Source organism: Thioclava sediminum (assembly GCF_002020355.1).
Classification (GTDB): Bacteria; Pseudomonadota; Alphaproteobacteria; order Rhodobacterales; family Rhodobacteraceae; genus Thioclava; species Thioclava sediminum.
In genome coordinates this window covers 894409-1008753 of sequence record NZ_MPZV01000001.1, presented here as the reverse complement: position 1 = coordinate 1008753, position 114345 = coordinate 894409, and the positions used below count along the sequence as shown (strand labels likewise).

The window sequence follows — 114345 nt, the reverse complement described above, 5'->3', positions numbered from 1 at the left end:
TGGGCATTCCCGCCGATCCGCGCCTGATCGAGGTGCTGGGCTGGATCGCCTATCTGATCCCGGTCGCGGCGCTGACCTATTGGCCGCGTGCACTGCGCCCCGATCCCCGCACGGCGCAATGGCTGCGCGGTGGGCTGGCGGTCGCCTTCGCGGCATTGGCCGTCGGTATCGCGGCGCTTTGGCCTCAGCCGCAGGTGACGCTGCCTGATCATGCGCCGCGTGTGCTGGAAGGCGATGTCGACACCTCCGCAGGGCCCGATCTGCGCTTGCGGGGACAGGTGCTGGAGATGGGTGCGACCCGCGTCGATCTGACGGGCGCCGAGGCCACGTCGGAGCGGCATCTGGGCCTGCCAAGCCTGCATCGCGAAGTGCAGACCCAAACCGAAATTGCGGGCGCCCCGGGTCAGATCGATCTCGCAACGCTTGCGCAGCTTGCAGGTGGGCGGCTGCCGGTGGGCGTCAGTCCCGCGCGCAACCCCGGGCCTTTCGTGGCCGAGTGGACGCGACTCGAACAGGTGACCGTCTGGACCGCAGGCGATGCGCTTCTCGATGCGCAGGGCCGTAGTGCCGTTACGCTGCGCCTCTCGGGTGGTGGGCTGACCACGGCACGCACATTGCGCGTCGACATGGCCCCCGGTGGCATGGCGACCGGCGCCTGGGTCATGGCCCCCGCCGCCGCGCAAGAGGCCGCCGATGCGCTGCGCGCCGTGCGCCGTGCCCGCATCGAGCATCAGTTCTGGGCCCGAGAGTTGCCCGTGATCCTCTTCCTCATCGCGCTTGCACTGGCAGCTTCTGCGCTCGCCCGTGCGCGCCCCGCACCGTTTTTCCCCGCCAGGTCCCTCTGACCAAGCCAAAACCGCAGAGCAAATACAGGAGCCTGACAATGAACATGTCGTCCCGCGCGCGCCGCCGCGCTGTCCCCCTTCTCGCCGCAACCGCGTTCTTCGCGCAGCCCGCGCTGGCCGATGCGCCCACGAATAACGGGGCTGCGCAGGTCGCGATCACGCTTACGGGCGAGAATGGCGGCGCATGCGTGCTCGATCACGACAGCGCGGCGGCAGGGCCGATCACCTTCAGGGTGACGAATGAATCCGCCCCGGCGATCTCCGAGCTGGAGCTGCTGTCGGACAGCCGCATCCTCGGCGAGAAAGAGAACCTCGCGCCCGGCCTGCCCGCATCGAGCTTCACCGTCACGCTCGACGGTGGCGACTATCGCATCTACTGCCCGGGCGCTGCGGAAGACACCGTGGCCTTCACCGTGACCGGTGAGAGCAAGCAGCGCGCACAAAGCGCGATCGGCGATCTGCTGGACGAAGGCACCGCAGGCTACGCCAATTACGTCGAAGGCATGGTCGGCGCGATGGTCACGGCAAGCGAACGCCTCGCCGCGAAAGTGGACGCAGGCGACGTGGAGGGCGCGAAGGCGGCCTATGCGCAGGCGCGTCCGTTCTACGAGCGGATCGAACCCGACGTCGAAGGCTTCGTCCTTCCCGGCACCGACCCGACCGATAACTCGGGCAACCTCGATTACCTGATCGACATGCGCGCCTCGAACCTCGACCCGGCGGTCGGCTGGCACGGCTTCCACGCGGTGGAGCGCGACCTGTTCGAGAGTGGTGAGATCACCGACGAGACCAAGGCGCATGCCGCGGAGCTGGTGAAGAACGTCAAGATGCTCGCCGATCTGTCGGGCGGGATCGAGTATCGCCCTGAAGATCTCGCGAATGGTGCGGCGGCCCTTCTGGAAGAAGTCCAAAGCGGCAAGATCAGCGGTGAGGAAGAGGCCTATAGCCATATCGACCTCGTGGACTTCGCGGCCAATATCGAAGGCGCGCATCAGGCCTTCGCCTTCCTCGAGCCGGGGCTGAAGCGGATCGACCCGGACGTGGCCGAAACCATCGCGCAGCGCTTTGCGGATGTGCAGACGATGCTCGAAGACTACCGCGATCCCGACGCTCTGGGCGGCTACAAGATCTACGATGCCGAACTGCGCAAATCCGACGCGGTGAAGCTGAGCCGTGCGATCCAGATGCTGCAGGAGCCGCTGTCGCGGATCGCTGAAAAAGTCGCCACGGCAAGCTGAAGACGAAGGAGGCCATGATGCGCGGGCAAGACGATAAACCGGCAGGACTGTCGCGGCGTGGGCTGTTTCTGGGCGCGGCAGCGCTTGGCGGCACTATCGCCACGGCGGGGCAGGCGGCGGAGACCGGCAAGGTTGCGCCCGACGCCATGCCCGACCCGGACCAGAGGCGCTACGCCTTTTACGGGACCGGGCCGCAGGCCGGGATCGCCACGCCGCCGCAGCAGCATCTGATGGCCATGGCCTTCGACCTGACCGGGTCCGATCCGCGCGCGCTGCAGGTGCTGCTCGCGCGCTGGTCGGCCTCGATCGGGCTGATGATGGAAGGGCAGCCGGTCGGTCCGGCAGAGCCCGACCGCGAGACAGCCACCGCGCTCGAGACCGGCGAGGCGCTGGGGCTTGGCCCGGCGGGTCTGACGGTGACCGTGGGCCTTGGCCTGCGCGTCTTCTCCAAGGAGATGGGGCTGGCGGCGAAAGCCCCGCCGCATCTGCGCCCACTGGCCGATCTGCCCTCGGACGCGCTGCGCCCCGAGATCAGCGGTGGCGATCTCTCGCTGCAGGCCTGCGCCGACGATCCGCAGGTCGCCTATCACGCGGTGCGCATCCTCGCGCGGATCGCGAAACGCACCGGGGCCGCTACGGTGCGCTGGACGCAACTCGGCTTCGGGCGCGCCTCGGCTGGGGCAGGGCAGGAAACGCCGCGCAACCTCTTTGGCTATCGCGACGGCACCCGCAACATCACCACGCCCGAGCAGCTCGCGCAGCATGTCTGGGCCAATGACGGTCCCGACTGGCAGCATGGCGGGACCTATCAGGTGATGCGCCGGATCGAGATGCATATCGAGAACTGGGACAACGCGCAGGTCAGCCACCAGAATGACGTCTTCGGGCGGCACAAGCTCACCGGCGCGCCGCTGACCGGCACGGACGAATTCGATACGCCCGATTTCAAGGCGAAGAACGCGCAAGGCGAGCCGGTGATCCCGACGCATGCGCATATTCGGCTGTCGGCGCATGAAACCAATGACGGCATCCGCATCCTGCGGCGCGGCTACAACTTCACCGGCGGGCTGAATGCGGTCGGACGGCTCGATGCGGGGCTGTTCTTTATCAGCTACCAGAACGATCCAGCGCATTTCGAGGCGCTGCAACGGCGGCTCGGCGCGTCGGATCTGCTGAATGAATACATCTCCCACACCGGGTCGGGACTGTTCTGGGTGCCGCCTGCCGCGCCGAAAGGCTCCTATATCGGGGCGCCGCTTTTCGCAGCGGTCTAAGCCTCCGGGGCGGATCCGGCGTTGAGGCCCTTGCGCGCCGTCGTCGCGGCGAAACCAAGGAACTTCAGGAAGTCTGAGCCGTGCCGGGGGCATAGGTACCGGGGGCTGGCGGTTTACAGCAGTTGACTCAGTCGGGGGAAAGGTCACTGTGTCGGGCCGGGCCATTCGGCTCCGCGCCCCGCTCATCCTCCCCCGCACATCGTCAGTACCGAGGTTTCCCCAGCATGTCGCTTCCCCCCATCGGCCTCGAGGACGCATTCGGCATTGCCGGGATCGGCCGCTGGGAATTCTCGGTCGAGGCGCGCCGATTGGTAATCGACGAGCCGTGTCGTCTGCTCTTCGACATCTCCGAGGGAGAGATGGACCTGCAGGACGCAGTGCGGACGCGGGTGGTCGAAGAAGATCGCGCGCGCGTTTTCGAGGCGCTCGACAGTGCTGTGAGCGATGGCGACATTTATGACGAGGTCTTCCGGATCACCCTTCCCTCCGGCGAGCAGCGCTGGATCCGTGGCGTCGGAAAATACCGCGAGCAGGCGGACCAGCGCAAAGTCATCGGGGTCAGCTTCGACATCACCTCCGAGCAGGAGTTGCTGGCCGAGCGCGAGCTGCACCTCGCCGAGATGAACCACCGCATCAAGAACCTGTTCGCGCTCGTCTCCGCAATGATTTCCAGCGCGGCCCGCGCGAGCGAAACCAAGGAGGAGATGCTGGACGAGTTGCGCGGCCGCGTGACCGCCCTCGACCGCGCGCATTCCATGATGTTGCGAACGGACAGCACCCAGCCGGTTGCGCTCGGCGGGCTGTTGGAGCGGGTGCTTGCGCCGGCGCGCGCAGAGCAAACCATTCTGCTGTCTGGCGCAGAGGTGATGATCCCCGCGCGGGCGCTGACCTCGCTGGCCTTGATCTTGCATGAATGGGTAACGAACTCCGCTAAATACGGCGCGCTGAGATCTGTGGACGGCCAGATCAATGTGACGTGGGAGCCCTATGAGAACGGTGTTCACCTCACCTGGAAAGAGCAGGTCCCGGATTACGACGCGGCCGCCGAACAGGGCTTCGGCTCACGCCTGATCCTCGCCTCGGCGATGCAACTGCGCGCCGAGAAAGAGCGCCGCTATGAGGATGGCTGGCTCATCATCGACATGAAGCTGCCGCTCGACGGGTACTGACGCGCGCGACCCCCGGGGGGAAATCGGGCAACAGCCGAGACTTTCTGCACGATCGGCTCGGCGATGCAGGAACAAGCGTCGCACCCATTGGTTCCCCTACACGATACGATTGAAGTCCCATTACCGAAACAGCCCGTTCATCGCCCGGAGCCCATGCGTTTCCGGGAAGGGAGGCACATGCGCATCGCTATCATTTCCCCAATTCGTCACCCCATTTCGGCGCCCTTCATGGGTGGGATGGAGGCCCATTCCTACGCGCTCGCAGGCGCCCTCGTCGCGCGAGGGCATGAGGTGACACTGTTTGCGTCGGGCGACAGTCAGCCGCCTGAAGGGGTGGAGCTGTATCCGGTCACGGAGCACCATGTCGACAGCGCCTATCCGTCGAAAGGGGGCCGCGAGTCCGATGTGCCCGATACCCATCTCGACAGCGCCTTCGCGGGCATCCTGCAGAAGTTGGAGACGGGTGGCTTCGATATCATTCACAACAATTCGCTGCACCGCTATCCGCCGCGGCTGGCACGGCGGGAGCGGATCGCGATGCTGACCTCCCTGCATGTGCCGCCCCTCGAGACGCTGCGCGACGCCGTCCACGAAGCCCGCGCGCCATGGTGTCGTTTCACCGTCTGCACGGGGGCGCAACGAGAGCGTTGGGCCAAGCCCGACTGCGACCTGTCCTTCCATGTCGTGCCAAACGGGATCGACACCGGTGTCTGGGGCTTCTGCCCTCATGCCGATGGCTCGGCGGTCTGGTTCGGGCGCATCACTCCCAACAAGGGCACCGCGGAGGCCGTGAAGGCCGCGCGGATCGCGGAGCTGCCGCTGCGGATTTACGGGCCAATCGAGGATCGTGCGTATTTCGACGACACCATCGCCCCCTATCTCGGGTCGCAGATCACCTATGGTGGCAATCTGACGGCGGAGGACCTGAGCGCCGAGGTCGCCAGGGCGTCGGTCTGCTTCTTCACGCCGGTCTGGGATGAGCCCTTCGGGCTCGCCGCAGCCGAGGCGATGTCCTGCGGCGTGCCCGTCGCCGCTTTTGATTCCGGCGCGGTGCGCGAAGTCGTGGGCGAGGCGGGCGTGATTGTTCCCACAGGCGACGTGTCCGCGCTTGCCAGTGCCGCGCGCAAGGCGATGACCTGCGACCGACAATTCGTGCGCGACCGGGCGGTCGCCCGCTTCGGTGTGGAGCGGATGGTCGACCGTTACGAAGAGCTCTATCGCATGTGCATGGCGGGGCTCTCGGAGCCAGCGCCCGAGGTCGATTTCGCCCCGGACGACCTGCCGCCGGGAGAGGTCGGTGTCAGGCTGGCAGTGGAATAGCACGGGACTGAAAAAGGCGCGGACCGCTGAAGGTCCGCGCCCGAAAGCGTCTCGGAAATGGTACCTAGTGCAGCCGCTCTCTGGAGCGATCGACCATCGCCTGCGTGATCAGGTTGGTGTCGCCGCTGCGGCGGAACCAGCGCATATTCGTGCGCCCGATCCCTTCCACGATCGTTCCGGCTGGCAACGAGACATCGGGTGCCAGCAGCGTATCGGTCAGGTGGCAATCGCGCGAGACGGCCCCTTTTGCCGTCAACGCGGAGCGCCGTCCGACCCCGATGACGCCCGGCTGCGCCTCGAGATGGAGGCAGCTCAGCGGCGGGCTTCCCCGTGTCGTGCCACCTTGCGGCGCCGCGAAATCCAGAAGCGCAGAGCGATAGTCGTCGAGCGTGTCGATATCGCGCCAATAGGCTTCGCGGCCGGTGTCGCTGCGCGGCAGACGGTAGGCTTGCAGAGCTTTCTCGCGCAGCGCGGCTTCCAGCAGGTCGGCCTCGATCGAAATATCGAACCGGCCCCGAGACAGTTCGGGCAGTTCCTTGCGCAGCCACGCTGTCTTGAAGAGGTAGATCCCCGTCGCGACCAAACTGCGCCCTGAGTTTTCGCCGATCTCGGCGGGCGCACTCGGGCGATGGGTGAGCGCGCTGACATGCCCGTCCCGCGCGACTTCCAGCACCGAATGATGCTCGGCATCCGAGGATGAGAGCGTTGCGGCGACCAGCGTCGCGGGCGCGTTACTCAGGCGATGGCGCTGGATGAACGGACGCAGATCGATGTCGCAAATCTGATCGGCGGGCATCACCAGAACGTCGCTCACGCCTTCGCGCTCGAGCAGGTCGAGATTGGCGAGAAGCGCATGGGCCGTGCCGCGATAGCCGCCGCGCGAGAGCCGCGTCGCATCGCGGATGAGCAGCCCGTCGGGGAAGGCATCCGCCCATCTGTCGCGCAGGTGCCGGATCAGCGGCGCGGGACGATATTGCGTCGCGATGATCGCCCGCGTGAACCCGGCAGCACGCAGCGAAGCAAGGGTGAAATCCACCAATCGCTGGCCGCCAGCTCCGAAGGGCAGGGCAGGTTTGCAACTCTCTTCGGTAAGCTCGTAGAGACGCTTTCCGCGCCCACCGGCCAAGACAACTGGAAGATAGCCGTTCAATAAATCGGGTCGTTTCTGAGCCAGCATCAGAGCTCCTCCACCGTGACGCTGCGACGTGAATAAGCTTAACGCTTTTCAAAAATGAAAGCCATGAAACGGGTCCGCGGTTCCCGGATTTCCGCCGGTTCGCGGTAAGATTTTCGCGTGTGTTTTTTGACCATTTCGAGAGCTTCCCGATAACCCTTTGAGTCTAGGGGGCGGTCTCGTGCGATGCGTCAAAAAACAGGTCGCGCCAATCCGCCGATCAATTAGGCAGGCGGCGGAAATGCGAGGCGGGCGGCAGTGTCTTCTGCTGCCGAATCGCGAATCTCGAAGAGCGCGCCATCGCTGAGATCGCGCAGGTCACGACGGAAGCGCAGGGTGATTTCGCGCCCGCCCGCGCGACGGGTCAGCGTAAAGATACCGTCACGCTCTGCCGCCTCGGCGGTGCCTGCGCGGAACACGTCCTCCGCCTGTCGTCGCAGCTTCAGAAGGCGCCGGGTGGCGTCCGATTTCGCCTGCTCGAAGGACGTCGGGGTTTCCGGCAAAGCGAAAGGGCGGCGATTGTCGGGATCGGTCAATTCGTAGAGGGCGCGCTCCCCGCGCTGGTAGATGTCGGGCATGCCGGGCAGCATCATCTTCAGCGCCAGTTGCAGCAGCGACAGCCGCTGTCCCGTCGCGATCAGGGGCGCGAGTTCGGCTGGCGGCTGCGCCTCCCACGCCGCGCAGATGCGCCGCGCGGAGTCCAGCGTGGCGTCCTCGGCCTCGATGTCGGGGAAGGACCAGCGCGTGATCTCCCCTCCCTCGCGAAGGGCTTTGCGCAGATGTTCGGTCAGGCGCTCGCACAGGTCCGGACCGGGCGCGGGATCGTCCCAGATGCCCAGAAGGCTTTGCGTGGCATACCAGACGAATCCGGCATCCGAGCGTGCGGCGTCCTGCATCGCGGTATCGAACAAAGCGGCAAAGGTCTCGGGATGGTGCGAGATCGCAGCGATCCGCATCCGTGTATCCTCGGCGCGTTTCGTGTCATGGCTGGAGGTGAGCGTCAGCGCCGTGTCCCGCTGGCCCTGCGCACTGGAGAACCACGCGTTCAGCCCCTGCGCATCCAGCAGCGGCGTATCGGGTTCCGCGCCGACCTCATTGGCGGCGAGGTAACGGGTGTGGCGGAAGAAGGCCGTGTCCTCCTGCGCCTTGGCCACCACCGCGCCCGTGACCTGCTGGAACCGGATGCGGAACTTGAGGCTCGGCTTGTCCGTCCCGTCGAGCAGCAGCCCGGCGAGCAAATCGAGCGCCTCGCGTTGCGGCAAGGTCTCTGCTGCGGCGTCCACCGTCTCTTCGATGATGGCGCGGTCCTCGGGTGTCGCGGGCGGCGTGGTGATATAGCTGCGATAGCGCGGGAAGAAAATCAGCAGCGCCAGCATCGCCTCGCGCAGCGTCTCGGCATCCGGCGGGTCGAGCCGATCCACCACGAGTGCCGCCTGCGCGAGGTCGATCAGTTGGTGCAACTCGGCCGCGAGGTCTTCGGGGATCACCTGCGCGCGCGCCTCGCGGCACATCGTCTCGTAATCGTCGCAGCCGCCGGTGCGGTCGCGCCAAAATGCGTCGAGCCGCGCGAAGCCTTCGGGTTCGGTCAGCAGACAGCAAATCTGCCGTCCGGCCTCGTATCCGGTCGTGCCGTCGGTCTGCCACCCGGCGGGCATCGCCTCATCGTCGGTCAGAATCTTCTCGACCCAGACCGGGACCGCATCGCCGACCGTCTGGCGCAGCCGCTCCAGATAGGTGGCGGGATCGGCCAGCCCGTCGATGTGATCGATCCGTAGCGCGTGGGCGAGCCCCTCGCGCACCAGTCGCGCAGGCAGTTCCGTCATCGCGGCGAATACCGCCGGATCCTCGATGCGCATCCCGATCAGCCCGGTGACGTTGAAGAAGCGCCGATGCGAGAGCGCGCCGCGTTCGCGCGTCCAGTCGCGCAGCTGCCAGTGCTGGTGCGTCAGGACCGCAGCGATATCTCCCAGCGCCGCCGTGCCGGGCGCGAGCGGCAGCCAGCCGCCTTCCCATTCCACCGCGCCACCGTGATCCTCAGTCAGTCGCAGCTCGCCCCTCGCCAGCATGTCGTCGAGCGGCTCCGGCAGGAAAGGCAGGATCAGTTTTTGCGACCAATCGATCGCGAAGTAATCGGCATAGGCGCTGTCGGGGCCATGGCGCATCGCATCACGCATCCACGGATTGTCGAGCGAGAGTGCGGTGTGGTTCGGCACGAGGTCGAGCGCGATGCCGAGCCCCAGCGCCTGCGCGGCCTCGGAGAGGCCTCGAAACCCGTCCTCGCCGCCAAGCGCCGGGTCGATCTCCTGCGGATTGGCAACGTCGTAGCCGTGGGTCGAACCTTCTGTCGCAGTGAAGATCGGCGACAGGTAGAGATGGCTCACGCCAAGGTCGGCGAGATAGGGCAGGAAGGTTTTCGCAGCCGCGAAATCGATGCCGTTGCGCAATTGCAGCCGGTAGGTCGCGATCATGGGGTGGGCGGTGGCCGCGGGCAGATCGGACGGCATCACTCAATCCTCACGTCGATGGCGAAGGCGTCCCGGCACGGGTCGCCCATCGAGAATAGCGCAGGCTCCCGCCGCGGCGCATTGGAGGCGGGTGCCCCGAGGCTGACGAGAATATCAAGCGTCCCCGCCGCGAAAGGCCAGCGCGCGTGGAAGGCCTTCGCCCCGTGGCGCGTGACCTCTCCGGGCCCGGACTTGCCGCTGCGCAAAAGCGGCAGCACATGCGTCCGGCGCAGGCTCAGAAGTTCGCGCGTCAGCCGCAGCCACTCCTGCGCGCGGGGCCCGGTGTCACCGTAAGGGTAGCACAGGCGCGGCGTGTCGGGAGAGGCGGGGTCGATCATCGCGGTCGTGTCGTAGCCGATGGCTTGCAGCTCTTTCGTCCGGCCCGCGCGCAGTGCGGTGACGGCGTCCGGCGGTGGATCGGCGAAGAAGGGGAAGGGCGCGGTCGCGCCGACCTCTTCGCCCATGAACAGCATCGGCGTGAAGGGCATCAGCAGCACCAGCGCATGGATCACCGCACCCGCCTCATCGCCGATCAGCCTCAGGAGGCGCTCGCCCTCGGGGCGGTTGCCCGCTTGGTCATGGGTGAGGTTGGCGTTCACGAAAGCGGACCATGGCAAATGGGCGGCGGGCGCGCCGCGTGCCTTGGTGCCATCGGAACGGGTCTGGCCTTCCTCGACCTGGCCCTGCACCATCGCCCGCGCCAGATCGCCGAACGGATCGGCGGCATGGGCCGCGTAATAACCCTGTGTCTCGCCGGTCAGGGCGACATGCAGCGCGTTATGCCAATCGTCGTTCCACTGCGCGTCGTAACCGGCGTCACGCAGATCGGGGAGGTTGCGCTCGTCTTCGAGGATTAGGTGGATCGGACGGCCTCGATCCTGTGCGCGGATTGTTTGCAAAAGCTCGATCAGGAAATGCGGCTCGGACGGGTCGCGGATCGCGTGGACTGCATCCAGTCGCAGCCCGTCGAGCCGATACTCGTCGATCCATCCCGTCGCCGTGTCGCGTAGCAGGGCGCGCAGCTCGGGCCGGGTGAAGTCGATCGCATCGCCCCAAGGCGTTGCCTCCCCGCCGAAGGTCTGGGGCGCATAGGCGTGCAGGTAGTTCCCGAAGGGGCCGAAATGGTTCAGCACCAGATCGAGGATCACCATGATCCCGTGGCTTTGCGCTGTGCGGATGAAGGCGCGCATCTCGTCGGGGCTGCCATAGGCGGGATGCGGCGCGCGGAGCAAAACCCCGTCATAGCCCCAGCCATGCGCGCCATGAAATTGCGAGACCGGCATGATCTCGACAGCCGTGATGCCGAGACCTGCCAGTTCGGGCAAGCGTTCCGAAGCAGCGGTGAACGTGCCCTCGGGGGTGAAGGTGCCGATGTGGATTTCGAGGATCACCGCCTCGTCCAACGGTCGTCCTTGCCATGGGTCGCCCCAATCGAAAGTGGCCGGATCAACGGTCAGCGACGGCCCGTGAACATCGCCCTGCTGGCGGCGTGCGGCCGGGTCGGGGTAGTCGGTTCCGTCGAGGCGGAATGCGTAGGGCAGTCCGTCGCGGGCAGCGACTGAGGCCTGCCAGCCGCCATCGCCCACTGGCCCCATCTCGTGCGCCGATCCGACCAACACCAGCTCTGCGCGCTTTGCGGCAGGGGCCCAGATGGCGAAGTCCCAATCGCCATCCGTCCCCGGATGCGCGCCCCAGCGAAGGGGCTGCCGATCGCCTGCCGCCGTCACGCGTCGCCCTCGTCGCTCGCAGCTTCACCCTCACGACAGAACGCGTGCAGCGATTGCCACGGCAGAGATTGAACCCCGTCCACGGCCTCGTCGCAGCGCGGATGATCCAGCGTCGTGTCGAGGATGTGACGCCAGCCGTCGCCGGGCAGGGTGAACTCGCAGGCGTCCCCGGCATTCGCGACGATCAGCAGCTCGGGATAGCCCTCAAGCCGATGCCGCAATCCGACGCAGCACTGCCCCGCTTCCTGCCAGTCGTCGTCCTTCATCTGTCGCCCCGACGCGTGCCACCAATCGCTGACCGGGGTCGCGGCGTTAGGGGTGAAGGCGGGCGGGGCGAGGTGGTAGCGCCAGTCCCGCCGGAACGCGACCATCGCGCTGAGGCTGTCGCGCAGATCGGTCCGTGCGCCCTCCCAGTCGATCCATGTCGTCTCGTTGTCCTGACAATAGGCGTTGTTGTTGCCGTTCTGGCTCTGACCCATTTCGTCGCCTGCGAGGATCATCGGCACGCCGTGGCTGACCATCAGCGAGCCCAGCATCGCGCGCGCCCGACGCAGGCGGGCGGCGTTGATCTCGGGATCGTCGCTCGGCCCTTCGACGCCCATATTGTCGGACAGGTTATGGTCGTGGCCGTCGCGATTGCCCTCGCCATTGGCCTCGTTGTGCTTGTGGTTGTAGCTGAGCGTATCCCACAGCGTGAACCCGTCATGGGCAGCAAGGAAGTTGATCGAAGACGTCGCGGGGCGGTGCGTGTGGTCGAACTGCACCGGCGAGCCCATCAGCCGCTGGGAAATTTTCGGCAAGAGCCCCGGATCGCGGCGCCAGAACGCGCGGGTGTCATCGCGGAACTTGTCGTTCCATTCGCGGAAGGGCCAGGGAAAGCCGCCCACCTGATAGCCGCCTTCACCGATATCCCACGGCTCGGCGATCAGCTTTACGCCGGAGAGCACCGGGTCCTGCCGGATCGCGTTGAAGAAGGCGCCCTCGCGCTCGAAGCCGTCGGGTTCGCGGCCAAGCGTCGAAGCAAGGTCGAACCGGAAGCCATCGACATGCACCGCCTCCACCCAGTAGCGCAGGCTGTCCATCACGAGGCGCAGCACCATCGGATGGGCGACGTTGAGCGTGTTGCCGGTGCCGGTCGTGTCGAAGCCGTGGCGTTTGTTTTCCGGCGACAGCAGGTAGTAGCTGCGATTGTCGATGCCCTTGAAGCTGAGCGTCGGGCCGAGCTCGTTTCCCTCGGCGGTGTGATTGTAGACCACGTCGAGGATCACTTCGATCCCGGCCTCGTGGAAGCGTTTCACTGCGGCGCGCACCTCGCGCACGTCCTCTCCAGCCAGATAGCTGCGATTGGGCGCGAAGAACCCGATGGAGTTGTATCCCCAGTAGTTCGACAGGCCGTTCTCGACCAAGTGGCGATCCTGCACGATGGCATGGATCGGCAGGAGTTCGATCGTGGTCACGCCGAGCGTCAGCAGGTGGTCGATGATCTGCGGAGAGGCGAGCGCGCGGAAGGTCCCGCGATCGGCCTGAACGACGCCGGGATGGCGCATCGTCAGGCCCTTCACATGGGCCTCGTAGATCACCGTTTCGGACCACGGGCGGTGCAGCACCTGATCCTGATCCCAGTCGAACTGCGTGTCGACGACGATGGCTTTCGGCATGAACGGGGCGGAGTCGCGGGTGTCCTGCTTCAGATCGGAGCCACCGATGGGATAGCCGAACAGCGCATCATCCCATTTCAGATAACCCCGCATCGCCATCGCATAGGGGTCGAGGAGCAGCTTGTTCGGGTTGAAGCGCAGCCCTTCTTCGGGCGCAAACCGCCCGTGGACACGGTAGCCATAGGCGAGGCCTTCCTGCGCGCCGGGCAAATGGCCGAACCAGATCCCGCCTTCCTGCTGCGGCATTTCCAGCCGCGCGAGTTCCTCCTGGCCCTCATGGTCGAAAAGGCACAGCTCCACCTTCTCGGCCTCTTCGGAGAAAATCGCGAAATTCACACCGTCTCCGGTGACGCGCGCGCCAAGAGTGTCGGGTCGCCCCGCATACGGATCGAAACGCAGCGAACTGGGGGTCATAGGGGAGGCTCCATGTGCGGAAGAAACGGCGACGCGCCAACGGGATCAATGCGCCGCAGTGTAATCGGTTCCCAAGCGTAAGCCGCTAAGGGCCGGATCGGGACGGGCGCACGCATTTCGACCAACATATCGGAGCCGTGAATTCAGTCGTGGAAACTTCAAGGAACTGCGCCACGCCCCCTGCGTTTCCGAACCGATATTTTCCAAAATCTGAGGTTCCGACATGACGAACGACAAGCGCGGACGCCCCGCCACCACAGACGGGGGCGCCCCCGTCCAAAGTCTCGAACATTCGCTCACGGTCGGTTCCGACGGTCCGATCGTTCTGAACGATCACTACCTCATCGAGCAGATGGCGAATTTCAACCGGGAGCGCATCCCGGAGCGCCAGCCCCACGCCAAGGGCTCGGGCGCCTTCGGCCATTTCACCGTGACGGGCGACGTCTCGAAATACACCAAGGCGAAAGTGTTCCAGCCGGGCGCGAAGACCGACATCGTCGCGCGCTTCTCGACCGTCGCAGGCGAGCGCGGCAGCCCCGACACATGGCGCGACCCGCGCGGCTTCTCGGTGAAGATGTATACCGAGGAAGGCAACTTCGACATGGTGGGCAACAACACCCCCATCTTCTTCGTGCGCGATCCGCTGAAGTTCCAGAGCTTCATCCGCAGCCAGAAGCGCCGTGCCGATAACGGCCTGCGCGATCACGACATGCAGTGGGACTTCTGGACCCTCTCGCCCGAGAGCGCGCATCAGGTCACCTATCTGATGGGCGATCGCGGCATCCCGCGGACCTGGCGTGAGATGAACGGCTATTCGAGCCACACCTATTCGCTCGTCAATGACGCGGGCGAGATGTTCTGGGTGAAGTTCCACTTCAAGACCGATCAGGGCGACGGCAACGCGCATTTCACGCAGGAAGAAGCGGACGAGATGGCGGGCGCCGATAGCGACTATCACCGTCGCGACCTGTTCAACGCGATCTCCGAGGGCAACGCTCCGAGCTGGACGCTCTATTTCCAGATCATGCCTTTCGAGGATGCAAAGACCTATCGCATCAACCCGTTCGACCTGACGAAGGTCTGGCCGCACAAGGATTATCCGCTGATCGAGGTCGGCAAGATGGTGCTCGACCGCAACCCGACCGATTTCCACACCGAAATCGAGCAGGCGGCCTTCGAGCCCAACAACATGGTCCCCGGCGTCGGTCTTTCGCCCGACAAGATGCTGCTGGCGCGTGGCTTCTCCTATGCCGATGCGCACCGTGCTCGGCTCGGGGTGAACTACAAGCAGATCCCGGTGAACAAGCCGCAGGCCGAGACCAACGCCTACACAAAGGACGGCGCGCTGCGGGTGAACAAGTCCGAGGATCCGGTCTATTTCCCGAACTCCTATGGCGGCCCGGAAGCGCATCCGCAGAAATCCGAAGCCGGTCTGTGGTACTCCGATGGCGAGATGGTCCGTCAGGCCTATACACTGCGCGAGGATGACGACGACTGGAGCCAAGCGGGTGCGCTCGTGCGGGACGTGATGGATGATGCGGCGCGCGAGCGTCTCGTGAACAACGTCACTGGTCACCTCTGCGACGGTGTGAGCGAGAAAATTTTGCAGCGTGCGTTCGAGTACTGGCGCAACATCGACGGCGATATCGGCGCGCGCATCGAGAAAGCGGTCCGCGACAAGCTGGGCGGTGAATCGAAAGCGCCGGGCATGGCCTCGGCGAAAAGCATCAGCGGCTAAGCTGAACGTCAGACAGACCAAAGGAAAAGGCGGGGCTCGGCCCCGCCTTTTTGCTATCCGCTTAGCTTAGAGAGGCGTCACTCCTCGCCATCGGCGTAGAGCGCGACGACATCCTCCTCCAGCACGCCGCCGATTGCTTCGAAGGCTTCGCCTGCGTCGCGGAATTCGGTCAGCGTCAAATCGGGAAAGACGAAATACTTCCCCGCGACATTCTCCTTCTGCGCGCCGAAGATGATCCGCTTGATCCCGGCGAAGCGTGCCGCCGAGAGGCACATCTCGCAAGGTTGCAGGGTAGTCAGCAGCACGCAGCCGTCGAGCGACGGGTCGTCCTGCGCCCGTGTCGCTTTCGCGATCGCCACGATTTCGGCGTGGCGGGTCGGGTCGCAGTTCAGATGCACCTCGTTCTCCCCCTCGGCGATGATCTCCCCGTCGCGCAGGATCGCGGCGGCGATCCCCGCCTTGCCCGGCTCCTGTGCGGCCTCTTTCGCCTTGGCGATCAAGCGGGCCATCGCCTCGCGTTCGGTCGGGGTGGGGTGCTCGGGCATGGATGCGATCCTTTCGGCGGTCGGAGGAAGAGGGGCGGGCGCGGCGGGCGCGCAGGGACGAACGCCCACGGCTGCGCGCTGTTCCCCGCTTGCGGTTGCGACCAATCCCACACGCGCGCCGATTTTTTCGGGAACCCATGTCGACATTCGGCGTTGGACGAGACTTACAGGTGACCGAAAGGCGCGCCGCGAAGCTGCTGCGTCTTCGTGGGGTCCAAGTCTCCACGGGGCGAATCGGGTGGTGGTTTCAGGTGCGGTCACGTGTCCGGACGCCAAAATCCGGCCTCTCCCCCGTGTGAGGCTGTCCTCGCGCTCCCTCGCGCCTGCGTGACCTGCAAGGGCTGCGCGGGTTTCAAGAGGTAACATCCGTTCAGATGACCTTGAGGTGAGGGCGTCTGTCGGCAACTCCCTGCTGAGCTCTCGGCATTTGGCTGCCGGTTCCATCGATGGAACCCAGTGCGGCCCTTTTGTTCGTCCCCGAAATTTCGAATTTGCGCCCTTCGACACGCATTCGAAGGGACATCTATCATGGCAAAGGCAACAGGGCTGCTCCGTCGCGAGTTTCTCCTGGGCGCGGCGGGCGCCCTCGCAACCCCCTACATCGTCACCCCGGCACAGGCAGGCCAGACGGACGAGCGCCGCCTGCGCTTCCACAATCCGCATACCAACGAGAATTTCGACGCGGTCTATTTCGCGAAGGGCCAGTATGACGACGACGCGATGCGCGAGTTCTACCGGATCGCCCGCGACTGGCGTCAGGAAAAAGAGGTGAAGATCGACAACCGCACGGTCAACATCGCCTACAACATGCAGAACATGCTCGAGCAGAGCACGCCGCTGATGCTGGTGTCGGGCTACCGCACCCCCAAGACGAACCGCCTCGTGCATGGTGCAACGCATAGCTATCACATGCGGGGTGAGGCGCTCGATCTGACGCATCCGAATGTCTCGACCAGCATGCTGCACAAAGTGGCCCTGCGCATCCGTGGCGGCGGTGTCGGCTACTATCCGAGCGAGCATTTCGTGCATGTCGATTGCGGCCCGGTTCGCACCTGGCGCGGCTGAGCGCAGGCCTTCCAAAGACCTCCGGCGCGGCGCGCGGTTTCCCTGCCTTCACGGGATCGACACGAGGGTAGGGCGCCGCGCCGCGCTGACGCGCCGGCACCCCCACTGGTTCCATCTTCTCGCGAAGTTTTCACGAAAATTTAGTGCCTCGCGCCACTCGTGCCCTAGGTGGAGAGCGGCCAACCAGCGCCGCGCGAGCGCTCACCGATGAAACGGCGAGGAGGAATTCATGAAATTGAAAATCAACGGCAAGTCCGTCGACGTGCAGTCCGGCCCGGATACCCCGCTCCTTTGGGTGATCCGCGATGAGCTCGGCATGACCGGCACGAAATTCGGTTGCGGGATCGCACAATGCGGCGCCTGTTCGGTGCTGCTTGATGGCACGGTTCAGCGCAGCTGTGTCCTGCCCGTCAGTGCCGTCGGCGACAGCGAAGTCACCACGATCGAAGAGATCGAGAACGACCCCGTCGGCAAGCGTGTCGTCGAGGCCTGGGTCGACAAGGAAGTGCCGCAATGCGGCTATTGCCAGTCCGGTCAGGTGATGGCGGCGACCTCGCTGCTGAAGTCGAACGACAAGCCCACCGAAGATGACATCACGGCAGCTATGACCAACCTGTGCCGCTGCGGCACCTATAACGCGATCAACGACACGATCGCCTCGATTGCCGGTACCGATGCAGCGAAAGCGGGGGATGCGCAATGAACGACCACGATCCCAAAATCTCCGATCCCGGCTACCCGACCGGCGCGCCCGAGAATGTCTCGCGCCGCCGCTTCCTGCTGGCTTCGGCTGGCATCACCGCGGGCTCGCTCGTGCTGGGCTTCGGCCTGAGCGTCGCGCCCAACAAGGCAGCCGCCGCCGCGCAGAAGATGCCGCCCGGCGCCAACGTCCCGGCCTTCCTCGAGTTGCGCAAAGACGGCAAGGTCCGTTTGCTGAGCCCGTTCAACGAAGGCGGGCAAGGTGTCTTTACCGCGATGGCGCAGATCGTGGGCGAGGAAATGGACGTGGCCCCCGATAGCTTCATTGTCGAGAACGCGCCCGCGGGCAGCGATTACCTCGTGGTCTATGGCAAGATGAGGATCACCGGCGGCTCGATGTCGGTGCGCACCAGCTATGACACGATGCGAAAGCTGGGCGCGGCGGCGCGTCAGATGATGCTGGAAGCGGCGGCGAAGAAGCTCGACGCGCCGGTGTCTGACCTGTCGACCGAGCCGGGCAAGGTGGTCCACAAGGCCTCCGGCAAGTCGCTGGGCTATGGCGAGCTGGCGGGCGACGCGCTCGACCAAGAGGTGCCGAGCCCCGACTCCGTGACGCTGAAAGATCCGAAAGACTTCAAGTGGATCGGCGAGCCCGTGAAGCGCGTCGACGTCTACGAGAAATCGACCGGCAAGGCGATCTATGCGATGGATGCCAAGGTCGACGGTATGCTGCACGCCGCCGTCCAGCACGCGCCGCGTCTGGGTCTCAAGCCCGGCGACATCAGCAACCTCGACGAGGTGAAGGGCATGGCCGGCGTCATGTCGGTGCATAAGCTCGACGGGGCTGTCGCGGTCGTGGCCGAGCGCTTCTGGGATGCGAAGACGGCGGTCGAAGCCGCCAAGGTCGACTGGCAGGAGCCGAGCGAGGACGAGAAGTCCAAGATCCGCTACATGCCCGCCGATTTCTCGACCGAGGAGTTCGCCAAGCAACTGGCCAATACCAAAGGCGACGGCACCGAGGCCGAGAGCGAAGGCGACATCGCGTCGGGCTTCGACGGGGCTGCGAAGACGGTCGATGCGACCTATCAGAGCCAATACCTGCACCACGCCCAGATCGAGCCTGCCTCGACGCTGGCGCGGTTCAATGAGGATGGTTCGCTCGACATCTGGCTGCCAAATCAGGCGCCCGAGCAGTTCCAGGCCCAGATCGCGGATGCGGCTGGCATCAAGCCCGAACAGGTAAAGGTCAACTCGCCGATGCTCGGTGGTTTCTTCGGGCGGCACTTCCTGTATCCGGCGGCGAACCCCTTCCCGCAGGCGGTCCAGCTTGCGAAAGAGGTCGGCAAGCCGATCAAGGTGATCTGGACGCGCGAGCAGGAATTCCTGCGCGATCCGCTGCGTCCGATGGCGGCGGTGCGTTTCCGTGGTGCGCTGGACGATCAGGGCATGCCCGTGGCGCTCGAGGCGATCTCTGCCTGTGAAGGTCCGACCGAGGCGCTCAACGGCCATAACCCCGACAAGGTCGATGCAATGGCCGTCGAGGGGCTCACCGGCAAGAGCTACGCGATCCCCAATCGCCGCATCGCGCAGAACTATGTCGAGAACCCGACCTCGCTCGCCTATTGGCGCTCGGTCGGCCATTCGATGAACGACTTCTTCTATGAGGCCTTCCTCGACGAGATGGCCGATGCGGGCGGTCAGGATCCCTATGAACTGCGGATGAAGCTGCTCGAAGGGAACGAGCGCCTGACCAATCTGCTCAAAGCCGTGGGCGATCTCTCGGGCGGCTGGAAGCGTGGCCCCTTCGACGCCGAGGACGGCACCCGCCGGGCGCGCGGTGTCGCGATGGCGTCGCCCTTCGGCAGCGAGGCCGCGGCGATTGCCGAGGTCTCGATTCAGGACGGCCAGATCGTCGTGCATGACATCTGGGATGTGCTCGATCCGGGCAGCATCGTGAACCCGGCGATCATCAAGGCGCAGATCATGGGGGCGGCCACGCTCGGCACCTCCGAGGCGCTGATCGAAGAGGTCGCCTACAAGAACGGCGAGCCGACCGCGCGCAACTTCGACTACTACCCGATCCTCGGGGGCGCGCGTGCGCCGCGCATCCATGCGAAGGTGATCGAGAGCGGCGCGAAGATGGGCGGCGTGGGCGAGCCGCCGCTGCCCGCCGTGCCGCCGGCGATCGCGAATGCGGTCTCGGTGCTGACCGGGCAGCGCGTGCGTTCGATGCCGATGGACAAGCTCGACCTGAAGAAGGGCTGAGCTCGTCCAGACGGAAAGACTTGGGGGAGGCGGCGCGATCCGCCTCCCTTTTTCAGTCCTGCGGGGCGACAGCCTTGCGGGCAAGCGCAATGAACTGCGCTGCCTCTTCCTCGCTCAACCCTTCCAGGATTTCCGCCTGCAGCCGCGTCACCACGGGCCGCGCACCCTCCAGTGCCGCGGTCCCTTCCGGCGTCAGATGCAGGCTGCGGGCGCGCCGATCCGTCTCGCTGACGGCCCGCGCCACCAGCCCCTTCTGCACCAGCCGCTTCACCACGTCGCCGATCGTCGCGCGGTCATAGGCGATGCGCGCGGCCAGCTGCGCCTGATCCATTCCCGGCTCGCGCGACAGCGCGTCGAGCGCCGCGAATTGCACCGAGGTCAGTTCCACCGGGGCGTCCTTGATCCGCTTCTGGAACACAGCAGTCGAGCGCTGGTTCAGCCGCCGGATCAGGTGGCCGGGCATGGTTTCAAATTCGTTCGGCATGGGATGCGCTCCGGGTCTTCTGTGATTTAGGTAAGTGTACTTACTATATTGACGCCGCGCCAGCCTTTCCGGTAATGGTAAGTATGCATATCAATTGGGAGGGCGCGCTATGCAGTTTCATCTGAACGGGTTCACTACCGGCGATCCGGCCATCGCGCCGCGTCATCCGCAGGCGGGGGAGACGCTCGACACGGTCGATGTGCTCATCGTCGGCTGCGGCCCGGCGGGGCTGACGCTTGCGGCGCAGCTCGCGGCCTTCCCCGAGATTTCCGTGCGCATCAACGAGCGCAAACCCGGCCCGCTCGAAGTCGGGCAGGCGGACGGCATCGCCTGCCGCTCGGTCGAGATGTTCGCGGCTTTCGGCTTCGCCGAAAAGGTGATGAAGGAAGGCTATTGGGTGAACGAGGTCGCCTTCTGGCGGCCCGGTGCGCAAGGCGAGGGGCTGCAACGCGCCGACCGGATTCAGGACGTGGCCGATGACCTCTCAGAGATGCCGCATGTCATTCTCAATCAGGCGCGGGTCCATGATTTCTACCTCGAGACGATGCGCAACGGCGCGCGCCGTCTGACCCCCGACTACGACCGCGCGCTGACCACGCTCACCCGCACCGACGACCCCGATTACCCGCTGGTCGCGACATTCGACTGCCTCGATGCGCCAGGCGAGACCGAGACGATCCGCGCGCGCTATGTCGTCGGCTGCGACGGCGCGCGCAGCACGGTGCGCAAATCCATCGGGCACGAATTGCACGGCGAATCCGCGCGCCAGCTTTGGGGCGTGATGGATGTGCTGCCGGTCACCGACTTCCCCGATATCCGGCTCAAGGCGGCGATCCAGTCGGCAACCGAGGGCAGCATCCTGATCATCCCGCGCGAGGGCGGCTATCTGGTGCGGCTCTATATCGAGCTCGACGCGCTGCATGGCGATGAGCGCGCCGCCGACCGCAATGTCAGCGCCGAGATGCTGATCGAGAAGGCGCAGGCGATCCTCGCGCCCTATTCTCTGGAGGTGAAGGAGGTCGCGTGGTGGTCGGCCTATGAGATCGGCCAGCGTGTCTGCGACGGGTTCGACGACAGCGACAGGGACGGCGACGGCGCGACCGAGCCGCGCATCTTCATAGCGGGCGATGCTTGCCACACCCATAGCCCGAAGGCGGGGCAGGGGATGAACGTCTCGATGGCCGACACGTTCAACCTCGGCTGGAAACTGGCCGCCGTGCTGCGCGGACAGGCACGGCCCGAGCTTCTGCAGAGCTATTCCGAGGAACGTCAGGCCAAGGCGCAGGAACTGATCGATTTCGACCGCGACATGGCGCGGCTGTTCAGCGCGAAGCCGCAGACCAAGGAGGAAGAGGCGCAGTTTCAGGCCTATTTCCAGAAACACGGGCGCTATACCGCCGGGGTCGAGACGCAATACGCGCCGGGGCTTCTGATTGGCGACGCCGCGCATCAGGCGCTGGCCGCCGGGCAGGTCGTGGGCAAGCGTTTCCACTCCGCGCCGGTGGTGCGCTTGGCGGATGCGAAGCCGGTGCAGGTGGGCCATGCGTTCAAGGCGGACGGGCGCTGGCGGCTTTTGGCGTTTGCGCCGACGGGCGACACAGGCGAGACGGGTGGGGCGATCGCGCAGCTATGCGACCGGCTCGATGGGCCGGAGGGACTACTTCACCGCTTTACGCCCGAGGGCGCGGATATCGACAGCGTCGTCGACCTGCGCGCGGTCTTCCAGACGCCCCATCGCGAGATGCGCATCGAGGCGCTGCCCGCGCTCCTGCGTCCCAAGAAGGGGCGTTACGGGCTGGTCGATTACGAGAAAGCCTTCTGCCCCGCCGTCCCCGGTCCCGACATCTTCGACCTGCGCGGCATCGACCGGGCGCAGGGCGCCTTGCTGGTGCTGCGGCCCGATCAATATGTCGCGCAGGTCTTGCCGCTCGATGCGGTGGATACGGTCGCGGATTTCTTCGACCGCATCCTGATCCCGCAATCGGCAGGCTGAGGGCGCCTCAGTCGCGGTTCACCTGCACGACGCCGGTCATGTTCTCTGCGCCATGACCGGCCTCGCTGGCCCGCGCAAAGAGGCGTTTCGCGGCCTCGGTCATCGGCATCCGTGCGTCCCCGCCCTCGGCGATGGCATAGCGGAAGTCCTTCGAGATCAGATCGACCGGGAATTGCGGCGTGAAATCCGAGCGCTGCATCGTGCCGGTGATATAGGGCGCGTTCGGCGTCCAGATCGGGGTGGAGGACAACGCCTCCAGCGCAAGATCGACATCCATGCCGCCGCGCTCCAGCATCGGAATGATCTCCGCCCAGGCGGCGACCTGAACGCCCAGCATCGCATTCGTGGCGAGCTTCATCCGCGCGCCCATGCCCCAGGTGCCGACATGGTGCTGCGCCTTGGCCAGCGGGTCCAGCACGTCATGCACACGGCCTGCGGTCTCGGCCTCGCCGCCGAGGAAATAGACCAGCACACCGTTCTCGGCTTGCGGCAGCGTGCCGGAAACCGGCGCTTCGACAAAACGCCGCTGCTGCGCGATGGCGTAGCTGCCAAGCTCTGCGGCTCCCTCCGGGGTGATGGTCGAGCTTTCGATCGCGATGGCATCCTCGGGAAGCCCGGCGAAAGCGCCGGTTTCCGGGTCGCACCAGACCTCGCGCGAGACCTCGGTATCGCGCAGCATCGAGATCGTGAACTCGGCCTGTGCTGCGGCGTCGCGCGGGGTGTCGGCCTGTGTGGCACCGGCCTCGACGAGCGGCGCGCAGCGCTCGGGCGTCCGGTTCCAGACGATCAGATCGTGGCCCGCATCCAGAAGGGTCCGCGCCATCCGCGAGCCCATCGCGCCCATGCCTAGAAATGCGATTTTTGCCATGCTCTGCTCCTGTTCGTGAGGGTGTTGCTGGCCGAATGCGAGGTGCCTTCGCGGGGTTCCGGGCGTGGCGCGCACATCCCGGTGACCGGGCCGATTTCAGATGCGGCCGCGTTCGTTGGTGGGAATACGTGAGGGGATATCGAACGCGCATCCCGCGGCCTTTGTTCCTTGACGATAACGTGCGGTAGCGGGCGGTTGCTGGCCCCGACTGCGGCCCTACCGTCAAACTACGCCACCCCGAATGCGTGAAAGCGTCACGATTATGACGAAGGCAGCCACGATCCGACCGCTCCATCCGCGTGTTTGCGCGGGGATTGAGGGTCACTGCGCATGGCTGTTGCTTACGCTCCGTTTTTAGCCCCGGGAGGAGGATGCCATGAGCCTCGACCGCAGACGTTTCCTAATCGCCCTGGCAGGCACCGTGCCACTTGCAAGTTTGACACCTGGTTTCGCCCGCGCTGCCGATAGCGCCGCGCCTAGCGATGCCTTTCTTTCCGTGAGCCGCGCGATCTGCGGCAATGACAGCCTCTCGAAGGAAACCGCCGCGCGGATCGAAAAGCTGCTGAGCGATAGCGATGCAGACTTTGCCGGCAAGCTGGACGGGCTCGCTAAAGCGTTCGACGGCAAGGACCGCGCCGCCGCGATCGACGGGCTAAGCGACGACCAGACCACCCTCGCGCTGAGCATCGCGAAGCCGTGGTATCTCGGATTCACCGGCTCCCCCTCAGCACGCATCCTGAAAGACGATGCCGAATTCGCGACCTTCCTCGAGGCGCAGGCCCTGACCAAAGTCAGTGACATCGTGCCCCTGCAGACTTACCCCTCCGGCGGTGCCGGCTGGTGGGAAGCGGTGCCCGACGGTGTCGATGCCTCGGACCTCCCCGAGGAAGCCACGAGCTGGGAGTACCAGCCCAAATCCAGCTACGAGCTGCAAGATCCCGATCCGGCATGGCTGGCCTATGCCAAGGGCGAGGCCGACAGCGTCGACGCCGCCCGCAAAGCGCAAGGCGCAGACAGCGGAGCCGGCTCCGGCGCGAAGGCAGGCGCCAGTGGCTCGCCCAACCCCGCATCCAATTCCGACTCCCAGCAGGAGGCACAGTAATGGCTGATTTCGATGCAGACGTGATTGTGGTCGGGTCGGGCTCGCTCGGCGGTCTGGCCGCGCAGCAGATCGCACAGGCGGGCCATTCGGTGATCGTGCTGGAGGCAGGTCCCGACATCCCCGACTGGAAAATCACCGAGAACTGGCGCAACTCACCGCGCAAGAACAACTTCAACGACCCCTTCGGCGATGTGCCCTATGCGCCCAACAGCTTCACGCCCGGCTATGTCGATCCGCATCTGACCGGCGGGCTGGATGTGTTTCCCGGCACGCTGCGGGTGCTGGGTGGCACCTCGCGGCACTGGACGGCAGCGACGTGGCGGCTCTTGCCCGAGGACATGGCGATGCACTCGACCTACGGGATCGCCGAGGACTGGCCGATCAGCTACGACGATCTGGAGCCCTTCTACACGCAGGCGGAATACGAGATCGGCGTGAACGGGCAGAAAGGCTTCGACGAGAGCGGTCTGGGCAAGGGCGAGACCTATCCGCCGCGCTCGAAACCCTATCCGCTACCGCCCGAGGCAAAACCCTATGCGACCCAGAGGTTGCAGCAGCAGGTGGCGTCGATGGGCTTTCGCGTCGATATCGCGCCTTCGTCACGGCTGTCGCAGCCCTACGACAACCGGCCCGCCTGTATCGGCAACAATATCTGCAACTGGAATTGCCCGATCGGTGCGAAGCATTCGGGCTACCACGTGGTGCAGAAGATCCGCGATCTGGGCGTCGAAATCCGTACGCAGGCCATCGTCGACAAGATCGAGACCGGCGACAAGGGCAAGATCACGGCGCTGTCCTATATCAACCCCGAAGGCGACCGCACCCGGCTGACCGCGAAGATGTTCGTGATCGCCGCGCATGGCTATGAGACGCCGAAGCTCCTGTTGATGAACGATCTCGCGAACAGCTCCGACATGGTCGGGCGGCGGCTGATGATCCACCCGACGATCGACATGACATGGCTTTCGCCCGAGCCTTATTGGACCGGGCGCGGCCAGAATATCCACGGCGCGATCATGCAGCGCCGCGCTTTGCCCGACCGGGACAAGGTGCCATCGACGCGCTACGACCTGCTCAATGCGCCACCCGAGGAAGGCATTGCACAGGGGCTGTTGAAGGACGGCACGCTCGGCCCAGAGCTTGACGCGAAGATCCGCGACCATTCGGCGCGCGTCTTCACCGCCGAGGCGCTGACCGAAGACCTTCCCGATCCCGCGAACCGGATCAAGGTGAACTCCTCTTGGAAAGACGCCGTGGGGCTGCCGGGCATCAAACTGACCTACAAGCTCTCGGATTACACCAAGGCGAACCTGCCGCGGCTGATGGAGGATTACGCGCGCTTTCTGCAGGCGACTGGTGGCACCCGTGTCTCCGCGCCCGAGAAGTTTATTTGCCAGCAGCACGTGATGGGCACGACAGTCATGGGCAGCAAGGCCGAAGAGGCGGTCTGCGACGCCGATCTGCGCTGTTTCGACCACGAGAACCTGTTTCTGGTGACGACCGGCGTGATGCCCACGGCGGGCGGTGTGAACCCGACGCTGACCGGCATGGCGCTTGCGATCCGCGCGGGCCAGACCATCGCGAAGGAGCTTTGAGATGCGTGTTCTGATCCTAGCGGCCTCCGTCTTCGCTGCGATGTCCCCGCTCGCAGCCAACGCGCAATCCGGCTCCGATGCTTCGGGAGGCGACCTCGTGAAGCGCGGAAAATACCTCGCCATCGCGGGGGATTGCTCCTCCTGTCACGCGGAGAATTTCTCGGGCGGCGAGAAGATCGAAAGCCCGATCGGCGCGATCTATGCGCCCAACATCACGCCCGACGAGAAGACCGGGATCGGCGACATGACCGAGGCGGAATTCGAAGGCGCCCTGCGTCGTGGCAAGTCCGACACGTGGCTTTATCCCGCGATGTCTTACACCCATTACACCGGCCTGACCGATGCCGATGTGAAAGCGCTCTGGGCCTATTTCAAACAGGTCAAACCCGTCGAGAACGACGTACCCGAGACCGATCTGGGCTTTCCTTTCGTGCGTCCGGCTATGATGGGCTGGAACACGCTGTTCCTCGATAAGGGCCATCCGCCTGGCGCGGTGGATGTCTCGGGCGATCAACTTCAGCGCGGGCGCTATCTGGTGGAGACGCTGGAGCATTGCTCCTCCTGCCACAGCCCGCGCGGGACGTTGATGCAGGAGGACACCAGCAAACATCTCGCCGGGGGGGCGCTGAACGGTTGGTATGCGCCCAACCTCACGCCGTCGGACAAGGGTGGTCTGGGCGACTGGAGCGAGGCCGATATCGTGGCCTATCTCAGCAAGGGCCGAAATGCGCACGCCGTCGCGGGCGGCGAGATGGGGCTCGTGGTCTCGCGCTCAACCTCGAAGCTGTCGAGCGACGACCTCACGGCGATTGCGAAATACCTGAAGGCGGTGAAGCCGGTCGACACGCAACCCGAGGCCAGCGGACCCGACGGTCAGGCGACGCTCGATCTGGCCGCATTGGAGGTGCCCAACGGCGATTGGCAATCCGTGGTCGGCCACGACACGACAGACGGGGCGACGCTCTATCAGGGCGCCTGTGCGACCTGCCACGGCATGAACGGGCAGGGCACCGCCGCGCCAGCGTTGTCCAAGATCTCTGACGTGAGCGCTACGAATGCAGCGAATGTCGTGCAGGTGATCGCGCATGGGATCAACATGCCCAATGACGCGCGCCACGTCGCCATGCCCGGATTTCAGCGCACGATGAGCGACGCGCAGATCGCCTCGGTCGCGAGCTATGTGCGCACGAATTTCGGAGGTGTCGACGGCGAGGTGACCCAAGGCAGCGTCGCCAATATCCTGAGCGGCAAGCAGCAGGTCAGCTGGATCATCGCGAACGCCGCACAGTTGGCTTGGGCGGCGATCGCCGTGGCGGTGCTTCTGGTGCTGGCGCTGATCGGTTGGGCTGTGATGCGGACGCGGCGCAGGGCCTGACGTCGCGCCTCACGCGGCAGGCAGATCGACCAGGGTATGATGATGCCCGTCCGCGCGCATCTCGAAGCTGAGCGTGCCGCCCAGACGGGTCAGCGCGTCGTGCGCGATTGAAAGGCCGAGGCCAGAGCCATTCGCATCCGCGCCCTTGCCCTTGACGAATTTCTGCCCCGCCTGCTGCGCGATCTCGGGCGGCAGGCCCGGTCCGTGGTCGTGAATGTCGACCAGAAGCGCAGCGCCGGAGGTGGTCACGCTGACCTTGATCGCCGCGCCGTCCGGGCTCGCCTGAACGGCGTTCTCGATCAGGTTGCGCAGGGCGAGCGATAGAAGCAGCGGGTCGCCTTCCACCGTCGGCGCGTCCGGCGCGCTATCGAGTTCCAGCGTCACGCCGCGCCGCGTGGCCAGCCCCGCCAGATCGCCCAGCACCTGCCGCAGAAGCCCGTTCAGCTCCACCGAAGTGGCACGCGCCTCGCGACTGTCCACCTGCGCCAGATCGAGAAGTTGGCGCACCATCCGATCGGTCCGGTCCACCGAGGTCGAGATCGCGGCGAGCGCGTGTTCGCGCGTATCGGTATCGGGCGCGTGGCGCGCGATATGGGCCTGCGTTTTCAACCCGGCGAGCGGCGTTTTCATCTCATGCGCGGCATAGGCGATGAATTCGCGTTCGCGTCCGCGCGCCGCAGCCAGACGTGCGAGAAGGTCGTCGAGCGCACCGGCGAGCGGGCGGATCTCGCGGGGCTGTCGCGCGGTGCCGGGTAGGGAGCGTAGATCCTCGCTCGGTCGCGCGTCCAGATCGCGGGCGAAGCGGTCGAGCGGCGCCAGACCGCGCGAGATCGCAAACCAGATCAGCCCCCACATCACCGGCAGGATCACCAGCGCGGGCCAGAGGAACCCCTCTATCACATCGCGCACCAGCCGGTTGCGCATGGCAAGACTGTCGCCCACCGTGACCTGCCCGCCCAGATCGGGATCGATGATCGTGTAGACCCGCAGGTCCTTGCCGTCGCGTGTTACATCGCGGAAGCCGGTCGCATCGGCGGGCACCAGCTGCGCGCTCGGCGCCCCGTTCGAGCGTCCGACGAGCCCTTGGGTGAAAGACCAGATCTGGCAGAATTGTTGATGTTCGTAACTCTCGTCATGCGACAGCGTGATCTGTGCGGGACCGTCCCGGTTCAGAGAGATCTGGTTCTTCGACACCAGCGACGAGACCATGCGCGCGGCCTCCACCAGACGTGCGTCGAGTACCCGCGTCACCTCGGCGCGGGTGGAATTCTCGATCCAGAACACGGCGGACAGCCAGACGGCCAGCGTCGCGCCCGTGAGGATCAGGAAGAGGCGGAGGCGGAGCGAGATGGCGAGGTCTCCTCTGGGCGCAGGCGGTAGCCGATGCCGCGCAGGGTTTCGATGAAATCGCGCCCGAGCTTGGCGCGCAGATGGTGGATATGGACTTCGACGGCGTTGCTCTCGACCTCCTCGTCCCAGCCGTAGAGCCGGTCTTCGAGGTCCGATTTCGCGAGCACCCGTCCGGGGCGTTCGGCCAGCGCCTGCAACACCGCGAATTCCCGGCGCGAGAGTTTCAGCGGCTGGCCGTTGAAGGCGGCGCTGCGGGTGCCGGGGTCGAGCTCCAGCCCGGCATGGGAAATCTGCGCGACCGCCCGCCCGTCCGACCGACGCGAAAGGGCCCGCAGCCGGGCGGCCAGCTCGTCCAGATCGAAGGGCTTACCGAGATAGTCATCCGCGCCTGCATCCAACCCCGCGACCCGGTCCTCGACCTGATCGCGCGCGGTCAGCAGCAAGACCGGCAGCCCGGCGCGGCCCGCGCGCAATTCGCGCAGCAGTTCGAGACCGGAGCCATCGGGCAGCATCAAATCCAGCACGAGCGCGCGATACTCCGCCCCGGCCAGTGCCGCGCGGGCGTCCTCAAGGCAGGACACGACATCGGCGGTGAACCCGGCCATGCCGAGCCCGACCCGCAGGCCGTCCGCCAATATGCTGTCATCTTCGACGACGAGTATGCGCATCTTTTCTCCTTCGCGGCGGATACACCGCACGAATCTTAAGACTGACTTAAGCTTCGCCCGCGATCCGGCCAACATGAACGCAAAGGCTCTTTCCCGTCTATCGCTGCGCGCCCTCTGGGGCGTGTTTCTGATCTCATTGCTGTTGCCCGGCCTCGCTGCGGCGCAAAGCTTCGATCTTTTGAAGCCCAAGGGAGGCAGCGGTCCGCTGTCGCCCGAAGAGGCGTTTCAGGTCGAGACCGAGTGGCAGGATGACGGGACGCTTGCGGTCTCCTTCGACATCGCGCCGGGCTACTACCTCTATCGCGACCACCTGACGGTCAGCGCCGAGGACGGCGACGCGCCAGTGATCGAGACGCAGCCGGGCGAGATGAAGGACGATCCGAATTTCGGCACGGTCGAGGTCTGGCACGATCGCACCGAGGCCGTGGTGAGTGACATCACCGGCCCGTTCACGCTGCATTGGCAGGGCTGCGAGGAAAAGGGGCTGTGCTACCCGCCGCAAAGCCGCGAGATCGTGCCGCCGGGTGGGGCTGCGACTGCGTCTGCATCCAGTGCGGCGCAATCGAACCAAGCTGCCGGGGTGCCGGATTATGCGCAGAGCGACGCGTCTTCCGCGCCTGCTGCGAGTTCCGAGGCCGATAAGCCTACGCCTCCCGCATCCGCCTCCGAAGCGAGCGGAAACAGCCTGAGCCTATCCTCCGATGACGGCCTCGTCGCGGGGATCGCGGCGAAGGGCGGTTGGGCTCTGGTCGTGGCGTCCTTCTTCGGCTTCGGTCTGCTTCTGGCTTTCACCCCTTGCGTGCTGCCGATGGTGCCGATCGTGGCCGGAATGCTTGGCGCGCAAGGGAAAGACCTGACACCCGCGCGCGGGCTGGCGCTGACCGGGACCTATGTGCTGGCGATGGCGGTGGCCTTCGGGCTTCTGGGCATCGTGGCGGCGTGGTCGGGGCAGAACCTGCAATTCCTGATGCAGGCGCCCGCGACGGTGATCGCGCTGGCGCTGCTGTTCGCCGTCCTCGCGCTGTCCTCCTTCGGCCTGTTCGAACTGCGCCTGCCGCAGGCGCTGACCAACAAGGTCAGCTCCGTGCAGGGGCCGCGCGGTACGCTCGCGGGGGCGGCCATCCTCGGCTTCACCTCAACGCTGATCGTCGGGCCGTGCGTGACGGCCCCGCTGGCCGGGGCCTTCCTCTATATCGCGCAGACGGGCGATGCGGGGCTCGGAGCTTCGGCGCTGTTTGCGCTGGGGCTGGGGCAGGGCGTGTTGCTGATGGCCGTCGGTCTTTTCGGCTCGGCGATCCTGCCGCGCATGGGCGAATGGATGGTCGGCGTGAACCGCGCCTTCGGCTTCGTCTTCCTTGGCGTGGCGATCTGGCTCTTGAGCCGCGTCGTCGCGGGACCTGCGATCCTCGCGCTCTGGGCGCTGCTGCTGATCGGCGCGGGCGTGGCCTTGGGCGGTCGCGACCGGTTGGGACCGGAAAGCTCGGGCCTGCGCCGTGTGGGCGGCGCGCTTGGCGTTGCGGCGCTGCTGGCCGGTGCGATCGAGGGTGTCGGTGCGGCGAGCGGGGCTGCCGATCCGCTGCGCCCCCTCGCGCCCTTCACGGCAGGCCAGACCGTCATGGCCTCCACGTCTGACGTGCTGACGGAGGATGACTTCACCCATGTCGAGACGCCTGAGGCGCTCGATGCCGCACTGAACGCAGCGAAAGGCGAGCCGGTGATGCTCATCACCACGGCCGAGTGGTGCACCGAATGCGCCACCATTGCGCGCGAGGTGATCCCCGACCCGCAGGTGCAGGCCGCGCTGCGCCACGTCACGCCCATCGCGGTCGATGTGACCAAGACCGGCGCGCCGCAGCAGGCGCTTCTCAAGCAGTTGGGCGTGATCGGCCCGCCGACGCTGATCTTCCTCGACCCCGACCATTCGGAGGCGCAGGGCACCCGGCTGATCGGGGATGTAACCGCGCCGAAACTCACGACCTCGCTTTCGGAGATCGCTCAATGACCCTCACCCGCTTCGCCCCTCTCGCGCTGATCGCCCTCGCAGCCTGCGCGCCCGAGCCACCTGCCTCGAACCCGCCGCCCGCGCCGCAAGCGCCGCAACTGAGTGCGCGGGTCAAGGCGATTTACAGCCAGATGGAAGATGACGGTCGCACGATCCCGGCGGTGGACCCGAAACTGCTGAGCGAAGAGAAAGCCCGTCAGGAGGTCGATTACTGGACCGACGAGCCGCCCGGCACCATCATCGTCGATCCTTGGGCGCGCAAGCTCTACCTCGTGCAGAAGAACAACCGCGCACTGCGCTACACGGTCGCCGTGGGCGAGGACGGGCGCGGCTTTTCCGGGGAGGGGCATATCCCCTATCAGCGCGACTGGCCGAGCTGGACGCCGACCAAGAGCATGATCAAGGAAGACCCCGAGCTATACGGCCCGGTGAAGGACGGGCTCGCCGGCGGCCTCGACAATCCGCTCGGCGCGCGGGCGCTTTACCTGCATCGCGGGAACAAGGACACGCTCTACCGCATTCACGGAACGATGGATGACAGTTCAATCGGCAAGGCGACGTCGGCGGGCTGCATCCGTTTGTTCAATCAGGACATCATCGACCTCGCCGACCGCGTCCGCTCCGGCACGCATGTCGTCGTGCTGACCCGTGCCGAGAGCGGCAAGGGCACGGTGCCGCCGGGCCAGCCGCTGCCGCCCGTTCCCTACTCCCCCGAAGATTTCCCCCAAACCACAGGAGACGACACATGATCGATCGCCGGAATTTCCTCACCCTCGCAGGCGTCGCCGCAGGCTCCACACTGATCCTACCGACGGCGAGCCTCGCGCAGGCCGATATTTCGCCCGAAGCGGTGTTCCACGACCCCAAAGCGCCCGCGCTCGGTAACCCGGATGGGGACATCACGCTGGTCGAGTATTTCGACTACCAGTGTCCCTACTGCAAATCGAACCACCCGGTGGTCGAGAAGGTGACAAAGGAAGACGGCAATCTGCGCGTCGTGATGAAGGACTGGCCGATCTTCGGTGCGCCTTCGGTCTACGCCTCGCAGCTCGTGCTGGGCGCGCAGAGCATGGGCCAATACGAAGCGGGTCTCGAGGCGCTGATGGCGACGCAAGGCAAGCTGTCGAACGACTTGATCGAGAAGACGCTCTCCGAGGCCGGTGTCGACCCGGACAAGGCGATGGCGGGCTACAAGGCCAACCGCAAGGAGATCGACGCCCTGCTGTCGCGCAATGATGCGCAGGCGGTAGCGATCGGCCTGCGTGGCACGCCCGCCTATATCGTTGGGCGCGACGTCTATCCCGGCGCGGTCGATGCCGACACCCTGCGCAAGGCGATCAGCGACGCGCGCCAGGCCTGAGCCGCGCCACTTCGCCGGACAAACAAAAGGCCCCGGGGGTGAAGCAAACCCCGGGGCCTTTCTCATCGCGGGCCTTCCCCAGATGGGGAAGACGCCTGCGATTAGCTGTTGTCGCCGTCTTTCCAGATGCGCAGCGTGCTGACCTTCGCGCCGCCGTTCAGGCCCGAGCTGTCGAAGACATAGACGCGCGGCTTGCCGGTCTCGACATTCGCGGTCGCATTGGCGTTGACGACGGTGATGCCTGCGCCCGCTCCGACATGCCATTCGCCGCCGTTTTCGACTTCGCTGACCGATTTCTTGGTCGGGAAGACGTAGATTTGGCTTGCCTGCTTGGCGCCGAGCTGGAGGCCGACCGAGGCCTTGCCGATGTCGTAATAGCCCTGAACCTTACCGTTCTCGATCAGCGCGCCGGAGCCGCCCGAACCGCCAATGCCGAGGTCGACCGTGGTCACTTCGGGGAAGACCAGAACGGCTGCGGAATTGGTCGCGACTTGCTGGCAGGTCTCCTGGAGGCTGGCGCATTGCTGCAGTGCTGCAGCGACGTGCTTGTCGAGATCCGGACGCGGCTTGACGCCTTTCGCGTGGTCCATCGCATTGGCGGGCGATGCAGCGAGCGCCATCGTGCCCATCAAGGTTGCGGCGATACCAGCGGTGAGGGTGCGGGTCTTGGATTTCATGAGATGCCTCCTTTTGAAATTACGAAAATGAAACGGCCCCGCACGCTCAACGTTCCTTTTCGGATCAATCACATAGGGCAAAAAATCGTGTCGGAACCGAAGGCGCGATCCGTGAATTCGCGCGCCCGGAGTTAAGAGGCGAAATCGCCCGATTTTCGGTGCAGCTCAGAGGCTGTCGAGCACCGAACCCATGATCGCCGCTGTATCGCGCCAATCCGGCAGGGCGGTGCCCGCCACCGCCGAGGCCGCGCCCATCCGCTCGCGCAGAGCAGCGTCTTGGAGAAGCTGTCGCAGTGCCTCGGCGAAGTCGAGATGCGCGTCCACAGGCACGAGAATCCCGGCATCGGGCGGCACCGTGTCGGGCACCGCGCCCGTGCGACAGGTCACGATGGGCAGCCCGTGCAGCATCGCCTCGCCGAAGACGATCCCGTAGCCCTCATAGCGCGTCGCCAGCGCGAAGATCGAAGCCTCGCTATAGGCTGCATTCAGAGCGTCGCGCTCCATCCGTCCGGCAAGCTGCACGCGCTCGCTCAGTCCGAGCCGTGCGATCCGCGCCGCGAGCGCATTGGCGACTTCCGGGTCATGCGCGCTGCCCACGATCTGTGCGCGCCAGTCCAGATCGGCGATCTCCGCCAACGCGTCGATCAGCACGTCATGGCCCTTGCGCGGCGCAAATAGCCCGACCGCGAGGATCAGCGGCGGAGTGGGTTTCGCGCTCTCCATCGCCGGCGGACGGTCGAAGCCCGGAAGCGCGATAGAGATCCGCTCCGGCGTGACGCCGAACTCCTTTTGCAGAATGGCGCTGGTATGCGGGCTCGGCACGACGACATGGGCGGCGCGGCGCAGGTTCTCCGCCTCCCGTGTCAGGAGATGACGCGCGCGATCCTCGGTCAGCCCGGTCTCGAGTCCCAGCGGATGGTGCAGCATCGCCACCACGGGCGCGGACATCGCGTCGAGCACCTCCGGGTCGATCGAGCCGAAGACCAGCCCGTCGATGATCACCGGCACCTCCGCGGGAATGGCGGTCAGTTGGCGGCGCGCGGTCTTGGTCTCCTCGGGCGTCGCATCGGGGAAGCCGGGCGGCAGTTCCAGATGCTCCACGCGGCGACCCTCGGCCCGCAGCGCCTCGAGCAGCTTGCGCTCGTAGATGAACCCGCCGGTCAGTTGCGTGATATCCCCCGGAATGGCGAAAACGGCTGGCGTCATGTCATGTCTCTCCCGATCTTATCTGGCGCGTTGCTCGGCCCCGTAGCGGCGCAGCACGGCGCGCTCGACCCGCTCAATTCCGAGATAGGCCGCAACCGCCACGAGGGCGAGGAGAACGACCGAACTCCAGAGCATTCCGTAATCCGAGGTCGCGGCGGTCAGCGCCCGCGCGTGGATCGACGCTGGATGATCTGAAAGCCGAGGTCGACGACCTTTTCCTGCGCCGCACTCCCCGACAGCGCATCGAGGATCAATTGCACCGCGCCTTCGCCCATTTCGCGGCGGAACGTGCGCACCGAGGAGATCGACGGTTCGGCGGCGGCCATCATCTCCATGTCGTTGAACCCGCAGATGCCCAGATCGTCCGGAATCCGCAGGTTGCGGCGCTGCGCTTCGAACATCGCCCCAAGGGCTAGGTCGTCATTGATGCAGAAGATCGCGTCGGTCTCGGGGGCGAGATCCATCAGCTGCGCCAGGAGATGACTGCCCAGCGTCACAGAGGAGGGGCGGGTGGTCGTTTGGATGCGCTTACCTTCCTCGATGCCATGGGCACGCAGCTCGTCGCGGAACCCGTGCAGGCGGCGCTGCGTGCGCGGATCCATCCGCGCGCCCAAGAAACCGGGGCGGCGATAGCCCTGCGCGATCAGATGCGCGGTGGCGGCGCGGGCGGCGTCGTAATGCGAGAACCCGATCATCCGGTCATAGGGGTTGCTGCCGGTCTCCATGATCTGCACCACCGGGCAGCCCGCCTCGCGCAACAGTGCCTGCGCGGCCTCGGTCTGGTCAACCCCGGCCACGATCAGCCCGGCGGGGCGCTGGCGCAGGAAGACACGGATCAGGTTCTCTTCCGACAGCGGCGCGTAGCGCGAATAGCCGAGCTGGACCGAATGATGCGTGCCCTCGACCGCGGAATAGATCCCATCCATCACATCGGCGAAGACGTTGTTCGACACCGAGGGCAGGATCACCCCGATAATGTCCGACCGTGTCGACGCGAGGGCGCGGGCCGCAGGGTCCGGCAGGTAGCCGAGCGATTCGATTGCGGCGGCGATTTTGTCCCGCACCGCCGGCGAGACGACCTCGGGATTGCGCAGGGTGCGCGAAACAGTGGCAACGCTTACACCGACATGATCGGCGACGTCGCGCATCGTAACTGATTTATTTACATTGTTTTTATTCATTGCCCCTCCCCGTGGTCGCACCCCTTTTTTAAAAGGGCGATTGACGAATGTAACCGCTTACATTACGCCTCTGTGTCCAAGAAACACCTGCGAACCCGGTAAGGCAAGATGGTAAACAGCAGCAATGCGAACGCGACACCGGTCCTTGTGATGGGCGTTTGCGGCACCGGCAAGACGACGGTGGCGCAGCGCGTGGCGCAAGCGGTGGACGGCGTGTTCCTCGATGCTGACGATTTCCATCCGCCCGAGAATGTTGCGCATATGGCCGCCGGTCTGCCGCTCAATGACGAGATGCGCTGGGACTGGCTCGACCTAGTGGCGAAGGGCGTGATCGAGGCGGGGCGCGACGGCAGGACGGTTGTTTTCGCCTGTTCGGCGCTCAAGCACTCGTACCGGGACCGCCTGCGCCAGAGTCTCGGCGTGATGCATCTCGCGCATCTCACCGGGCCGCGCGACCTGATCGCCGAGCGGATGGCCGCGCGCGAAAACCACTATATGCCGATCGCGCTGCTCGACAGTCAGCTGGCCGATCTGGAAATGCCGGGGCCCGACGAGGCCCCGCTGAGCTGCGATATCCGCGAAGCGCCCGAGGCGCTTTGTGCGCAGATATTGAACGCCTGGGGCCTCACGGCTCCTCAAGTTTGATTTCGTCTTTTAAGGGAGGACACCATGACGAAACCGATCCGTAAAATCGCCCTCGCGAGCGTCGCCGTCGTGGCGCTGGCCAGCGCTGCGAATGCCGAAACCCACAAGTACAAGTTCCAGAGCTCGGACCCGGCGGGTAACCCGAACTTCGAACTGCAGCAGAACTGGGCGAAGGACCTCGCAGAGCGCACCGACAACCAGATTCAGGTCGAGATGATGCCCGTGGGCTCCGTCGTCGAGCATAACGAGACGCTCGACGCCACCGGTGCCGGCATCATCGACGGCATCGTGACCGACATCTCCTATTTCGCGGGGAAAGACCCGGCCTTCTCGCTGCTGGGTAACCCGGTCGGCGCATGGTCGAGCACCGATCAGCTTCTCGACTTCATGAACAATGGCGGTGGCCAGCAACTCGCGAACGACCTGTTCCAGCCCTATGGCCTGCACTACGTCGGCTCGACCACGACGGGCCTCGAGTCGCTCGTCTCGAAAGTGCCGCTCGACGGCGTGGCGGACCTGAAGGGTCTGAAGATGCGCGCGCCGGAAGGTCTCGTGCAGGACGTCTTCGCGGCGGCGGGTGCTGCTCCGGTGAACCTGCCGGGTTCGGAAGTCTACACTGCGCTCGACAAGGGCGTGATCGACGCGGCCGACTACACCGTGTTCTCGACCAACCAGGCGCAGGGCCTCAACGACATCGCGCCGAACCCGGTCTATCCGGGCTTCCACTCGATGCCGCTCGTCGGCGTTGCGATGAACAAGAAGGAATGGGACAGCCTGTCGCCCGAGCTGCAGAAAGCCTTCGAAGAGTCGGTGAAGCAATTCGCGGACAAGGAAGTCAGCGACCTCGCAGCGGCCGACAAGAAGGCCGTGGCCAAGGCTGAAGAAGGCGGCAAGATCCACGTCCACGACTGGTCGGACGAAGAGCGCGCCAAGTTCCGCCGCATCGCGATCACCCAGTGGGAAAAGGTTGCCAAGAAGTCGGACAAGGCGCAGCACGTCTATGACGTCCTGACCGACTACCTGAAGAAGAACAACCTTCTCTGATCTCCTATCGGTGCGGGGCTGCGATCGCGGCCCCGCATCTTTTCCAGTTTTCTGACAGCAGCGGTTTTTGCAATGTCACAACCCGATAAGACCGGGGTGGATCACCCCGCACATGATCCGCATACGCCGGAACCGGTGCAAAACGAGGACGAGGCGGCGACCATCCCCGAAGCGGGCATCCTCGGCCGCGCGATCAACGCGGTGGGCATCGTCTTCGCGCTCGGCATCATCGCCTCCGCGCTGATCCTTCTGAACGAGGTCGTGCTGCGCTACGGCTTCGACAGTCCGACGATCTGGGCGCATGAGACGACGATCTTCCTCTGCGCGATGGCCTTCGTCTATGGCGGGCTCTACTGCGTCGTGCGCAACAGCCATATCCGCGTCGTGCTGATCTACGACATGGTCACCGGCCGGGCGAAGCGCATCCTCGACGCGATCATCTCGCTGATCTGCCTCTTCGCGGCCGGCTTCTTCGCCTGGGCCGCCTACGGCATGGTGATGAAGGCGATTTTCCGCCCCGGCGGCGAGGTCCATTTCGAGACTTCGGGCAGTGCCTGGGATCCGCCATTCCCGGCCTATCTCAAGATTTTCCTTCTCGTCGTGCTCTGCCTCATGGTCGTGCAATTCATCGTCATGGCGGTGAACTACCTGCGCGGCGCCTTCGCATCGGAGGCGGGTAAATGATCGAACATCTGCTGAGTTTCGACCTCTCCGCGCTGGGCATCGGCTATGGCACGGTCCTGCTGTTCGCGCTGCTCATCGGTCTTCTGCTGACCGGCATGCCGCTGGCCTTCGTGACGCTGCTCGTCGCGCTAATCTTCGCGCTTGGCTGGTTCGGGCCGATGGCGGTGCCGCTGATCACCAGTCGCGTCTATTCCTTCGTCTCGAGCTTCGTCTTCGTCTCGGTGCCGATGTTCGTGATGATGGCGGCGCTTCTGGACCGATCCGGCATCGCACGCGATCTGTTTGAGGCGATGAAACTCGTCGGCGGTCGGATGCGCGGCGCGGTGGCGGTGCAGACGATCTTCGTCTCGGTCATCCTCGCGGCGATGTCGGGCATCATCGGCGGCGAGATCGTGCTGCTGGGTCTTCTGGCCCTGCCGCAGATGATCCGTCAGGGTTATGACCGCAAGCTCGCCATCGGCGTGATCTGCGCGGGCGGCTCGCTGGGCACGATGGTGCCGCCGTCGATCGTTCTGATCATCTACGGCCTGACCGCAAACGTCTCCATCGGTGACCTCTTCACCTCGGCCTTCATCCCGGGCTTCATGCTCGCGGCTTTCTACGTGATCTTCGTGATCATCCGCGTGAAGCTGAACCCCGATCTGGCCCCTATGCCGGAGCCCGACGACCGTCCGTGGTCCGAGAAGATCAAGCTCCTCAAAGGCCTGATCCTGCCGGTGCTGGTGATCGGTTTCGTGCTGGGCTCGATCTATGGCGGGATCGCCTCGGTGACCGAGGCTTCGGCGCTCGGTGTGGCGGGCGTGATGCTCTCTACCATCATCCGGGGCGAGCTGACGCTCTCGATGCTCAAAGGGGCGGCGCTGCAGACGCTCGCGACCTGCGGGATGATCGTCTGGATCGGTATCGGGGCATCGGCTCTGGTCGGCGTGTTCAACCTGATGGGCGGGATCGATTTCGTGTCGTCGCTTCTGAAAGGCGTCTCGGACACCCCGATCATCGTGATCCTGACGATGATGGCGATCCTGTTCTTCCTCGGCATGTTCCTCGATTGGGTGGGGATCGCGCTGCTGACGATGCCGATCTTCGTGCCGATCGTGAAAGACCTCGGCTATGACCCGGTCTGGTTCGGCGTGGTCTTCGCGATGAACATGCAGGTGAGCTTCCTGTCGCCGCCCTTCGGGCCAGCCGCGTTCTACCTGAAATCGGTCGCACCGAAGGACATCTCTCTGGGCGAGATCTTCCGCTCGCTGCTGCCCTTCATCGCGATCCAGATCCTCGCGGTGGGGCTGTTGGTGGCTTTCCCGGCGATCACCGGGCACTGAATCGGAACGGATTGAAACGAAAAGAGGCGGGCTTTCGGGCCCGCCTCTTTGCATTTCCAAGTGTCGAGCCGTGCCTCAGGCCGCCGCGGATTGCTCGCGAAACTCGCTGAGGACTTCGGCGGCGATCTTGAAGGACTTCTGACGCGCATCGGCGTCGTGGATCATCCCGGTCACCATCAGCTCGTCGGGCTCGTATTGCGCGATCAGGCGCGCCAGATCATCGCGCACCTTCTCCTTGGAGCCGGTGGCAGAGCAGGACAGCGCGCGTTGCACCTGAACCATCATCTGCGGCGGCACTTCAGAGAGATCCTTGACCGGGTAGGGCAACTTGCCCGGCATCCCCGAGCGAAGCCGCGCGAAGGCCAGCACCTGAGACGAGCGCAGATATTGCGCTTCCTCGTCGGTGTCGGCGGCGAAGACCCCGGCGGCCATCATCGCGTAAGGCTTGTCGAGATGGGCCGACGGGCGGAAGCTCCGACGATAGATGTCGAGCGCATCGCCCAGCATGTCGGGCGCGAAATGCGACGCGAAGGCGTAGGGCAGGCCGAGATAGGCGGCGAGCTGCGCGCCGTAGAGGCTCGAGCCGAGGATCCAGATCGGGACGTGGGTGCCTGCGCCCGGAATGGCGCGCACCCGGAAATTCTCTGCCTCGTCGCTGAAATAGGCGAGCAGCTCCTGCACGTCTGCGGGGAAGGTGTCCTCCGGCGACATGTTGCGACGCAGGGCGCGGGCGGTGCCGCCATCGGTGCCGGGCGCGCGGCCCAGACCGAGGTCGATCCGGTCGGGATAGAGCGTGGCGAGCGTGCCGAACTGCTCGGCGATCACCAGCGGCGCATGGTTAGGCAGCATGATGCCGCCCGCGCCGACGCGCATCGTCTTGGTCACCGAGGCGACATGGCCGATCAGCACCGAGGTCGCGGCGCTCGCGATGCCGGGCATGTTGTGATGCTCGGCCAGCCAGAAGCGGTGATAGCCCGCGTCTTCGGCCATCCGGGCCAGATCGGCCGTGCCCGCAAGCGCATCGGCTGCGGTCTTGCCTTCGGGCACGGGCGACAGATCGAGAAGTGAGAATTGCTGCATGGGGAACCTCCGTCGGGGCAGAGCTAGCGCGCCGCGCAGAGCTGTCCAACGCTGCGCGGCAGTTGATCCCTGACTTATGACCCCGCGTTCCGCTTTGCGAGGGGGCGGCGGGTCTGCATAGTGCGCAAAGCCAAGCGAGGAGGATGGACATGGCCGACCCGGTGCAGATTTCGGTAAGCGCGCAAGGCGTGGCGGAGGTGACCCTCAATCGCCCCGAAAAGAAGAACGCCTGGACCTTGGAGATGTTCGACGCGCTGGCTGACGCGGCACAGAACCTGTCGCAGAAAAAAGGCCTGCGCGCGGTGATCGTGGCCGGCGCGGGCGGCTGTTTCTCGGCCGGGCTGGACCTGAGTGTGATGCAAAGCTTCGCGGCCGATCTGGCGGGGGTGAAGGCGCAGATGGCCGAACGCGATGCGCAGGGTGCGAACCGATTTCAGCGCCCGGTGACGCGGTGGGCGCAGCTGCCCGTGCCGGTAATCGCCGCGATCGAGGGGGTGGCCTTCGGGGCGGGGATGCAGCTGGCTCTGGGCGCGGATTTCCGGATCGCGGCGCCGGATGCGCGGCTGTCGATCATGGAAGCGAAATGGGGGCTGATCCCCGATATGGGCATCTCGCAGAGCCTGCCGAAATTAGTCCGCGCGGATATCGCGAAAGAGCTGATGATGACGGGCCGGGTGCTGGAGGCCGGTGAGGCGCAGCGGCTGGGGCTGATCACGCGCGTGGCCGAGAGCCCTCTGCAGGCGGCGCGCGACATGGCCACCGAATTCACCCTGCGCTCCCCCGAGGCGCTGGCGGCGAGCAAGGCGCTGGTGGAGCAGGCATGGACGATGCCGCCCGGCGACGGGTTGGCGCTGGAAGCCGAGCTGCAGGCCGAGATCATCGGCGGTCCCGCGCAGATGGAAATGGTGATGGCGAACCTGCAAAAGCGCGCGCCGAATTTCTCTCAAGGATAGAATGTCAGCGAAATGTCTATAAGGTGAGGGCGTAAACGCACGAAAGGAGAGCGCCGCTCATGCCCGCAGGAGAACGCCGCATCGTCTCATCCCGCCATCTGGCCGAAGGGCCGGGCTGGGAAGCCTCGGAATTCGAATACGGGATGATCATCGCCTACAACTCCTTCGCGCGATGGATGCAGCGCTGCATGGCGGCTTCGGGGATGGAGCTGTCGCCGCTCGAAATCCTCGTGCTGCACAACACCAATCACCGCGACCGCGAAAAGCGGCTCAACGACATCACCTTCCTGCTCAATATCGAGGACACGCATACGGTCAATTATGCGCTGCGCAAGCTGTTGAAGCTGGGGCTGCTGGACTCCGAGAAGCGCGGCAAGGAAGTGTTCTACCGCACCTCGGAAAGCGGGCGCGAGCTGTGCGAACGCTATCGCAAAGTGCGCGAGGAATGCCTGCTCGAGCCGATCCAGAAAGGCGGCATGGCGGGCGAGGATCTGCGTGAGATCGCCTCGGCCCTGCGCGTGCTGTCGGGCTATTACGATCAGGCGAGCCGCGCGGCCTCCTCGCTCTGAGGCCGCGCGTCGGTTCGGTCAGTTGCCCATCAGCGAGGGCAGGTAGGTCACGATCCCCGGCACCAGCGTGATCAGCAGCACCGCCAGCAACAGCAGCCCGAAGAAGGGCAATGCCGCGCGGGCGACCTTGAGGATGTTGTAGCCGGTCAGCCCCTGGATCACGAAGAGGTTGAAGCCCACGGGCGGGGTGATCTGGCTCATCTCGACGACCAGCACGAGGTAGATGCCGAACCACAGCGGGTCGATCCCGGCGGCCTCCACCATCGGCAGGATGATCGAGGTGGTGAGCACCACAACCGAGATCCCGTCGAGGAAGCAGCCCAGCAGGATGAAGAACACCGTCAGCACCGCTAGAAGCGTCATCGGCGACAGCCCGAACGTGCCGATCCACGCCGCGAGGTTGCGCGGGATGCCGGTGAACCCCATCGAGACCGACAGCACCGAGGCCGCCAGCAGGATGAAGGCGATCATCGCGCTGGTGCGGGTGGCCGAGAACAGCGCCTCCTTGAAGTCGCGCCAGCGGAAGCTGCCCGTCGCCATCGCAAGGATCACCGAGAAGACCACGCCCACGGCCGCCGCATCGGTGGGCGAGGCGACGCCGGTATAGATCGAACCGATCACGCCGCCGATCAGAACCACGATCGGGATCAGGCGACGCGAGGCCCGCAGCTTCTCGCGCAGGTTCAGGGTGATGTCCTCGCGCGGGATCGACGCAGGGTTCATCCACGCCCGCAGCGCGACATAGCCGCCGAACATGCTCACCAGCATCAGCCCCGGCAGGATGCCCGCGATGAAGAGCCGCGCGATGGATTGCTCGGTCGCGACGCCATAGACGATCAGGATCACCGAGGGCGGGATCAGGAAGCCCAGCGTGGCCGAGCCCGCCAGCGTGCCGAGGATCAGGCTCTCGGGATAGCCGCGGCGGGTGAGCTCGGGCACCGACATCCGCCCGATCGTGGCTGCTGTTGCCGCCGACGAGCCCGAAACGGCGGCGAAGATCGCGCAGCCCAGCACGTTCACATGCAGCAAGCGGCCCGGCGCGCGCCCAAGCCACGGGGCGAGGCCGGAGAACATATCCTCGGACAGCCGTGAGCGGAGCAGGATTTCTCCCATCAGGATGAACAGGGGCAGCGCGGCCAGCGGCCAGCTATGGCTGTGGCCCCAAAGCGTGGTCGCCATCACCAGCCCGGTCGGCGCGCCGGAGAAGAAGGCCAGCCCCGCCAGCGCCACGATCAAGAGCGACAGCGCCACCCAGACGCCGCCCGCAAGAAGCACGAGAAGCAGGCCCAGAAGAATTGCGAAGGTCATTGGATCGGACATGGTTTACTCCGAAACATCATCGACGAGCACGGGGCGCTTGGCGCGGATGCTCTCGATCAGCGTGTCGAGGAAGGCGAGCGCCAGAAGACCCAGCCCCACCACCATCGTGCATTGCGGGATCCAGATCGGGATCGCGACGATGCCGGTGGACATATCGCCGTAATGCAGGCTCTCGAGCATCAGCGAGGTCGCGAACCACACAGCGTAGACGCTGGCCACGAAGCCAAGCGCGAGCGCCACGATCTCGGCCACCCATTGGCCGCGCGCGGGCAGGCGGGTCAGCACGAGATTGACGCGGATATGGCTGCCGTGGCGCAGCGTATGGGCCAGCGCCATGAAGCTTGCCGTCGCGAGGAAGTAGCCCGCGAAATCGGCATAGGACGGGATCGTGTAGGAGAGGGCGGGCCCGCCCAGACGGGCGAGCACGTTCAGCCCGACCTGTGCCGTGACCAGCAGGCAGATCGCGAGGATCGAGACGGCCGCGATCCCTCCGGACAGAAGATAGACCTGATCGAGCAGGCGACGCATGGCGAAAGCTCCGAACGCTTGAAATGGGGATGAGCATCGAAAAAGGCCCTCCCGCGCGGGACGCGGAAGGGCCGGATCGGGCGGGCTCAGTTGCCCTGATAGGTCTTGAGAACCTCAAGCGCGTCGGGGCTGGCTTTCTCTTTCCAGCTCGCCAGCATCTCGTCGCCAATCTTCTTCAGCCCTTCTTCCAGCTCGGGGCTCGGATCCACGATCGCCATACCGTTTTCCTTCATCACGGCGGTCTTCTCGGCGGCCTCTTTCTGCGACATTTCCCAACCGCGGGTCTGCGCGGTGGCGGCGGCATCCATCACGGCCTTCTGCTCGTCTTCGCTCAGGCGGTCGAAGGCGCGCTTGTTCACCACGACGATGTTCTTGGGCAGCCAGGCGTCGATCTTGGTGTAGGTGTCGACGAAGTCCCACGCCTTGGAATTCGCACCGGTCGAGGGCGAGGTGATCATCGCCTGCAGCTGACCGGTCGAGAAGGCCTGCGGAATGTCGACCGCTTCGACCTGCACGGGCGCCGCTTTGGCGAGCGTCGCAAACTCTTCCAGCGCCGGGTTATAGGCACGGAAGCGCAGCCCCGCGAGGTCGTCTACGGATTTGATCTCGCCATTGGTATAAAGCCCCTGCGCCGGCCACGGCACCGAGAACAGCGGCATCAGGCCTTGCTTGTCGAGAAGTTTGGTGATGACGGGCTTCTGCGCCTCCCACAGCTTTTCGGCCTGATCGTAGCTGGTGGCGAGGAAGGGCTGGCTGTCGACGCCGAAAGCCAGATCCTCGTTCGAGAGCGTCGAGAGGAAGAATTCCCCGAGCGGTACCTGACCCGAACGCACGGCATTCTTGATCTCGGAATGCGGGAACAGCGAGCCCGCGGAATGGACCTTGATCTCCAGCTTGCCGTCGGTCGCTTTCGACACGTCCTCGGCGAAATCGCGGATGTTCACGGTGTGGAAGGTGGTGTCGCCATAAGGCGTCGGCATGTCCCAGCTCTGCGCCTGAACGGCCGTGCCCAGCCCCAGCGCAACCGCGAAGCTTGCAGCAAATCTGATCATATCTCTCTCCTGTCGGGTCGCGGCGGAATTCGTGTCCGCCTCCTTTTCATAACGTTGACAAATTGTCAGTAAAATGAAATCAAAGTCAACGATAACTTTTTAAATCGCGGTCTGAGCCAGTGGAGATGCCCTGACATGACGCTCGAAGAAGCATTGCGGCCCGGAACGGCCCAAGCGCATCGGCCGCAGATTTTGCCGGCTGGCGGGAACGGGCTGCTCGTGCGGTTCGCGCTGGTTGCCGAGCCCACCGCGATAGCGGCAGCGCAGAGCTTTCATCAGCGCGTGACGGAAAGCGATTTGCCGGGGGTGCGCGAGATCGTCCCGAGCCTCGTATCGGTTCTGCTGCGCTTCGATCCGGAGGCCGTGACGCGGACCGAGATGGCTCAGCGGTTGGAGACCCTGCTGTCCGAGGCCGATTGGCAAAGTGCGGCGCCGCATCCCGCGCAGCGTGTCTGGCATCTGCCCGTGGCGTTCGGGGGCGACCACGGCCCCGATCTGGAAGGGGCGGCGAAGCTTGCGGGTCTTTCCCCTCAGGCGGCGATCGACGAGATCACCGCGACCCCGCTGAGTGTCCTCGCCATCGGCTTCGCGCCCGGTCAGCCCTATCTCGGCCTGCTGCCCGAGCATTGGAATCTCGCGCGCCGCTCCGAACTGAACCCGCGCGTTCCGAAAGGCGCGCTCTGCGTGGCGGTGCGCCAGCTCGTTCTGTTCGCGAATGCCTCGCCCACCGGCTGGCACCAGATCGCGCGGACCGCCTTCGACGTATTCCGCCCCGACCAATCCGACCCGGTGCCGCTGCATGCGGGCGACGAGGTTCGCCTCGCGCCGGTCTCCGGCACCGAGATGGACGCGCTTTTGAAAGCGGGCGATCCGATGGGCGGCGCGCGCTGCGAGGTGCGGTCATGAGCGGCGGATCAGTGATCCTGCGCGCCCTTGGGCCAAGCGTGAGCGTGCAAGACATGGGCCGCCCCGGACGCATGGCGCAAGGCATCTCGCGCGGTGGTGCAGTCGATCCGCTGGCACTGGTCGAGGCGGCGGCGCTACTGGGATCGCGCAGCCCGCTTTCTGCGCTGGAAATGGCGGTGAGCGGCGGGCGGTTCGAGGTCACCGCCCCGACGCGGATCGCGCTGACCGGGGCGCCGATGCAGGCGGAGCTTGACGGACGCCCCCTGCGCTGGGGCGCGAGCCACAGAATGGAACCGGGCGAGGTGCTGTCGATCGGTGCCGCGCGTACAGGCATGTTCGGCTATCTCACCTTCGCGGGCGGGATCGAGACACCCGTAGTGCTGGGCAGCCGCTCGGCGCATCTCGCCGCCGGGATCGGGTCGGCGCTGGAATCAGGTGCGCGCCTGCCGCTGGGCGTGGACCCCGAGCCTGACGCGCCCGCGATGGTTCTCACACAGGACGACCGTTTCTCGGGTGGCACGCTGCGGATCATCCCGGGGCCGCAGACGGGCCTGTTCGACGAGGATACCTTCGCGCGGCTCACCACGACCGAATTCACCCGCGCACGGCAGGGCAATCGTCAGGGCGTGGCGCTCGAAAGCGATGCGCCGGCGTTGACCTCGGACAAGGCCGAGGGGCTCGCCTCGGACGTGATCTTCGAGGGCGATATCCAGATGACCGGGGCGGGCACGCCCTATGTGCTGCTCGCCGAATGCCAGACCATCGGCGGCTATCCTCGGATTGGCACCGTGCTGCCCTGCGATCTGCCGCGCGTAGCCCAGGCCGCGCCGGGGACGAAGCTGCGGTTCAAAGCCGTGACGTTGGACGAGGCCGACGCGCTGGCGCCGCGCTGGGAGACGCAACTGCAGGCGCAACGCGCCAAGCTGCGCCCGCTGATCCGCGATCCGCACGACATCCATGACCTGCTCGGCTACCAATTGATCAGTGGCGTGACGGTAGGGCGCGAGTTGGAGGAAGAGAATGGCTAAGATCGACCTGAACGCCGATATCGGCGAAAGCTTCGGCCCGTGGGTCATGGGCAACGACGCGGCGCTGATGGAGGTGATCTCCTCGGCCAATGTCGCCTGCGGGTTCCACGCGGGCGATCCGGATGTGATGGCGCAGACGATGCGCGCGGCGGTGGCCAATGACGTCGGCATCGGCGCGCATCCGGGCTTTGCCGATCTGCAGGGCTTTGGGCGTCGTCGCCTTAACCTCAGCGCCGAGGAACTGACCAATCTGGTGACCTATCAACTGGGCGCGGCGCAGGCGATGGCCCGCGCGGCGGGCGGCGCGGTGCGGCATTTCAAGCTGCACGGGGCGCTGTCGAACATGGCCTCGGAGAATGCCGAGATCGCCCGCGCCTGCTATGCAGCGGCGCTGAAGGTGCAGCCCGACATCATCCTCGTCGTGCTGCCGCAAACCGCGATGGAGCAGGTCGCGCGCGACTTGCAGGCCAATTGGGCGGGCGAGATTTTCGCCGATCGCGCCTATGAGGACGACGCCTCGCTGGTGGCGCGCTCGAAAGCTGGTGCGGTTCTGCACGACGCCGAAGAGGTCGGCGCGCGGATCGAGACGATGCTGCGCAAAGGTGCGATCGTGACCGCGTCCGGCAAGGAAATCCCCTGCAAGATCGACACGGTCTGCCTGCATGGCGACGGGGCGGAGGCGCTTGCGATGGCGCGTGCGCTGCGCGGGCATTTGACCGGCGCCGGGTTCGAGATCGCGCCCTTCGGCTAAGCCGCGTTTGCCGTCAGATCATCTGTACGCACCGCATCACGCGCGGCGCGTCATGTCCTGTGGACACAGATCGTGGCGCTTCGCCCAATGCAGGAGCGTGTCGTCGAACTGCTCGGGCGGGACGCCTTCGAGCCCGGGAAATTCATGCAGGACGATCCGCAGTGCGCGGCGCTGATCCTCGGTGAGCCGGTCGTCGTGCCAAAGCCGATAGATGCCGCGCGGCAGGCGGCGCTCGGGTCTCGCGGTGCTGTAGAACAGCGCGAAGGGGATGGATTTCACCTGCGCCACGTAGCTTGATAATTGCGGCAGGAACTGCCCGGTGAACTCGTCGGAGCCGGGCGGGAAGACCTCGGCCAGCGCCATCACCGCACGGCCCTGCGCCGCCGCCTGCGTGGTGGAGAAAACGAAGCTCACCGCGAGCGTCAGCACCAGCATCCCTGTTACCCCTGTGATGACCGAGATCAGCGACCAGCCGGTGCCTGCGGGCGTCGCGTAGCCCCCACCCAGCGTCGAGAGCAGATGCCCCGCATAAGAGAGGCTGTCACCGAAGCTCGCCGCGGGGAGCCCCTTGGTCGTCTCCAGAGACCGGGTCGTGGCGAAGAAGATCAGGCTCCAGCCGAACGCGACCATGATGATCCAGACGCCGCCGAGCCATGCCATCGTCACCGGGCCGCAGATGCGATGCGCGATCCGCGTGTGCCCGAAGCTCCGGATGCGCTTGAAGCCAAACCGCGCGACGGCCAGCGAGATTGCCCCGGACTGGCCCGCACCAAGCGCGCAGAGCAGAATGTCCCAAAGTGAGATCGCAACGATGGCGGCGCCGAGGAAGATCAGGAAAATGGTCACGGGAGGCTCCGAAAGTTGGAAAGGGGCGTGCGGTCAGGCGGTCTCGGGCCTGATCAGCGGCAAGTAGTGGCGCCGTGTCATCATCATCAGAACGGCCAGCAGCGGGGTCGCGAGCGCAAGGCCGAGAAGACCGAAGAAGCTCCCCATCAAAAGCTGGAAGGCGATGATGAGGGCAGGGGGCAGCGACATCGCCTTTTCCTGAATCTGCGGCGTGATCAGGTTGCTCTCGAGCGCCTGCACCGCGAGGTAGAGGACAACGACCCAAAGCATCGTCATCGGGCTGACCGTCAGGCCCATCGCGAGGGCGGGGATCGCCGACAGGACCGGGCCGATATTCGGAATGAAGGTCAGAAGTCCTGCAAGGATCGCAAGGATCGCCGCCAGCGGCACGTTCAGCAGCCACAGCCCGACAAAGGTCAGTAGGCCGATCACCGTCATTGAGATCAGCTGCGCAAACAGCCAGCCCGACAGCGCCGCCCAGCCGGTCGCGAAGCTCGCGACGACCCAGTCACGCTTGGAAGAGGGGAAGAGTGCGGCGATCCCGCGCCGATAGAGCTGCGGCTCCACCGCGCCATACACACCGATGAACAGGATCAGCATCGCGTTCCCGATCACGCCGATCGACATCATCACGGTCGTGGCGGCCCCCTTGCTCGACGGGGCGATCGAGCCGAGGTCGATCGAACGCGTGATCGAATGCAGCCAGCCATGCGAGTCGATAAAGTCCTGCACCTGTTTCAGCGCCTTGGGCAGGGCGGTCGTCAGCTGGTCGAGCTGATCGGACAGGCCCTGCGCGGCATAGAGAAAGAACAGAACCGCGAGGCAGACCAAGATGATCGAATAGAGCGCGAGCCCCCAGCCTTCGCGGATATGCAGCCTGCGCGCGATGGCGTTGCCGCCCATCCGCAGGAAGACCGCGACGAGAAGCCCCGCGAAGACCAGCAGCAGAATATCGGGCGCGATCAGCACCAGAAGCGCAGAGATCGCGATCGGCAGCCAGAAGGCAATCCGCTCGCGCGAGGCCTTCGCGCGCATTCCGGCCGGCTTGGGGTCCGCGTGGTCGGCGCGATGCGGTCCGGGGTCTGACATGGTGCTCTCCGTCGCGGCTTGTGTCGTGTGACAGGCCAACCTGTCGCCCGCGCCGTGGTTCCGTACCCAAAGCGCGTCGCGGCGGAGAAATTGTCACCCGCCATGTGTCCGGCGCCGCATGCGCGCGAGCTGGGAGAAATGTCACAAAACATCGCGGAAGGGCTTGAAAATGTGTAAAAAAATGCATCCCGGTGAGCCGGTGATTGTCTTATGTTAAAGATATGAACTTTTTTCGGCTGAGAGGCTGTTTTCGCCCTCAGAGAGAGGAACTGCCATGCGTAAGGAGGAGTTGCTCGGGCGAAACATCCCAACAGGGACAAATTCATTCAGCCGCCCAATTTCGGAGGTCTCTTTCGCCATGTCCGCCCGCCTCATCGTCGTCTCCAACCGTATCCCTTCCGAGGCCACGCCCTCGGGCGGGCTCGTGGTGGCGCTCCACGAGGCGCTGCGCGAGAAAGGCGGCATCTGGATCGGTGCGCATCCCGAGACGGGCCCGGAAGAGCCCGCACTCATCGATATGGGCGGGACGCAATATGACAAGCTCGCCTTCCGTCTGACCGAGGAAGACCGCGCGGCCTATTACCTCGGCTTCGCGAATTCCGTGCTCTGGCCGATCGCGCATCACCGCACCGATCTGGTCGAGATCAATCGCAGCTTCGACGAGGGCTACCTGCGCGTGAACCGTCGGATCGCGGAGCAGATGGCCGAGGTGATCTCGCCCGAGGATCACATCTGGATTCACGACTACCATTTCTTCCCGCTGGCGGAGGAGCTGCGCAGGTTGGGTGTGACCAACCGCATCGGCTTCTTCCTGCATATTCCTTTCCCCAACATCACCGATCTCGATGTGTTGCCCGACCCGCCCGCCTTCGCGCGGTGGCTGGCGCATTACGACCTGGTCGGCCTGCAGACGCGGGCCGACGTGGCGCGATGCCTCGAGATGTTCCGCGCCGATCCACGGGCAGAAATGCTGCCCAACGGCGCGATCAAATTCGGCGCGCAGGAGGTGTCCGTCCGGTCTTTCCCGATTGGCATTTCAGCTGAGAGCTTCGCCCGGGCGGCGCAGGACTGCGCGCCGCCGCCCGCGCACGAATTGTTCGGAGACGCCTATGTCATCGGCGTTGACCGGCTCGACTACTCCAAGGGCTTGCCGCAACGCTTCCGCGCGTTCGAGCGCTATCTGGAGACCTACGACACGGGGCCGCGCGCCTCGCTGGTGCAGATCGCGCCACCCTCGCGCGAAAGCGTGCGGGCCTATCAGGAGATCACCGCCGATCTGCAGCAGATCGCGGGTCAGGTGAACGGGCGCTTCGGCGAGGTCCATTGGGCGCCGATCCGTTTCCTGCACCGCCCGGTCCCGCGCGAAGAGATCGCGGGGCTGCTGCGCGGCGCACGGGCGGCACTTGTGACCCCGCTTGCCGATGGGATGAACCTCGTGGCGAAGGAATATGTCGCAGCGCAGGATCCGGACGATCCGGGCGTGCTGGTGCTGTCGCGCTTTGCGGGCGCCGCCGAGGACATGACCGAGGCCCTGCTGGTCAACCCGCACGACGTCGACGAGACCGCCACCGCGATCCGTCGCGCTCTGACGATGCCGTTGAAGGAACGCCGCGCGCGCCACGCCGCCTGCATGGAAGTCGTCCACGCGACCGATACCGGTGCTTGGGCGCGCAGCTTCCTCGATCAGCTCGCCGCCTGCACACCCGCTTTGCGCATTACCGGACGCGCCGCCGAATGGCTCCGCGGCGAAGAGGGCCGGGAATTCGACCCCGGCGCGCATCGCTCTATTTCAAAGGAGGAGGTCTGATATGACCATGATGTCACGAAATATGGAGCCGACCGCGTCGGAGGAGGGCGCGCTCGTTCTGATGCTCCACCCCGGAAATTGCGATCTCGATTGCCATGGGGCGTTCATCGAAGCTCTCAAGGGCGACCGTGCCCATATCGTTTGCCTGTCTCAGGAAGGCGGCGGGCGTGGCGAGTTGATCGCCCGGCTCGGTGCCTGTGGCGCGACGCCGATCTGTGCGTCTTTCCTGACCTATGAAGATGGGGCGCTGTCCGATCCCGAGGAGCATGGTTCGATCGCGCATGTGCTGTCTTACATCATGCAGGCGCACAATCTGACGCGGATTTTCGTGCCCAAGCACAATGGAGATCACGCGTGCCACAGCGCAATCGAGGCGATCGCGCAGAACCTGTCGCGGATGACCGATGCGCCGGTCATTCACGAGGAGGACCTGCCGAGCCAAAGCGAGATCGTACCCGGCGGTGGCGATCCGAGCGGGAGCGGCACCCTTCTGAGCGCTTACGCCTGACCGACCCCGACCTGCGGCCCCGTGGGCACCTCAAAGAATAAACCGCCCGCGCATCCGAAGCTGCGCGAACGGTCCGGGAGCGGTCTGCCGTGAGGGGGACCTTCCGACAGACCTCCCCGTCACTGGGGCTTTTCACATAAGCCCATCACTCGGGCATGATCACCTTGTCGATCACGTGGATCACGCCGTTGCTGGCTTCGATATCGGCCTGGGTCACGCTGGCTTCATCGACCATCACGGCGGGGTCGGTTTTCACCATGACTTCCGAGCCCTGCACCGTCTTGGCCATCATCCCGTCGCTCAGATCGCCGGACATCACTTTGCCGGGCACGACGTGATAGGTGAGGATCGAGATCAGCTTGTCCTTGTTCTCGGGTTTGAGCAGGTCGTCGACGGTGCCTTCGGGTAGGGCTGCGAAAGCCTCGTCCGTGGGGGCGAAGACGGTGAAGGGGCCTTCGCCCTTGAGCGTCTCGACCAGACCGGCGGCCTGCACGGCGGCCACGAGCGTCTCGAAGCTGCCAGCGTTGACGGCGGTGTCGACGATATCCATTCCGCCATGATTGTCGGCATGGGCGGGGGCGGAAACGAGTGCGGTACCGGCGAGCACTGCGGCCATGAAGGTTCTTCTCAGCATTCTCTTTCTCCCTGTGTTGGATCGTGGGCAGATCCGGTTTTGGATCGTGCAGGGGATACGGGAGATATGGCGATGCGGATCACGCACGGCTCGCAATTTCGCGCTTAAACGTGATGTAGCGTGAGTGGCGCGCTCAGCGCATGCCGCCGTCGAGAAGATGCAGCAGTTGCGCCTCGGCCTTGCGCAGCCCGTCGACCGCAGGCGCAGTTTGCGCAAGAACGACAAGCGCCTCCGGCTCCGCCTCGGTCAGCGCGATCACCTGAGGGTGGATATAGGAATTACGCGCGATCGTGGGCGTGTTGTGCAGTCGCTCAGAGGCGGCCTCTGCCATCGCCTTGATTGTCACCCGTCCGTCATCCGCCTGACGCAGCGCGGCCTCCAGCGCCGCCGCCGATCCGTTCCACGTGCGGAAGGTCTTCGCGGTCAGCCCCTCGGCGCCGGTACGGTCGGCGAGGAAAGCGTTCACCTCGTCCGAGCGCACCGAATGCGGGTCGCCATCCTCGTCGATCCAGGTGATCAATTCGGCCCCGGGCAGATCGTCGAGCTGCGTCAGCGCGCACTCCAACGTCCTGTCGCGCAGCTCGCTTTCGATCTTCGTGCCGCCCTTGCCGGTGAAGGCCAGCCGCAGCGTACCGCCGTCGAGCGTCATATGCGCGCCGCGCAGCGTGGTCGCGCCGAAGCTGCGGTTCTCGCGCGCGTAATCGGCAGTGCCGACGCGGATCGCGGCGCGGTCTAGCAGGGCGAGGACTGCGGCCAGCGCGAAGGCCCGATCCCCGGGGTCATGGCCGCGCAGATCGCTCAGGATCGACCGGCGCAGACGCGGCAGGACGGTGCCGAATTCCGCGAGCCGGTTGAACTTCCGCTGCGACCGAAACTCGGTCCAGTCGGGATGGTAGCGGTATTGCTTGCGCGCGCGTGCGTCGCGGCCCGTCGCCTGCAGATGGCCGTTCCGCCGCGGGCAAATCCAGACATCTTCATAGGCGGGCGGCACGGCCAGTGCCTCGATCCGTTTGCGCTCTGTGCCGCGCGCGATGGTCGTCCCGTCAGGGGCCATATAGGAAAACCCGCGCCCGCAGCGCCTGCGCGTGATGCCGGGGCGGTCATCGGGATAATAGACGAGATCGGGCAGGTCTTTCATGGAGCGAAAACGCCGGGCGTATCGGCGCAGTTCCCGTTCCGCGCGCCTATTGTGGGGCGTTGCGAAGATCTTCAGGCCGGTCGATATCGCGGAGCGTGCCGGGCGGTAGCGCAACGCGTCGCAGGTCAGGGGCGCGGCGGAGCAACGCCCCGGCGCCCCGGTCGCCTGTCAGCCGCAAAGCCGCACCGAACAGCCTGCGCGGGATCAGCGCCGGGGGCGCGAGGCGACCGTCCGAAGTGGCCATCGCCGGATGGGGGCCGGGTGTCTTGAGAAGCTGGCGCAGATGCGCGCGCGAGACCTCGGGCATATCGCCGAGAACGATCAGCAGATGGCTCGCGCCACTGGCTTGAGCAGCGCGGATCGCGCGGTGCAGGCTCGCGCTCTGGGCGCGCCCCGCTCCGATGCAGAGAAGGTCGAGGCCCGCGCCACGCAGCTCTTTGGGAAGCCCGGGGCTGCGGGTGATCGCAGCGCGTCGCGCGAGGCCAAGGCCCCGAAGCGTCTTCACGGACCGCAGCACAAGCGCGGCCTCTCCGCCCGCGCGCGCGGCCAGCTTATCCCGCGCGCCGAAGCGCCGCGACGCGCCTGCCGCCAGGACCACGCCCATGATCTTGCGCGCCAAGTCTCAGACCCGCGCGAGTTGCAGCACTTCGGCCAGCACCGAGACCGCCAGCAAGCGCGGCTCGCGCGCCTGTTCGATCAGGCCGACCGGACCGCGCAGCCGCGAAATCGCGGCCTCCGACAGCCCCTTGCGACGCAGCGCCACCGCGCGCTGGCGCGCCGTGCGGCGGCTGCCCTGCGCGCCGATGAAGAACGCGTCGCTCTCCAGAAGCTGGGCGAGGATCGGGATTTCCCGGTCGTGATCGTGGAAGAACAACAGCGCCGCCATGCGCGGGTCGGGCGAGATGTCGCCAAGCGGATTGCTGCGCCGGAATTCGTGGCTCGTCACGCCGGGCAAGCTCACGGGATCGGGCATTATGAGATCGGCCTGATAGCCTGCGCCCGTGGCGAGCTGCGCAAAGGTTTCCGCCTCGACGCCGGTGCCGAAAATCACGAAACGCGGCTCGGGTACGAGGTGCAGGCTCAGATCGGTCTCGGGTTGGGGCTCGAGCGTCAGGGTGCCCTGCGTGCCCGAGAGGTGCAGCGACAAAGGCATCCGAGCGTCAATCGCTTCGGCCATGCGCTCCTGATCGGCCACGGGCGGGGCAGGGATCACCGTGATGTCGAGCGCCCCGCCACAGGGCAGTACGAGGTCGATGAAGGGCGAGCCCTCGCCATAGCGCAGATGCCGGGTGCAGCCGTCCTGCGCGACCTTGTTCAGGTGGTGTTCGATATCGGCATCGATGCAACCCGCTGAGAGATGGCCGCGAATGTCGCCCCGATCATCTAGGCTCATCGCAGCACCGAGGGGGCGATAGCCCGCCCCCTCGATCCGTGTCAGAATAGCCAGCGCGGCGAGCCGTCCCGGCGCGGGTAGTGGCATTTCCGCCATGCCCAACCGGGTTTCAGCGCGCGCACGCTGGCGAAGCGGACTACCGTCCATTGGCAAACCCCTCGAGAACTTTGTCGGGCGTGGCCGGATAGTGGCGCAGCCGTACGCCCGTCGCATTGTGGATCGCGTTGATCACCGCGGCCCCTGCGCCCGAGATGCCAAGCTCCCCCACGCCTTTGGACTGGATCGGGTTCGCCTCGTCATCGCGCTCGGGCAGGAAGACCACCTCCATCTCGCGCGGGATATCCGCGTGCGACGGGACGTGATAATTCGCCAGATCGCGCGTGACGATATGGCCGGTCCGCGGATCGTGGCCAAGCTCCTCGTGCAGTGCCGAGCCGACACCCCAGACCATGCCGCCTACGGCCTGGCTGCGCGCGGTCTTCTCGTTGAGCACGCGACCGATGCCGAGCACGCCGAGCATCCGGCGTACGCGCACCTCGCCCGAGACCTCGTTTACCGCGACTTCGGCGAAATGTGCGCCGAACCCAGCCGAGAAGTGGCTCTTGGCGGTCTTGCCGCCTTCGATTTTGCCCTCGGCGCTGATCGGATCGCTTAGCAGATCGACCAGTTTCGCGGTCTTGCCGCCGCCCGAAACCTCGCCATTGCCAAGGCTCAACTCTTCGAACTTGCAGCCGAGCTTGTCTGCAAGCTGCTCGCGGATTTTGCGTGCGGCGAGGAACACCGAGGAGCCCGACGACGACGCCCCGAAGGAGCCGCCGGACCCGGAGGCCCCCGGCAGGTCGCTATCGGCCAGATGGACCGAGACCTTGTCGATCGGCAGGCCAAGCATCTCGCCCGCGATCTGGCCGAGGATGGCGTAGCTGCCGGTGCCGATATCGGTCATGTCGGTCTCGACCAGTGCACCGTCCGCGCTGAGCGTCACGCGCGCCGCCGAGGGTACAAGGAAGTTCGCCCGCCCCGCAGCCGCGACGCCCATGCCGATCAGCCATTCGCCTTCGCGGCGCGTTCCGGTCTCGGGGCGTTGATCCCAGCCGAAGCGTTTCGCGCCTTCGCGCAGGCTGTCTTCCAGCGCGCGGGCCGAATAGGCCTGACCGGTGTCGGGGTGCTTTTCGGGAATGTTGCGCAGGCGCAGTTCCACCGGGCAGAGGCCCAGCTTCTCGGCCAGCTCATCCATCGCGGTTTCCAGCGCGAAGGTGCCAACCGCCTCGCCCGGCGCGCGGACCGAGCCCGTAGGCGTGCGGTGGTTGCGCGAGATGTGCTGACGCATCACCCGGTTGGGCGCACCATACATGAAGCGGCTCGCGGCGTTGACCGGTTCGGAGAAGGCTTCCTCTTCGAGATTGGAGACACGATCCTCGTGCCCGATCCCGGTCAGCTTGCCGCTCGCGTCCGCCGAAAGGCGCAGGCGCTGCCACGTTTCGGTGCGGCGCAGCACGGCATCGAAGACGGTCTGACGGCTCAGCACGATACGCACCGGACGGTCGAGTTCGCGCGCGGCAAGCGCCGCCGCGACATGCTCGGAGGAAATGCCCAGCTTGGAGCCGAACCCGCCGCCCACATAGGGCGCGAGGATGTGGACCTTGTCGGACTCGATGCCAACCGCATCGGCCAACTCCTCTTTGTTGAAACGGACCATTTGCAGCGAGCCATGTAGAACGAGGCGACCGTCCTTCCACTCGGCGATACCCGCATGTGGCTCCATCGCAGCAGCGACATGACCGGCGGTGGTGTATTCGAGATCGACCGATTGCGCGGCCTTCTCCATCGCGGCGTCGAGATCGCCCTGGATGCTTTCGCGCTTCTCGTTCAGCTCGAGTTCAACGCCTGCCGGATCGACCGGTGCGCCGGGGTTCTGCTCGTAGCTGGTCTTAATCCGGGCGGCGGCGTCGCGCGCGGTCTCGAAACTTTCCGCGACCACGAGCCCGATGGGCTGACCGTGATAATCGACGCGGTCGCCGGGCTGCACCGGCGCGGCGCCTGCCATGCCCTGCGCCGGGTTGCGCACGAATTCCGGGCCGTGGAACAGGCCCAGATAGCCGGGGAGCTTCTTCGCCTCCGTCTCATCAAAGCCGGTGACCTTGCCGCGCGTGATCGTGGCGCGCAGCATCACGCCATGCACCATGCCTTCAGGCTTGAATTCGGCCGCATAGGTCGCGGTGCCGGTCACTTTCAGCTTGCCCTCGGGGCGGTCGAGAGGCGCGCCCACCAGACCCTGTTTGGTTTCGTCGAGCAGCCGCGGCTGCGCTTCATCCATCGTGAACGTGTCGCTCATGCCAGCGCCTCCACCTTGTCCGTTCCGGTCGAGGCCGGGGCCATGCCCGTCGCCTCGCGCATCACCGCGACCAACGCGCGGCGGGTCATTTCGCGTTTGAAATCGTTGCCCTCGTCGGTGACCGCTTCGGCCAGAAGCGTATCGGCGGCCTTGCCGAACAGCTCCTCCGACGGGGTCTCGCCTTCGAGCATCGCATTGACCTGCGCATCCGCCCAGGGGCGCGGCCCGATGCCGCCGAACGCAAGCGAGGCCTGCTTGATCGTCTCGCCCTCCATCTCGACCACGGCAGCGACCGAGACGAGCGCGAAGGCGTAAGACGCCCGGTCGCGGATCTTGCGATAGCTCTGCGTGGCGTTCGGCTGCGGGGCAGGGAGGATCACGGCGGTGATGATCTCGCCCGGCTTCAGGCTGGTCTCGATCTCGGGCGTCTCGCCGGGCAGTTGATAGAGTTCGTCCATCGCCACGGTGCGGGTTGCTCCATCGGTGCCACGGATTTCCACCTGCGCATCGAGCGCGCGCATCGCTACCGCCATATCGGAGGGGTGCGCGGCACTGCAGGCGGCCGAGGTGCCCAGGATTGCGAGCATCCGGCTGACACCGCCCTTGGCGGCACAACCCGCACCGGGGTCGCGCTTGTTGCAGGCCATCGCCGGGTCGTAGAAATAGGGGCAGCGGGTGCGTTGCAGCAGGTTGCCGCCCGTGGTCGCCTTGTTGCGGATCTGGCCCGAGGCACCGGCCAGCAGCGCGCGCGACAGCACCGGATAAGCGCGGCGCACCTGCGGATCGGCGGCGAGATCGGCATTGCGCACCAGCGCCCCGATCTTCAGCCCGCCTTCATGCGGCTCGATCTTGTCCAGCCCGTCGATATTGTTGATGTCGATGACCGTCTCGGGGGTCATCACCTGCAGTTTCATCAGGTCCAGCAGGTTGGTCCCGCCCGCGATGAACTGCGCGCCGTCACCCGCCTTGGAGGCCGCGTCATCGAGTGCGTTTGCGCGAAGATAGTCGAAAGGTCTCATTACTTCTCCTCCGCTTCGGCCACGCGCGAGATGGCCTCGCGGATGAAGGGATAGGCCGAGCAGCGGCAGAGATTGCCGCTCATCCGCTCGGCAATCTCGGCGTCGCTCAACTCGGCCTTTCCGGTGAGGCTGTCGCTGACATGGCTGGGCGCGCCTTCGGCGGCTTCGGCCAGCATCCCCGTCGCCGACATGATCTGCCCCGGCGTGCAATAGCCGCACTGGTAGCCGTCGCAGGAGACGAATTCCTGTTGCAGCGGGTTGAGATTTTCGGGCGTGCCGAGCCCTTCGATGGTGGTGATCTCGGAGCCTTCATGCATCACCGCGAGGCTGAGGCAGGAGTTCACCCGCCGCCCGTCGACGAGCACCGTGCAGGCGCCGCATTGGCCATGATCGCAGCCCTTTTTCGAGCCGGTGAGTTCGAGATGGTCGCGCAGTGCGTCGAGCAGCGTCACCCGCGGGTCGAGGTCAAGCGCGCGGGCCTCGCCATTGACGTGAAATGAAACCTTCATGGGGTCCCCCTTGTCCGGAATTCAGGTTTGGCGCAGCCGTCTGGGGAAGCAGACGTTCAAACCAGCTTAGTGGGGAACACCGCGCGCGCGGAACGGTTCCTGCGAGAAAACCCTCACGTTGCGGTGAGGGCTTTGCGGACGCTCCTTGCGTCGGGGCAGGGGGCGTGGTCGGTGCCAAGCCCCCTGCGATGTGATCCATGCCGCGATCAGTTCTCCGGCAGCGCGTAGACGGCCACCATATCGCCCACTGTGGGCTTCAGGATCGAGTTGCCGCCCGAGATGAAGGCCACGTATTCGCGCCCCTTATACTCGTAGATCGCCGGGTTCGCGACGACCGGAGCTTCGAGCTGCGAAGACCACAGCTCCTTGCCGGTCTGGATGTCATAGGCGCGCGCCTTGGCATCCATCGTGGCCCCGATGAAGATCAGCCCCGACTTGGTCACCGCCGGACCGCCGATCGTGGGCGAGCCCATGCTCTCGGGCATGAAGAACCCGTATTTCTGCGAGCTGCCCAGCGGCTTGCGCCATTTCACGTCGCCGGTATGCATGTCGATCGCGACCAGCTCGCCAAACGGCGGTTTCCAGCACGGCATCCCGAGCGAGTTCAGCGCATTGCCCAAGCTCATGCCGTAAGGCGCGCCTTTCTGCGGGTAGAAGCCGTTCTCGTTGCCCGAACCACCGGCGTTCTTCTCGTAGTCCTGACGCTCCCAGAGCTTGATGTACTGAACGATGTGGCTCGTGTTCACGACCGCGATCTGCGCGTTGGGATCGAAGGCCACGCCGCCCCATTGCACGCCACCCGCACTGTCGGGATAGGCCAGCGTGCCTTCGCCCTTGGTGGTCGGCGGGGTATACATCCCCTCATAGGTGAGGTTGTCGAACAGTTTCGAGCAAGCGCCGCCCGAGACGAGATCGGCGATGCCCCAGACCTCTGGCTTCTTCGACTGATCGAGAAGCGGCGCGGGTTTGGTCGGGAAGGGCTGGGTCTTGGCATAGACTTCGCCTTTCACGGTGCCGTCGCCTTGCGGAACCGGGCGTTCCTCGATCGGCCAGACATCCTCGCCGGTCTCGCGGTTCACGACGAACAGGAAGCCCATCTTCGTGCCCTGCATAAGCGCCGGGATTTCCTTGCCGTCGACCGTGATGTCCATCAGCGTTGGCGCGGAGTTGATGTCATAGTCCCAGATGTCGTGGTGCACCCATTGGCGCGACCAGACGACCTTGCCCGTGTCGAGATCGAGCGCGGTGGTCGAGGTGGCGTAGGGGATCTGCTCGGTCCGGTTGCCGCCCCAATAGTTCGGCGAGGGCGAGGCCACCGGCAGATAGACCATGTTCAGGCCCGGATCGACGGACATCGCGGTCCAGACGTTCGCGGTACCGGTCTTGCGGCGGATGTTTTCGGGCAGGGTCTCGAAGGACCATTGCAGCTCCCCGGTCTGCGCATCGACCGAGAAGACCGCGCCCGGAGGAGCCTCTGCCGACTCCCAGTCCTGACCGGCCCAGCCGAGGATCAGGTGATTGCCCGCAACCGTCGGCGGCTGCAGCACGGAAAGCGGGAAGCTGTCATTGACCGTGTTCCACTTGTCCACGTTCAGCACGCCATTATCGCCGAAATCGGTGCAGGGCTTGCCGGTATCGGCGTCGAGCGCGAAGAGCTGCGCATCCATCGTGCCGATATAGACGATCTTCTGGCACACCTTGCCTGCGACCGGGTTCTCGGCCTGCCAATAGGCGACGCCGCGGTTCTTCAGCGCGGGCTGGGTCAGCGCCTCCAGCTTCGATTTCGTGTCGAAGGCCCATTTCTGCTCGCCCGTGGCCGGGTCGAGCGCCAGCACGCGGTAGAAGGGCGTGCCGATATAGAGCGTGTCATTGGCGAAGATCGGCGTGGCTGACCAGACGGTGGCGGGCTTGTCGCCCGAGCCATCCGAGACGTCGCCAGTATGGACCTGCCAGACCTTCTCCAAATCGCCCACGTTGTCGGGATTGATCTGGGTCAGCGGCGAATATTTCTGTGCGGAAAGCTGGCCGTGGAAGCTGTTCCAGACGGGCTGCTCGGGCACCAGCGGGGTGCCGTTACGCTCGCGCGAGCCGCTGGCGATCATCGGCTGGGCGACGCTATCGGCGACGGGCTTGGGCTGTTCGGCGTTGGCGTCGGGGCCGGGCGGCGTGGCCTCGTTGGCCGCCGGATTGTCGGTCTGCTGATCGGTGCTGGTCTGGCTGTCCGACTGGTTGCCGGTGTCGCTGGTGCTGCCGGTATCGGTCGAGCTGCTGTCGGTCGAGGTCGCGGTGCCGCTATCGGCTGCGGGTTGGGTCGTGTTGTCGGTTGCGGTGCTGTCGGTCGCGGTCGTGTCCTGCGCGTACCCGGCGGCAGCAAAGAAGGCGAGGGCGAAGGCGAGCGAGACGGTCTTGCGGTTCATGCGTAGGCTCCTTTCGAACGCGCGCCCCGGCTCGAGGCGATGTCGTAGATGAGGCCGATCAGCACGACGCCCATCGCCGCGATCAGCCACCATTCATGGAGGAAATAGCCAGCCGCTGCGGTTCCCAGCAGGCCGAGCGCGACGAGGACGCGCAGGATCGTGCGGATCGCTCCGGGTTCGGTCATCTGAATCACGATCCCTGCGAGTGCGATCAGCACGGAGGAGGCGATTACCAGCCCTGCACCGAAAGTGCCGGTCACGCCGGTCAGGGGGGTGACGTAATTCCAGATCGCGATGGCGGCGCCGATCAACGCCCCCAGAACAATCAGGATGCTGCGTGGCCGTGATGCTGAGCGGGAATGTGCCAAAGGAACTCTCCTTGGTAAGTGCTTTCCCGCTCAACGCGCTCTGTGTCTTTTGAGGTCCATGAAAAAGTGAACCGATTTGAGGCCGCAGCGTAAGCGCGCATCGATTGCGGCTCCGGTCGCAGACATGAAAAGGCGCGCCAAGGCAGGGTTGGCCAAGCCAACACCCGCCCGGGCGCGCCGATCGGCTCGCTTCGTGCTTAGCGCTGGCGGTAGCCGCCCTGACGCTCCAGCATCCAGCCCGGATATTCGGCGGGCAGGGCGCTGACCTTGTCGAGGGTTTCCAGCTCTTCCGCGTCGAGCGTGATCTCGGTCGCGGCGATATTGTCGGTCAGCTGGTCCTTGCGCTTCGCACCGACGATGACGCTGGTGACGACCTCCTGATGCAGAAGCCATGCCAGCGCGATCTGCGCGACACTCGCATCGCGCTTCTCGGCCATCGGGCGCATCGCGTCGATCGCGTCATGGGCGCGGTCCTTCTCGACCGGCGGGAAGTCGAAATTGGCGCGCCGCCCGTCGGAGCCCTTGCCGTCACGGTCGTATTTGCCCGAGAGCAGACCGCCCGCCAGCGGGCTCCAGACCATCAGGCCCATGCCGGTGTCGCGCAGCATCGGCACCACTTCGCGCTCCAGATCGCGCCCGGCGATCGTGTAATAGGCCTGCAGCGACAGGATCGGGGCGAGCTTGCGCGCCTCGGCGATGCCCACTGCTTTCATCACCTGCCACGCGGCCCAGTTCGACAGGCCGATATAGCGGACATGGCCGTGCTGCACGAGCGTGGTCAGCGCCTCCAGCGTCTCCGAGATCGGCGTCATCGGGTCGAAGCCGTGGATCTGGTAGAGGTCGATATGGTCGAGCTGCAGCCGCTCGAGGCTCTGCTTGCACTGCTCCATGATGTGATAGCGCGAGGCGCCGCGCTGGTTGATGCCTTCGCCCATTGGACCGAGCACCTTGGTCGCGATGACCACCTCGTCGCGCGCGATGCCGAGATTGCGCAGGCTCTGGCCGAGGATGCGCTCGCTCTCGCCGCCCGCATAGACATTCGCGGTGTCGATGAAGTTGATGCCCGCGTCCACCGCAGTTTTCACGAGGCCGTCGGCATCATCCTGACGTAGCTGGCCGATCTGGCCCCACATGCCCTCCGAGCCGCCGAAGGTCATCGTGCCGAGGCAAAGTTCCGAGACGAGAAGGCCGCTGGGGCCAAGAGGTCTGTAACGCATGGATCGCTCCTTTCGCATCTTTTGCGGGGCCAGGTTCGGACGGCCCCTCTGGGTTGGGTAGATGGGGCGCGCGGCGCTCGGGGCGAGGGTCGCGTCATACTTGCGGCGCACGATCGTGTCATCGCGTGCGAGGAAGGAAGGGGATCGCGCGGGGGCGCCGCCCGCTCAGTCTTTGGCGCGCTCGATCTTCATCGGCGTGAACCACGGTGTGAGGATCACCACGCTCGCGATGACCATTGCGTAGCCGATCGCCGACATCATCGCGCCGCGATAGGCTTCGTGGTCGCCCGGCTCCGCGCCGCCCAGCATGCCGAAAAAGATTCCGCCCATGATCGCGATGCCGAAGGAGATGCCGACCTGCCGGATCGCCTGCACCGCGCCCGAGGCCGAGCCGCTGTCGTTGCTATCCGCCGCCGACAGCGAGACCTGAAACAGCGGCGATACGGTGTTGCCCAGGCCGAAGCCGCCAAAGAAGAACCAAGGTGCCATGCGCCACCAGCTGATCGTGTCGCCCATCGTCCAGATCGCCCAGAGCTGCCCTGCGAAGCCCGTCGCGATGAGGATGCCGCCGCCCATCACGCGCCAGCGCACCCAGCGCGACCCGAACCAACCGGTCGTGGCCGAGGCCAGCAGAACGCCCAGCGGGAAGGGCGTCGTCGTCAGCCCCGATTGCAAGGGCGTGAGCCCGTAGCCCGCCTGAAGATAGAGCGCCATGGTGAAGAAATAGCTGGGCACCGCGGTGAACAGCGCCGCGTTCAGAAGGCTGCCCGACAGGAAGGAGCCCGAGCGCAGCAGCCGCATCGGCAGAAGCTGGGGCGCGTTGCGTTCTTCCTGATGCCGCTGCCAGCGGATGAAGACCCAGCCGAGGATCGGGGCGGCGATGACCATCGGATACATCCAGACCTGCCAGCCGATCGACGGGGCTTCGACCAGCGGGAACAGAAGCGCCAGCGTTGCCACGGCGGCGATCGCGATGCCCACCTTGTCGATGCCCAGCTTGCGGTTGCCCTCGCCCTTGGGCACCAGCATCAGCGCCGCGATGAAGGCCGCGATGCCCAGCGGAATGTTCACGAGGAAGATCGGACGCCAGCCCAGCCCGTAGATATCGGCGGTCAACAGCACCCCGCCCACGATCGGCCCCGCGACCGAAGCCAGCCCCGCAGTCAGCGCGAAGAGACCAAAGGCCGCGCCGCGTTGCTCCGGCGGGAACAGGCGCGGTACCAGCGCCAGCGTCTGCGGCGTCATGATCGCAGCGCCCACGCCCTGCACGATGCGCGCGCTCACCAGCGTCCCGATCCCCGGCGCGATGCCGCAGACCAGCGAGGCGGCGGTGAACAGCGCGATGCCCGAGACGAACAGCTTGCGCCGCCCCAAGAGGTCGCCCATCCGTCCCGCCGGCAGCAGCAGGATCGCGAAAGAGAAGGTGTAGCCCGCGACGATCCACTCGATCAGGTTCGGCGGGGCTGCCAGCTCGTTCTTCATCGAAGGCAGGGCGACATTGACGATCGTGATGTCGATCAGGTTCATGAAATTCGCCAGCAGCAGGACGGCTGCAGCCGCCCAGCGGCGTGCGGGCGAAAGTGGGGTCTTCTGGTCGGTCTCGGCCATTCGGGGTCCGTTCTGTCGGGGCTGTAACGCCAAGGGTAGCTAGCAGGGGGGCGAGGCTGGTCAATAGCACGCCCGAAGGCGAGCCCGCGCGGAACAACTTCTGGATGTGTCAAAATACATAGGAAGAAAGGCGCGCAAGCGGATGTATCGCGGGCGCAGAGATTCGGTCGCGGAGGGCCGGGATGGGGCTTTGGCTCACGCGACGGAGCTTGGCGTTCGTTGCAAATTTCAAGGGCACCACGCAAGTTTCAGAAAGATTTCGCCGAGCTCCGAGAAATGCGCTCTCACATGGGTGTGAGCACCGTGACGTCAGACTTGCGCCGCACCCCGATCCTGCCCTTGATGCCCCATCAACGAAAAATCGGGGCCCCGCGCTCACCCCTGCGTTGCGCGCGACCGGACCCCGGAAAACTGGAGGTATCCCTTGAAGTCGATTGCCGCGATTTCCGCTTTTGCCCTGATGCTGGGCAGCGCCGCACCCGTTCTCGCTCAGTCGAGCAAAGTGCCCGAAGGCACCAAGCTCGCCGCTGACCAGACCTTCACCTACTGGATGCAGGACGATCTCAAGACGCTCGATCCCGATCTGAGCACCTCGAAGGACGGCAACGACGTTCTTCAGCAGATGTTCGAAGGTCTCTACCAGCAGGACGATCACGGTAAACTCGTGCCCGCGCTCGCGACGAGCTACGAGGTGTCCGACGACAAGAAGACCTACACGTTCCACCTGCGTAACGAGAAGTGGTCGAACGGCGATCCCGTCACCGCGCAGGACTTCGTCTATGCATGGCGTCGTCTCGCTGATCCGGCGACCGCCTCGCAATACTCGTGGTATATCGAGCTGATGCAGGTGAAGAACGCCCATGACGTGATCGCGGGCGACAAGAAGCCGAGCGAACTGGGCGTGAAGGCGCTCGACGACCACACGCTGCAGGTGACGCTCGACAGCGCGATCCCCTATTTCCGCCAGATGCTTGTGTTGTCCTCGACCTTCCCGGTGCCGCAGAAGGTCGTCGAGGAATACGGTTCCGACTGGACCAAGCCCGAGAACATGGTCGTCAACGGTCCCTACAAGCTGAAAAGCTGGAAGATCGGCAACTCGATCGAGCTGACGAAGAACGACGCCTATTACGACGCCGCGAACGTCACGCTGACCGATCTGAAGTTCATCCCGATGCAGGATAACGACCAGGCGCTGACGCGCTACGAGGCGGGCGAATTGGACTTCGTGCAGACCCCGGCCGGTCAATATCCGCGCCTGAAGAAGGAATACCCGGATGCGGCCCACGCTCCGCCGCGCTCCTGTGTCTATGCCTACCGCTTCAACGTCGGCCCGAACGGCCCCGAGGCGCTCAAGGACGTGAAGGTCCGCAAGGCGCTGTCCTATGCGATCAACCGCGACATCATCGTCGACAAGATCCTCAAGGGCGGCCAGAAACCGGCCTACACCTGGACCCACTGGGCGACCGCGAACTTCAAGGCACCGGACGTCGCTTATGCCGACATGACGCAGCAGGAGCGGATGGACAAAGCCAAGGAGCTTCTGAAGGAAGCTGGCTACGGTCCCGATCACCCGCTGAACCTGCGGATCATGTACAACACCTCGGCCGACCACAAGAAAATCGCGATCGCGGTGCAGCAGTTCTGGAAGCAGATCGGCGTGCAATCGACCCTCGAGAACTACGAGTGGAAGGTCTATCTCGACAAGCTCAACGGTCAGCATGACTTCGACGTGGCGCGTACCGCTTGGTGTGCCGACTACAACGAGGCCTCGACCTATCTCGACGTGAACACCTCGTGGTCGGATCAGAACTCGGGTCAGTGGAAGAACGCCGATTACGACAAGCTGATGAAGGACTCGAAGACGGCGGCCGATCCGCAGGAGGACTACACCAAGGCGGAGAAGATCCTCGCCGAGGACATGCCCCTTGCGCCGATCTACGCCTATTCGCTGCCGATGCTGCTGAACCCGCAGATCAAGGGCTACCCGTTCGATAACGTCCAGCTGAACTGGTACGCGAAGAACATGTACAAGGTCGCGAAGTAAGCCGGCTGAAACGATAACGGGCGGGCCGCGCAATCGGCCCGCCCGACCTATTTCGGGACATTCTTATGATCGTCTACATTCTCAAGCGTCTCGCCATCGCGATTCCGACGCTTCTGGTGCTCATCATCGCGAGCTTCTTGCTGATGCACACGGCGCCCGGCGGGCCGTTCACCTCCGAACGTGCCGTGCCGCCCGAGGTGCTCGCCAATCTCAACGCGAAATACGGGCTCGACCAGCCGCTGTGGAAGCAGATCGCGACCTATCTGTGGAACGTGGTCGCCCATTTCGATTTCGGGCCTTCGTTCTCGTATAAGGACCGCTCGGTGAACGACATCATCGCGCAGGGCTTCCCGGTTACGCTGACCTATGGCTTCCTGAGCTTCATCGCCGCCGTTCTGGTCGGCGTCACCCTTGGCGTGACCGCGGCGATCAAGCGCAACTCGTGGCTCGACTATCTCGCCGTGGGTATCTCCATCGGCGCGCAGGTGCTGCCGAACTTCGTGATGGCGCCGATCCTCGTGCTGATCTTCACGCTGTCGCTGCACTGGCTGCCCGGCGGCGGCTGGAGCTTCGACGATCCGCGCTTCTGGATCATGCCGGTGATCGCGCTTTCGACCTCTTACATGGCGTCGATCGCGCGGATCACGCGCTCGTCGATGCTGGAGACGCTGAGTTCGAACCACATCCGCACCGCCCGCGCCAAGGGTCTGCCGAAGCGCAAGATCATCATGCGTCACGCGCTCAAACCCGCGCTGCTGCCGGTGATCTCCTATCTCGGTCCGGCGTTCGTTTCGATGATCACCGGCTCGGTGATCGTGGACGTGTATTTCACCACCGGTGGGATCGGCAAAAGCTTCGTGGATAGCGCGCTCAACCGCGACTACGCGGTGATGATGGGGATCACCATCCTGCTGGGCACGCTGACCATCCTGTTCAACCTTGTCGTCGATATCGTCTACGGATGGATCGACCCGAAAATCCGGTACTGACATGGTCATAGATGAATCCAAGATGACCTCGCTCGCCGAGGCAACGAGCCGCGAAGACGTGGCGGGCCGCTCGCTCTGGGCGGATGCGCGCCGGCGGTTCTTTAACAACAAGGCCGCGATTTTCGGGCTGGGGCTGCTGGCCTTCGTCGTGGCCTTTGCACTGTTCGGCAACCTGATCGCGGCGTGGAACAACTCCGACATCGATTACAAAGTGATGGGCGATGCCACGGCCTCTGCGCCGTCCTTTGCCAACGGCCACTATTTCGGCGCCGACGATCTGGGCCGCGACCTGTTCGCGCGCACCGTGCAGGGCACGCAGATCTCGCTGCTGGTGGGTGTGATCGGCACGCTGATCGCGGTCTCCGTGGGCACGGTCTACGGCGCGATCTCGGGCTATTTCGGGGGCCGCGTCGATGGCTTCATGATGCGCCTCGTCGATATCCTGCTGGCGATCCCCTACATGTTCGTGCTGATCCTGCTGCTGGTGATGTATGGCCGCTCCATCGGGATGCTCTTCGTGGGGGTCGGGCTGATATCCTGGCTGGAGATGGCGCGGATCGTGCGAGGGCAGACGCTGACCCTGAAGAACCGCGATTATGTCGAGGCCGCGCGCGCCATCGGCGTGCCTGCGCCGACGATCATCCGCCGTCACATCCTGCCCAACCTCGTGGGCGTGGTCGTGGTCTTCGCGACGCTGCTGGTGCCGCTGATGATCCTGACGGAGAGCTTCATCTCCTTCCTCGGGCTTGGCGTGCAAGAGCCGCAGACCTCGCTGGGGGCGCTGATCTCGGAAGGGGCGGGGACGATGAGCTACGGCACGCTGTGGCAGCTGGCCTTCCCGCTGTTCTTCTTCGTCACCACCCTGTTCGGTTTCTATTTCGTAGGGGACGGGCTGCGTGACGCGCTCGACCCGAAGGAGCGCTGATATGCCATTGTTGGAAGTCAACGACCTCAACGTCCGGTTCGCAACGCAGGAGGGCGAGGTTCACGCCGTCAATGGCGTCAGCTTCGCCTTGGAGCGCGGCGAGGCGCTGGGCATCGTGGGCGAGTCCGGTTCGGGCAAATCGCAGCTCAGCTTTTCGATCCTCGGGCTGCTGGCCGCGAATGGTAAGGCCTCGGGCTCGGTGAAATTCGAGGGGCGGGAGATTTTGAACCTGCCCGAACCCGAGCTGAACAAGCTGCGCGCCGACCGGATATCGATGGTCTTTCAGGACCCGATGACCGCGCTCAACCCCTATATGCGCATCTCGGACCAGATGGCCGAAGTGCTGATGCTGCATAAGGGGCTGAGCAAGCGCGCCGCCGTGGCCGAAGCTGCGCAAATGCTCGAACTGGTGAAGATCCCGGACGCGAAGAACCGCGTGCGCCTCTTCCCGCACGAATTCTCGGGCGGGATGCGTCAGCGCGTGATGATCGCGATGGCGCTTCTGTGCAAACCCGACGTGCTGATCGCGGACGAGCCGACCACCGCGCTCGACGTAACCGTGCAGGCGCAGATCATGGACCTGCTGGGCGAGCTGCGCCGCGAGCTGGGCATGGCGACCGTGCTGATCACCCATGACCTCGGCGTGGTCGCGGGCTTCTGCGAGCGCGCGATCGTCATGTATGGCGGTCAGGTGATGGAGCAATCGCCCGTCGATCCCCTGTTCGCCAACCCGACCCATCCCTACACCAAGGGCTTGCTGGCCGCGTTGCCGCGTCTGGATGCGGATCGCGCGATGACCCCGATCCGGGGCAATCCGCCGAACATGACCGGCGCGCCGAAGGGCTGCCCGTTCTGTCCGCGCTGCGATTTCGTCGAAGAGGCCTGTGCCGACGTGATGCCGCCGCTGGCGGAGTTTGCGCCGGGCCGCGCCCGCGCCTGTCACCGTTCCATTGAAACGATCGAGGAGGCCGCCGCATGACGCCCCCGCTGATCGAGGCCCGCGACGTTCGGGTCACTTTCGACATCCGCCGCGCCTCGGACCTGCCTTGGACCGAGCCGCCGAAACTGCGCGCGGTCAATGGTGTGAGCTTCAAGCTCGAGCAGGGCAAGACGCTCGGCATCGTTGGCGAGTCCGGCTGTGGCAAGTCCACGCTGGCCCGCGCGCTGATCCAGATGCTGCCCGCCGAGGGCGAGATCATCTGGCAGGGTAAGACCGATCTGCTTCCGCTCTCGCCGCGCCAGATGCTGAAATACCGCTCTGACATCCAGATGATCTTTCAGGATCCGCTGGCCTCGCTCGACCCGCGCATGACCGTGGGCGAGATCATTGCCGAGCCGCTGCGCACCCATCGCCCGAAGATGGGCCGTAAGGAGCGCAAGGAGAAGGTCCGCGAGGTGATGGAGAAGGTCGGCCTGCTGCCGAACCAGATCAACCGCTACCCGCACGAGTTCTCGGGCGGTCAGTGTCAGCGTATCGGCATCGCCCGTGCGCTGGTGGTGGAGCCGAAGCTCCTGATCTGCGACGAGCCGGTCTCGGCGCTTGACGTCTCGATTCAGGCGCAGGTGATCGCGCTTCTCGAAGACCTGCGCCGCGATCTCGGGCTCACGATCATCTTCATCGCCCATGACCTGAGCGTCGTGCGCCATGTCTGCGACGAGGTGATGGTGCTCTATCTGGGGCAGATGATGGAGGCGGGCGCGACCGAGAAGCTCTTCGCCGAGCCCCAGCACCCCTATACGCAGGCGCTTCTGTCGGCGGTGCCGATCCCCGACCCGGAGATCGAGCGCAACAAGGTGCTGATTGCGCTGGAAGGCGATCTGCCGAGCCCGCTCAACCCGCCATCGGGCTGCCCGCTGCGCACCCGTTGCCCGCGTGCGAGCGAGATCTGCGCCACGACCCCGCCCACCGAAGAGGTCGCCGAGCGGCAGGTCTTCTGCCACCATCACGGCCCTGCCGCGGAAGTGCAGGCAGTGCTCTCGGAGAGCTGAATTCTTGTGCGGCGGGCGGGGCTTTCTCGCCCGCTCACACCAATTTGTGCGAGCTTACGTCAGGATATTTATCCGGACGGTCAAAGCACTGTTACGATCCTCGGATAGAGCGCTCCGGCAAGGAGCCAATTGTCTCGGAGGATCCCCCTTATGTCGCTTATTTCGCGTCGCCAATTCCTGATCACTACCACCGCTGCGGGCGGTCTCACGCTGGTCCACCCGTTCACGGCGCGCGCCGCCGAAGGGCAGGCCCATCTGCGCCTGCTCTGCACCACCGATATTCACTGCCACATCCGGCCCTATGACTATTACGCCGACAAGCCCGTCGACACGGTCGGCCTGTCGCGCACCGCGACGCTCATCCAAGGGGTGCGCGCGGAGGCCGCCAACACGATGATGTTCGACAATGGCGACTACATGCAGGGCAACCCGATGGCCGATTACATCGCCTATTCCAAGGGGATGAAGGAGGGCGACACCCATCCGGTCATCGCGGGTATGAACCTGCTGGGCTACGATTGCGGCACGCTGGGCAATCACGAATTCAACTACGGGATGGATTTCCTCAAGAAGGTGAACGACCGCGCGAACTTCCCGATGGTCTGCGCGAATTTCGCCCATAAGCTCGGGGCGTCCCCGCGTGAAGACGACCTCTATCTTCCGCCCTACCTGATCCTCGATCGCGACCTGACCGACGGGGCGGGAAACAAGATGCCGATCCGCATCGGCGTGATCGGCTTCGTCCCGCCGCAGATCATGCAATGGGACCGCGCGCATCTCGAGGGCAACTACCAGACCCGCGACATCGTGGAGGCCGCGAAAGCCTGGGTGCCGCAGATCAAGGAAGAGGGCGCCGATCTCATCGTGGCGCTCGCCCATACGGGCATCGACAACGGCCCGCAAAGCGACGGGATGGAGAACGCGGCCTTCTACCTCGCGGGTGTGGACGGGATCGACGCGGTGATCACCGGGCACCAGCACCTGAACTTCCCCGGTAAGGATTTCTCCGGCCCCGGCATCGACAACGACAAGGGCACGCTGCAGGGCAAGCCGGCGGTGCAGGCGGGCTTCTGGGGCAACCATATGGGCCTGATCGACCTGATGCTGAGCCGCGACGGTGGCAAGTGGAAGATCGACACCCATACCTCGGAAATTCGCCCGATCTTCGCACGCGGCGAGGATCGCTCGATCACGCCGCTGACCACCGATTACAAGCCGATCCTCGCCGCCACCGATCAGGTGCATGAAGAGACGCTGAAATATGTCCGCGCCAAGGTCGGCGAGACCGAAGCGCCGCTTTACTCCTACTTCGCGCTGGTGGCTGACGATCCGTCGGTGCAGATCGTCTCGAATGCGCAGATCTGGTATGTGAAGAAGCTGCTGGAGGGCACGCCCGAGGGCAAGCTGCCGCTTCTGTCGGCAGCGGCGCCGTTCAAGGCGGGCGGGCGCGGCGGCCCGGATTACTTTACCGATGTGCCCAAAGGCCCGGTGGCGATCAAGAACGTCTCCGACCTCTACCTCTATCCGAACACGCTGCAGGCGGTGAAGGTCACCGGCGCGCAGGTGAAGGACTGGCTGGAGCGCTCGGCGGGCATGTTCAATCAGGTCGAGCCCGGCGCGAAGGATGCCAAGCTGCTGAACCCCGATTTCCCGTCCTACAATTTCGACGTGATCGACGGCGTGACCTATCAGATCGACATCACCCGGCCCGCCAAGTTCGACAAGGACGGCGCGGTGGTGAACGCCGATACGAACCGCATCGTCGATCTCAAATATGACGGCAAGCCGATCGACCCGAAGGCCGAGTTCGTGATCGCCACGAACAACTACCGCGCGTCGGGTGGCGGCAGCTTCCCCGGCGCGGATGGCTCGACGGTGATCTACCGCGCGCCCGACACCAACCGCGACGTGATCGTGCGCTACATCCACGACAAGGGCACGATCAATCCGAAGGCCGACGCCAACTGGTCCTTCGCGCCTGCGGGGGGCGCCACGGTACTGTTCGAGACCGGGCCCAAGGCGCAGACCTATCTCGAAGACGTCAAATCGCGCGGGCTGGATATCGAACCGGCGGGCGACGGCGAGGGGGGCTTCGCGCTCTACCGCATCACGCTGTGAACGGCTTCGGACAGGGATCGAGAGGGGCGCCACTGGCGCCCCTTTTTTATGCGGTGCGGTCGTGAGGCGGTTTGTGGCTCGCATCTCGCGAATACGTGAACTCCGCGAGGGGCGCGATCTGACGCTGGAATTGGGGCGCGGATATCTCGAGTGGCTGCGTTCAGGCGGAAATTTTATTTTTAAAACAATGGGTAAGCTGGATCCCCATTTCCTTGGCTCTACGGCTCGCGGCATTTGTTTCCGCATTTCCGGTCGCGTGCGAGTGGCGACAGAATAGCGCGGGCCTATCGTAGAAATGGAACAACGCCGGGAAAACCGGGCAGCGGACAGGAGTTTCAGTATGAGCATTGGTCGGATGGCGCGGCGCGCCGCGTTTGGGATGCTGCTTGCCGGCGGGTTCGCTGCGCAGGCGCTGGCGCAAGGGATGCCGGGTGGCACTCAAGGCCCGACCGAGGTCGGCGTGAAGCAGGTCGAGACGCAATCGGTGCCTTACACGGTCACCCTGCCGGGCCGCGCGGTTGCTTTTGAGCAGACCGATATCCGCCCGCGCGTCGCGGGCACCATCGCCTCGATCGATTACGAGGCAGGCCACAAGGTCGCGACGGGTGACGCGCTGTTTCACATCGACGACGACACCTATCAGGCCGAACTGACTGCAGCCGAGGCCGAGAAGGCGAGCGCCGACGCCAATGTGCAGGCCGCGCAGTCGCAGGTGAACCGCTACACCAAGCTCGAGAAGACCTCGATCTCGGTGAGCGATCTGGAGACAGCGAGGGTCACGCTCGCACAGGCGAAAGCCTCTGCGCTGAGCGCCGAGGCAGATCTGCAGACCGCGCAGCTCAATCTCGACCGCACGGTGATCCGCTCGCCCATCGACGGCTACCCGGATGTGGCGAACGTCTCGGTGGGCTCACTGGTCACGGCGAACCAGTCCGATGCGCTGACCACGGTGACGCGGCTCGATCCGATCTATGTCGATGTCTCGGAAAGTGCCGCGCGGATCATGCGGGTCCGCCAGCGCATCGATCAGGGCACGCTCGAGCGTGGTGATCAGCTCAAGGTCTCGTTGCTGCTCGAGACGGGCGCGGAATATGACGGCACTGGCACGCTTGTCAGCCCCGGTGCGACGGTGTCCGCGACCACCGGCACGGTGGATTTCCGGTTCAAGTTCGACAATGCCGACCGAATGATCCTGCCGGGACAGTTCCTGCGCGCGAAGATCACGTTGGGCACGACGCAGGCGATCCTCGTGCCGCAGCGCGCGACGACGCGGGAAGGGGATGGCTCGCTTTCGGCCTTCATCGCCGCCGATGGCGCGGCGAAGAAAGTGACGCTGACAACGGCGGGCACCTATCAGAACGCGTGGATCGTGACCGACGGCATCGAGAACGGCGATCAGGTGATCCTCGACGGGCTGAAGAACCTGCGTGACGGGGCCGAGATCAAGACGGTGCCGGTGACGATCAACGCGCAGGGCGTGGTGCAGGACGCCGCTCCGGATAGCTCCGACAGTACCGCCGACGCCTCGAACGACACGGCGAAGGCGGAGTGAACCCGACATGATCCGTTTCTTTATCCATCGCCCCGTCTTCGCGATCGTGCTCGCGCTGGTGACGATGCTCGCCGGCGGCTACGCGATCACCCAGCTGCCCGTGTCGCAATACCCGGAAGTCGCGCCGACCACGATCCGCATCTCGGCCAGCTATTCCGGGGCTACCGCGCAGGCGGTCGAGAACTCGGTGACGACGCCGATTGAGGACTCGCTGACCGGGCTCGACGGGCTCCTTTACATGGAGAGCTCGTCCAATCAGGGTTCGGCGCGCCTGACGCTTACCTTTGACGGCTCGGTCGATCCGATCGACGCCGAGAACGAGGTGCAGACCAAGATCCGCAAGGTCGAGAATTCGCTGCCCGATGCGGTGCAGTCGTCGGGGGTGAGCGTGTCGCGCTCGTCCTCGGACATCCTGATGGTCGGCGCGCTCGTCTCGACCGACGGGAAATATTCGACCGTCGAACTGGGCAACCTGCTCGACACCGAAGTGAAAGGCGCGATCGAGCGCACCTCGGGCGTGGGCGGGATCAACGTCTTCGGCTCGGGCTACGCGATGCGGGTCTGGCTCGATCCCTACAAGCTCGAGCAATATCAGCTGACGCCGACCGACGTGACCTCGGCGGTGCAGGCGCAGAACACCACAGTTTCGGTCGGTTCGCTCGGCGATCTGCCCACCACTGAGGGCCAGCAATTCACCGCGACCATCACCGCGCAGAGCCAGCTGACTTCGGTCGAGCAGTTCGAGAAGATTCTTCTGAAGACCGAGGCCGACGGCTCGGCGGTCTATCTGGGCGATGTCGCGCGGATCGAGATCGGACAAGAGGATTACGGCAGCAATTCCAGGTTCAACGGCATGAACGCAGCGGGGTTCGGTGTGAACCTCGCGAACGGCGCGAATGCGGTGGATACGGCCTCGGCGGTGCGTGCGACGCTGGACCGGATGTCGTCGTCGCTGCCCGAAGGCGTCGAATTCCAGATCGCCTATGACACCTCGCCCTTCGTGCAGCTTTCCATCGAGAAGGTCTATCACACGCTGGCCGAGGCAATCGTGCTGGTGCTGCTGGTGATCCTCGTCTTCTTGCAGAAATGGCGCGCGACGCTGATCCCCATCGTCGCGGTTCCCGTGGTGCTGCTGGGCACATTCGCGGTGTTGCTGGTCGCGGGCTATTCGATCAACACGCTGACCATGTTCGCGATGGTGCTGGCGATCGGCCTGCTGGTCGATGACGCGATCGTCGTGGTGGAGAATGTCGAGCGCGTGATGGAAGAGGAGGGCTTCAGCCCCCTCAAGGCCACCGAGAAAAGCATGTCGCAGATCACCGGCGCGCTGATCGGGGTGGCGCTGGTGCTGTCGGCGGTGTTCCTGCCGATGGCGTTCTTCCCCGGCTCGACGGGGGTGATCTACCGGCAGTTCTCGGTGACGATCATCACCGCGATGGTGCTCTCCGCCGTGGTCGCGCTGATCCTGACGCCTGCGCTGGCGGCGAAACTGCTGCGCCCGTCGACAGGCCGCGCGATTGCGCCTGCGCGCGCCTTCAACACGGGCTTCGCGAAGATGCAGGGCGGTTACGCCAGCGCGGTGGCCCGTATCGTGCGCAAACCTTTCCTGATGGCGCTGGTTCTCGTGCTGGTGCTGGCGGGGGCGTGGGGCGTGATGACCCGGCTGCCCTCGTCCTTCCTGCCGCAAGAGGATCAGGGCGTGCTGATGGCGATGGTGAACCTGTCCGAGGGGGCGACCACGGCGCAGACGTCGGATGTGGTCGACCAGATCACGCAATACCTGCTGACGCAGGAGAAATCGGATGTGTCGTCGGTCTTCGCGACGCTCGGGTTCTCCTTCGGCGGCGGCGGGCAGAACACCGCGATGGTCTTCGCCAAGCTGAAGGATTTCGACGACCGCACCGGCGCGGATCAGACCGCTGCCGCCATTTCGGGCCGGGCCAATGCGCATTTCGCGGGGCTGCGCGCGGGGCAGGTCTTCTTCCTGCAACCGCCCGCGATCCGCGGTATCGGCAACTCCTCGGGTTTCCAGATGTATCTGGTGGATCAGGGCAATAATGGCACGACGGCCCTGAAGGAGGCGGGCGAGCAGCTCGTGGCCGCGGCGAAATCCGACAGCCGCCTGACCAATGTCCGCGTCAGCGGCGACGAGAACAAAGCGGCACTGCAGCTCGATATCGACCAGCAGAAGGCCGAAAGCTTCGGGCTGACGCTGAGCAATCTCAATTCGATGCTCTCGGTGATCTTCAGTGGCAGATCGGTGAACGACTTCGACCTCAACGGCAATCTGCGCCCGGTGATCGTCCAGGCGGATGCGCCCTACCGGATGCAGCCGGAGGATATCGACACTTGGTATGCGCGCAACGCGTCGGGCGAGATGGTGCCGTTCTCATCCTTCGCGACGACGAAATGGGTCTCCGTCGCACCGAAACTGTCGCGCTATGACGCGGCCAATGCGATCGAGATCTCCGGCCAGGCCTCGGACAGCGCAAGCTCCGGCGCGGCGATGGACGCGATGGAGCAGCTGGTCAGTGACCTGCCCGGCGGCTACGCGGTTGCCTGGACGGGGCTGAGCTATCAGGAACGCCAGTCCGGCGATCAGGCGCCCTATCTCTATGCGCTCTCGGTGCTGGTCGTCTTCCTCTGCCTCGCCGCGCTATACGAGAGCTGGTCGATCCCGCTTTCGGTGATGCTCGCCGTGCCGGTGGGGGTTCTGGGGGCGCTGGTCTCGGCTTGGGTCTTCGGGCAGTCGAATGACGTTTACTTCAAGGTGGGTATCCTCACGACCATAGGTCTGGCGGCGAAGAACGCGATCCTGATCGTGGAATTCGCCAAGAACCTCGAAGCCGAGGGAAAGGAGCTGATCCCCGCGACCATCGAGGCGGCGCGGCTCCGCCTGCGCCCGATCCTGATGACCTCGCTCGCCTTCATGCTGGGCGTGGTGCCGCTGGCGATTGCGACCGGGGCAGGGGCCTCGGCGCAGAACGCAATCGGCATCGGCGTGCTGGGGGGCATGGCGGCGGCGACCTTCATCGGCGTCTTCATGGTGCCCGCCTTCTACGTCCTGATCCGTAAACTGACTCCGGGGCGCTGAGCCGAAGGCGCGATCCCAATGCCAAGGCGGCGGCGCTACGCGCGCGACCGCCTTGGCGATCAATCACTTCCGCTTGAATCGGGGAAAGCGGGGAACAAAGCGTTGAAGGCGCAAGTTTCCCTGCCAAGGAACGCCGGTAAGTGCCGGAAAAAACCGATAAAGGAGTGAAGTTATGCTGAGCATGATTGGGGGCCTCGTCGTCCTCATCCTCGATATCTGGGCCATCGTGTCGATCCTTGGCTCGGGCGAATCCACCGGCAAGAAAGTGCTGTGGATCCTGTTGATCGTCATCCTGCCGATTATCGGCTTCATCATCTGGCTGCTGGTTGGGCCGAAAGGCGCCAAGGCGACAATCTGAGCCACGCAGAGCCGGGAGGGACGATATGAGCAGCATCATCCGCAACATCGTCCCTCTCGGCTCGCTCTTGATGTCTGTGCTGGCGCTCGCGCTGGCCGTCTGGATCAGCCCTTGGTGGCTGATCCTTTTGCTTTTGACGGTGCCGCTTCTGGCGCTCAGCCTTTATGACTATTTCCAGAAGGACTGGACGATCACGCGCAACTATCCGGGCGCGGCGCGCATCCGCTGGCTCGCCTACGATCTGCGGCCTTTCCTGCGCGCCTATATCGTCGAGGGCGATCTGGAGGGCAAACCCTACCCCTATGAGGCGCGCAACCTCGTGCATGCCCGCGCGCGGGGCCAGACCGATACCCATCCTTTCGGCACGGAGCGCGACGTGGAAGGCGCCGAATATCAATGGGTGAATCATTCCATCGCGCCCGCCGAGCATCCCGACAAAAGCCCACGCATCACGGTCGGCAACGATCAATGCGCCAAGCCCTATTCGGCGTCGGTGCTCAACATCTCGGCCATGTCCTTCGGGGCGCTGTCGGCCAATGCGGTCGAGGCGCTGAACCTCGGGGCCAAGCAGGGCGGGTTCTACCACGACACGGGCGAGGGAGGCTTCTCGCCCTATCACCAGAGCCATGGCGGCGACATCGTCTGGGAGCTGGGCTCGGGCTATTTCGGGGCGCGCGACGATGAGGGGAATTTCGACCCGGAGCTGTTCGCCGAGCAGGCGAGCCACGATCAGGTCAAGATGACCGAGATCAAGCTGAGCCAGGGCGCGAAGCCCGGTCACGGCGGGATGCTTCCGGCGGCCAAGGTCACCGAGGAGATCGCGAAGACCCGCAAGGTGCCCGCGCATCAGGACTGCCTCTCGCCGCGCGGCCACAAGGCGTTTTCGACGCCCGCGCAGATGATGGAATTCGCGGCGAAGATGCGTGATCTCTCGGGCGGCAAGCCGGTGGGCATCAAGCTGTGCATCGGTCAGCCGCATGAGGCCTTCGCGGTCGTGAAAGCGATGCAGAAGACCGGCATCTATCCCGATTTCGTCGTCGTCGACGGAGCCGAGGGCGGCACCGGGGCCGCGCCGCTGGAGCTGTCGGATCATGTCGGCATGCCGCTGATCGATGGGCTCGTTCTGATGCGCAACGCTTTGGTCGGCGCGGGCGTGAAGGGCAAGGTGCGGCTGGCGGCGTCCGGCAAGGTCTATTCCGGCTATGGGCTGGCGCAGAACCTCGCGATCGGGGCGGATTGGTGCAATGCCGCGCGGGCCTTCATGTTCTCGATCGGCTGCATTCAGGCGCAGCGATGCCACTTGGGCACCTGTCCGACCGGGGTGACTACGCAGGACAAGAGCCGCCAACGCGGCCTCGTGCCCGAGGTGCAGGGCCCCCGTGCCGCGCGCTTTCACGCCAAGACTCTGGAGGCGCTTGCCGACATCGTCGCGGCCGCCGGGCTGGAGCATCCGAGCGAGCTGCAGCCCCACCACATCGTGCATCGCACTGCCGTGCGCGAAGCTCGCACCATCGAAAAGATCTATCCCTTTTTGCCCGCGAACATCCTCAACGACGATCCGGGCAGCACCGATTACGCGGACTGGTGGGAGGCGGCCGATGCGGACAGCTTCAAGCCGCGCATCGACCTCAATGCCAAGCGCACTAGCCTGCATCACAAAGCCGAATTGAAAGAGGCCTGACATGAGCAAGAGCGTATCCGACATCATCGCCGAAACCCTCGTTTCGGCGGGGGCGCAGCGCGTCTACGGGATCGTGGGCGACACCATCAATCACTTCACCGATGCGGTGCGCCGCTCGGACCTGAGCTGGGTCCATGTGCGCCACGAAGAGGTCGGCGCACTCGCGGCGGGTGGCGAGAGCTACATGACCGGGGAGCTGTCGGTCTGCGCGGGGACCACCGGGCCCGGGAGCCTGCATTTCGTGAACGGCATTTTCGAGAGCCATCGCAACGGCGCGCCCGTGGTGCTGATCGCCTCGAATATCGAGCGCGCGGAGGAGGGCTTGGGTTTCCCGCAGGAGGTCGATCAGAAGAAAATCTACGAGCAGGCTTCGGTGTTCTGCGAGCGGATCAGCCATCCTGACCAAGCGCGCCGGATCACCGTGCAGGCGGCGCAGGCCGCGCTGACCAAGGGCGGCGTCGCGGTGGTCATCGTCAATGGCGACATGTTCCGCGAGACTACGAAGGACGATCTGCAATGGGCCGTGCATCGCCCGCAGCCGATGATGCGCCCCTCGGACGCCGATCTCGACACCTTGGCGGGCATGATCGCCGAGGCCGAGCGGATCACGATCTATGCGGGCATCGGCGCGCGCGGGGCAGCCGCCCAGATCCGGGCGCTGTCGGAGCGGCTCGCCGCCCCGGTCGCGCATACGACGCGGGCAAAGGAATTCATCGAGCCGGACATGCCCAACTATGTCGGCATGACCGGGATCTTGGGCAATCGCGCGGGTATGGAGGCGATGGGCGATTGCGACCTGCTGCTCTGTCTGGGTAGCGATTTCGCCTATACGCAGTTCTATCCGGGCAAGGCCAAGATCGTGCAGCTCGACATTGATCCCACCCGGCTGGGACGGCGCGCGCCGATCCATCTGGGACTTGCGGGCGATGTCGGCGATACGATCGACGCGCTGCTGCCGCGCCTTGCCCCGCGCGAGCCCGGCAAGCATCTGGATCGGGCGCTGAAAGCCTATGCCGAGGACCTCAAGGGCTACCTCGATAGCGCGGAAGAACCCGACCCGAGCCTGATCCACCCGCAGCACCTGACCGAGTTGCTCGACCGGTTCGCGGCGAAGGACGCGATCTTCACCGCAGATGGCGGCTCGCCCATGGTCTGGCTGCTGCGGCACCTGTCGGCCAACGGGTCGCGGCGCTTCCTGACCTCGCTGCTGCACGGCACGATGGCGAACGCCTATCCGCAGGCGCTGGGCATTCAGGAGGCATACCCCGAGCGTCAGGTGATCGCGATGTGCGGCGATGGCGGGATGACCATGCTGATGGGCGACCTGCTGACGCTTGTGCAGGAGAAGCTTCCGGTTAAACTGCTCGTCTACAACAACGCCTCGCTCGGCTTTGTGGAGATGGAGCAGCGGGTGGAGGGGATGCTCGACGCCTTCACCGAGCTGCACAATCCCGACTTCGGCGCGATGGCACGGGCGATCGGGATGGAGGGGATGCGGGTCGAGAGCGCGACCGACCTCGACGGCGCGGTGCGCGACTGGCTTGCCGCTCCGGGGCCTGCGCTGCTCGACGTGAAGGTGAACCGGATGGAGCTGGTGATGCCGCCGAAGATCAAACCGGCGCAGGTGGGGTCAACCGCGCTCTTTGGCGTGAAGGCGGTGCTCAACGGGCGCGCCGATGAGGTGGTCTCGCTGATGCGCGACAACTTCCTGCGCTGATCGGATGTCGGGCTAGACGCAGCCGCCGCAAGGGGTTCGCGGCGGCTGCTACCCGACGGAGACGAGTGTGGGGATATCTCCGTCAGGGTCTCGTGTTGCCCCCCGAGGGACAGAAACGGACAAATCCTCCGGCCCGAGCGCGCTGCACGCATTGTCTCGGCACGAAGGCGTCCAAAATGTCTATGCTGCACGAAGGACTGACCCGCCATGGGGAGGCTGATCGACGGCAACATTGGGCATTTGCACCGGATGGAACCCGTCACGCAACCGTAATCCTGTCGTACAGAGCGGATATTCGCCTGTGGTGCCGCAAGAAAAGGCAACCGACCGAAAACAGGAGGGCGACATGGACGAAACGGCGCGGATATTGGCAGAGGCCGCGCGCCTTCTGAAAATCACGCCGCGACGGGCCGAGCCGCTGGCGGGCGGCGATTTGAGCCCGGTGCTGGCGCTAGACCTGCCGACCGGAGAGCGGGTGATCGCCAAGGGCGGGCCTCACCCCGAGATCGAGGCGGAGATGCTGCGTGCACTCGCTGAGGCGGGCGCGCGGGTGCCGAAGGTGATCTCGGCCTCTCGGGTCTGCCTCGTGATGGAGGCCTTGCCGCAGCACGGAGGCCTAAGGGGTGCGGGGTGGCTGGAACTGGGCGAGATACTTCGGCGCCAGCACCGCGCGCCGGGGGCACCGGATGAGGCGCCCTACGGCTGGCCCGACGAGTATGCCTTCGGCCCGGTGCCGATCCCGAATGCAGTGCGCCCGACATGGCCCGAGTTCTGGGCCGAGGCGCGGCGGGCGATCTATCAGCTCTGGCCCGCGCTGGTGCATCTGCGCCTGTTCGGCTCGGGCTATCACGGAATGGTGGCGGGGCTTCTGGACCGGATCGGCGTCTAGCGGGGAACCAGCGCGTCGGTAAGGCGCTTTGCCTGCATCGAAAGGTGGTACACGGTGCAATTGGTGACTATCTCCCCTACGCAACTTCAGAAGTTGAACTGGTCGCGCGGCTTGCCCGCAGCGCTTGCGCTGAGCGGGCTGGTCGCGATCGTGCTGTCACTCGATCTGCCGCGCGGGCAGGAACTCGCGGCGCTTGGCGCGGGCTTCGCCACCTCGACGGGGCAGGGCAAGTCGATCCGCAATCGGCGCTGGCCGGTCACCTTCCTCGATATTGCGGGCAAACTGGTCGGGATCTTCGCCGGCATGATCGCCGCGAAGGTCATGATCGGGGGTGTCGCGCTGAGCGTACCGGGAATGCTGCTTGGCGCGTTCGCCGTTGGCCTGCTCTCGCGCCGCGATATGAGCCTGTGGTGGCTGTTTCTGCAAAGCTGGCTGTTCTTCTCGCTCTCGACCTTCCTCGTGCAGTTCATCCCGTCGCCCGGGCCGGTACTGCTCGCCGTCGGCGGCGCGATGGTCTGGGTCTTGGCGGTGGAAGAGGCGGTGCGGGTGATCTGGAAACACTTCGCGCCGAAGACGGGGCCGAAGCTCGATGGGCAGGTGCCGCCCGATGGCGTTGCGCCGCTCAACTCGCTGATCGGTCAGGGGCTGCAGGCGATGGGCGCGGTGGGCTTGTCCTACGGGATCGCAGTGGCTTTCTCGATCAATCACCCCTACTGGGCGCCGCTCTCGGCGCTGTTGATGCTTCGCCCGCGTCCCGGCATGACATGGGACCGGGTGCTGGTGCGCAGCCTCGCGACCCTCGCAGGCGGGCTGGGGGCGAGCCTGCTTGTGCTGTGGCTGGGGCCAGACAGTTTCGTGATGCCGGGGCTCTATGTGATCTTCGGCGTGACTGCGATCCTGTTCGCGCCGCCCGCGCATTACCCGACCTTTGTGGCCTTCCTGACCGCGCTGATCGTGGTGATGGTCTCGATGGGCAATGATGCGCCTTTGTCGAACGCTTGGGGCCGGGTCGCGGGGACGGTGCTGGGCGGGGTCTCGGCCTTGGCGATGAGCTACCTCGCCCATGCGATCCGCAAGCGGCTCGGTTGGGAAGAAAGCCTGCCCGAAAGCGATGCCGCCTGAATGAAAACGGACGCCCCGAAAGGCGGCCGTTTCAATTCGCGTTAGGGTGCGATCACTCGGGCAGGATGCGCACGCCACCCTTCGCCGCCGAGCTGGCCAGCAGCGCATAGGCCTTGAGCGCGGTCGAGACAGCGCGCTTGCGCGGCTCTGCCGGTTTCCACGGCAGCGGCCCCATCGCCTCGCGGCGCGCGGCCAGAACATTGTCGGCCACGGCGAGGTTGATCGTGCGGTTGGGGATGTCGATCTCGATGATGTCGCCGGTTTCGACGAGGCCAATCGTGCCGCCTTCTTCCGCTTCCGGGCTGACATGGCCGATGGAAAGCCCCGAGGTGCCGCCCGAGAAGCGTCCGTCGGTCAGCAGCGCGCATTTCGCGCCGAGGCCCTTCGATTTGAGGTAGGAGGTCGGGTAGAGCATTTCCTGCATCCCCGGACCGCCGCGCGGGCCCTCGTAGCGAATGATGACCACCTCGCCCTCGACGACCTTGCCGGTCAGGATTCCCGACACCGCGTCGTCCTGGCTCTCGAACACTTTCGCGGGGCCCGAGAATTTCAGGATCGAGTCGTCGACGCCCGCGGTTTTCACGATGCAGCCCTGCTCGGCGATGTTGCCGTAGAGCACCGCCAGACCGCCATCTTGCGAGAACGCATGTTCCGCCGTGCGGATCACGCCGTTTTCGCGGTCGCGGTCGAGCTCTTTGTAGCGGTTCTCGGTCGAGAAGGCCTGCGTCGTGCGCACACCGCCCGGGGCCGCGCGGTAGAACTGATCCGTGGCGTCGTCATTGGCGACCATCACGTCCCATTTCGACAGGGCTTCGGCCATCGTTTCCGAATGCACGGTGCGCACGTCCTGATGGATCAGACCGGCTCGGTTCATCTCGCCAAGGATGCCCATGATGCCGCCCGCGCGATGGACGTCTTCCATGTGGACGTCCTGCTTGGCGGGCGCCACCTTGCAGAACACCGGAACCTTGCGCGAGAGGCGGTCGATGTCTTCCATCGTGAAGTCGACCTTGCCCTCATGCGCGATCGCCAGAAGGTGCAGCACCGTGTTGGTCGACCCGCCCATCGCGATATCGAGGCTCATTGCGTTCTCGAAGGCTTCGAAAGTGGCGATCTCGCGCGGCAGCAGGCCCTTGTCTTCCAGCTCGTAATGGCGGCGCGTGATCTCGACGATCTTGCGGCCCGCCTCGAGGAACAGCTCCTTGCGGTCGGCATGGGTCGCCAGCATCGAGCCATTGCCCGGCAGCGCCAGACCCAGCGCTTCGGCGAGGCAGTTCATCGAGTTCGCGGTGAACATGCCCGAGCACGACCCGCAGGTCGGGCAGGCGGCCTTCTCGATCGCGAGCACGTCCTCGTCGGAATACTTGTCGTCGGCCGCAGCCACCATCGCATCGACCAGATCGAGGTCGTGACCGATGATTTCCGCGCCTTCCTTGCCGGCCTCCATCGGGCCGCCGGAAACGAAGATCACCGGAATGTTCAGGCGCATCGCGGCCATCATCATGCCGGGGGTGATCTTGTCGCAGTTCGAGATGCAGACCATCGCATCGGCGCAATGCGCGTTGACCATGTATTCCACGGAGTCCGCGATCACTTCGCGCGAAGGCAGCGAATAGAGCATCCCGTCATGGCCCATCGCGATCCCGTCATCGACCGCGATGGTGTTGAATTCCTTCGCGACGCCGCCCGCGCTCTCGATCTCGCGCGCGACCATCTGGCCGAGGTCCTTGAGGTGGACGTGGCCGGGCACGAATTGCGTGAAGGAGTTCACGACCGCGATGATCGGCTTGCCGAAGTCGTCATCGGTCATGCCGGTGGCGCGCCACAGACCGCGCGCACCCGCCATGTTGCGGCCATGGGTGGATCTACGGGAACGATAAAAGGCCATAAGATTTCCGTTTCTGTCGCGCCCGAGGGGACTCGGGCAATTTCCTGTCGCAGGCCTGAATATAACATGGATCGCCCAATGAACAGTGGCGAGATGGCGCGGGTGGGGTGTGCGATGGTGCGAGATGTTGGGGGAGGGGCGCGTCTCGGCGCAAAGGCTGATTGCTTTAAAGAAGGGGCGGGCGCGGCCCGAGCTGGCCGCCCGCGCCAAGAGCTGTCGCAAAGCTTGCGCATCCGCTCCTCACGCCTACCTTTCACGCGATGCCCGAGACCGCCGCCACGCCCCTCCTGCCGCAACGCTTCGCCGACTGGTTCGCCAGCCGCGGCTGGCAACCGCACAGGCATCAGCTCGACGTGCTGTCGGCGCGCGAAGATACGCTGCTGATCGCGCCGACCGGGGGCGGCAAGACGCTGGCGGGTTTTCTGCCGTCGCTCGTCGATCTGGCCGAGGGATACGAGGGGCTGCACACGCTCTATGTCTCGCCGCTCAAGGCGCTGTCCAAGGACATCGCCCGCAACCTGCGCGCGCCGGTGGACGAGATCGGGCTGGAGCTGCGGATCGAGGATCGCACCGGCGACACGTCCGCCACGCAGCGTCGCCGCCAGCGGGTCGATCCACCACAGATTTTGCTGACGACGCCGGAGAGTCTCGCGCTGATGCTGTCCTACCCGGAAGCGCCGAAGATCTTCGCAGGCGTGAAGCGGGTGGTGCTCGATGAAATCCACGCGCTGGCAGAGAGCAAACGCGGCGATCAGCTGATGCTGGGCGTCGCGCGGCTGCGCAGCCTGTCGCCGGGCCTGACCGTCACGGGGCTGTCGGCCACGGTTGAAGCCCCGCAGGCGCTGGCCGATTTCATGGGCGGCGCGCGGGTGATCATGGCCGATCCAGGCCCGCCCCCCGATATCGAGATGCTGCCGACCGAGCGTCCCGCACCGTGGGCGGGCGGCGGCGGGCGGCACGCCGCGCGCGATGTGATGGCAGCGATCGAGGACGCGCGGCTCAGCCTTGTCTTCCTCAACACACGGGCGCAGGCCGAGCTGTTCTTTCAGGCGCTCTGGGAGGTGAACGACAACGCATTGCCGATCGGGCTGCATCACGGCTCGCTCTCGCGCGAGGCCCGCCACAAGGTCGAGGAGGCGATGGCCAGAGGCGAGTTGCGCGCGGTGGTCTGCACCGGCTCGCTCGATCTGGGGCTCGACTGGGGCGATGTCGATCTGGTCCTGCAGGTCGGCGCGCCGAAGAACGTCAAGCGCCTCGTGCAGCGGATCGGGCGCGCCAATCACCGCTATGACGAACCCTCGCGCGCGCGGATCGTGCCGGCAAACCGCTTCGAGATTGTCGAATGTGCCGCCGCCTTGGAGGCCGTGCGCGAGAACGATCTGGACGGCGGCGGGCGGCGCTGGCGCGGGCCGCTCGACGTGCTGTGCCAGCATATCCTGCTCACAGCCTGCGCCGGGCCGTTTGAGACGGATGCGCTTTATGCGGAAGCGCTGCGGGCGGGGCCTTACGCGAATTTGCCACGCGCGGATTTCGACGCTTGTCTGGAGTTCTGCGCGACGGGCGGTTACGCGCTGCGGGCCTATGACCGCTGGCAGCGCCTGTTGCAGCGTGATGGCAAATGGCAGCTCCGCGACCCGCGCGCGACCCGCGATCTGCGGATGAATATCGGCACGATCACCGAGACCGAGAAGCTGAAAGTCCGCCGCAAATCCCGGCGCGGCGGCACGCCCTTGGGCGAGGTGGAGGAAGGGTTCGCCTCGTCTCTCACCCCCGGAGACACTTTCTTGATCGGCGGGCAGGTCGTCCGCTACGAGGGCCTGCGCGAGATGATCGTGGAGGTGACGAATGCCGCCACGCGCGAGCCGAAGATCGCCGTCTTCTCGGGGCTGAAGATGGCGACCTCGCTGGAGCTGTCGCAAAGGGTGCAGCGCCTGATCGCCACGCCCGAGGACTGGGATCAGCTGCCTCCCGATACCCGCGAGTGGCTGGCGCTGCAGTGTGAGATTTCCACGCTGCCAGCCCCCGGCACGCTGACCTGCGAGACCTTTCTGCGCGGCGGGCGGGCGTTCTTCTGCCTCTACGGGTTCGCCGGGCGCAACGCGCATCAGACGCTCGCGCTGCTGCTGACACACCGGATGGAGCAGGCGGGGCTCGGGCCGCTGGGGTTCGTCGCCACCGATTACGCGCTGCTAATCTGGTCGATCGATCCGGTCGAAGACCCCGCGCCGCTGCTCTCAGTCGAAGGGTTGCGGGAAGGCCTGCGCGACTGGCTGGAGAGCAACGCGGTGATGAAGCGCGCGTTTCGGTCGATCGCGACGATTGCGGGCCTCATCCAGCGTAACCTGCCGGGGCAGCGCAAATCGGGCAAACAGGCGACGTTTTCGTCCGATATTCTCTACGACACCCTGCGCCGCTACGACCCCGATCATCTGCTATTGCGCATCACCCGCGAGGAGGCGAGCCGGGGCCTCGTCGATTTCGAGCGGATCGAGGAGATGCTGGCCCAGGGCAAGAGAATCGTGCATATCCGCGCCCCGCATGTGACGCCGCTGGCCGCGCCTTTGCTGTTGGAGCACGGGCAGGTCGGCATTCGCGGCGGCACGGGCGAGGCACGGCTGATGGAAGAAGAGGCGCAGGCAATGATGCGCGAGGCGGGGCTGGAATGAGAGAGATCACCTTCGCGGAGCAGCGGCTCATCGCGCAACCGTCGGGCGCGCTCTATTGGCCCGGGGAAGACGCGCTGATCGTGGCCGATCTTCACTTGGGCAAGTCCGAGCGGATGGCGCGGCGTGGCGGCGCGCTGCTGCCGCCTTTCGAGAGCCTCGACACGGTGATCCGGCTGGAGGCCGAGGTGCTGCGCCTCCGGCCTTCGCGGCTGATCAGCCTTGGCGATGCGTTCGACGACGATGCGGCGGCGGGAGAGATCGCCCCCGAGATCGCGGGGCGTCTGACCCGCATCGCGGCGCAGACCGAACTGCTCTGGATCGCGGGAAACCATGACCCGATCGGCCTTGGGCAGACCGTGGAAGAAACGCAAATCGGCCCGCTCACGCTGCGCCATATCGCAGACACCGGACCGGACCTTTCGGGGCATTACCATCCCAAAGCGACGATCGCGCGGCGGTCGCATCGGGCGTTTCTGGTGGGGCGCGATCACCTGATCCTGCCCGCTTTCGGCACCTATACCGGGGGGTTGGATTGCGACGGGCCGGAGCTGTCGTCTCTGGTCGGGGCGGGCATCGCTGTGCTGACCGGGCCGGGAATGCCGGTGCGCCCGATCGGTCAGAGCGCGCTGCGCCAGTCGCGATAGCCCGCGCGTTCCAACGCTTCGCGTGCGGCAATGAAACCGGGGCGGTCGGGCTCTGGATCGGGGATCGGCTCGACATGCGCCAGATCGCCCAGGCCCAGCCCGTGCTCGCGCCGCCCCGCCCGGATCAGCGCCAGATACCATTCGAACGGCGCGATCCCGTTCTGGCGCTGTAGCGCGCGATAGGTGAACGCGCGCTGGCCGTTCTCGAGCACCAGCGCGATCTTCTCGTAATGCAGCCCCGCGCCTTCGGCGGCATCGAGCGCGGGGATGTCGCTCTCCGTGATCTCGAACAGCACACCTTGGGTGCGCGCGTCGCTTTCGGTGATCGTAGCCTTCGCGCTCCCGTCGCGCCCGCGTTTCGAGAAATCGAGGCTGTGGCCGGGGATCGCCGCCAACCCGAGCACGCGGGCCGAGGGGCAGCGCGCGGCAAGCCGCGAGGTCAGCAGGTTGGAGCCGTAGGCGAGGTAGGGGATCATCCGCTCACCTGTAGGGTCATCGCGAATCTCTCCTGCGCGCCGGGCGGCAAGACCATGCCGTCGGGCCGCGCAGCCAGTTCCGGCCCGGCCCCTTCCGCGGCAGGCAGCCCGTGCCACGGCTCAACGCAGATATAGGGCGCACCGGGTTTCTGCCACAGGGCGAGATTGGGCAGGTTGGAAAAGCGGAAATCGAGCACCGGCGCCCCGTCGGCGAAGTAGCGCAGCCCGTCGCCCGCGCCTTCGGGGAAGATCATCGCATCGTCCTCATACTGCGCCGGATTGAGGGTCAGCGCGCCCGCCGTGAAGGGCGAGGGCATCCGCGCGCGCCCCAGCATCCCATTCGCGAGCCGTGCCAAGGCAGGCTCCGCCCCGTTGCGCAGCTCGATCCGATGCGAGCCGGTCGCGCCGGGTAGCGGCCAGCGGAACGCGGGGTGAAAGCCGAAGGAAAACGGCATCTCCCGGTCGCCCGCATTGCTGACCGTGGCGGTGACGCGCAGCTCCGCCTCCACGACCTCGTGAACGATCTCGAGGCGGAAATCGAACGGATAGGCCGCGGTCTCCTGCGAGGGCTCGAGCAGGTGGCAACAGCGGCTTTGCGTCAGCTCGGTCACGCGGAAGGGCAGGTGGCGGGCGAAGCCGTGCTTGGGGATCGCGTGGGGCGTGCCGTCGATTGTCACCCCTCCGGGCGCGGGAAGGCCGACGATGGGGAACAGGATCGGGGCCTGTCCGCTCCACCAGGCCGGGTCGCCCTCCCAGAGCAGCTCCTGCCCCTGATAGCTCAGCCCCTGCATCTCGGCGCCTAAATCGGCGATGGTGACGCTGAGGCTTTGGGAGGAAATCTGGGGCATGTGTCGGGATCCGGAGGTTGTGACGTATCGCGCCTTGGTATCGCGCAGCCGGAGATGATCCAAGCCCGTGTCCGTTTCGTGCCGAGTGAGGAGGGGAGCCGGGACTGGCGGCCTTCCAGTGGAAGGACGCCCGGTGAACGCCCGGAGCGCGAGCGGAGGGCCGGACGGGCGCGTGTGGTGAGAGATGAGGGCAGCGCCCGACCCTTGGGGTGAGCCGCGTCTCGGAAGGCTTCCAGTGGAAGCCTTCAGCGGCGAACGCGCCGCGCGTCGCGGTGCAGGGGGCGCTGTGTTGTCTTTGGTTTGGGCGGTTTATCTCGCAAGCCCGGAGGACGGGGAGGCTGTGAGCTGCATCGCCAATGCGCCCTCCTGGGGGGAGGGGTGAGCCGGGACTGGCGGCCTTCCAGTGGAAGGACGCCCGGCGAACGCCCGGAGCGCAAGCGGAGGGCCGGACGGGCGCGTGTGGTCAGAGATGAGGGTAGCACCCGAGCCTGGGTGGGCGCTGTGCTGTCGTCTGATTTGGGCGGTTTATCTCGCAAGCCCGAAGGACGGGGAGGCTGTGGGCTGCGTCGTCAATGCGCCCTCCCGGGGGGAGGGTCGGGCGCTGCCCGGGCTGGTCGCCCGGGCAGGGATCAAAAGAGAAACGCGCTAAATTTTTCTACTTTATCTAAAATATAAATAAGAATGTTGTTCTCTTGAAGCCATCTGGAAAAGGCAGCGCCGTAACCACTCTGTAGGGTTCCGATAACTAGGAATGCGATTTCAATGCGAAATAAACGATTTTTCCAAGGCGCATACTTGTCGCGTGCTAATTTCAGATCAGTGATTGCTTTGGCGAGATCATTATCCTCTGGAACCGCATAGTACCCACCTGTAGCACCAATTGTTCGTTCGATATCAAAGCATAAAGCCCTATTCTCCTCTTCGGTGTTTGGTCCGTATGTGTTTTCTATTCCGGACTTCAATAGGCCTTTAGATATGAGAGACATATGAATATCGAAGGTTAGAGCAAGTCTCTGCTCATTTAGCTCACGATGCGCTTCCAAGCGGTTGATAGCAGAAACTATAGTCTCGCGATCAGCTTTTGAAATGCTTTCTTCGTACTTCGCGCGATCAAGGCCTATCCGCAATATCGCAAAGCAAATAATGATGGTGCCCGAAGCCTGAAATGCCTCGTGCTTCCCTTGGAGTAGAGGGGGGACGCAATTGAGTATCCATATCCCAATATAGGCGAGATAAATCGCCAATATTCTCAGTGGCTCAGGAACCTTCTCTAGCCTCCTCAAACATCCAGCTCCTCCACGAACTGCGCGTTCTCCTGAATATACTGGAACCGTAGTTCGGGCTTTTTCCCCATCAACCTTTCCACCAGATCGCCGGTCTCGTTCGGCTCGTCGTCGTGGATCGTCACCCGGATCAGCTTGCGCGTGTCGGGGTGCATCGTGGTCTCTTTCAGGTCCTTCGCGTCCATCTCGCCCAGACCCTTGAAGCGCTGCACGTCGATCTTGCCTTTGCCGCCCAGACCTTTCTCCAGCATCGCGTCCTTCTCGGCGTCGTCGGCCACATAGACGCGCTTGGCGCCCTGGGTCAGGCGATAGAGCGGCGGGCAGGCCAGATAGAGGTGCCCCTGATCGATCATCGGGCGCATCTGGGTGAAGAAGAAGGTCATCAGAAGCGAGGCGATGTGGGCTCCGTCGACATCCGCATCGGTCATGATGATGATCTTGTCGTAGCGCAGATCGTCGACGTTGAACTTGGTGCCGAGCCCCACGCCGAGCGCCTGCGTCAGATCGTTGATCTCCTGGTTCGAGCCGAGCTTGGAGCTTGCCGCGCCGAGCACGTTGAGGATCTTGCCGCGGAGCGGCAGCAGCGCCTGGTTCTTGCGGTCGCGCGCCATCTTGGCCGAGCCGCCTGCCGAGTCGCCCTCGACGATGAACAGCTCCGTGCCCGAACGGTTCGTGGCCGAGCAATCGACCAACTTGCCGGGCAGACGCAGCCGCTTGGTGGCCGATTTGCGCTGGGTCTCTTTCTCTTGCCGGCGCTTGAGGCGTTCCTCGGCGCGCAGCACGAGGAAATCGAGGATCGCGCCTGCGGATTTCGTGTCCGAGGCCAGCCAGTTGTCGAAGTGGTCGCGCACGGCGCCTTCGACCAGACGCTGCGCCTCGACGGTGGCAAGGCGGTCCTTGGTCTGGCCCACGAATTCCGGCTCGCGGATGAAGCACGAGACCAGCGCACAGCCGCCTGTGATCAGGTCGTCGCGGGTGATCTGCGCGGCCTTCTTGTTGTTCACCAGCTCGCCATAGGCGCGGATACCCTTGAGGATCGCCGACCAGAAGCCCGCCTCGTGGGTGCCGCCCTCGGGCGTCGGCACGGTGTTACAGTAGGACTGGATGAAACCGTCGCGCGACGGCGTCCAGTTGATCGCCCATTCGACCGAGCCCGGCACGTTGAACTTCTCGCGGAACTCGACCTTGCCCGAGAAGGGGCGGTCGGCATAGGTGCTTGCGCCGCTCAGCGTCTCGGTCAGGTAATCGGCGAGGCCGCCGGGGAAATGGAACGTGGCCTCGGTCGGCGTTTCGCCGTCATCGACCTCGGACTTCCAGCGAATCTCCACGCCCGAGAAGAGATACGCCTTCGAGCGCACCATCTTCAGCAGGCGCGCGGGCTTGAAACGGTGATGGCCGAAGATCTGCTCGTCGGCATGGAAGGTGACGGTGGTGCCGCGACGGTTGGGCGCCGCGCCGATCTTCTGCACCGGACCTTCGGGGATGCCGCGCGAGAAGCGCTGTTCATACAGCTCCTTGTTCTTGGCGACCTGAACGACCATCGAATCCGACAGCGCGTTGACCACCGAGGCGCCCACGCCGTGCAGACCGCCCGAGGTCTCGTAGGCGTCGCCCGAGAACTTGCCGCCCGCGTGCAGCGTGCAGAGGATGACTTCCAGCGCGGATTTGCCGGGGAATTTCGGGTGCGGGTCGATCGGGATGCCGCGCCCGTTGTCGCGGATGACGACGGAATGATCGGCGAGCAGCTCGACCTCGATGCGGTTGGCGTGACCGGCCACCGCTTCGTCCATCGAGTTGTCGAGCACCTCTGCCACCATGTGATGAAGCGCGCGCTCGTCCGTGCCGCCGATATACATGCCGGGGCGTTTTCGCACGGGTTCGAGACCTTCGAGCACCTCGATCGAGGAGGCGTCATAGGAATCGGTCTGGGGCGTCAGAAGATCGTCGGCCATGCTGCTCGCTTTCTCTTGTAGTTTTCTAAACAAGAGATACCGCAGGTTGGGGCGGAGGAGCAAGAAGACCCCACCGCCCCGATCCGCTTCGAAAGCCCCACACCCCCGAAAACGTCCGGCCCTTACGCGACGCGCGCCATGAGCAGCATCGACCCCACCGCCATCGCGATACCGAAGACTTCCCGCAAGGCGAGTTTTTCACCGAACAGGACGACTCCCATCGTAACCAGAGCCATCAATGTGAAAAGCGCCGAGGCCACGCCCGTTTGTGCCAGCGACACATGCCGCAAGGCCAGAAACCAACCTGCTGCCGAAGCGGCGTAAAGCACGCAACCTAGGAAGACAGACGGCGAATGCAGCGCGTGACCTTTATCAACGGCGGATTTCAGAACGAAATCTCCCGCGATCACGATCAGCGTCGCACCCAAACACAGGCTGTATCCAAGCAAAGCAGACATGGTTACCTCGAACCCTCTTCACCCCGACAAAATGACGTAAGGGAAGCTGTATTGCTAAGAGGAATTCACCCCGCTGCGGAAAACCCGACCACTTGGTCAGGGAGACCTGACTGAAAGGCGAAGTTGGGTTGAGCGCCTGCCCATCGCTTGAGCAGAGCGCGTATCCGCGCCGTCTTCGCATACACCTTTCGAATTAGGCGCGACGCGAGGTTCGCCGAATCAAACCGCCTCGGCTTCGCGCTTCTCCCACATCGCGCGGAAGGCTTTGCGGCTCTGGCACAGTTTGATCCAGCTTTGCAGGCGCGGGTAGGGGGCGAGGAACTCCGGGTGGTCCTGCCCGTAGCGCAGAACCTCGGCCAGATTGAGATCGGTCACGGTGAACCGGCCGCCCACGATATGGCTATGCGTCTCGAGATGGGTCTCGAGCGTGGTCAGCGGCCGGGCGAGCTTCGAGCAGAGAGACGCGATCTCGGCCTTGCCTTCGGGCGTGTCCTGCTCCTTGCGGCGATAGACGAAGCTGAGCGCCAGCGCGTCGGTCTCGATCCAGGTCGCGGCGAAGAGCGCCCATTGCTCCATTTGCGACAGTTCGCGCTCGTGCGCAGGGGCGAGCGGCCCTCCCGCCTTGCGTGCGAGATGCAGGTTGATCGCGAGCGACTCCGTCAAGATAAGCCCGTCTTCCTCCAGCACCGGGATCGCGCCCATCGGCGAGAGCTTGCGAAATTCGGGCGAGCGGGTGTTGAGCGGAACCTCCGGCGCGAGCGGATCCTTGAAACGGTTCGCCTGCACGACTCGGCGCAGACGGAACGGCAGGCCCAACTCCTCGAGCAACCACAGCGCCCGGCTCGCCCGCGAATGATAGTTGCCGTAGATCGTGATCATGTCCGTTCCTTCGTTTCGCTCGATTTTGTGGCGTTTTTGCCGCCGGAGGCCCAGCAGACACGGGTTTTTGATGCGTATCAAGGCACATCACGCGGGATTGCGCGATGCTCCGCAAGGTTCAGCCAACGGAGGGATACGCATGAAAGATCAGCTCATGAGCGACGCGACGAAACCGGCCAAGGCCGCAGCCGGGAAGGCAGAGGCTGTCGTCAAGCCGATCGATCCCGCCGAGGCGCATCCCGCGATCACCCCGCCAGAGCCGAAGGCGACCGGCCCGAAGAGCTTCCCGCGCGTCGATCCCAGTGCGGTGCGGCTGGCTTTCGAGACCGGGAAATACCCCTACAAGCGCAAGATGGCGCGCGCCGCCTATGAGAAAGAAAAGGCGGAGCTTCAGGCGGAGCTGCTGAAGGTCCAGAAATGGGCGCAGGAGAGCGGCGAGAAATTCGTGATCCTTTTCGAGGGCCGCGATGCGGCGGGCAAGGGCGGTACGATCAAGCGCTTCACCGAACATCTCAACCCGCGCTTTGCCCGGGTCGTCGCACTCAACAAGCCCTCGGAAGAGGAACTCGGTCAGTGGTATTTCCAACGCTATGTCGAGCATCTGCCGACCGCGGGCGAGATGACCTTCTATGATCGCAGCTGGTATAACCGCGCGGGTGTGGAGCGCGTGATGGGCTTCTGCAAACCCAACGATTACCTCGAATTCATGCGCCAGACCCCGGAGTTGGAGCGGATGTTCGTGCGCTCGGGGGTTCGGCTTTACAAGTACTGGTTCTCGGTCACCCGCGAGGAGCAGCGCCGCCGCTTCCAATCGCGCGAAACCGATCCGCTCAAGCGCTGGAAGCTGTCGCCGATCGATCTGGCGAGCCTCGATCGCTGGGACGATTACACCGAGGCGAAAGAGGCGATGTTCTTCTACACCGACACCGCCGATGCGCCATGGACCATCGTGAAGTCGAACGACAAGAAGCGCGCGCGGCTGAACTGCATGAAGCATTTCCTGTCGACGCTGGACTATCCCGACAAGGATCCCACGATCGCAACGCCGCCCGATCCGCTGATCGTGGGCCATGCGAGCCATGTCGTGCATTCGTCCGAGCATATTCTTGGCGCATCTCTTCATCCCGATCAGCGCCGCGTGACCAAATCCTGAGCATGTGATTGCCGATGGCGATTTCGGTGACCGGTGGGGCTTGTCCCTCCGCCGGTTGCATTCCATGTGAAAGGTAACAACCGGAGGAGAGCATGGGCTGGAACGAAAGATTCGCCGGAGAAGAGTATCTCTATGGCACGACCCCGGCGGATTTCGTGGCGCGTCAGGCATGGCGTCTCGCTCCGGGGGCGCGGCTTCTGAGTATCGCTGACGGCGAAGGTCGTAACGGCACCTATCTCGCCAGCCTCGGAGTGCAGGTCACAGCCCTCGAGCCGTCGGAAAACGCGCGCCGCAAGGCCGCGGAACTGGCGCAGGAGCGGGGCGTGTCGATGCAGACGATCGACGCCGACCTGCGTGGCTACGATTGGCCGCGCGGGGAATATGACGCCGTTCTCGCCTGTTTCATCCAATTCGCCGATACTGCCTTTCGGGCGGAGATTTTCGACGGTATCGCGACCGCGCTCAAACCGGGCGGGCTCGCATTGATCCACGGTTTCGCGCGCCGCCAGCCGCGCTACGGCACGGGCGGACCGGGGGTCGTGGAGCAGCTCTACGATCTCGATCTCCTGCGCGATGCCTTCCCGCGCTGGGAGGTGCTGCATCAGGCCGATTACGATGCCGATCTCGACGAGGGCGCGGGCCATTCAGGCCGCGCGGCGCTGATCGATTTCGTCGCCCGTAAACCCGAGCGGTGATTCCGCAGATTTCGGCATAAAGTCAGGGTTTCGCGCGGCTTATACGCGGGGTGCCTGACTTTCCGTCGCAACTTAAGTGCGATTTCTAGGCGATTTGCGCGTTCGATCGGCAATAGGCCGGAACCTGCCTAAGACCCGGTGCCTCCCTATCGTCCCGGTAGGGGAAATGTGTGCCTGCGCACATAGGAGTGTCTTCGGATTGACACGAATGCGTGTAACCTCAAACCTGTACGTTTCTTGCCATCGCAGATTGGAGTTCCACATGCGTAAGCCTCTCCTCGCCCTGACCTTCACCCTCGCCGCCAGCGCCGCTTTCGCGCAGTCGCCCAAAGACGCTGTCGAAGCGCGCCAAGGTTTCTTCGATTTGCTCGGCGCCCAGATGGCCGTGCTCGCGCCGATGGCGCAGGGCAAGATGGACTTCGACGCAGCCAAGGCACAGACCGCCGCCAACAACATCGCGGCGCTCGCGAAGGTCGACATCTCGCCGCTCTTCGTCGAAGGCACTTCGGTCGACGACATGATGGAGACCCACGCGAAGTCGGAAATCTGGTCGAACATGGATCTGTTCATGGAAAAGGCGGATGCCCTCCATCAGGCCGCGGCGGAAATGCCCGATGCGGCAGGCAGCCTCGAGACGCTGCAGCCGGCGGTCGGTAAGCTCGGCGGCACCTGCAAGAGCTGCCACGACGAGTTCCGTTCGAAGTAACGCAGAATGAAAGACACCGCCGCCTCCCCCGCGAAGAAAACCGTCACGGTCTGGGACCCTGTCGTGCGTCTGTTCCACTGGCTTCTGGTGGCGGCTTTTGCCGCCGCCTGGGGTCTCGGGGAATGGGGGCCGAACCAGATGACATGGCATTTCTATGCCGGCTACGCGATCGCGGGGCTGCTGGCGGTGCGTCTGATCTGGGGATTCGTGGGGTCGCGCACGGCGCGGTTCTCGCATTTCCTCTATGGACCCAAGGAGGTGGCGAATTATCTTCGCCACCTGCCATCCAAGGAAAGCTCCGGCCATGTCGGGCATAATCCGCTGGGCGGCTGGTCGGTTCTCGTGATGCTCGCGCTGCTGATCGTGCAGGTCGTGACCGGGCTGACCTCCGATCCGCAGGATTACATCAACGTCGGTCCCCTTGCGGGCTCCGTGCCCGAGAGCATCAGCACGAGCTGGGCGCCGAAAATCCACGAATTCGTGGCGACCCTGCTGCTGATCGTCGTTGGAATCCATATCGCGGCCATCGTCTATTACCGGACGTGGAAGGGTGTGAACCTCGTGAAGCCGATGATCACGGGTAAGAAAGAAGTAGGCGAGTAACCGCTCTCTTGACCACCGCGTCGGGCGGGGCTAGCGCTCGCCCATGACGAGCACCGACCCATCCCAGAGCGCGCCACCGCCTCAGCCGCAAAACCAAGCGATGCCTCTCGCCCGCCACGTGCGGGCGATCTTCACTTTGGGTCTGCCGCTGATCGGCTCCAACCTCGCGCAGATGCTGCTCAACGTGACTGATACCGTGATGGTGGGCTGGTATGGCGTCGAGGCGCTGGCGGCGCTGGTGCTGGGTACCTCCTATTTCTTCTCGATCTTCATGCTGGGCAACGGGATCGCGCTGGCGGTGATGGGGCGCGTCTCGGCAAGCTTGGGCGCGGATGACGAGGTGCAGGCGCGGCGCGACACACGAATGGGGATCTGGCTGTCGATCCTGTTCGGGCTCGCGATGCTGCCGGTCTTCTGGAATTCCGGCGCGGTGCTGGAGATGCTGGGTCAGAAGCCCGAGATCGCGGCGCTCGCACAGGATTACCTGCGCATCCTCGGCTTCGCCCTCGCTCCCGGCCTCGCGATGATGGTGATCCGCTCGTACCTGTCCGCGCAGGAGCGAACGGCGGTGCTGCTCTGGATCACGCTGGGGGCTGTCCTGCTGAACGCGGGCGTCAACTGGATCCTGATCTTCGGCAATTGGGGCGCGCCGGAACTGGGCGTGCGCGGCGCGGCCATCGCCTCGCTGAGCGCGATGGTGCTGAACTTGGTCGCGCAAGCGATCTATGCCGCGCGTGCGCCGGGCCTGACCCATATCCGGCTGTTCCAGCGTTTCTGGCGACCCGATTGGGAGGCGTTCTGGATCGTCGCGAAAATGGGCCTGCCGGTGGGGCTGACCTCGGTGGCGGAAGGCTCGATGTTTCAGGCCTCGGCGCTGATGATGGGCTGGATCGGCACGATCGAACTCGCCGCGCACGGGATCGCGCTGCAGGTCTCCTCGATCACCTTCATGGTGCATGTCGGCCTGTCGAACGCCGCCACCGTGCGGGCGGGCCGGGCGCATGGGAAGCGTGACCCGCGCCTTTTGCGTGACGGGGCGCGGGTGGTGACAGGGCTCTCCGTGGGGTTCGGTCTGCTGACGGTGGCGGTCTTCGTCTTCGCCGGTCCTTGGCTCACGCGGCTCTTTCTCGATGCCGACAATCCGGCCACGCCGGAGATCGTCCTTTACGGCGTGCGTTTCCTGATGGTCGCGGCGATCTTCCAGCTGTTCGACCTGATGCAGGTGATGGCGCTGGGCCTATTGCGCGGCGTGCAGGACACGCGCGTGCCGATGTGGATGGCGGTGGCGAGCTATTGGCTGATCGGTATCCCGGCGAGCTACTTTCTCGCCTTCACGCTCGATTTCGGCGGCGTCGGGCTTTGGCTCGGCCTCGTGCTTGGCCTCGCTTCGGCAGGGGCGATGATGATGCGGCGGTTCTGGCGCGGGCCGTGGTTGCAGCCGCGCCAGTCAGTCGCTTAACGCACGCCGAGCCCCGCCTTCATCAGCGTCTTGCGCACCGGTCCGAGCGAATAGAGCGCGCCCAGAACGCCTGCGCGCAGGTCGCGCAGCGGCTGAGATTCCACCATCGAAGCGCGGTTGAGCAGATCGATCCCCACTTCGCGCGCCTTCACCTCCGGCCAGCGGCGGCGGTGATAGGCGTCGAGCATCTTCGCCTCGCCCAGATGCACCGGGTCTTCCTCGGCCAGCTTCAGAAGGCAGGCGAGGTCGGCGAGGCTCATGTTCAGCCCCTGCGCGCCGATCGGCGGAATGACATGCGCAGCCTCGGCGATCAGGGCCACGCGCTGGCCCGAGAACCGATCCGCGATCTGCGTCATCATCGGCCAGACCGCGCGGCGGGTCTCCAGCTTCAGCGGCCCGAGAAGCCCGGTCGAGCGTTCCATGATCGCCGCTTCGAATTCTTCCGTGGGCAGCGTGGCGAGGCGTTCGGCCTCGGCGGCGCGTTCCATCCAGACGATCGCGGAAGAGGGCTTGCCGTCACGATCAGGCAGCGGCACCAGCGTGAACGGACCGCCCGAGCGGTGGATCTCGGTCGAGACATTGTCATGCGGGATCGGGTGGGTGACCGCGAAGGCCAGCGCCTTCTGGCCATAGCGGATCGTCTTGACGCCAAGCCCCGCCGCTTCGCGCACGAAGGAATTGCGGCCATCGGCCCCGATCACGAGACGGGCGCGCACATGGGTGCCGTCGGAGAGCGTCACCTCGGCACCGCTTTCGCGGGTCACGAGGCCGGTCGTCGCGACGCCGGGGCGGAAATCGACGAGCGGGTTATCGGCCAGCGCGGCCACCAGCTCGCGGCGCAGCAGCCAGTTCGGGAAATTCCAGCCGAAGGGCTCGTCGGACAGATCGGCCGCGTCGAAATCGCGGGTCAGGCGCGCGGTCGGGCTTTCGCCGCCCGCATCCACGATCCGCATGATCTGCAGCGGCGCGGCATAGGGCAGGAGCCGATCCCAGATACCCGCCGCCTGCAGCACCTCGCGCGACGGGCGCAGGAACGCAGTCGAGCGCATATCCGCGCCCTCTGCCGCCTCTTCGGTGACCGGCTGCGTGGGGTCGACGCAGATCGTGGTGAAGCCCGCCTGCCCGAAGGCCGCGGCTGCGGTCAAACCGGCGACGCCGCCGCCGGAAATCAGGATATCGGTGTCGATGGGTGTGCGGGTCTCGGCCATGGGGCGCCTCCGTCAATGTCCGTGCCACTTTGCCCTCCGGCGCGGGCAGGTGCAATGATCCGCCGCCGGGATGCGACGCGGCGACACAGCGAAACGCAAGTCGGGGGTGTGCAGGTCCCGCAACGCGGGGCGCAAAAAAGAAACAGCCCGGATCGCGCGGATCCGGGCCGTGTTCGCCAAGGGCGAGAATTCTTCTAATGCGACGTCAGCCGCCTGCGGTCATCACCACGATGAGGCCGAGCATGATCCAGGTGGCGCCCACGGCCCAGAGGATCAGGCCGCCAAGGCCCATGATCGCGACCATGCCCGCGGCCAGAGCCACGACGACAAGCGCGAGGGTGAACATGAAAGCCGGCGAAATCTGCTTGTGCTCGGTTTCGGAATGATCGGCCACATAGGCCGAAACGCCGGAATCGGCGGTCGTCATGGTCATAATCGATTCTCCCGTTTGCTGTCTCCCTGACAGGCCACCGTGATTTAAAGATGCATCTCGTTTCGATAAAGATGCGAAGCCGTGCCATATTGTCGCAGCGCCGTCACTTTCCCTTCATGCGCGCGTGATTTTGCGCAGGAACCCGGCGAGATCGGCTGTGTGATAGTGGATGTGATCCTCCGGCGCGGGGGCAGGGGCGACATGCACGGTCTTCATCCCGATCGCATGGGGATGGCGCAGGTTGCGGGCGTCGTCTTCGAACATCGCACCGCGGTCGGGCGCGATCCCGGCCTGCGCGAAGACCCGGTCGAAAGCTTCGGCGCGGGGCTTGGGGTGAAACTCGGCATGTTCGACGCCATAGATCCCGTCGAACAGCCCCGTCAGCCCGCGCGCCGCGATCACCCGCGTCGCATAGGGGGCCGAGCCGTTCGTATAGACGATCTTGCGCCCCGGCAGGGCTTCGATGCCTGCGCGCAGTGCCTCATCCACCACCAGATGGTCGAGCGAGATCTCGTGCACCTCGTGCAGATAGGGGGCAGGATCCACGTCGTGCTCGTGCATCAGACCCGCCAGCGTGGTGCCGTAAAGCTGCCAATAGTGGTTGCGCAGATGGTCGGCCCGCGCGCGATCGACGCCCAGCGAGCGCATCACGAAATCGGTCATCTTCACTTCGATCTGGTCGAAGAGACGCGCCTCTGGCGGGTAGAGCGTGTTGTCGAGATCGAACACCCAGGCGTCGACATGCGCGAAATCGGCAGCGAGATCGCGGTCGGCAGGGGTGGCGGAGGCGGGGGCAGGCGCGGAGCTGTCTGTCATGGGCTGCAAGCTAGGTCGCGGGGCGCGCAGGTGCAATCTGCTTGTCACCGGGGGCGGCCCGCGCCTAATCTCTGGCAGAACGCGAAAGCAGGTTGCATGCAAAAAGACGCCTACACTCTCATACTCGACGCCATCGACGAAGGCGTTTACCGCCCCGGGGACCGTTTGGTCGAATCCGAATTGGCGGAGCGGTTCGGAGTGTCACGCACCCCGGTACGCGAGGCGCTGCAACGGCTGGAAACCCAGCAAATGCTGGCCCGCGACGGGCGGTCGCTGATCGTGGCCTCGCTCGATCACAACCAGCTGGCGGAGCTCTATATCGTGCGCGCCGAACTGGAGGCGCTGGCCGCGCAGCTGGCGGCGAAACATGCGGCGCCCGAAGAGGTCCGCGTGCTGCAGAACATGATCGACGAGGATCGCGGGCAACTGGACGATCCCGAGGCGTTGAGCCGGGCCAATCGCCGGTTCCACCACCAAATTCACCTCGCCTCGCATAATCGTTACCTTGTCCAGCAGCTCGACCTCGTGCACCGCTCGATGGCGCTTCTCGCGACGACCTCGCTTGCGGTGAAGGGCCGGGGCGAGGCTGCGCTCGACGAGCATCAGGCGATTGTCGATGCGATCCGCGAAGGCAATGGCGATGCGGCTGCCTCGGCACTGCGCGCCCATATCTCGCGCGCCTTCGAGACGCGCCTCACGCTCGACGCTGCGCATCACGGCACGGCGGGCCACTGGGCCGAGGCGCTCTGATCAGCCGATAAGCGGCGCACGCGCCAGACGCTGCGGTCCGGGCTTTGCCCCGGCCTGTGCGGCTGCGACTTCCTCGAGAAGCCTGTGCTGCGCGCTGTCCGGCGCTGTGCTGCTATGGGCATCGAAAATGCCGTGGCTCGTCTTGTCCCAGTAGAAGGGCCGCGCGACCAACTCATACAGCGCCTTCCAGCCTGCCAGCGCCCCCAGCGGGTAATAGAGATGCAGCGTCGGCACCCATTTGATCAGATGGCGATGCTCCGCGCTGCGGCAGGCCCAGGCCGAGGTCGTGATCGCGATCAGCTCCGACAGGATGAAGGTGCCCATGACAAGCGCGAAGGCGGGGCCGGGCAGGGCGCTCGCGATCGGATGCCAGACCCCGAACAGCGCGAGCCAGAAGCTCCACAGTACCGGGGCCAGAACATATTGCGAGAGCGATCCGAGGATCAGGATTTGCACCCCGATGAAGCGTTTCGTTCCGAGATCGCGCCAGAGCTGCACGGGATCGCGCATATGGACCGCCCAGGTCATCGCATAGCCCTTGAGCCAGCGTGAGCGTTGTTTGACCCAGGGCACAGCGCGGCAGTTGGCTTCCTCGTAGGTAACCGCCGGGATCAATTCGGTGCGGTAGCCGTGTCGCGCGAGGCGCACGCCGAGATCGGCATCTTCGGTCACGTTATGGGCGTCCCAGCCGCCCAGCTTCTCCAGCGCGTCGCGGCGGAAGAACAGGGTCGTGCCGCCCAGAGGCACGACGAAACCGAGCCGCGCGAGCCCCGGCAGGAACATCCGGAACCATGTCGCATATTCCACGGTGAAACAGCGTGCGAGCCAGTTGGTGCGCGGATTGTAATAGTCGAGGATGCCTTGCAGGCAGGCGGTCTCGGGTGGGGCCGCGAGGAAGCGTTGGGCGGCGATCTGCAGCTGATCCGGTTCGGGCGCGTCCTCGGCATCCCAGATCCCGATCACCGATCCGCGGCAGAAGTTCAGCGCGTAGTTGAGCGCGCGCGGCTTGGTCTTGATCGGCCCGTCCGGCACCGTGACCACCCGCATCCAGCGCGGCAGATCGGCGCCGGATAGGGCTGCCAGAGTCATTGCGTCGGTCTGCTCGACGACGAGGATCACGTCGAGCAATTCGCGCGGATAGCGCAGCTTGCCGAGCCGTTCGACCAGTCGTGCGGCGATGTCCGTCTCGCGAAAGAGCGGGACCATCATCGAGATGATCGGGAGCCGTCCCCTTGGCGCGCTACGGTCGCACGGGTCAGGGGCGGGACGGCGGCGGGCGGTGAGTTCGCTCGCGAAAGCGGCCAGTTTGAGCGCTATGGAGCCTACGAGCGTGAGCATCACCCATGCGAAGAGAATGCCGATCAGGAGAGAAGGTGCGAGCCACAGGCCGAGACCCGTCACCACGAGAAACCCCGCCGCAATCCGGCTTGCACGCTTTTCGTTATGGTCACGGCAGCTCTCGGCCGGGTCGACCTTGATCTCGGCGCGGCGGATCAGGGCGGTCTGGCGGCGGGCCAACAAGCTGTCATGGATGCAGCGTTCCGGCGCCAGCACCAGCCTGTAGGGCGCGTGGCGCGCGGGCAGGGCGTCGCGCAGCGCTTCGAAATCCTCGGGCCGTGCGGTCGCGATGAGGGTCACGCCGCCCACGCGCCGCCACGGCACCATCGCATGCCTCAGGCACAGTTCCGCCCCGACAGCGTCGATCAGGCGTGGATCCGGAGGAGAGGCCTGCAGATCGACGACCGAGGCGTGCCATTGCTCGGCCAAGGCCGCTAGCAGATCGGCCTCGCGCACCCAGCCATTGGCCAAAAGAATGTCGCCCAGCCGCACATCCTCGCGTTGCCGCAGCGCTGCGGCCTTGAGCAGATTGCCCGGGTCGATCGCACCTCGGTCCAGCAGGATTTGCCCCAAGGGCGGTCGGTCGGCACGGCTGGGTTTGCGGTCGGGCTTGCCCAGCGGATCACGCTTGGATCGCACCAGCGCGCCAGACGAATTCGCCGGTGAAGCGCGCTGCGCGCTTTCCGCTGGTTCTGCTATCGCCGCCGGTATTTCGAGAAGCTGTCGCCGCGCGCCGCCCATGCCAATCCTCGCATCTGTCCCGCAGGGCAGAATGCGAACGCTTGGTTAACATGGTGTTAACGCCCGCCGGGGCCGGTTAGGCATCACGGCGAGCGATTGGTCGGAGTGCAGCTTACGCCTTGCGCGCGCGCATCGCGGTCGCGAAGCGCTCGAACAGGTAATAGCTGTCCTGCGGGCCCGGGCTCGCCTCGGGATGATATTGCACCGAGAAGACCGGGCGATCGGATATGGCGATCCCGCAGTTCGAGCCGTCGAAGAGCGACACGTGGGTCTCGGAGACACCCTTGGGCAGGGTCTGACTGTCGACCGCGAAGCCGTGGTTCATCGAGGTGATCTCGACCTTACCGGTGGTCAGGTCCTTCACCGGGTGGTTCGCCCCGTGGTGACCGTGGTTCATCTTGATCGTCTTCGCGCCAAGCGCGAGCGCCAGCATCTGGTGGCCGAGGCAGATGCCGAAGACCGGCAGCTCGGTTTCCAGAATGCCCTTGATCATCGGCACGGCATATTCCCCGGTGGCCGCCGGATCGCCCGGGCCGTTCGACAGGAAGACCCCATCGGGCTCAAGCGCGAGCACGTCCTCGGTGGTCGCGGTGGCGGGCAGCACGGTCACGTCGCAGCCAGCCGAAGCGAGGCAACGCAGGATATTGCGCTTTGCGCCGTAGTCGATGGCGACCACTTTCAGATCGTTGCCTTCGGCTTTCTTGTAACCCTCGGGCCAGGCCCACCGCATCTCGTCCCAGCGGTAGCTTTGCGCGCAGGTCACGTCCTTCGCGAGGTCGAGCCCTTCGAGCCCGGACCATTCACGCGCCTTGCGCACCAGCGCCTCGATGTCGAAGACGCCATCGGGGTTGTAGGCGAGCGCGACATGCGGCGCGCCTTGCTGGCGGATCGCGCGGGTGAGGCGGCGGGTGTCGATGCCGCCGATGCCGATCCGGCCGCGCTTTTCGAGCCACTCGACCAGCGTCTCGGCTGCGCGCCAGTTCGACGGCTCGGTCGGGTCCCACTTCACCACCATGCCAGCGGCGACGGGATCGTTCGTCTCGTCATCTTCCGGGTTCACGCCGGTGTTGCCGATATGGGGGAAGGTGAAGGTCACCACCTGACCCGCATAGGAGGGGTCGGTCATGATTTCCTGATAGCCGGTCATCGAGGTGTTGAAGACCAGTTCGGCCACTGTCTCGCCCGGGCGGCCGAAACCCTTCCCGTAAAACAGCGATCCATCAGCGAGCGCGATCAACGCAGTGGGCTTTTCCGATGCGGACTGGCTTGCAGGCATGGCGCGACTCCCCGATGTCAAAATTCGCCGGAACCTAGACGCGCTGAACGCGGGGGTCAAGAGGCCATGAGATAATTGCGAATTGCTTATTTATCAATAGCTTGCGGATGTTGTGCGCGTTTCGCAATGCCGCTATTCTGGCGCCTTCACTGAAGTAGGGACACGATGTGATGCAAATGCGCGATAAGATCGCCGCCGCGTTGAAAGCGGCGATGAAGGAAAAGGATCAGGAGCGGCTCTCGACGCTGCGGCTGGTCAACGCCGCCATCAAGGACCGCGAGATCGCGATGCGCGCCGAAGGCGAAGGCGAGGGCACTGTCGGCGACGCCGAAGTGCTTGCGATCATGGGAAAGATGGTGAAGCAGCGTCAGGAAAGCGCACGCGCCTATGAAGAGGGCGGTCGGCTGGAGCTGGCCGAGAAGGAGCAGGCCGAGATCCGCGTGATCGAGGACTTCCTGCCGCGTCAGCTGAGCGAAGATGAGGTGAATGCCGCCATCGAGGCCGCCATCTCGAAACTCGGTGCGGAGTCGATTCGCGACATGGGGCGCGTGATGGGCGAGCTGAAGGGCCAATATACCGGACAGATGGATTTCTCGAAGGCGGGCCCGATGGTGAAAGATCGTCTCGCCTCCTGATCTGACTTGGGTCTCTCGAGACTGGGAACAGCGCCCCCTTGTGGGGCGTTTTCTTTTGCGAGTTTCTAAAAGGAGGCAGCGATGCCGGCGCAATCGAAAGCACAGCAGAAAGCAGCGGGCGCGGCGCTCGCAGCCAAGCGCGGCGAGACCAAGGTCGGCGATCTTCAGGGCGCGTCGAAGGAGATGTATGACAGCATGTCCGAAAGCGAGCTTGAGGATATCGCGAGCACGAAGCGCAAGGATCTCCCTGAGAGCAAGGACGACTGAGAGGCGCGGTTGCGGCCGTGCCTGATGACGAGTGACGAGTGATGTGTTTGGAGAAGTGGATGGGGCGTCTTCCGGGGTTGGCGGTGATTGGGACTGTTGTCGGTCTATCGGGATGTGTCCCGGAACCGGGCCTGCAGGATCTGAAGCGAAGCTATCCCGACCGCACGCTTTACCATTTCAACTCTTCTGCCTTGGGTGGCGAGGTGAGCTATCTCTGCGCGCCGGGCAGCACGCCGAGGGTCACCAAGGCCCGCGCGCGCAAGGCCCATGCCGCCTATGAGGTCGAAATACAGAACTACGGCGACAGGTTCGCAAAGACGCTGGTCTCCGCTCTGGAAGCCGGGACCGGGGCGAGTTCTGCAACGCAAGAGGTCAATCGCGACAGCGACGCCTGGGCGCGCGAGGCGGCGTTGAAGATCGAAGAACAGTATGAATGCCTGCCCGTGGCCGCACCGGGGGTCGGTATCTCGAAGTGATCAGGGCGTAATGGGCGCGCGCGAGGCTGCAAGGCGGATCACGAGTTCGCGGTGCAGCTGGCGACGCTCTTCCGGTGTGAGAAACGCGCCGATCTCCACCTCGCGCGGGCCGCCGCGCAGGGTGAGGTAGGCTTCGACCGGCCCGCCCTTTCCATGCAGATCAGCCTGCACCCAATGCGGATTGGCCGCCCAGTCGCGCGAGGGTTTGCCCGGTTCGTGGCGGATCAGGTGCAGGTCCGGCCCGTTGAAGGTCAGGACCTCGAGCACCTCCCCGGTGCGATAGCTATGCGAGATTGCCCACCAGACGCCTGCGATGGCGAGCGCGATGAAGGGCAGCAGCCCCCACAGCTCCACATGGCCCAGCAGCGACAGCAGTGGCAGGCTGACCATGACCACCGTAGCCGCGATGAAGAATACGAAGCCTTTGCGCGGCAGGGAGCGATAGGGCCACAGGTGCAGCTGATCGGGCAGGGGCGCAGCCTCGGAGCGGGGCGCCTCCATGGTTTGGCCTTCGGTATCTGTCCAGCGATAGGGCATGATCCGCCCGGTCCTTCCTGCAACCTCTCGCCCTTTTGCAAACGGCCCCGGATCGCTCCGGGGCCGTTCTCGTTATCAGGAGATCTAGATCACTAGTGCGCGTGGGCGTGATCCCAATCCTCGCGCTTCGGGAGCTCCTCGAAAGTGTGCTCCGGCGGCGGGGAGGGCAGGGTCCACTCCAGCGTGTCGGCATACTCGTTCCAGTAGTTGTTCTCGGTGACGCGCTTACCCTTGAAGAGGGTGTAGAACACGATGCCGATGAAGAACACGAAGCTGGCGAACGAGATGAACGCACCGATCGAGCTGATGTAGTTCCAGGTGGCGAAGGCCTCCGGATAGTCGATGTAACGGCGCGGCATGCCCTGACGACCGAGGAAGTGCTGCGGGAAGAAGATCAGGTTCGACCCGATGAACATCATCCAGAAGTGCAGCTTGCCGGCCCATTCCGGGTATTGGCGGCCAGACATCTTGCCGATCCAGAAGTAGACGCCCGCGAAGATGGCGAAGACCGCCCCAAGCGACATCACATAGTGGAAGTGTGCCACGACGTAATAGGTGTCGTGATAGACCCGGTCGAGCGGGGCCTGCGACAGCACCACGCCGGTCACGCCGCCGATGGTGAACAGGAACAGGAAGCCGATCGCCCAGAGCATCGGCGTCTTGAACTCGATCGAGCCGCCCCACATCGTCGCGATCCAGCTGAACACCTTCACGCCCGTTGGCACCGCGATCACCATCGTCGCCACCATGAAGTAGCTTTGCTGGGTCAGCGACAGGCCCACCGTATACATGTGGTGCGCCCAGACGACGAAGCCCAGAACACCGATCGCCACCATCGCGTAGACCATCGGCAGGTAGCCGAAGACCGGCTTCTTGGAGAAGGTCGCGATGACGTGGCTGATAATGCCGAAGCCCGGCAGGATGATGATGTAGACCTCGGGGTGACCGAAGAACCACAGGATGTGCTGGTAGAGGATCGGATCGCCGCCACCCGACGGATCGAAGAAGGTGGTGCCGAAGTTACGGTCCATCAGCAGCATGGTGATCGCGCCCGCCAGAACCGGCAGCGACAGCAGGATCAGCCAGGAGGTCACGAAGATCGACCAGGCAAACAGCGGCACCTTGTGCAGCGTCATGCCCGGCGTCCGCATGTTGAGGAAGGTCGTGATCATGTTGATCGCGCCGAGGATCGAGCTGGCGCCCGAGACGTGCACGGCGAAGATCGCGAGATCCATCGAATAGCCGCCCTCGTTCACGGACAACGGCGGGTAGAGCACCCAGCCCACGCCCGAGCCTGCGCCGCCGCCGCCACCGGGGGCGAGCAGCGAAGCGATCCCGAGCGAGGTGCCCGCGACATAGAGCCAGTAGCTGAGGTTGTTCATCCGCGGAAACGCCATGTCCGGCGCGCCGATCTGGAGCGGCATGAAGTAGTTGCCGAAGCCCCCGAACAGCGCCGGAATGACGACGAAGAACATCATCAGGACGCCGTGATAGGTGATCATCACGTTCCAGAGGTGCCCGTCGGGGGTGCATTCCTCGGCCGAAGCGATGAAGCGCGCGCCCTCGGCGCACATGTATTGCACGCCCGGCTCCATCAGCTCGAGGCGCATGTAAACTGTGAACAGGACCGAGATCAGCCCCACCGCGCCTGCGGTGAAGAGATACAAGATCCCGATATCCTTGTGATTGGTCGACATGAACCAACGGGTAAAGAACCCGCGCGTGTCATGTGCGCCCTCGCCGTGAACGGCTGCGTCCGCCATAGTGATCTCCCATTTCTCCCGTCAGACCCGGGTCTCCCGTCCCTTTGGGCCTGAATGAACGGAGGTTATGAATATTTCGATGGCAGGGCAAGAATTCTGCACACGCATCCGTGAAAAAATGTCGCAGCTCTGTCAGGCGTGAGTGATGTGTGATCTCACGCCCTTTGCGGGCTGTGCGAGCGTCGGGGTGGCGCCGCGCGGGCGTTGCGAATCCGCGACGCTGGCACAAAAAAAGCGGACCCCCGAAAGGGTCCGCCAACGAACGCGTGATGCGTTTATGTCGTGATCAGGACGCGGGCGCGTCGGGCGACACTTCTGCCGAACCGAGGTAAGCGGCGATGTCTGCCTGGTCCTTGCGCTGCTTGTAGGCCATGCCCGATTTCGCCTTGGGATCGCCGGTCTGCTCCTCGAGGAACTTCGACGGATCGGTGATGTATTCGGCGAGCAGCTCTTCGGTCCAGACGGCGCCGGTATCGGCGTATTCCTTGATCCCGTCCTTGTATTTATAGCCATCCACGGATGCGACCTTGCGACCGATCACGTTGTAGAGGTTCGGGCCGACCTTGCCGCCTTTGTAGATCGCAGTGCCATCGGGGGCGACGATCGAGTGACAGGCCTTGCACCGCTTGAATTCGTTTTTGCCTTTCTCGACGTCCTGCGCAAGCGCGGGGCTCGCAACGGTGACGGCGGTGATCATGGCAATAAGGCTGAGTTTCATCGCGTCTTCCTTGTTCATTTTGAGACGAAGCTCGGGCCCTCCCGACCCGGCTTTCACAGGGCAGTCACGCTGCCTTGAAGGGCGTTCTAACATGCATGATTGCCTATGTGTCCACTAAACTTCTGAGGTCGCATTTAGTTTACTCACAAAAATGCGACAGAATGTCGCACGTAGCGCGAGATCAAGATCGGCCATTTCGACCGGCAGGCCGAGATCGACGAGGCTGGTCACCCCGTGATCGCGAATCCCGCATGGCACGATTCCCTCGAAATGCGACAGGTCCGGCTCCACATTGATCGAGATGCCGTGGAAGCTGACCCATTTGCGCAGCTTCACCCCGATCGCGGCGATTTTGTCTTCGCGCAGGCTGCCATCCGCCGCTTTCGGCTTGTCGGGGCGCTGGACCCAGACGCCGACGCGGCCGTCGCGAATCTCGCCCTTTACGTTGAATTCGTCGAGCGCGGCGATCACCCAATCCTCGAGCTGGCGTACGAAGCAGCGCACGTCGCGCCCACGCTTGTTCAGGTCGAGCATCACATAGGCGACGCGCTGGCCGGGACCGTGATAGGTGTATTGGCCGCCGCGCCCCGCCTCGAAGACGGGAAACCGGTCGGGATCGACGAGATCTTCGCGCTTGGCCGAGGTTCCCGCCGTGTAGAGCGGCGGATGTTCGAGAAGCCAGATCATCTCCTCGGCCTCGCCCGCGGCGATCTTGGCCACGCGATCCTCCATGAAGGCCAGCGCCTCATGATAGGGGACCGGGCTGTCACTTACGCGCCATTCGACCATTTCTTAACCTCACCCGCCGGAATTCCTCACCCGGCGTCAATATTCCTTGCCACATCACCGATTCGGAGCGCAAACTTGACCTATTGGTAAGGTCGCGCACCCCCCGCGCCGGTCACATTCCGACCGGTCCTGTCGTGCAGAAACATGGAATTTGCGGGGCAACAGGCAAGACCGGAAGTTATTTGATTGGAGGGTTCAGGGATGAAACACAAGTTCGTTCTGGCGGGTCTTGCGCTCGCTGTCGCTACGGGCGGACCGGCAGGGTCGGCGCTGGCGGGCGGCTCGGATATCGTGGGCGGGGTGATCGGAGGGATCATCGGCGGCGCGATCGTGAACGAGGCCAACCGCCAGCCGCGCACGGTCACCAAGCGCACCTATTACAAGAAGCCGACCATGTCGTCGGCGCAGCGCGAGGCCAATCGCGAAGTGCAGGTCTCGCTCAACCACTTCGGATGGAATGTCGGCACGCCGGATGGGGTGCTGGGGCGCAACTCGCGCGCGGGCATCTCGCAATATCAGGCCTTCATGGATTTCCCGATCACGGGCAAGCTGACCGATCTGGAGCGCACCATCCTGACCACGTCGTATCAGAAGGCGAGCTTGGGCGGCGCGGCGGTCACGCAGACGATCTCGACCCATCCGCAAGGGATGCGCGGGCTTCTCTTGCAGACGCGCGAGCAGATGCTGGGCACGGGGAAATCGACCTACGCTGGCAATTCGATCGGGGGCTTGCCGCCTCAGATCTCTGAGGCCGTGTTCGAGATCGCGCGCAGCTCCAACGTGGAGCCGCAGCAGCTGATGGCGCGGTCTGGCTTCGTGCAGCTGGCCGATCTCAACAATGACGGGCGCACCGACTATCTGCTCGACACGTCGGTTCTGGGGCCGGGCTTCTGGTGCAACGACAAGAGCTGCGCGGTGCGGGTCTTCGCCTCGACGCCGAGCGGCTTCTCGCGCAACGACTTCCAAGCCTATAACGCGACGCCTGCGATGTTCACCTGTCAGGCGGGGGCGTGCCAGAGGGCCGATACGGGGGCCCAGAGCAACGCGCCGGTCACGGCTGCCGCGCCCGCGCCTGCTCCGGCACCAGCCGCGCCGTCCTTCGCGACGCAGATGGCGTCGCAGCCAGCGCCCGCGATGCCGTCCTTTGTTGCACCAGCGCCGGTTACGGAACCCGTGCCGGTGTCGCTTGCGTCTTTCTGCGCCAAGACCAGCCTCGTCACCTCGTCCAATGGCGGCTTCGCCACCGAGGCTTCGCTCACCGATCCGGGGCAGGCCCTGGGCGAGCAGTTCTGCCTCGCACGCGGCTATGCCTTGGACGAGGGCGCGGAGCTGGAGGCCAATATCGGCGGCTTCACACCCGAACAGATCGCCGCGCAATGTCGCGATTTCGGCGCGCTTCTCTCCGAGCAGGTGGCTGCCGTCGGCACCACCCCGCGCGACGCCACACTTGCCAAGGTGAAAAGCTTTATCGACGGCTCGGGGATGAGCCCGGCGCAGCTCTCGGGCACCGCGAAGGTCTGCCTGTCGGTCGGCTACCGCACCGACGACATGGAGGTGGCGCTGGGCTCGGCGCTGGTTCTGGGCGGTCTGGGCGAGGGCGCCTATGACGAATTGGTCGGCCATCACCTGATGCAGGGAATCGGCACGGCCGAGCGCGCCGACCTCGCGATGGGCTGGTATGAGAACGCGCTTTCGGCGCAGCCGGTCTTCGCGCCCGCGCAGCCCGAACGCAGCGGTCTGATCCGCAAGGCGGCTCTGATGATGAACGGTCGCGCCGACGCCGCAACGGCGCCGAAGCCCGCGATGGCGCTGCCGAGCTTTGCGGCGAAGGCGGCCGAGCTGGTGGAAACGGCGGCACCTCAATAATCTATCGCTCGCGCAGGCCGGGACCGCCCGGCCTGTCGCAACGGCAAGAGCGCGAATGCGAAAAATTCTCGCCAATCCCGAAATACCCCCTTTTCATCCCCCAAGCCTTTGGCTAATACGCGCCACACCAAGCCTAGACAGTGCGGTCGTGGCGGAATTGGTAGACGCGCAGCGTTGAGGTCGCTGTGGGGTAACTCCCGTGGAAGTTCGAGTCTTCTCGACCGCACCATTTCTCTCCTGAAGAGAAACCTGACAGACCCGAGGCGGGTATCCCCTAGATCGAAAATCTCACGTTGCAGCGCAGATGCGCGCGTAGGTCTGTACGTCTCCCGCTTTGACTTTTTCCATTTGGTTTCAAAGGACTGATGGGCTCGGACGGGCACCGTGCGCTCGGTTCAAGGCTCGGTAGGGCCTCTTGCTGATCCTATCCCTCGACAGCGGCTTACCCTGAGCGAGGATCGCATGACCTGCCACATCACCGGAATCGTCACATCCCCAGACGGGACGATTAGCGCCAATTGCACCGTCAGCTTCGAGCGGCTGGGCGGAATCGTCTCGACCGTCGAGCAAGGCGGCGTCACGGTGCGCGTGCCGCGGATCGTCTCTGCCCAGACCGACGCGGAAGGCGCGCTCGCGATCGATCTGCCTGCGGGCGACTATCACGGCACCTGTTTCGGTGACGCGTGGGAATTGCATTGGGAGTTTCTGGCTCGGGTGCCCGATGCGCCAAGCGAGAGTTTCGCCAATTGTATCGCGACTGCCCCTGAGGAAGCGCCCGCAGATACGCCGCCTTCGGAGGCGAGCGCGGTATATGTCGCGCTGGCGCAGGCTTGGGCGGAAGGCACGGCCCCGGGCGGGCCGGGCACGCAAAGCGCGCAGGCGTGGGCGGAGGCGGCGCAGGCCGGGGAACAAGCGGCGGGCATAGAGGCGACGGCGGCGGCGGCGGCCAGCGCGGCGGCTGCGGAGAGCCGGGCGGCGGCGGAACTGGCGCGCGATGCCGCGATGCTGAGCGGAGGAGTTCATGCGAGCGTTGCCGACGGGCTCGGGGCCACGGCGGAAGGCGCGCATTTCAGTGTGGCTAGCGAGGGCGCGCGTTTCGCGACGCTCTACCGTCACGCGGCCGGAGGCATCGCCGAGGAAGTCGCGAGCTACCCGTCTTCTGAAGCGCTGGCGGCGCGGAGTTTCTCTGGTATGCGCTCGGTCTTCGGCGGCAACGACTTTCGAGACGGTGCTGCAGGGTGGGCCATCTCGGGGGCGGATGCTGTAAGCTGGGCCCCCGAGGGAGCAGAGGTCGCGCGGAGCCTGTCAGGGCAAAGCTTCGGCGCGATGATGATCTACAAAGACGTCCCCGGCGCGGGCGTCGATCTGGTCGCGGGGCATCGCTACGCGCTTTACGCCGATTTCGACGCGGAGGGCGATGTGGCAGCAAGCGGCATCGATACGCTCGGCTGGCGTCCCTTCGTGCTTCAATCGACGCCGGGATCGGCGATGGACGCGCTGCGCGTGCAGGTGGGTAACACAGGTGCACCGATCCGCCACCGCGTTGCGCGGTGCTTCACCGCCGAGACGAGCGCCACGCGCGGCAATCCCTATATCGAGTTCGCGAGCCCGCGCGACGAGAGCGATCAGAACCTCCTGACCCTGTCGCTGAAGCTCACGCTGCGCTGCTTCATGCTGGTCGATCTGGGCGTGGCGGGCGAGCCCGCATTCGACCTCAGCGAAACGGAGGTGGCCGAGGCGCTGGCGCGGCTTGGTGCCCCCTATCATCCGCTGCCCGAGACCGCGCAGGCGATCAGCTTCGACGCGGTGCGTGCGGTCCAGACGGGCTACGCCCAGCAGGCGGGGCAGGCGGCCCGCGCGGATCTTGCCGACATGGCGGAGGCGCTGCGCTCCCCTTGGGCGGGCAAGAGGGTTATCACTTTGGGCCATTCGCTGGTCTCGCAGGTCATGTGGCAACCGCATCTGCGCGAGATGCTGTCGCTCGAGGGGCACTCGGTGCGCGGGATCTCGGGTGGCACCTTGCAGCCCAAGCCGGGCGAGGGTGTGACGGGTATGTTCTCGCGCGACTATATGGCGGGACTCGCGAACGACCTGATCAATTTCAGCGATGCGACCGCAGGAAACGCGACGACGCTGGGCCTGAGCGCGGGTGTCCGGGACCGGAGTGCGGCGACGATCTTCTGGCTCGGCGCGAATGACGGGGTGACGGATCTCGCGAATGCCGGGTATCAAACCCTCGCGCTCGATGGGGCGCAGATCGCGGGGCTGGCGGCGAAGGCGG

General features: G+C 65.0%; 98 protein-coding genes and 1 tRNA gene (2 of these 99 cut by a window edge). 54 read left to right on the top strand and 45 right to left on the bottom strand.

Annotated features, from left to right (window positions below):
- The 5 genes from efeU to BMI91_RS04375 form a co-directional block, all read left to right on the top strand.
- Positions 1-845, top strand: the 3' portion of a protein-coding gene (gene efeU, locus BMI91_RS04395; protein ID WP_078604075.1) for an iron uptake transporter permease EfeU. It extends 700 nt beyond the left edge of the window; 845 of the gene's 1545 nt are visible here — the last part of the coding sequence; its start codon lies off the left edge, out of view; the stop codon is at positions 843-845.
- 38 nt (positions 846-883) lie between these two features.
- Complete coding sequence (gene efeO / locus BMI91_RS04390; RefSeq protein ID WP_208607940.1) at positions 884-2083, top strand: iron uptake system protein EfeO; 1200 nt, start codon at positions 884-886, stop codon at positions 2081-2083.
- Between the two features lie 17 nt (positions 2084-2100).
- Positions 2101-3357 (top strand): Dyp-type peroxidase, encoded by a 1257-nt coding sequence (locus tag BMI91_RS04385; protein WP_078604074.1) that lies wholly within the window; start codon positions 2101-2103, stop codon positions 3355-3357.
- Between the two features lie 224 nt (positions 3358-3581).
- Entirely contained in the window at positions 3582-4526 is a 945-nt protein-coding gene (locus BMI91_RS04380; RefSeq protein ID WP_078604073.1) for a sensor histidine kinase, read from the top strand.
- A gap of 177 nt (positions 4527-4703) precedes the next feature.
- Positions 4704-5846: a glycosyltransferase family 4 protein gene (locus BMI91_RS04375; protein WP_158522084.1), complete on the top strand. Its 1143-nt coding sequence runs from the start codon at positions 4704-4706 to the stop codon at positions 5844-5846.
- A 64-nt stretch (positions 5847-5910) separates the two neighbouring features.
- Here BMI91_RS04375 and BMI91_RS04370 read toward each other — a convergent pair whose 3' ends face one another.
- The 4 genes from BMI91_RS04370 to glgX form a co-directional block, all read right to left on the bottom strand.
- Positions 5911-7023: a sugar phosphate nucleotidyltransferase gene (locus tag BMI91_RS04370; protein ID WP_078604071.1), complete on the bottom strand. Its 1113-nt coding sequence runs from the start codon at positions 7021-7023 to the stop codon at positions 5911-5913.
- Between the two features lie 221 nt (positions 7024-7244).
- Complete coding sequence (treY, locus tag BMI91_RS04365) at positions 7245-9524, bottom strand: malto-oligosyltrehalose synthase (protein WP_078604070.1); 2280 nt, start codon at positions 9522-9524, stop codon at positions 7245-7247.
- Entirely contained in the window at positions 9524-11251 is a 1728-nt protein-coding gene (gene treZ / locus BMI91_RS04360; RefSeq protein ID WP_078604069.1) for a malto-oligosyltrehalose trehalohydrolase, read from the bottom strand. The genes treY and treZ overlap by 1 nt, the downstream gene beginning before the upstream one ends.
- Positions 11248-13323 carry a glycogen debranching protein GlgX gene (gene glgX, locus BMI91_RS04355; RefSeq protein WP_078604068.1) on the bottom strand — a complete coding sequence of 692 codons (2076 nt, stop codon included), beginning with the start codon at positions 13321-13323 and terminating at the stop codon, positions 11248-11250. The genes treZ and glgX overlap by 4 nt, the downstream gene beginning before the upstream one ends.
- Before the next feature lie 223 nt (positions 13324-13546).
- Here glgX and BMI91_RS04350 point away from each other — a divergent pair, with 223 nt between their 5' ends.
- Positions 13547-15061: a catalase gene (locus tag BMI91_RS04350; RefSeq protein ID WP_078604067.1), complete on the top strand. Its 1515-nt coding sequence runs from the start codon at positions 13547-13549 to the stop codon at positions 15059-15061.
- 77 nt (positions 15062-15138) lie between these two features.
- On the opposite strand, the gene BMI91_RS20005 is transcribed toward BMI91_RS04350, so the two are convergent.
- Positions 15139-15606, bottom strand: coding sequence for a nucleoside deaminase (locus tag BMI91_RS20005; protein WP_158522082.1), 468 nt, complete (start codon positions 15604-15606; stop codon positions 15139-15141).
- Positions 15607-16134: 528 nt separating this feature from the next.
- Between BMI91_RS20005 and BMI91_RS04340 the strand changes: the two genes are divergently transcribed.
- The 3 genes from BMI91_RS04340 to BMI91_RS04330 all read left to right on the top strand — a co-directional run bounded on the left by BMI91_RS04340 (position 16135) and on the right by BMI91_RS04330 (position 19635).
- Positions 16135-16671, top strand: coding sequence for a YcbK family protein (locus BMI91_RS04340; RefSeq protein WP_078604065.1), 537 nt, complete (start codon positions 16135-16137; stop codon positions 16669-16671).
- Between the two features lie 229 nt (positions 16672-16900).
- Positions 16901-17374, top strand: a complete 474-nt coding sequence (locus BMI91_RS04335) for a (2Fe-2S)-binding protein (protein ID WP_075776330.1) — start codon at positions 16901-16903, stop codon at positions 17372-17374.
- Positions 17371-19635 (top strand): xanthine dehydrogenase family protein molybdopterin-binding subunit, encoded by a 2265-nt coding sequence (locus tag BMI91_RS04330; RefSeq protein ID WP_078604064.1) that lies wholly within the window; start codon positions 17371-17373, stop codon positions 19633-19635. Before BMI91_RS04335 ends, BMI91_RS04330 begins: the two co-directional genes overlap by 4 nt.
- Positions 19636-19687: 52 nt before the next feature.
- Here the strand turns inward: BMI91_RS04330 and BMI91_RS04325 are convergent, their stop codons facing one another.
- Entirely contained in the window at positions 19688-20119 is a 432-nt protein-coding gene (locus BMI91_RS04325; RefSeq protein ID WP_078604063.1) for a MarR family winged helix-turn-helix transcriptional regulator, read from the bottom strand.
- A gap of 109 nt (positions 20120-20228) precedes the next feature.
- On the opposite strand from BMI91_RS04325, the gene BMI91_RS04320 reads away from it, so the two are divergent.
- Entirely contained in the window at positions 20229-22112 is a 1884-nt protein-coding gene (locus BMI91_RS04320; RefSeq protein ID WP_078604062.1) for an FAD-dependent monooxygenase, read from the top strand.
- Positions 22113-22119: 7 nt separating this feature from the next.
- On the opposite strand, the gene BMI91_RS04315 is transcribed toward BMI91_RS04320, so the two are convergent.
- Positions 22120-22980, bottom strand: a complete 861-nt coding sequence (locus BMI91_RS04315) for an NAD(P)-dependent oxidoreductase (RefSeq protein WP_078604061.1) — start codon at positions 22978-22980, stop codon at positions 22120-22122.
- Positions 22981-23356: 376 nt separating this feature from the next.
- Between BMI91_RS04315 and BMI91_RS04310 the strand changes: the two genes are divergently transcribed.
- Genes BMI91_RS04310 through BMI91_RS04300 form a run of 3 tightly spaced genes read left to right on the top strand, consistent with a single transcriptional unit; the run spans position 23357 to position 27052 of the window.
- Positions 23357-24082, top strand: coding sequence for a sugar dehydrogenase complex small subunit (locus BMI91_RS04310; RefSeq protein ID WP_078604060.1), 726 nt, complete (start codon positions 23357-23359; stop codon positions 24080-24082).
- Positions 24082-25677 carry a GMC family oxidoreductase gene (locus tag BMI91_RS04305; RefSeq protein ID WP_078604059.1) on the top strand — a complete coding sequence of 532 codons (1596 nt, stop codon included), beginning with the start codon at positions 24082-24084 and terminating at the stop codon, positions 25675-25677. The genes BMI91_RS04310 and BMI91_RS04305 overlap by 1 nt, the downstream gene beginning before the upstream one ends.
- Before the next feature lies 1 nt (position 25678).
- Positions 25679-27052, top strand: a complete 1374-nt coding sequence (locus BMI91_RS04300; RefSeq protein ID WP_078604058.1) for a cytochrome c — start codon at positions 25679-25681, stop codon at positions 27050-27052.
- Between the two features lie 9 nt (positions 27053-27061).
- Here the strand turns inward: BMI91_RS04300 and BMI91_RS04295 are convergent, their stop codons facing one another.
- Together BMI91_RS04295 and BMI91_RS04290 are read right to left on the bottom strand one after the other, a co-directional pair.
- A complete protein-coding gene (locus tag BMI91_RS04295) occupies positions 27062-28357 on the bottom strand; it encodes a sensor histidine kinase (RefSeq protein WP_425274932.1) in 1296 nt (431 codons plus the stop codon).
- A gap of 17 nt (positions 28358-28374) precedes the next feature.
- Positions 28375-29070, bottom strand: a complete 696-nt coding sequence (locus BMI91_RS04290; RefSeq protein WP_078539881.1) for a response regulator — start codon at positions 29068-29070, stop codon at positions 28375-28377.
- 121 nt (positions 29071-29191) lie between these two features.
- On the opposite strand from BMI91_RS04290, the gene dsbD reads away from it, so the two are divergent.
- From dsbD to BMI91_RS04275, 3 genes are read left to right on the top strand one after another with little or no spacing between them, the layout of a single operon-like run.
- On the top strand, positions 29192-31072 hold the full coding sequence (gene dsbD, locus BMI91_RS04285; protein ID WP_093476922.1) for a protein-disulfide reductase DsbD: 1881 nt from the start codon (positions 29192-29194) through the stop codon (positions 31070-31072).
- A complete protein-coding gene (locus tag BMI91_RS04280; RefSeq protein ID WP_078545931.1) occupies positions 31069-31821 on the top strand; it encodes a L,D-transpeptidase in 753 nt (250 codons plus the stop codon). The genes dsbD and BMI91_RS04280 overlap by 4 nt, the downstream gene beginning before the upstream one ends.
- Complete coding sequence (locus BMI91_RS04275) at positions 31818-32432, top strand: DsbA family protein (protein WP_078599584.1); 615 nt, start codon at positions 31818-31820, stop codon at positions 32430-32432. Before BMI91_RS04280 ends, BMI91_RS04275 begins: the two co-directional genes overlap by 4 nt.
- 101 nt (positions 32433-32533) lie before the next feature.
- Here BMI91_RS04275 and BMI91_RS04270 read toward each other — a convergent pair whose 3' ends face one another.
- The 3 genes from BMI91_RS04270 to BMI91_RS04260 form a co-directional block, all read right to left on the bottom strand.
- Positions 32534-33109 (bottom strand): YSC84-related protein, encoded by a 576-nt coding sequence (locus BMI91_RS04270; protein WP_078569599.1) that lies wholly within the window; start codon positions 33107-33109, stop codon positions 32534-32536.
- A 165-nt stretch (positions 33110-33274) separates the two neighbouring features.
- Positions 33275-34315 (bottom strand): glycosyltransferase family 4 protein, encoded by a 1041-nt coding sequence (locus tag BMI91_RS04265; protein WP_078604055.1) that lies wholly within the window; start codon positions 34313-34315, stop codon positions 33275-33277.
- A gap of 158 nt (positions 34316-34473) precedes the next feature.
- A complete protein-coding gene (locus tag BMI91_RS04260) occupies positions 34474-35496 on the bottom strand; it encodes a LacI family DNA-binding transcriptional regulator (RefSeq protein ID WP_078604054.1) in 1023 nt (340 codons plus the stop codon).
- Positions 35497-35604: 108 nt separating this feature from the next.
- On the opposite strand from BMI91_RS04260, the gene BMI91_RS04255 reads away from it, so the two are divergent.
- The 4 genes from BMI91_RS04255 to BMI91_RS04240 all read left to right on the top strand — a co-directional run bounded on the left by BMI91_RS04255 (position 35605) and on the right by BMI91_RS04240 (position 39191).
- Complete coding sequence (locus BMI91_RS04255) at positions 35605-36141, top strand: gluconokinase (protein WP_208607939.1); 537 nt, start codon at positions 35605-35607, stop codon at positions 36139-36141.
- A 24-nt stretch (positions 36142-36165) separates the two neighbouring features.
- A complete protein-coding gene (locus BMI91_RS04250; RefSeq protein ID WP_078599580.1) occupies positions 36166-37185 on the top strand; it encodes a TRAP transporter substrate-binding protein in 1020 nt (339 codons plus the stop codon).
- Positions 37186-37257: 72 nt separating this feature from the next.
- A complete protein-coding gene (locus BMI91_RS04245) occupies positions 37258-37869 on the top strand; it encodes a TRAP transporter small permease subunit (protein WP_078604053.1) in 612 nt (203 codons plus the stop codon).
- The gene (locus BMI91_RS04240; RefSeq protein ID WP_078604052.1) at positions 37866-39191 is read left to right on the top strand and encodes a TRAP transporter large permease; all 1326 of its coding nucleotides are present in this window, start codon (positions 37866-37868) and stop codon (positions 39189-39191) included. Before BMI91_RS04245 ends, BMI91_RS04240 begins: the two co-directional genes overlap by 4 nt.
- Positions 39192-39266: 75 nt before the next feature.
- Here the strand turns inward: BMI91_RS04240 and BMI91_RS04235 are convergent, their stop codons facing one another.
- Positions 39267-40271, bottom strand: a complete 1005-nt coding sequence (locus BMI91_RS04235) for an LLM class flavin-dependent oxidoreductase (RefSeq protein ID WP_078604051.1) — start codon at positions 40269-40271, stop codon at positions 39267-39269.
- 149 nt (positions 40272-40420) lie between these two features.
- On the opposite strand from BMI91_RS04235, the gene BMI91_RS04230 reads away from it, so the two are divergent.
- Both BMI91_RS04230 and BMI91_RS04225 read left to right on the top strand, forming a co-directional pair.
- Complete coding sequence (locus BMI91_RS04230) at positions 40421-41224, top strand: crotonase/enoyl-CoA hydratase family protein (RefSeq protein WP_078604050.1); 804 nt, start codon at positions 40421-40423, stop codon at positions 41222-41224.
- A gap of 59 nt (positions 41225-41283) precedes the next feature.
- Entirely contained in the window at positions 41284-41793 is a 510-nt protein-coding gene (locus BMI91_RS04225; RefSeq protein WP_075776310.1) for a winged helix DNA-binding protein, read from the top strand.
- 18 nt (positions 41794-41811) lie between these two features.
- Here BMI91_RS04225 and BMI91_RS04220 read toward each other — a convergent pair whose 3' ends face one another.
- From BMI91_RS04220 to BMI91_RS04210, 3 genes are all read right to left on the bottom strand, one after another.
- The gene (locus BMI91_RS04220) at positions 41812-43113 is read right to left on the bottom strand and encodes a TRAP transporter large permease (RefSeq protein WP_078604049.1); all 1302 of its coding nucleotides are present in this window, start codon (positions 43111-43113) and stop codon (positions 41812-41814) included.
- A gap of 3 nt (positions 43114-43116) precedes the next feature.
- On the bottom strand, positions 43117-43641 hold the full coding sequence (locus tag BMI91_RS04215) for a TRAP transporter small permease (RefSeq protein ID WP_078539870.1): 525 nt from the start codon (positions 43639-43641) through the stop codon (positions 43117-43119).
- An 86-nt stretch (positions 43642-43727) separates the two neighbouring features.
- Complete coding sequence (locus BMI91_RS04210) at positions 43728-44693, bottom strand: TRAP transporter substrate-binding protein (protein ID WP_078604048.1); 966 nt, start codon at positions 44691-44693, stop codon at positions 43728-43730.
- 135 nt (positions 44694-44828) lie between these two features.
- Here BMI91_RS04210 and BMI91_RS04205 point away from each other — a divergent pair, with 135 nt between their 5' ends.
- The 3 genes from BMI91_RS04205 to BMI91_RS04195 are packed head-to-tail and all read left to right on the top strand — an operon-like array spanning position 44829 to position 47378.
- Positions 44829-45599, top strand: coding sequence for a 5-oxoprolinase subunit B family protein (locus BMI91_RS04205; RefSeq protein WP_078604047.1), 771 nt, complete (start codon positions 44829-44831; stop codon positions 45597-45599).
- Positions 45596-46627, top strand: coding sequence for a 5-oxoprolinase subunit C family protein (locus BMI91_RS04200; protein WP_078604046.1), 1032 nt, complete (start codon positions 45596-45598; stop codon positions 46625-46627). Before BMI91_RS04205 ends, BMI91_RS04200 begins: the two co-directional genes overlap by 4 nt.
- Positions 46620-47378, top strand: a complete 759-nt coding sequence (locus BMI91_RS04195) for a LamB/YcsF family protein (RefSeq protein WP_078604045.1) — start codon at positions 46620-46622, stop codon at positions 47376-47378. Before BMI91_RS04200 ends, BMI91_RS04195 begins: the two co-directional genes overlap by 8 nt.
- 36 nt (positions 47379-47414) lie before the next feature.
- Here BMI91_RS04195 and BMI91_RS04190 read toward each other — a convergent pair whose 3' ends face one another.
- Both BMI91_RS04190 and BMI91_RS04185 read right to left on the bottom strand, forming a co-directional pair.
- Positions 47415-48224, bottom strand: coding sequence for a hypothetical protein (locus BMI91_RS04190; protein ID WP_078604044.1), 810 nt, complete (start codon positions 48222-48224; stop codon positions 47415-47417).
- 33 nt (positions 48225-48257) lie between these two features.
- Positions 48258-49313 (bottom strand): AI-2E family transporter, encoded by a 1056-nt coding sequence (locus tag BMI91_RS04185; protein WP_078604043.1) that lies wholly within the window; start codon positions 49311-49313, stop codon positions 48258-48260.
- Between the two features lie 358 nt (positions 49314-49671).
- Here BMI91_RS04185 and BMI91_RS04180 point away from each other — a divergent pair, with 358 nt between their 5' ends.
- Together BMI91_RS04180 and BMI91_RS04175 are read left to right on the top strand one after the other, a co-directional pair.
- Positions 49672-51120, top strand: a complete 1449-nt coding sequence (locus tag BMI91_RS04180) for an alpha,alpha-trehalose-phosphate synthase (UDP-forming) (protein WP_078604042.1) — start codon at positions 49672-49674, stop codon at positions 51118-51120.
- A 1-nt stretch (position 51121) separates the two neighbouring features.
- Positions 51122-51628 carry a hypothetical protein gene (locus BMI91_RS04175; protein ID WP_078545965.1) on the top strand — a complete coding sequence of 169 codons (507 nt, stop codon included), beginning with the start codon at positions 51122-51124 and terminating at the stop codon, positions 51626-51628.
- Between the two features lie 145 nt (positions 51629-51773).
- Here BMI91_RS04175 and BMI91_RS04170 read toward each other — a convergent pair whose 3' ends face one another.
- The 11 genes from BMI91_RS04170 to BMI91_RS04120 form a co-directional block, all read right to left on the bottom strand.
- Positions 51774-52262, bottom strand: a complete 489-nt coding sequence (locus BMI91_RS04170; protein ID WP_078604041.1) for a fasciclin domain-containing protein — start codon at positions 52260-52262, stop codon at positions 51774-51776.
- A gap of 133 nt (positions 52263-52395) precedes the next feature.
- Positions 52396-53400: a DNA topoisomerase IB gene (locus BMI91_RS04165; protein WP_078604040.1), complete on the bottom strand. Its 1005-nt coding sequence runs from the start codon at positions 53398-53400 to the stop codon at positions 52396-52398.
- Positions 53401-53446: 46 nt separating this feature from the next.
- On the bottom strand, positions 53447-54019 hold the full coding sequence (locus BMI91_RS04160; protein WP_078604039.1) for a nucleotidyltransferase family protein: 573 nt from the start codon (positions 54017-54019) through the stop codon (positions 53447-53449).
- A gap of 3 nt (positions 54020-54022) precedes the next feature.
- The gene (locus BMI91_RS04155; protein ID WP_158522080.1) at positions 54023-54940 is read right to left on the bottom strand and encodes an XdhC family protein; all 918 of its coding nucleotides are present in this window, start codon (positions 54938-54940) and stop codon (positions 54023-54025) included.
- Positions 54930-57125, bottom strand: a complete 2196-nt coding sequence (locus tag BMI91_RS04150; RefSeq protein ID WP_078604037.1) for a xanthine dehydrogenase family protein molybdopterin-binding subunit — start codon at positions 57123-57125, stop codon at positions 54930-54932. Before BMI91_RS04150 ends, BMI91_RS04155 begins: the two co-directional genes overlap by 11 nt.
- A complete protein-coding gene (locus BMI91_RS04145) occupies positions 57122-58144 on the bottom strand; it encodes an FAD binding domain-containing protein (RefSeq protein WP_078604036.1) in 1023 nt (340 codons plus the stop codon). Before BMI91_RS04145 ends, BMI91_RS04150 begins: the two co-directional genes overlap by 4 nt.
- Positions 58144-58653 carry a 2Fe-2S iron-sulfur cluster-binding protein gene (locus tag BMI91_RS04140; protein WP_078604035.1) on the bottom strand — a complete coding sequence of 170 codons (510 nt, stop codon included), beginning with the start codon at positions 58651-58653 and terminating at the stop codon, positions 58144-58146. Before BMI91_RS04140 ends, BMI91_RS04145 begins: the two co-directional genes overlap by 1 nt.
- Before the next feature lie 206 nt (positions 58654-58859).
- Positions 58860-61070 carry a pyrroloquinoline quinone-dependent dehydrogenase gene (locus tag BMI91_RS04135; protein WP_078604034.1) on the bottom strand — a complete coding sequence of 737 codons (2211 nt, stop codon included), beginning with the start codon at positions 61068-61070 and terminating at the stop codon, positions 58860-58862.
- Entirely contained in the window at positions 61067-61438 is a 372-nt protein-coding gene (locus tag BMI91_RS04130; protein WP_143594974.1) for a hypothetical protein, read from the bottom strand. Before BMI91_RS04130 ends, BMI91_RS04135 begins: the two co-directional genes overlap by 4 nt.
- A gap of 197 nt (positions 61439-61635) precedes the next feature.
- Positions 61636-62655, bottom strand: coding sequence for an aldo/keto reductase (locus BMI91_RS04125; RefSeq protein ID WP_078604033.1), 1020 nt, complete (start codon positions 62653-62655; stop codon positions 61636-61638).
- A gap of 165 nt (positions 62656-62820) precedes the next feature.
- A complete protein-coding gene (locus BMI91_RS04120) occupies positions 62821-64263 on the bottom strand; it encodes an MFS transporter (protein WP_078604032.1) in 1443 nt (480 codons plus the stop codon).
- Between the two features lie 460 nt (positions 64264-64723).
- On the opposite strand from BMI91_RS04120, the gene BMI91_RS04115 reads away from it, so the two are divergent.
- The 13 genes from BMI91_RS04115 (at position 64724) to BMI91_RS04055 (ending at position 82741) form a co-directional block, all read left to right on the top strand.
- A complete protein-coding gene (locus BMI91_RS04115) occupies positions 64724-66307 on the top strand; it encodes a peptide ABC transporter substrate-binding protein (protein ID WP_078604460.1) in 1584 nt (527 codons plus the stop codon).
- Positions 66308-66372: 65 nt separating this feature from the next.
- On the top strand, positions 66373-67296 hold the full coding sequence (oppB, locus tag BMI91_RS04110; protein ID WP_078519800.1) for an oligopeptide ABC transporter permease OppB: 924 nt from the start codon (positions 66373-66375) through the stop codon (positions 67294-67296).
- 1 nt (position 67297) lies between these two features.
- Positions 67298-68221, top strand: a complete 924-nt coding sequence (locus tag BMI91_RS04105) for an ABC transporter permease (RefSeq protein ID WP_078604031.1) — start codon at positions 67298-67300, stop codon at positions 68219-68221.
- Between the two features lies 1 nt (position 68222).
- Positions 68223-69200, top strand: a complete 978-nt coding sequence (locus BMI91_RS04100; RefSeq protein WP_078604030.1) for an oligopeptide/dipeptide ABC transporter ATP-binding protein — start codon at positions 68223-68225, stop codon at positions 69198-69200.
- Positions 69197-70210 carry an oligopeptide/dipeptide ABC transporter ATP-binding protein gene (locus BMI91_RS04095; RefSeq protein ID WP_078604029.1) on the top strand — a complete coding sequence of 338 codons (1014 nt, stop codon included), beginning with the start codon at positions 69197-69199 and terminating at the stop codon, positions 70208-70210. The genes BMI91_RS04100 and BMI91_RS04095 overlap by 4 nt, the downstream gene beginning before the upstream one ends.
- Positions 70211-70360: 150 nt before the next feature.
- Positions 70361-72328 (top strand): bifunctional 2',3'-cyclic-nucleotide 2'-phosphodiesterase/3'-nucleotidase, encoded by a 1968-nt coding sequence (locus BMI91_RS04090; protein ID WP_078604028.1) that lies wholly within the window; start codon positions 70361-70363, stop codon positions 72326-72328.
- 340 nt (positions 72329-72668) lie between these two features.
- Positions 72669-73880 carry an efflux RND transporter periplasmic adaptor subunit gene (locus tag BMI91_RS04085; RefSeq protein ID WP_078604027.1) on the top strand — a complete coding sequence of 404 codons (1212 nt, stop codon included), beginning with the start codon at positions 72669-72671 and terminating at the stop codon, positions 73878-73880.
- Between the two features lie 7 nt (positions 73881-73887).
- Positions 73888-76974 (top strand): efflux RND transporter permease subunit, encoded by a 3087-nt coding sequence (locus tag BMI91_RS04080; RefSeq protein ID WP_078604026.1) that lies wholly within the window; start codon positions 73888-73890, stop codon positions 76972-76974.
- A 172-nt stretch (positions 76975-77146) separates the two neighbouring features.
- On the top strand, positions 77147-77332 hold the full coding sequence (locus BMI91_RS04075) for a PLDc N-terminal domain-containing protein (RefSeq protein ID WP_078569563.1): 186 nt from the start codon (positions 77147-77149) through the stop codon (positions 77330-77332).
- A 25-nt stretch (positions 77333-77357) separates the two neighbouring features.
- Positions 77358-79013 (top strand): FMN-binding glutamate synthase family protein, encoded by a 1656-nt coding sequence (locus BMI91_RS04070; RefSeq protein WP_078604025.1) that lies wholly within the window; start codon positions 77358-77360, stop codon positions 79011-79013.
- 1 nt (position 79014) lies between these two features.
- On the top strand, positions 79015-80730 hold the full coding sequence (locus BMI91_RS04065; protein ID WP_078604024.1) for a thiamine pyrophosphate-dependent enzyme: 1716 nt from the start codon (positions 79015-79017) through the stop codon (positions 80728-80730).
- Between the two features lie 346 nt (positions 80731-81076).
- Positions 81077-81619: a fructosamine kinase family protein gene (locus tag BMI91_RS04060; RefSeq protein WP_078604023.1), complete on the top strand. Its 543-nt coding sequence runs from the start codon at positions 81077-81079 to the stop codon at positions 81617-81619.
- A gap of 93 nt (positions 81620-81712) precedes the next feature.
- Positions 81713-82741 carry an FUSC family protein gene (locus BMI91_RS04055; RefSeq protein WP_078546016.1) on the top strand — a complete coding sequence of 343 codons (1029 nt, stop codon included), beginning with the start codon at positions 81713-81715 and terminating at the stop codon, positions 82739-82741.
- Between the two features lie 52 nt (positions 82742-82793).
- On the opposite strand, the gene ilvD is transcribed toward BMI91_RS04055, so the two are convergent.
- Positions 82794-84629, bottom strand: coding sequence for a dihydroxy-acid dehydratase (gene ilvD, locus BMI91_RS04050; protein ID WP_078519789.1), 1836 nt, complete (start codon positions 84627-84629; stop codon positions 82794-82796).
- A 260-nt stretch (positions 84630-84889) separates the two neighbouring features.
- Here ilvD and BMI91_RS04045 point away from each other — a divergent pair, with 260 nt between their 5' ends.
- Positions 84890-87295 (top strand): ligase-associated DNA damage response DEXH box helicase, encoded by a 2406-nt coding sequence (locus BMI91_RS04045; RefSeq protein WP_078604022.1) that lies wholly within the window; start codon positions 84890-84892, stop codon positions 87293-87295.
- Positions 87292-87939 (top strand): ligase-associated DNA damage response endonuclease PdeM, encoded by a 648-nt coding sequence (gene pdeM / locus BMI91_RS04040; RefSeq protein ID WP_078604021.1) that lies wholly within the window; start codon positions 87292-87294, stop codon positions 87937-87939. Before BMI91_RS04045 ends, pdeM begins: the two co-directional genes overlap by 4 nt.
- On the opposite strand, the gene BMI91_RS04035 is transcribed toward pdeM, so the two are convergent.
- From BMI91_RS04035 to BMI91_RS04010, 6 genes are all read right to left on the bottom strand, one after another.
- Complete coding sequence (locus tag BMI91_RS04035; protein ID WP_078604020.1) at positions 87912-88415, bottom strand: gamma-glutamylcyclotransferase family protein; 504 nt, start codon at positions 88413-88415, stop codon at positions 87912-87914. The two genes, pdeM and BMI91_RS04035, sit on opposite strands and share 28 nt — an antisense overlap.
- The gene (locus BMI91_RS04030; protein ID WP_078604019.1) at positions 88412-89263 is read right to left on the bottom strand and encodes an aldose 1-epimerase family protein; all 852 of its coding nucleotides are present in this window, start codon (positions 89261-89263) and stop codon (positions 88412-88414) included. The genes BMI91_RS04035 and BMI91_RS04030 overlap by 4 nt, the downstream gene beginning before the upstream one ends.
- A 629-nt stretch (positions 89264-89892) precedes the next feature.
- Positions 89893-90507, bottom strand: coding sequence for a hypothetical protein (locus tag BMI91_RS04025; protein ID WP_146684007.1), 615 nt, complete (start codon positions 90505-90507; stop codon positions 89893-89895).
- A 35-nt stretch (positions 90508-90542) separates the two neighbouring features.
- Positions 90543-92498, bottom strand: coding sequence for a DNA topoisomerase IV subunit B (parE, locus tag BMI91_RS04020; RefSeq protein WP_078604017.1), 1956 nt, complete (start codon positions 92496-92498; stop codon positions 90543-90545).
- A 122-nt stretch (positions 92499-92620) separates the two neighbouring features.
- Positions 92621-92956: a hypothetical protein gene (locus BMI91_RS04015; protein WP_146673461.1), complete on the bottom strand. Its 336-nt coding sequence runs from the start codon at positions 92954-92956 to the stop codon at positions 92621-92623.
- Positions 92957-93175: 219 nt separating this feature from the next.
- Positions 93176-93835, bottom strand: a complete 660-nt coding sequence (locus BMI91_RS04010) for a glutathione S-transferase family protein (protein ID WP_078519782.1) — start codon at positions 93833-93835, stop codon at positions 93176-93178.
- 139 nt (positions 93836-93974) lie between these two features.
- On the opposite strand from BMI91_RS04010, the gene ppk2 reads away from it, so the two are divergent.
- From ppk2 to BMI91_RS03985, 5 genes are all read left to right on the top strand, one after another.
- Complete coding sequence (gene ppk2 / locus BMI91_RS04005) at positions 93975-94988, top strand: polyphosphate kinase 2 (protein ID WP_078599545.1); 1014 nt, start codon at positions 93975-93977, stop codon at positions 94986-94988.
- A 92-nt stretch (positions 94989-95080) separates the two neighbouring features.
- Positions 95081-95683 (top strand): SAM-dependent methyltransferase, encoded by a 603-nt coding sequence (locus BMI91_RS04000; protein WP_078569549.1) that lies wholly within the window; start codon positions 95081-95083, stop codon positions 95681-95683.
- A gap of 262 nt (positions 95684-95945) precedes the next feature.
- Positions 95946-96389, top strand: a complete 444-nt coding sequence (locus BMI91_RS03995; protein WP_078519779.1) for a c-type cytochrome — start codon at positions 95946-95948, stop codon at positions 96387-96389.
- A gap of 6 nt (positions 96390-96395) precedes the next feature.
- Positions 96396-96992 carry a cytochrome b/b6 domain-containing protein gene (locus BMI91_RS03990; RefSeq protein ID WP_078604016.1) on the top strand — a complete coding sequence of 199 codons (597 nt, stop codon included), beginning with the start codon at positions 96396-96398 and terminating at the stop codon, positions 96990-96992.
- Positions 96993-97092: 100 nt separating this feature from the next.
- Positions 97093-98451, top strand: a complete 1359-nt coding sequence (locus BMI91_RS03985; protein WP_078604015.1) for an MATE family efflux transporter — start codon at positions 97093-97095, stop codon at positions 98449-98451.
- Here the strand turns inward: BMI91_RS03985 and BMI91_RS03980 are convergent.
- The 3 genes from BMI91_RS03980 to BMI91_RS03970 all read right to left on the bottom strand — a co-directional run bounded on the left by BMI91_RS03980 (position 98448) and on the right by BMI91_RS03970 (position 100908).
- Entirely contained in the window at positions 98448-99659 is a 1212-nt protein-coding gene (locus BMI91_RS03980; protein ID WP_078604014.1) for a UbiH/UbiF family hydroxylase, read from the bottom strand. The two genes, BMI91_RS03985 and BMI91_RS03980, sit on opposite strands and share 4 nt — an antisense overlap.
- Positions 99660-99864: 205 nt before the next feature.
- Entirely contained in the window at positions 99865-100092 is a 228-nt protein-coding gene (locus BMI91_RS03975; RefSeq protein WP_078604013.1) for a hypothetical protein, read from the bottom strand.
- A 114-nt stretch (positions 100093-100206) separates the two neighbouring features.
- The gene (locus BMI91_RS03970) at positions 100207-100908 is read right to left on the bottom strand and encodes a pyrimidine 5'-nucleotidase (protein WP_078604012.1); all 702 of its coding nucleotides are present in this window, start codon (positions 100906-100908) and stop codon (positions 100207-100209) included.
- A gap of 96 nt (positions 100909-101004) precedes the next feature.
- Between BMI91_RS03970 and BMI91_RS03965 the strand changes: the two genes are divergently transcribed.
- A complete protein-coding gene (locus tag BMI91_RS03965) occupies positions 101005-101658 on the top strand; it encodes a GntR family transcriptional regulator (RefSeq protein ID WP_078519773.1) in 654 nt (217 codons plus the stop codon).
- Here BMI91_RS03965 and BMI91_RS03960 read toward each other — a convergent pair whose 3' ends face one another.
- Together BMI91_RS03960 and carA are read right to left on the bottom strand one after the other, a co-directional pair.
- Positions 101659-103635 (bottom strand): glycosyltransferase family 2 protein, encoded by a 1977-nt coding sequence (locus BMI91_RS03960; RefSeq protein WP_244176547.1) that lies wholly within the window; start codon positions 103633-103635, stop codon positions 101659-101661. It lies immediately after the preceding gene.
- Between the two features lie 214 nt (positions 103636-103849).
- Positions 103850-105013, bottom strand: coding sequence for a glutamine-hydrolyzing carbamoyl-phosphate synthase small subunit (gene carA / locus BMI91_RS03955; protein ID WP_078599538.1), 1164 nt, complete (start codon positions 105011-105013; stop codon positions 103850-103852).
- Positions 105014-105183: 170 nt separating this feature from the next.
- Here carA and BMI91_RS03950 point away from each other — a divergent pair, with 170 nt between their 5' ends.
- The 3 genes from BMI91_RS03950 to BMI91_RS03940 all read left to right on the top strand — a co-directional run bounded on the left by BMI91_RS03950 (position 105184) and on the right by BMI91_RS03940 (position 106391).
- Entirely contained in the window at positions 105184-105648 is a 465-nt protein-coding gene (locus tag BMI91_RS03950; RefSeq protein ID WP_078519770.1) for a GatB/YqeY domain-containing protein, read from the top strand.
- A gap of 81 nt (positions 105649-105729) precedes the next feature.
- Positions 105730-105915, top strand: a complete 186-nt coding sequence (locus tag BMI91_RS03945; RefSeq protein ID WP_078604010.1) for a DUF3008 family protein — start codon at positions 105730-105732, stop codon at positions 105913-105915.
- Between the two features lie 59 nt (positions 105916-105974).
- Positions 105975-106391 (top strand): hypothetical protein, encoded by a 417-nt coding sequence (locus BMI91_RS03940; RefSeq protein WP_078604009.1) that lies wholly within the window; start codon positions 105975-105977, stop codon positions 106389-106391.
- Here BMI91_RS03940 and BMI91_RS03935 read toward each other — a convergent pair whose 3' ends face one another.
- From BMI91_RS03935 to lipB, 4 genes are all read right to left on the bottom strand, one after another.
- Positions 106392-106928 (bottom strand): DUF2244 domain-containing protein, encoded by a 537-nt coding sequence (locus BMI91_RS03935; RefSeq protein WP_078569539.1) that lies wholly within the window; start codon positions 106926-106928, stop codon positions 106392-106394.
- Between the two features lie 92 nt (positions 106929-107020).
- A complete protein-coding gene (gene ctaD, locus BMI91_RS03930; protein ID WP_078539822.1) occupies positions 107021-108691 on the bottom strand; it encodes a cytochrome c oxidase subunit I in 1671 nt (556 codons plus the stop codon).
- Between the two features lie 286 nt (positions 108692-108977).
- Positions 108978-109409: a c-type cytochrome gene (locus BMI91_RS03925; protein ID WP_078520032.1), complete on the bottom strand. Its 432-nt coding sequence runs from the start codon at positions 109407-109409 to the stop codon at positions 108978-108980.
- Between the two features lie 114 nt (positions 109410-109523).
- Positions 109524-110198, bottom strand: coding sequence for a lipoyl(octanoyl) transferase LipB (gene lipB, locus BMI91_RS03920; RefSeq protein WP_078546052.1), 675 nt, complete (start codon positions 110196-110198; stop codon positions 109524-109526).
- 201 nt (positions 110199-110399) lie between these two features.
- On the opposite strand from lipB, the gene BMI91_RS03915 reads away from it, so the two are divergent.
- From BMI91_RS03915 to BMI91_RS20000, 3 genes are all read left to right on the top strand, one after another.
- On the top strand, positions 110400-112064 hold the full coding sequence (locus tag BMI91_RS03915; RefSeq protein WP_078604008.1) for a peptidoglycan-binding domain-containing protein: 1665 nt from the start codon (positions 110400-110402) through the stop codon (positions 112062-112064).
- A gap of 142 nt (positions 112065-112206) precedes the next feature.
- A tRNA-Leu gene (locus BMI91_RS03910) sits at positions 112207-112293 on the top strand.
- Positions 112294-112526: 233 nt separating this feature from the next.
- On the top strand, positions 112527-114345 hold the 5' portion of the coding sequence (locus tag BMI91_RS20000) for a hypothetical protein (protein WP_078604007.1). It continues 746 nt past the right edge of the window; 1819 of the gene's 2565 nt are visible here — the first part of the coding sequence; it begins with the start codon at positions 112527-112529; its stop codon lies beyond the right edge, outside the window.

Excerpts from the sequence above, each read along its gene's own strand:
- BMI91_RS04260 (WP_078604054.1), bottom strand. The coding sequence starts at position 35,496 with ATGAATAAAAACAATGTAAATAAATCAGTTACGATGCGCGACGTCGCC.
- BMI91_RS04255 (WP_208607939.1), top strand. The coding sequence starts at position 35,605 with ATGGTAAACAGCAGCAATGCGAACGCGACACCGGTCCTTGTGATGGGC.
- BMI91_RS04385 (WP_078604074.1), top strand. The coding sequence starts at position 2,101 with ATGCGCGGGCAAGACGATAAACCGGCAGGACTGTCGCGGCGTGGGCTG.
- parE (WP_078604017.1), bottom strand. The coding sequence starts at position 92,498 with ATGGCCGACGATCTTCTGACGCCCCAGACCGATTCCTATGACGCCTCC.
- BMI91_RS04180 (WP_078604042.1), top strand. The coding sequence starts at position 49,672 with ATGTCCGCCCGCCTCATCGTCGTCTCCAACCGTATCCCTTCCGAGGCC.
- BMI91_RS04350 (WP_078604067.1), top strand. The coding sequence starts at position 13,547 with ATGACGAACGACAAGCGCGGACGCCCCGCCACCACAGACGGGGGCGCC.
- BMI91_RS04170 (WP_078604041.1), bottom strand. The coding sequence starts at position 52,262 with ATGCTGAGAAGAACCTTCATGGCCGCAGTGCTCGCCGGTACCGCACTC.
- BMI91_RS04265 (WP_078604055.1), bottom strand. The coding sequence starts at position 34,315 with ATGACGCCAGCCGTTTTCGCCATTCCGGGGGATATCACGCAACTGACC.
- oppB (WP_078519800.1), top strand. The coding sequence starts at position 66,373 with ATGATCGTCTACATTCTCAAGCGTCTCGCCATCGCGATTCCGACGCTT.
- pdeM (WP_078604021.1), top strand. The coding sequence starts at position 87,292 with ATGAGAGAGATCACCTTCGCGGAGCAGCGGCTCATCGCGCAACCGTCG.
- BMI91_RS04045 (WP_078604022.1), top strand. The coding sequence starts at position 84,890 with ATGCCCGAGACCGCCGCCACGCCCCTCCTGCCGCAACGCTTCGCCGAC.
- BMI91_RS04075 (WP_078569563.1), top strand. The coding sequence starts at position 77,147 with ATGCTGAGCATGATTGGGGGCCTCGTCGTCCTCATCCTCGATATCTGG.
- BMI91_RS03950 (WP_078519770.1), top strand. The coding sequence starts at position 105,184 with ATGCAAATGCGCGATAAGATCGCCGCCGCGTTGAAAGCGGCGATGAAG.
- BMI91_RS04375 (WP_158522084.1), top strand. The coding sequence starts at position 4,704 with ATGCGCATCGCTATCATTTCCCCAATTCGTCACCCCATTTCGGCGCCC.
- BMI91_RS04120 (WP_078604032.1), bottom strand. The coding sequence starts at position 64,263 with ATGGCCGAGACCGACCAGAAGACCCCACTTTCGCCCGCACGCCGCTGG.
- BMI91_RS04165 (WP_078604040.1), bottom strand. The coding sequence starts at position 53,400 with ATGAAAGACCTGCCCGATCTCGTCTATTATCCCGATGACCGCCCCGGC.
- BMI91_RS03970 (WP_078604012.1), bottom strand. The coding sequence starts at position 100,908 with ATGACAGACAGCTCCGCGCCTGCCCCCGCCTCCGCCACCCCTGCCGAC.
- BMI91_RS04185 (WP_078604043.1), bottom strand. The coding sequence starts at position 49,313 with ATGTCAGACCCCGGACCGCATCGCGCCGACCACGCGGACCCCAAGCCG.
- BMI91_RS04175 (WP_078545965.1), top strand. The coding sequence starts at position 51,122 with ATGACCATGATGTCACGAAATATGGAGCCGACCGCGTCGGAGGAGGGC.
- BMI91_RS03995 (WP_078519779.1), top strand. The coding sequence starts at position 95,946 with ATGCGTAAGCCTCTCCTCGCCCTGACCTTCACCCTCGCCGCCAGCGCC.
- BMI91_RS04115 (WP_078604460.1), top strand. The coding sequence starts at position 64,724 with ATGCTGGGCAGCGCCGCACCCGTTCTCGCTCAGTCGAGCAAAGTGCCC.
- BMI91_RS03975 (WP_078604013.1), bottom strand. The coding sequence starts at position 100,092 with ATGACCATGACGACCGCCGATTCCGGCGTTTCGGCCTATGTGGCCGAT.
- BMI91_RS04080 (WP_078604026.1), top strand. The coding sequence starts at position 73,888 with ATGATCCGTTTCTTTATCCATCGCCCCGTCTTCGCGATCGTGCTCGCG.
- BMI91_RS04145 (WP_078604036.1), bottom strand. The coding sequence starts at position 58,144 with ATGAGACCTTTCGACTATCTTCGCGCAAACGCACTCGATGACGCGGCC.
- BMI91_RS04155 (WP_158522080.1), bottom strand. The coding sequence starts at position 54,940 with ATGGACGGTAGTCCGCTTCGCCAGCGTGCGCGCGCTGAAACCCGGTTG.
- BMI91_RS04230 (WP_078604050.1), top strand. The coding sequence starts at position 40,421 with ATGGCCGACCCGGTGCAGATTTCGGTAAGCGCGCAAGGCGTGGCGGAG.
- BMI91_RS04235 (WP_078604051.1), bottom strand. The coding sequence starts at position 40,271 with ATGCAGCAATTCTCACTTCTCGATCTGTCGCCCGTGCCCGAAGGCAAG.
- efeO (WP_208607940.1), top strand. The coding sequence starts at position 884 with ATGAACATGTCGTCCCGCGCGCGCCGCCGCGCTGTCCCCCTTCTCGCC.
- BMI91_RS04340 (WP_078604065.1), top strand. The coding sequence starts at position 16,135 with ATGGCAAAGGCAACAGGGCTGCTCCGTCGCGAGTTTCTCCTGGGCGCG.
- BMI91_RS04320 (WP_078604062.1), top strand. The coding sequence starts at position 20,229 with ATGCAGTTTCATCTGAACGGGTTCACTACCGGCGATCCGGCCATCGCG.
- BMI91_RS04030 (WP_078604019.1), bottom strand. The coding sequence starts at position 89,263 with ATGCCCCAGATTTCCTCCCAAAGCCTCAGCGTCACCATCGCCGATTTA.
- BMI91_RS04100 (WP_078604030.1), top strand. The coding sequence starts at position 68,223 with ATGCCATTGTTGGAAGTCAACGACCTCAACGTCCGGTTCGCAACGCAG.
- BMI91_RS04060 (WP_078604023.1), top strand. The coding sequence starts at position 81,077 with ATGGACGAAACGGCGCGGATATTGGCAGAGGCCGCGCGCCTTCTGAAA.
- lipB (WP_078546052.1), bottom strand. The coding sequence starts at position 110,198 with ATGGTCGAATGGCGCGTAAGTGACAGCCCGGTCCCCTATCATGAGGCG.
- BMI91_RS03945 (WP_078604010.1), top strand. The coding sequence starts at position 105,730 with ATGCCGGCGCAATCGAAAGCACAGCAGAAAGCAGCGGGCGCGGCGCTC.
- BMI91_RS04335 (WP_075776330.1), top strand. The coding sequence starts at position 16,901 with ATGAAATTGAAAATCAACGGCAAGTCCGTCGACGTGCAGTCCGGCCCG.
- BMI91_RS04330 (WP_078604064.1), top strand. The coding sequence starts at position 17,371 with ATGAACGACCACGATCCCAAAATCTCCGATCCCGGCTACCCGACCGGC.
- BMI91_RS04240 (WP_078604052.1), top strand. The coding sequence starts at position 37,866 with ATGATCGAACATCTGCTGAGTTTCGACCTCTCCGCGCTGGGCATCGGC.
- BMI91_RS04070 (WP_078604025.1), top strand. The coding sequence starts at position 77,358 with ATGAGCAGCATCATCCGCAACATCGTCCCTCTCGGCTCGCTCTTGATG.
- BMI91_RS04275 (WP_078599584.1), top strand. The coding sequence starts at position 31,818 with ATGATCGATCGCCGGAATTTCCTCACCCTCGCAGGCGTCGCCGCAGGC.
- BMI91_RS04200 (WP_078604046.1), top strand. The coding sequence starts at position 45,596 with ATGAGCGGCGGATCAGTGATCCTGCGCGCCCTTGGGCCAAGCGTGAGC.
- BMI91_RS04015 (WP_146673461.1), bottom strand. The coding sequence starts at position 92,956 with ATGTCTGCTTTGCTTGGATACAGCCTGTGTTTGGGTGCGACGCTGATC.
- BMI91_RS04095 (WP_078604029.1), top strand. The coding sequence starts at position 69,197 with ATGACGCCCCCGCTGATCGAGGCCCGCGACGTTCGGGTCACTTTCGAC.
- BMI91_RS04140 (WP_078604035.1), bottom strand. The coding sequence starts at position 58,653 with ATGAAGGTTTCATTTCACGTCAATGGCGAGGCCCGCGCGCTTGACCTC.
- BMI91_RS03940 (WP_078604009.1), top strand. The coding sequence starts at position 105,975 with ATGGGGCGTCTTCCGGGGTTGGCGGTGATTGGGACTGTTGTCGGTCTA.
- BMI91_RS04010 (WP_078519782.1), bottom strand. The coding sequence starts at position 93,835 with ATGATCACGATCTACGGCAACTATCATTCGCGGGCGAGCCGGGCGCTG.
- treY (WP_078604070.1), bottom strand. The coding sequence starts at position 9,524 with ATGCCGTCCGATCTGCCCGCGGCCACCGCCCACCCCATGATCGCGACC.
- BMI91_RS04270 (WP_078569599.1), bottom strand. The coding sequence starts at position 33,109 with ATGAAATCCAAGACCCGCACCCTCACCGCTGGTATCGCCGCAACCTTG.
- BMI91_RS04205 (WP_078604047.1), top strand. The coding sequence starts at position 44,829 with ATGACGCTCGAAGAAGCATTGCGGCCCGGAACGGCCCAAGCGCATCGG.
- BMI91_RS03985 (WP_078604015.1), top strand. The coding sequence starts at position 97,093 with ATGCCTCTCGCCCGCCACGTGCGGGCGATCTTCACTTTGGGTCTGCCG.
- BMI91_RS04135 (WP_078604034.1), bottom strand. The coding sequence starts at position 61,070 with ATGAACCGCAAGACCGTCTCGCTCGCCTTCGCCCTCGCCTTCTTTGCT.
- BMI91_RS04035 (WP_078604020.1), bottom strand. The coding sequence starts at position 88,415 with ATGATCCCCTACCTCGCCTACGGCTCCAACCTGCTGACCTCGCGGCTT.
- carA (WP_078599538.1), bottom strand. The coding sequence starts at position 105,013 with ATGCCTGCAAGCCAGTCCGCATCGGAAAAGCCCACTGCGTTGATCGCG.
- ctaD (WP_078539822.1), bottom strand. The coding sequence starts at position 108,691 with ATGGCGGACGCAGCCGTTCACGGCGAGGGCGCACATGACACGCGCGGG.
- BMI91_RS03990 (WP_078604016.1), top strand. The coding sequence starts at position 96,396 with ATGAAAGACACCGCCGCCTCCCCCGCGAAGAAAACCGTCACGGTCTGG.
- ilvD (WP_078519789.1), bottom strand. The coding sequence starts at position 84,629 with ATGGCCTTTTATCGTTCCCGTAGATCCACCCATGGCCGCAACATGGCG.
- BMI91_RS03915 (WP_078604008.1), top strand. The coding sequence starts at position 110,400 with ATGAAACACAAGTTCGTTCTGGCGGGTCTTGCGCTCGCTGTCGCTACG.
- BMI91_RS04215 (WP_078539870.1), bottom strand. The coding sequence starts at position 43,641 with ATGCGTCGCCTGCTCGATCAGGTCTATCTTCTGTCCGGAGGGATCGCG.
- BMI91_RS04245 (WP_078604053.1), top strand. The coding sequence starts at position 37,258 with ATGTCACAACCCGATAAGACCGGGGTGGATCACCCCGCACATGATCCG.
- BMI91_RS04225 (WP_075776310.1), top strand. The coding sequence starts at position 41,284 with ATGCCCGCAGGAGAACGCCGCATCGTCTCATCCCGCCATCTGGCCGAA.
- ppk2 (WP_078599545.1), top strand. The coding sequence starts at position 93,975 with ATGAAAGATCAGCTCATGAGCGACGCGACGAAACCGGCCAAGGCCGCA.
- BMI91_RS04370 (WP_078604071.1), bottom strand. The coding sequence starts at position 7,023 with ATGCTGGCTCAGAAACGACCCGATTTATTGAACGGCTATCTTCCAGTT.
- BMI91_RS04280 (WP_078545931.1), top strand. The coding sequence starts at position 31,069 with ATGACCCTCACCCGCTTCGCCCCTCTCGCGCTGATCGCCCTCGCAGCC.
- BMI91_RS03980 (WP_078604014.1), bottom strand. The coding sequence starts at position 99,659 with ATGGCCGAGACCCGCACACCCATCGACACCGATATCCTGATTTCCGGC.
- BMI91_RS04150 (WP_078604037.1), bottom strand. The coding sequence starts at position 57,125 with ATGAGCGACACGTTCACGATGGATGAAGCGCAGCCGCGGCTGCTCGAC.
- BMI91_RS04315 (WP_078604061.1), bottom strand. The coding sequence starts at position 22,980 with ATGGCAAAAATCGCATTTCTAGGCATGGGCGCGATGGGCTCGCGGATG.
- BMI91_RS03965 (WP_078519773.1), top strand. The coding sequence starts at position 101,005 with ATGCAAAAAGACGCCTACACTCTCATACTCGACGCCATCGACGAAGGC.
- BMI91_RS04325 (WP_078604063.1), bottom strand. The coding sequence starts at position 20,119 with ATGCCGAACGAATTTGAAACCATGCCCGGCCACCTGATCCGGCGGCTG.
- BMI91_RS04090 (WP_078604028.1), top strand. The coding sequence starts at position 70,361 with ATGTCGCTTATTTCGCGTCGCCAATTCCTGATCACTACCACCGCTGCG.
- BMI91_RS03925 (WP_078520032.1), bottom strand. The coding sequence starts at position 109,409 with ATGAAACTCAGCCTTATTGCCATGATCACCGCCGTCACCGTTGCGAGC.
- BMI91_RS04065 (WP_078604024.1), top strand. The coding sequence starts at position 79,015 with ATGAGCAAGAGCGTATCCGACATCATCGCCGAAACCCTCGTTTCGGCG.
- BMI91_RS04125 (WP_078604033.1), bottom strand. The coding sequence starts at position 62,655 with ATGCGTTACAGACCTCTTGGCCCCAGCGGCCTTCTCGTCTCGGAACTT.
- glgX (WP_078604068.1), bottom strand. The coding sequence starts at position 13,323 with ATGACCCCCAGTTCGCTGCGTTTCGATCCGTATGCGGGGCGACCCGAC.
- BMI91_RS04290 (WP_078539881.1), bottom strand. The coding sequence starts at position 29,070 with ATGCGCATACTCGTCGTCGAAGATGACAGCATATTGGCGGACGGCCTG.
- BMI91_RS04195 (WP_078604045.1), top strand. The coding sequence starts at position 46,620 with ATGGCTAAGATCGACCTGAACGCCGATATCGGCGAAAGCTTCGGCCCG.
- BMI91_RS04085 (WP_078604027.1), top strand. The coding sequence starts at position 72,669 with ATGAGCATTGGTCGGATGGCGCGGCGCGCCGCGTTTGGGATGCTGCTT.
- BMI91_RS04000 (WP_078569549.1), top strand. The coding sequence starts at position 95,081 with ATGGGCTGGAACGAAAGATTCGCCGGAGAAGAGTATCTCTATGGCACG.
- BMI91_RS03935 (WP_078569539.1), bottom strand. The coding sequence starts at position 106,928 with ATGCCCTATCGCTGGACAGATACCGAAGGCCAAACCATGGAGGCGCCC.
- BMI91_RS04220 (WP_078604049.1), bottom strand. The coding sequence starts at position 43,113 with ATGTCCGATCCAATGACCTTCGCAATTCTTCTGGGCCTGCTTCTCGTG.
- BMI91_RS04210 (WP_078604048.1), bottom strand. The coding sequence starts at position 44,693 with ATGATCAGATTTGCTGCAAGCTTCGCGGTTGCGCTGGGGCTGGGCACG.
- BMI91_RS04300 (WP_078604058.1), top strand. The coding sequence starts at position 25,679 with ATGCGTGTTCTGATCCTAGCGGCCTCCGTCTTCGCTGCGATGTCCCCG.
- BMI91_RS04105 (WP_078604031.1), top strand. The coding sequence starts at position 67,298 with ATGGTCATAGATGAATCCAAGATGACCTCGCTCGCCGAGGCAACGAGC.
- BMI91_RS20005 (WP_158522082.1), bottom strand. The coding sequence starts at position 15,606 with ATGCCCGAGCACCCCACCCCGACCGAACGCGAGGCGATGGCCCGCTTG.
- BMI91_RS04305 (WP_078604059.1), top strand. The coding sequence starts at position 24,082 with ATGGCTGATTTCGATGCAGACGTGATTGTGGTCGGGTCGGGCTCGCTC.
- BMI91_RS04380 (WP_078604073.1), top strand. The coding sequence starts at position 3,582 with ATGTCGCTTCCCCCCATCGGCCTCGAGGACGCATTCGGCATTGCCGGG.
- BMI91_RS04250 (WP_078599580.1), top strand. The coding sequence starts at position 36,166 with ATGACGAAACCGATCCGTAAAATCGCCCTCGCGAGCGTCGCCGTCGTG.
- BMI91_RS04310 (WP_078604060.1), top strand. The coding sequence starts at position 23,357 with ATGAGCCTCGACCGCAGACGTTTCCTAATCGCCCTGGCAGGCACCGTG.